The sequence below is a fragment of the Tessaracoccus sp. genome (genome assembly GCF_016714275.1).
In the GTDB taxonomy this organism is placed as follows: Bacteria; Actinomycetota; Actinomycetes; order Propionibacteriales; family Propionibacteriaceae; genus Arachnia.
On sequence record NZ_JADJNP010000003.1, the window covers coordinates 56,083 to 165,711 of the forward strand.

Annotated in this window: 114 protein-coding genes, 1 tRNA gene and 5 pseudogenes (2 of these 120 cut by a window edge); 43 read left to right on the forward strand and 77 right to left on the reverse strand. The window is 68.9% G+C overall.

Annotated elements, in window-relative coordinates; genetic code table 11:
- From IPJ61_RS13450 to IPJ61_RS13490, 9 genes are all read right to left on the reverse strand, one after another.
- Positions 1-510 carry the 5' portion of a response regulator transcription factor gene (locus tag IPJ61_RS13450; protein WP_297108376.1) on the reverse strand. Its footprint begins 168 nt before the window's first position, so 510 of the gene's 678 nt are visible here — the first part of the coding sequence; the start codon lies at positions 508-510; its stop codon lies beyond the left edge, outside the window.
- Entirely contained in the window at positions 507-1,979 is a 1,473-nt protein-coding gene (locus tag IPJ61_RS13455) for a sensor histidine kinase (protein WP_297108379.1), read from the reverse strand. Before IPJ61_RS13455 ends, IPJ61_RS13450 begins: the two co-directional genes overlap by 4 nt.
- 51 nt (positions 1,980-2,030) lie before the next feature.
- Entirely contained in the window at positions 2,031-3,074 is a 1,044-nt protein-coding gene (locus tag IPJ61_RS13460) for an FKBP-type peptidyl-prolyl cis-trans isomerase (RefSeq protein WP_297108382.1), read from the reverse strand.
- Positions 3,071-3,766: a TetR/AcrR family transcriptional regulator gene (locus IPJ61_RS13465; RefSeq protein WP_297108385.1), complete on the reverse strand. Its 696-nt coding sequence runs from the start codon at positions 3,764-3,766 to the stop codon at positions 3,071-3,073. Before IPJ61_RS13465 ends, IPJ61_RS13460 begins: the two co-directional genes overlap by 4 nt.
- The gene (locus tag IPJ61_RS13470; protein ID WP_297108388.1) at positions 3,763-5,112 is read right to left on the reverse strand and encodes an MATE family efflux transporter; all 1,350 of its coding nucleotides are present in this window, start codon (positions 5,110-5,112) and stop codon (positions 3,763-3,765) included. The genes IPJ61_RS13465 and IPJ61_RS13470 overlap by 4 nt, the downstream gene beginning before the upstream one ends.
- Before the next feature lie 7 nt (positions 5,113-5,119).
- Entirely contained in the window at positions 5,120-6,109 is a 990-nt protein-coding gene (locus IPJ61_RS13475; protein WP_297108390.1) for a phosphotransferase family protein, read from the reverse strand.
- A gap of 92 nt (positions 6,110-6,201) precedes the next feature.
- On the reverse strand, positions 6,202-6,645 hold the full coding sequence (locus tag IPJ61_RS13480; RefSeq protein ID WP_297108392.1) for a Clp protease N-terminal domain-containing protein: 444 nt from the start codon (positions 6,643-6,645) through the stop codon (positions 6,202-6,204).
- Positions 6,642-6,872 carry a hypothetical protein gene (locus IPJ61_RS13485; protein WP_297108395.1) on the reverse strand — a complete coding sequence of 77 codons (231 nt, stop codon included), beginning with the start codon at positions 6,870-6,872 and terminating at the stop codon, positions 6,642-6,644. Before IPJ61_RS13485 ends, IPJ61_RS13480 begins: the two co-directional genes overlap by 4 nt.
- A 142-nt stretch (positions 6,873-7,014) precedes the next feature.
- Positions 7,015-7,830, reverse strand: coding sequence for an alkaline phosphatase family protein (locus tag IPJ61_RS13490; protein ID WP_297108398.1), 816 nt, complete (start codon positions 7,828-7,830; stop codon positions 7,015-7,017).
- 524 nt (positions 7,831-8,354) lie between these two features.
- Between IPJ61_RS13490 and IPJ61_RS13495 the strand changes: the two genes are divergently transcribed.
- The gene (locus tag IPJ61_RS13495) at positions 8,355-8,627 is read left to right on the forward strand and encodes a hypothetical protein (RefSeq protein ID WP_297108401.1); all 273 of its coding nucleotides are present in this window, start codon (positions 8,355-8,357) and stop codon (positions 8,625-8,627) included.
- Positions 8,628-8,689: 62 nt separating this feature from the next.
- Here the strand turns inward: IPJ61_RS13495 and IPJ61_RS13500 are convergent, their stop codons facing one another.
- From IPJ61_RS13500 to IPJ61_RS13515, 4 genes are all read right to left on the reverse strand, one after another.
- Positions 8,690-9,352, reverse strand: a complete 663-nt coding sequence (locus tag IPJ61_RS13500) for a TetR/AcrR family transcriptional regulator (RefSeq protein WP_297108404.1) — start codon at positions 9,350-9,352, stop codon at positions 8,690-8,692.
- A 5-nt stretch (positions 9,353-9,357) separates the two neighbouring features.
- Positions 9,358-11,142: an ABC transporter ATP-binding protein gene (locus IPJ61_RS13505; protein WP_297108407.1), complete on the reverse strand. Its 1,785-nt coding sequence runs from the start codon at positions 11,140-11,142 to the stop codon at positions 9,358-9,360.
- A 35-nt stretch (positions 11,143-11,177) separates the two neighbouring features.
- Entirely contained in the window at positions 11,178-12,965 is a 1,788-nt protein-coding gene (locus IPJ61_RS13510; protein WP_297108410.1) for an ABC transporter ATP-binding protein, read from the reverse strand.
- Between the two features lie 104 nt (positions 12,966-13,069).
- Entirely contained in the window at positions 13,070-13,540 is a 471-nt protein-coding gene (locus IPJ61_RS13515; protein WP_297108412.1) for an anthrone oxygenase family protein, read from the reverse strand.
- Positions 13,541-13,677: 137 nt separating this feature from the next.
- Here IPJ61_RS13515 and IPJ61_RS13520 point away from each other — a divergent pair, with 137 nt between their 5' ends.
- The 5 genes from IPJ61_RS13520 (at position 13,678) to IPJ61_RS13540 (ending at position 16,474) form a co-directional block, all read left to right on the forward strand.
- Complete coding sequence (locus IPJ61_RS13520) at positions 13,678-14,616, forward strand: AraC family transcriptional regulator (protein ID WP_297108415.1); 939 nt, start codon at positions 13,678-13,680, stop codon at positions 14,614-14,616.
- A gap of 294 nt (positions 14,617-14,910) precedes the next feature.
- Positions 14,911-15,243: an ArsR/SmtB family transcription factor gene (locus IPJ61_RS13525; protein WP_297108418.1), complete on the forward strand. Its 333-nt coding sequence runs from the start codon at positions 14,911-14,913 to the stop codon at positions 15,241-15,243.
- Entirely contained in the window at positions 15,236-15,670 is a 435-nt protein-coding gene (locus IPJ61_RS13530) for an SRPBCC family protein (RefSeq protein WP_297108421.1), read from the forward strand. Before IPJ61_RS13525 ends, IPJ61_RS13530 begins: the two co-directional genes overlap by 8 nt.
- A gap of 103 nt (positions 15,671-15,773) precedes the next feature.
- Positions 15,774-16,076 (forward strand): nuclear transport factor 2 family protein, encoded by a 303-nt coding sequence (locus tag IPJ61_RS13535; protein ID WP_297108424.1) that lies wholly within the window; start codon positions 15,774-15,776, stop codon positions 16,074-16,076.
- A gap of 11 nt (positions 16,077-16,087) precedes the next feature.
- On the forward strand, positions 16,088-16,474 hold the full coding sequence (locus IPJ61_RS13540; protein ID WP_297108426.1) for a TfoX/Sxy family protein: 387 nt from the start codon (positions 16,088-16,090) through the stop codon (positions 16,472-16,474).
- A 60-nt stretch (positions 16,475-16,534) separates the two neighbouring features.
- On the opposite strand, the gene IPJ61_RS13545 is transcribed toward IPJ61_RS13540, so the two are convergent.
- Positions 16,535-17,236 carry an alpha/beta fold hydrolase gene (locus IPJ61_RS13545; RefSeq protein ID WP_297108429.1) on the reverse strand — a complete coding sequence of 234 codons (702 nt, stop codon included), beginning with the start codon at positions 17,234-17,236 and terminating at the stop codon, positions 16,535-16,537.
- Between the two features lie 455 nt (positions 17,237-17,691).
- Complete coding sequence (locus IPJ61_RS13550) at positions 17,692-18,744, reverse strand: NAD(P)-dependent alcohol dehydrogenase (protein WP_297108432.1); 1,053 nt, start codon at positions 18,742-18,744, stop codon at positions 17,692-17,694.
- A gap of 176 nt (positions 18,745-18,920) precedes the next feature.
- On the opposite strand from IPJ61_RS13550, the gene IPJ61_RS13555 reads away from it, so the two are divergent.
- Complete coding sequence (locus IPJ61_RS13555; RefSeq protein ID WP_297108436.1) at positions 18,921-19,535, forward strand: TetR/AcrR family transcriptional regulator; 615 nt, start codon at positions 18,921-18,923, stop codon at positions 19,533-19,535.
- A 9-nt stretch (positions 19,536-19,544) separates the two neighbouring features.
- Positions 19,545-21,104, forward strand: coding sequence for a molybdopterin-dependent oxidoreductase (locus tag IPJ61_RS13560; RefSeq protein ID WP_297108439.1), 1,560 nt, complete (start codon positions 19,545-19,547; stop codon positions 21,102-21,104).
- A gap of 4 nt (positions 21,105-21,108) precedes the next feature.
- Here IPJ61_RS13560 and IPJ61_RS13565 read toward each other — a convergent pair whose 3' ends face one another.
- Positions 21,109-21,828 (reverse strand): helix-turn-helix transcriptional regulator, encoded by a 720-nt coding sequence (locus IPJ61_RS13565; RefSeq protein ID WP_297108442.1) that lies wholly within the window; start codon positions 21,826-21,828, stop codon positions 21,109-21,111.
- A 71-nt stretch (positions 21,829-21,899) separates the two neighbouring features.
- Here IPJ61_RS13565 and IPJ61_RS13570 point away from each other — a divergent pair, with 71 nt between their 5' ends.
- From IPJ61_RS13570 to IPJ61_RS13580, 3 genes are all read left to right on the forward strand, one after another.
- Positions 21,900-22,439, forward strand: a complete 540-nt coding sequence (locus IPJ61_RS13570; protein WP_297108444.1) for a carboxymuconolactone decarboxylase family protein — start codon at positions 21,900-21,902, stop codon at positions 22,437-22,439.
- Positions 22,440-22,834: 395 nt separating this feature from the next.
- Positions 22,835-26,752, forward strand: coding sequence for a hypothetical protein (locus IPJ61_RS13575; protein ID WP_297108447.1), 3,918 nt, complete (start codon positions 22,835-22,837; stop codon positions 26,750-26,752).
- A 3-nt stretch (positions 26,753-26,755) separates the two neighbouring features.
- Positions 26,756-29,149 (forward strand): hypothetical protein, encoded by a 2,394-nt coding sequence (locus IPJ61_RS13580; protein WP_297108449.1) that lies wholly within the window; start codon positions 26,756-26,758, stop codon positions 29,147-29,149.
- Between the two features lie 474 nt (positions 29,150-29,623).
- Here IPJ61_RS13580 and IPJ61_RS13585 read toward each other — a convergent pair whose 3' ends face one another.
- From IPJ61_RS13585 to IPJ61_RS13595, 3 genes are read right to left on the reverse strand one after another with little or no spacing between them, the layout of a single operon-like run.
- A complete protein-coding gene (locus IPJ61_RS13585; protein ID WP_297108452.1) occupies positions 29,624-29,935 on the reverse strand; it encodes a DUF1048 domain-containing protein in 312 nt (103 codons plus the stop codon).
- Position 29,936: 1 nt separating this feature from the next.
- A complete protein-coding gene (locus IPJ61_RS13590; protein ID WP_297108455.1) occupies positions 29,937-30,293 on the reverse strand; it encodes a DUF1048 domain-containing protein in 357 nt (118 codons plus the stop codon).
- Positions 30,290-30,616 carry a PadR family transcriptional regulator gene (locus tag IPJ61_RS13595; RefSeq protein WP_297108789.1) on the reverse strand — a complete coding sequence of 109 codons (327 nt, stop codon included), beginning with the start codon at positions 30,614-30,616 and terminating at the stop codon, positions 30,290-30,292. The genes IPJ61_RS13590 and IPJ61_RS13595 overlap by 4 nt, the downstream gene beginning before the upstream one ends.
- Before the next feature lie 116 nt (positions 30,617-30,732).
- Here IPJ61_RS13595 and IPJ61_RS13600 point away from each other — a divergent pair, with 116 nt between their 5' ends.
- Together IPJ61_RS13600 and IPJ61_RS13605 are read left to right on the forward strand one after the other, a co-directional pair.
- The gene (locus IPJ61_RS13600; RefSeq protein ID WP_297108458.1) at positions 30,733-31,515 is read left to right on the forward strand and encodes an ABC transporter ATP-binding protein; all 783 of its coding nucleotides are present in this window, start codon (positions 30,733-30,735) and stop codon (positions 31,513-31,515) included.
- On the forward strand, positions 31,512-32,285 hold the full coding sequence (locus IPJ61_RS13605; RefSeq protein ID WP_297108461.1) for an ABC transporter permease: 774 nt from the start codon (positions 31,512-31,514) through the stop codon (positions 32,283-32,285). The genes IPJ61_RS13600 and IPJ61_RS13605 overlap by 4 nt, the downstream gene beginning before the upstream one ends.
- A gap of 30 nt (positions 32,286-32,315) precedes the next feature.
- Here the strand turns inward: IPJ61_RS13605 and IPJ61_RS13610 are convergent, their stop codons facing one another.
- Both IPJ61_RS13610 and IPJ61_RS13615 read right to left on the reverse strand, forming a co-directional pair.
- Entirely contained in the window at positions 32,316-33,200 is an 885-nt protein-coding gene (locus IPJ61_RS13610; RefSeq protein ID WP_297108464.1) for a hypothetical protein, read from the reverse strand.
- Complete coding sequence (locus IPJ61_RS13615; protein ID WP_297108466.1) at positions 33,083-33,811, reverse strand: site-specific integrase; 729 nt, start codon at positions 33,809-33,811, stop codon at positions 33,083-33,085. Before IPJ61_RS13615 ends, IPJ61_RS13610 begins: the two co-directional genes overlap by 118 nt.
- A 6-nt stretch (positions 33,812-33,817) precedes the next feature.
- Here IPJ61_RS13615 and IPJ61_RS13620 point away from each other — a divergent pair, with 6 nt between their 5' ends.
- Positions 33,818-33,979, forward strand: a complete 162-nt coding sequence (locus tag IPJ61_RS13620) for a hypothetical protein (RefSeq protein ID WP_297108469.1) — start codon at positions 33,818-33,820, stop codon at positions 33,977-33,979.
- Positions 33,980-34,081: 102 nt separating this feature from the next.
- Here IPJ61_RS13620 and IPJ61_RS13625 read toward each other — a convergent pair whose 3' ends face one another.
- Positions 34,082-34,408, reverse strand: coding sequence for a hypothetical protein (locus IPJ61_RS13625; protein ID WP_297108472.1), 327 nt, complete (start codon positions 34,406-34,408; stop codon positions 34,082-34,084).
- A 292-nt stretch (positions 34,409-34,700) separates the two neighbouring features.
- Between IPJ61_RS13625 and IPJ61_RS13630 the strand changes: the two genes are divergently transcribed.
- Positions 34,701-35,036, forward strand: a complete 336-nt coding sequence (locus tag IPJ61_RS13630; protein WP_297108475.1) for a helix-turn-helix domain-containing protein — start codon at positions 34,701-34,703, stop codon at positions 35,034-35,036.
- 25 nt (positions 35,037-35,061) lie between these two features.
- Here the strand turns inward: IPJ61_RS13630 and IPJ61_RS13635 are convergent, their stop codons facing one another.
- Complete coding sequence (locus tag IPJ61_RS13635) at positions 35,062-35,427, reverse strand: sulfate permease (RefSeq protein ID WP_297108478.1); 366 nt, start codon at positions 35,425-35,427, stop codon at positions 35,062-35,064.
- A 470-nt stretch (positions 35,428-35,897) separates the two neighbouring features.
- Here IPJ61_RS13635 and IPJ61_RS13640 point away from each other — a divergent pair.
- Positions 35,898-36,266: pseudogene (locus IPJ61_RS13640) on the forward strand (transposase); the annotation flags it as partial.
- Positions 36,267-36,339: 73 nt separating this feature from the next.
- On the opposite strand, the gene IPJ61_RS13645 reads toward IPJ61_RS13640, so the two are convergent.
- The 4 genes from IPJ61_RS13645 to IPJ61_RS13660 all read right to left on the reverse strand — a co-directional run bounded on the left by IPJ61_RS13645 (position 36,340) and on the right by IPJ61_RS13660 (position 40,215).
- A complete protein-coding gene (locus tag IPJ61_RS13645) occupies positions 36,340-36,576 on the reverse strand; it encodes a MerR family transcriptional regulator (RefSeq protein WP_366505659.1) in 237 nt (78 codons plus the stop codon).
- 162 nt (positions 36,577-36,738) lie between these two features.
- Positions 36,739-38,106 (reverse strand): cryptochrome/photolyase family protein, encoded by a 1,368-nt coding sequence (locus tag IPJ61_RS13650; RefSeq protein WP_297108481.1) that lies wholly within the window; start codon positions 38,104-38,106, stop codon positions 36,739-36,741.
- On the reverse strand, positions 38,103-39,494 hold the full coding sequence (locus tag IPJ61_RS13655; protein WP_297108484.1) for a tryptophan-rich sensory protein: 1,392 nt from the start codon (positions 39,492-39,494) through the stop codon (positions 38,103-38,105). Before IPJ61_RS13655 ends, IPJ61_RS13650 begins: the two co-directional genes overlap by 4 nt.
- 1 nt (position 39,495) lies before the next feature.
- Positions 39,496-40,215 (reverse strand): CPBP family intramembrane glutamic endopeptidase, encoded by a 720-nt coding sequence (locus tag IPJ61_RS13660; RefSeq protein ID WP_297108488.1) that lies wholly within the window; start codon positions 40,213-40,215, stop codon positions 39,496-39,498.
- A gap of 137 nt (positions 40,216-40,352) precedes the next feature.
- On the opposite strand from IPJ61_RS13660, the gene IPJ61_RS13665 reads away from it, so the two are divergent.
- The gene (locus IPJ61_RS13665; RefSeq protein WP_297108492.1) at positions 40,353-41,465 is read left to right on the forward strand and encodes a lycopene cyclase family protein; all 1,113 of its coding nucleotides are present in this window, start codon (positions 40,353-40,355) and stop codon (positions 41,463-41,465) included.
- Positions 41,466-41,502: 37 nt separating this feature from the next.
- On the opposite strand, the gene IPJ61_RS13670 is transcribed toward IPJ61_RS13665, so the two are convergent.
- Complete coding sequence (locus IPJ61_RS13670; RefSeq protein ID WP_297108495.1) at positions 41,503-42,699, reverse strand: cytochrome P450; 1,197 nt, start codon at positions 42,697-42,699, stop codon at positions 41,503-41,505.
- 199 nt (positions 42,700-42,898) lie between these two features.
- Between IPJ61_RS13670 and idi the strand changes: the two are divergent.
- The 6 genes and pseudogenes from idi to IPJ61_RS13695 all read left to right on the forward strand — a co-directional run.
- Positions 42,899-43,441 (forward strand): annotated as a pseudogene (gene idi, locus IPJ61_RS22255) (isopentenyl-diphosphate Delta-isomerase); the annotation flags it as partial.
- Between the two features lie 189 nt (positions 43,442-43,630).
- A pseudogene (locus tag IPJ61_RS22260) lies at positions 43,631-44,551 on the forward strand (polyprenyl synthetase family protein); the annotation flags it as partial.
- Positions 44,548-46,014 carry a phytoene desaturase family protein gene (gene crtI / locus IPJ61_RS13680; protein WP_297108503.1) on the forward strand — a complete coding sequence of 489 codons (1,467 nt, stop codon included), beginning with the start codon at positions 44,548-44,550 and terminating at the stop codon, positions 46,012-46,014. The pseudogene IPJ61_RS22260 and the gene crtI, both read left to right, overlap by 4 nt.
- The gene (locus IPJ61_RS13685) at positions 46,011-46,940 is read left to right on the forward strand and encodes a phytoene/squalene synthase family protein (RefSeq protein ID WP_297108506.1); all 930 of its coding nucleotides are present in this window, start codon (positions 46,011-46,013) and stop codon (positions 46,938-46,940) included. Before crtI ends, IPJ61_RS13685 begins: the two co-directional genes overlap by 4 nt.
- Positions 46,937-47,659: a class I SAM-dependent methyltransferase gene (locus IPJ61_RS13690; protein ID WP_297108510.1), complete on the forward strand. Its 723-nt coding sequence runs from the start codon at positions 46,937-46,939 to the stop codon at positions 47,657-47,659. Before IPJ61_RS13685 ends, IPJ61_RS13690 begins: the two co-directional genes overlap by 4 nt.
- Positions 47,656-49,161: an FAD-dependent oxidoreductase gene (locus tag IPJ61_RS13695; RefSeq protein WP_297108513.1), complete on the forward strand. Its 1,506-nt coding sequence runs from the start codon at positions 47,656-47,658 to the stop codon at positions 49,159-49,161. Before IPJ61_RS13690 ends, IPJ61_RS13695 begins: the two co-directional genes overlap by 4 nt.
- Before the next feature lie 58 nt (positions 49,162-49,219).
- On the opposite strand, the gene IPJ61_RS13700 is transcribed toward IPJ61_RS13695, so the two are convergent.
- The 4 genes from IPJ61_RS13700 to IPJ61_RS13715 all read right to left on the reverse strand — a co-directional run bounded on the left by IPJ61_RS13700 (position 49,220) and on the right by IPJ61_RS13715 (position 51,361).
- Positions 49,220-49,351 carry a hypothetical protein gene (locus IPJ61_RS13700; RefSeq protein ID WP_297108515.1) on the reverse strand — a complete coding sequence of 44 codons (132 nt, stop codon included), beginning with the start codon at positions 49,349-49,351 and terminating at the stop codon, positions 49,220-49,222.
- Positions 49,318-50,247, reverse strand: a complete 930-nt coding sequence (locus IPJ61_RS13705; protein WP_297108520.1) for an LLM class flavin-dependent oxidoreductase — start codon at positions 50,245-50,247, stop codon at positions 49,318-49,320. The genes IPJ61_RS13700 and IPJ61_RS13705 overlap by 34 nt, the downstream gene beginning before the upstream one ends.
- 141 nt (positions 50,248-50,388) lie before the next feature.
- On the reverse strand, positions 50,389-50,775 hold the full coding sequence (locus tag IPJ61_RS13710) for a thioredoxin family protein (RefSeq protein WP_297108795.1): 387 nt from the start codon (positions 50,773-50,775) through the stop codon (positions 50,389-50,391).
- Between the two features lie 415 nt (positions 50,776-51,190).
- Positions 51,191-51,361, reverse strand: a complete 171-nt coding sequence (locus IPJ61_RS13715; protein WP_366505689.1) for an ATP-binding protein — start codon at positions 51,359-51,361, stop codon at positions 51,191-51,193.
- Positions 51,362-51,407: 46 nt separating this feature from the next.
- Here IPJ61_RS13715 and IPJ61_RS13720 point away from each other — a divergent pair, with 46 nt between their 5' ends.
- Both IPJ61_RS13720 and IPJ61_RS13725 read left to right on the forward strand, forming a co-directional pair.
- Positions 51,408-51,725, forward strand: coding sequence for a helix-turn-helix domain-containing protein (locus IPJ61_RS13720; RefSeq protein WP_297108522.1), 318 nt, complete (start codon positions 51,408-51,410; stop codon positions 51,723-51,725).
- 35 nt (positions 51,726-51,760) lie between these two features.
- Entirely contained in the window at positions 51,761-52,660 is a 900-nt protein-coding gene (locus IPJ61_RS13725) for an integrase core domain-containing protein (protein ID WP_297108525.1), read from the forward strand.
- On the opposite strand, the gene IPJ61_RS22265 is transcribed toward IPJ61_RS13725, so the two are convergent.
- From IPJ61_RS22265 to IPJ61_RS13770, 10 genes are all read right to left on the reverse strand, one after another.
- Positions 52,558-53,022 carry a TadE/TadG family type IV pilus assembly protein gene (locus tag IPJ61_RS22265; protein WP_366505663.1) on the reverse strand — a complete coding sequence of 155 codons (465 nt, stop codon included), beginning with the start codon at positions 53,020-53,022 and terminating at the stop codon, positions 52,558-52,560. The genes IPJ61_RS13725 and IPJ61_RS22265 overlap by 103 nt on opposite strands.
- Entirely contained in the window at positions 52,997-53,170 is a 174-nt protein-coding gene (locus IPJ61_RS13730) for a hypothetical protein (RefSeq protein WP_297108807.1), read from the reverse strand. The genes IPJ61_RS22265 and IPJ61_RS13730 overlap by 26 nt, the downstream gene beginning before the upstream one ends.
- Positions 53,171-53,188: 18 nt before the next feature.
- Positions 53,189-54,079: a type II secretion system F family protein gene (locus tag IPJ61_RS13735; protein WP_297108528.1), complete on the reverse strand. Its 891-nt coding sequence runs from the start codon at positions 54,077-54,079 to the stop codon at positions 53,189-53,191.
- Positions 54,076-54,924, reverse strand: a complete 849-nt coding sequence (locus IPJ61_RS13740; RefSeq protein ID WP_297108531.1) for a type II secretion system F family protein — start codon at positions 54,922-54,924, stop codon at positions 54,076-54,078. The genes IPJ61_RS13735 and IPJ61_RS13740 overlap by 4 nt, the downstream gene beginning before the upstream one ends.
- The gene (locus tag IPJ61_RS13745; RefSeq protein WP_297108534.1) at positions 54,921-56,429 is read right to left on the reverse strand and encodes a CpaF family protein; all 1,509 of its coding nucleotides are present in this window, start codon (positions 56,427-56,429) and stop codon (positions 54,921-54,923) included. The genes IPJ61_RS13740 and IPJ61_RS13745 overlap by 4 nt, the downstream gene beginning before the upstream one ends.
- Positions 56,422-57,156, reverse strand: a complete 735-nt coding sequence (locus IPJ61_RS13750) for a P-loop NTPase family protein (protein ID WP_297108537.1) — start codon at positions 57,154-57,156, stop codon at positions 56,422-56,424. The genes IPJ61_RS13745 and IPJ61_RS13750 overlap by 8 nt, the downstream gene beginning before the upstream one ends.
- Before the next feature lie 2 nt (positions 57,157-57,158).
- Positions 57,159-57,854 carry an SAF domain-containing protein gene (locus tag IPJ61_RS13755; protein WP_297108541.1) on the reverse strand — a complete coding sequence of 232 codons (696 nt, stop codon included), beginning with the start codon at positions 57,852-57,854 and terminating at the stop codon, positions 57,159-57,161.
- A gap of 133 nt (positions 57,855-57,987) precedes the next feature.
- Positions 57,988-59,784, reverse strand: coding sequence for a sigma-70 family RNA polymerase sigma factor (locus tag IPJ61_RS13760; RefSeq protein ID WP_297108544.1), 1,797 nt, complete (start codon positions 59,782-59,784; stop codon positions 57,988-57,990).
- 1 nt (position 59,785) lies between these two features.
- Entirely contained in the window at positions 59,786-60,073 is a 288-nt protein-coding gene (locus IPJ61_RS13765) for a hypothetical protein (RefSeq protein WP_297108547.1), read from the reverse strand.
- 1,140 nt (positions 60,074-61,213) lie between these two features.
- Positions 61,214-61,444, reverse strand: a complete 231-nt coding sequence (locus IPJ61_RS13770; protein ID WP_297108551.1) for a MerR family transcriptional regulator — start codon at positions 61,442-61,444, stop codon at positions 61,214-61,216.
- A 508-nt stretch (positions 61,445-61,952) separates the two neighbouring features.
- Here IPJ61_RS13770 and IPJ61_RS13775 point away from each other — a divergent pair.
- Positions 61,953-62,810 (forward strand): hypothetical protein, encoded by an 858-nt coding sequence (locus IPJ61_RS13775; protein WP_297108554.1) that lies wholly within the window; start codon positions 61,953-61,955, stop codon positions 62,808-62,810.
- 99 nt (positions 62,811-62,909) lie between these two features.
- Here IPJ61_RS13775 and IPJ61_RS13780 read toward each other — a convergent pair whose 3' ends face one another.
- Positions 62,910-64,112, reverse strand: coding sequence for a tyrosine-type recombinase/integrase (locus IPJ61_RS13780; protein ID WP_297108556.1), 1,203 nt, complete (start codon positions 64,110-64,112; stop codon positions 62,910-62,912).
- Between the two features lie 147 nt (positions 64,113-64,259).
- Positions 64,260-64,332 (reverse strand) — tRNA-Ala (locus tag IPJ61_RS13785).
- A 213-nt stretch (positions 64,333-64,545) separates the two neighbouring features.
- Between IPJ61_RS13785 and IPJ61_RS13790 the strand changes: the two genes are divergently transcribed.
- The 3 genes from IPJ61_RS13790 to IPJ61_RS13800 all read left to right on the forward strand — a co-directional run bounded on the left by IPJ61_RS13790 (position 64,546) and on the right by IPJ61_RS13800 (position 66,405).
- Positions 64,546-64,857, forward strand: a complete 312-nt coding sequence (locus IPJ61_RS13790; protein WP_297108559.1) for a DUF2853 family protein — start codon at positions 64,546-64,548, stop codon at positions 64,855-64,857.
- 33 nt (positions 64,858-64,890) lie between these two features.
- Complete coding sequence (lgt, locus tag IPJ61_RS13795) at positions 64,891-65,886, forward strand: prolipoprotein diacylglyceryl transferase (RefSeq protein ID WP_297108562.1); 996 nt, start codon at positions 64,891-64,893, stop codon at positions 65,884-65,886.
- 87 nt (positions 65,887-65,973) lie between these two features.
- Positions 65,974-66,405 (forward strand): thiol-disulfide oxidoreductase DCC family protein, encoded by a 432-nt coding sequence (locus IPJ61_RS13800; protein WP_297108565.1) that lies wholly within the window; start codon positions 65,974-65,976, stop codon positions 66,403-66,405.
- 65 nt (positions 66,406-66,470) lie between these two features.
- On the opposite strand, the gene IPJ61_RS13805 is transcribed toward IPJ61_RS13800, so the two are convergent.
- Positions 66,471-66,812: an MGMT family protein gene (locus IPJ61_RS13805; RefSeq protein WP_297108568.1), complete on the reverse strand. Its 342-nt coding sequence runs from the start codon at positions 66,810-66,812 to the stop codon at positions 66,471-66,473.
- Positions 66,796-67,536 carry an SIR2 family NAD-dependent protein deacylase gene (locus IPJ61_RS13810; RefSeq protein ID WP_297108571.1) on the reverse strand — a complete coding sequence of 247 codons (741 nt, stop codon included), beginning with the start codon at positions 67,534-67,536 and terminating at the stop codon, positions 66,796-66,798. Before IPJ61_RS13810 ends, IPJ61_RS13805 begins: the two co-directional genes overlap by 17 nt.
- Before the next feature lie 60 nt (positions 67,537-67,596).
- Here IPJ61_RS13810 and IPJ61_RS13815 point away from each other — a divergent pair, with 60 nt between their 5' ends.
- Genes IPJ61_RS13815 through IPJ61_RS13825 form a run of 3 tightly spaced genes read left to right on the forward strand, consistent with a single transcriptional unit; the run spans position 67,597 to position 70,403 of the window.
- On the forward strand, positions 67,597-67,887 hold the full coding sequence (locus tag IPJ61_RS13815) for a FeoA family protein (protein WP_297108574.1): 291 nt from the start codon (positions 67,597-67,599) through the stop codon (positions 67,885-67,887).
- 30 nt (positions 67,888-67,917) lie between these two features.
- Positions 67,918-69,852: a ferrous iron transporter B gene (gene feoB / locus IPJ61_RS13820; RefSeq protein ID WP_297108577.1), complete on the forward strand. Its 1,935-nt coding sequence runs from the start codon at positions 67,918-67,920 to the stop codon at positions 69,850-69,852.
- A complete protein-coding gene (locus IPJ61_RS13825; protein ID WP_297108580.1) occupies positions 69,849-70,403 on the forward strand; it encodes a NifU family protein in 555 nt (184 codons plus the stop codon). Before feoB ends, IPJ61_RS13825 begins: the two co-directional genes overlap by 4 nt.
- 23 nt (positions 70,404-70,426) lie before the next feature.
- Here IPJ61_RS13825 and IPJ61_RS13830 read toward each other — a convergent pair whose 3' ends face one another.
- The 5 genes from IPJ61_RS13830 to IPJ61_RS13850 all read right to left on the reverse strand — a co-directional run bounded on the left by IPJ61_RS13830 (position 70,427) and on the right by IPJ61_RS13850 (position 74,033).
- The gene (locus tag IPJ61_RS13830; protein WP_297108582.1) at positions 70,427-71,326 is read right to left on the reverse strand and encodes a sensor histidine kinase; all 900 of its coding nucleotides are present in this window, start codon (positions 71,324-71,326) and stop codon (positions 70,427-70,429) included.
- The gene (locus IPJ61_RS13835) at positions 71,327-71,815 is read right to left on the reverse strand and encodes a hypothetical protein (RefSeq protein WP_297108585.1); all 489 of its coding nucleotides are present in this window, start codon (positions 71,813-71,815) and stop codon (positions 71,327-71,329) included.
- Entirely contained in the window at positions 71,782-72,126 is a 345-nt protein-coding gene (locus IPJ61_RS13840) for a hypothetical protein (RefSeq protein ID WP_297108588.1), read from the reverse strand. Before IPJ61_RS13840 ends, IPJ61_RS13835 begins: the two co-directional genes overlap by 34 nt.
- Positions 72,123-72,737 carry a LuxR C-terminal-related transcriptional regulator gene (locus IPJ61_RS13845; RefSeq protein WP_297108592.1) on the reverse strand — a complete coding sequence of 205 codons (615 nt, stop codon included), beginning with the start codon at positions 72,735-72,737 and terminating at the stop codon, positions 72,123-72,125. The genes IPJ61_RS13840 and IPJ61_RS13845 overlap by 4 nt, the downstream gene beginning before the upstream one ends.
- Positions 72,738-72,833: 96 nt before the next feature.
- Positions 72,834-74,033 (reverse strand): YibE/F family protein, encoded by a 1,200-nt coding sequence (locus IPJ61_RS13850; RefSeq protein ID WP_297108595.1) that lies wholly within the window; start codon positions 74,031-74,033, stop codon positions 72,834-72,836.
- Between the two features lie 100 nt (positions 74,034-74,133).
- Here IPJ61_RS13850 and IPJ61_RS13855 point away from each other — a divergent pair, with 100 nt between their 5' ends.
- Together IPJ61_RS13855 and IPJ61_RS13860 are read left to right on the forward strand one after the other, a co-directional pair.
- Positions 74,134-75,030: a rhomboid family intramembrane serine protease gene (locus IPJ61_RS13855; protein WP_297108598.1), complete on the forward strand. Its 897-nt coding sequence runs from the start codon at positions 74,134-74,136 to the stop codon at positions 75,028-75,030.
- A gap of 21 nt (positions 75,031-75,051) precedes the next feature.
- Entirely contained in the window at positions 75,052-76,068 is a 1,017-nt protein-coding gene (locus IPJ61_RS13860) for a lactonase family protein (RefSeq protein WP_297108601.1), read from the forward strand.
- Between the two features lie 259 nt (positions 76,069-76,327).
- Here the strand turns inward: IPJ61_RS13860 and IPJ61_RS13865 are convergent, their stop codons facing one another.
- From IPJ61_RS13865 to arsD, 3 genes are all read right to left on the reverse strand, one after another.
- Entirely contained in the window at positions 76,328-78,067 is a 1,740-nt protein-coding gene (locus IPJ61_RS13865) for a sigma-70 family RNA polymerase sigma factor (RefSeq protein WP_297108604.1), read from the reverse strand.
- Positions 78,068-78,631: 564 nt separating this feature from the next.
- Positions 78,632-80,374 carry an arsenical pump-driving ATPase gene (gene arsA / locus IPJ61_RS13870; protein ID WP_297108607.1) on the reverse strand — a complete coding sequence of 581 codons (1,743 nt, stop codon included), beginning with the start codon at positions 80,372-80,374 and terminating at the stop codon, positions 78,632-78,634.
- An 18-nt stretch (positions 80,375-80,392) separates the two neighbouring features.
- On the reverse strand, positions 80,393-81,319 hold the full coding sequence (gene arsD, locus IPJ61_RS13875) for an arsenite efflux transporter metallochaperone ArsD (RefSeq protein WP_297108610.1): 927 nt from the start codon (positions 81,317-81,319) through the stop codon (positions 80,393-80,395).
- Positions 81,320-81,325: 6 nt separating this feature from the next.
- Between arsD and IPJ61_RS13880 the strand changes: the two genes are divergently transcribed.
- From IPJ61_RS13880 to IPJ61_RS22270, 4 genes are all read left to right on the forward strand, one after another.
- The gene (locus IPJ61_RS13880; protein WP_297108613.1) at positions 81,326-81,697 is read left to right on the forward strand and encodes an ArsR/SmtB family transcription factor; all 372 of its coding nucleotides are present in this window, start codon (positions 81,326-81,328) and stop codon (positions 81,695-81,697) included.
- 62 nt (positions 81,698-81,759) lie between these two features.
- Positions 81,760-82,419 (forward strand): arsenate reductase/protein-tyrosine-phosphatase family protein, encoded by a 660-nt coding sequence (locus IPJ61_RS13885; RefSeq protein ID WP_297108615.1) that lies wholly within the window; start codon positions 81,760-81,762, stop codon positions 82,417-82,419.
- Complete coding sequence (locus IPJ61_RS13890; protein ID WP_297108618.1) at positions 82,416-83,063, forward strand: arsenate reductase ArsC; 648 nt, start codon at positions 82,416-82,418, stop codon at positions 83,061-83,063. The genes IPJ61_RS13885 and IPJ61_RS13890 overlap by 4 nt, the downstream gene beginning before the upstream one ends.
- A 184-nt stretch (positions 83,064-83,247) precedes the next feature.
- On the forward strand, positions 83,248-83,493 hold the full coding sequence (locus IPJ61_RS22270) for a recombinase family protein (RefSeq protein ID WP_366505691.1): 246 nt from the start codon (positions 83,248-83,250) through the stop codon (positions 83,491-83,493).
- A 63-nt stretch (positions 83,494-83,556) separates the two neighbouring features.
- Here the strand turns inward: IPJ61_RS22270 and IPJ61_RS13895 are convergent.
- From IPJ61_RS13895 to IPJ61_RS13905, 3 genes and pseudogenes are all read right to left on the reverse strand, one after another.
- Positions 83,557-84,158: pseudogene (locus tag IPJ61_RS13895) on the reverse strand (cadmium resistance transporter).
- Positions 84,155-84,514, reverse strand: a complete 360-nt coding sequence (gene cmtR, locus IPJ61_RS13900; RefSeq protein ID WP_006590980.1) for a Cd(II)/Pb(II)-sensing metalloregulatory transcriptional regulator CmtR — start codon at positions 84,512-84,514, stop codon at positions 84,155-84,157. The pseudogene IPJ61_RS13895 and the gene cmtR overlap by 4 nt, the downstream one beginning before the upstream one ends.
- Before the next feature lie 187 nt (positions 84,515-84,701).
- Positions 84,702-84,857 (reverse strand): hypothetical protein, encoded by a 156-nt coding sequence (locus IPJ61_RS13905; RefSeq protein ID WP_297108622.1) that lies wholly within the window; start codon positions 84,855-84,857, stop codon positions 84,702-84,704.
- 184 nt (positions 84,858-85,041) lie between these two features.
- Here IPJ61_RS13905 and IPJ61_RS13910 point away from each other — a divergent pair, with 184 nt between their 5' ends.
- A complete protein-coding gene (locus tag IPJ61_RS13910; protein ID WP_297108625.1) occupies positions 85,042-87,573 on the forward strand; it encodes a LuxR C-terminal-related transcriptional regulator in 2,532 nt (843 codons plus the stop codon).
- Here the strand turns inward: IPJ61_RS13910 and IPJ61_RS13915 are convergent.
- From IPJ61_RS13915 to IPJ61_RS13955, 9 genes are all read right to left on the reverse strand, one after another.
- Complete coding sequence (locus IPJ61_RS13915) at positions 87,498-89,363, reverse strand: LuxR C-terminal-related transcriptional regulator (protein WP_297108628.1); 1,866 nt, start codon at positions 89,361-89,363, stop codon at positions 87,498-87,500. The two genes, IPJ61_RS13910 and IPJ61_RS13915, sit on opposite strands and share 76 nt — an antisense overlap.
- On the reverse strand, positions 89,345-90,037 hold the full coding sequence (locus tag IPJ61_RS13920; RefSeq protein WP_297108631.1) for an ATP-binding protein: 693 nt from the start codon (positions 90,035-90,037) through the stop codon (positions 89,345-89,347). Before IPJ61_RS13920 ends, IPJ61_RS13915 begins: the two co-directional genes overlap by 19 nt.
- Positions 90,038-90,069: 32 nt before the next feature.
- Positions 90,070-90,840 carry a polyphosphate kinase 2 gene (gene ppk2, locus IPJ61_RS13925; RefSeq protein WP_297108634.1) on the reverse strand — a complete coding sequence of 257 codons (771 nt, stop codon included), beginning with the start codon at positions 90,838-90,840 and terminating at the stop codon, positions 90,070-90,072.
- Positions 90,837-91,310 carry a cation-translocating P-type ATPase C-terminal domain-containing protein gene (locus IPJ61_RS13930; protein ID WP_297108637.1) on the reverse strand — a complete coding sequence of 158 codons (474 nt, stop codon included), beginning with the start codon at positions 91,308-91,310 and terminating at the stop codon, positions 90,837-90,839. Before IPJ61_RS13930 ends, ppk2 begins: the two co-directional genes overlap by 4 nt.
- Positions 91,307-92,023, reverse strand: coding sequence for an HAD-IC family P-type ATPase (locus IPJ61_RS13935; protein WP_366505692.1), 717 nt, complete (start codon positions 92,021-92,023; stop codon positions 91,307-91,309). Before IPJ61_RS13935 ends, IPJ61_RS13930 begins: the two co-directional genes overlap by 4 nt.
- On the reverse strand, positions 91,914-93,581 hold the full coding sequence (locus tag IPJ61_RS13940) for a cation-translocating P-type ATPase (protein ID WP_297108640.1): 1,668 nt from the start codon (positions 93,579-93,581) through the stop codon (positions 91,914-91,916). Before IPJ61_RS13940 ends, IPJ61_RS13935 begins: the two co-directional genes overlap by 110 nt.
- A 175-nt stretch (positions 93,582-93,756) precedes the next feature.
- A complete protein-coding gene (locus IPJ61_RS13945) occupies positions 93,757-93,951 on the reverse strand; it encodes a hypothetical protein (RefSeq protein WP_297108643.1) in 195 nt (64 codons plus the stop codon).
- 87 nt (positions 93,952-94,038) lie between these two features.
- Positions 94,039-95,037: an MFS transporter gene (locus tag IPJ61_RS13950; protein WP_297108645.1), complete on the reverse strand. Its 999-nt coding sequence runs from the start codon at positions 95,035-95,037 to the stop codon at positions 94,039-94,041.
- A complete protein-coding gene (locus tag IPJ61_RS13955; protein WP_297108648.1) occupies positions 95,025-95,312 on the reverse strand; it encodes an MFS transporter in 288 nt (95 codons plus the stop codon). The genes IPJ61_RS13950 and IPJ61_RS13955 overlap by 13 nt, the downstream gene beginning before the upstream one ends.
- Before the next feature lie 111 nt (positions 95,313-95,423).
- Here IPJ61_RS13955 and IPJ61_RS13960 point away from each other — a divergent pair, with 111 nt between their 5' ends.
- Complete coding sequence (locus tag IPJ61_RS13960) at positions 95,424-96,263, forward strand: PhzF family phenazine biosynthesis protein (RefSeq protein WP_297108651.1); 840 nt, start codon at positions 95,424-95,426, stop codon at positions 96,261-96,263.
- Between the two features lie 179 nt (positions 96,264-96,442).
- On the opposite strand, the pseudogene IPJ61_RS13970 reads toward IPJ61_RS13960, so the two are convergent.
- Both IPJ61_RS13970 and IPJ61_RS13975 read right to left on the reverse strand, forming a co-directional pair.
- A pseudogene (locus IPJ61_RS13970) lies at positions 96,443-97,227 on the reverse strand (NAD(P)-dependent oxidoreductase); the annotation flags it as partial.
- A 57-nt stretch (positions 97,228-97,284) separates the two neighbouring features.
- A complete protein-coding gene (locus IPJ61_RS13975; protein WP_297108656.1) occupies positions 97,285-97,800 on the reverse strand; it encodes a DUF1697 domain-containing protein in 516 nt (171 codons plus the stop codon).
- Positions 97,801-97,863: 63 nt separating this feature from the next.
- Between IPJ61_RS13975 and IPJ61_RS13980 the strand changes: the two genes are divergently transcribed.
- Complete coding sequence (locus tag IPJ61_RS13980; RefSeq protein ID WP_297108659.1) at positions 97,864-99,090, forward strand: MFS transporter; 1,227 nt, start codon at positions 97,864-97,866, stop codon at positions 99,088-99,090.
- A 403-nt stretch (positions 99,091-99,493) separates the two neighbouring features.
- A complete protein-coding gene (locus IPJ61_RS13985; protein ID WP_297108662.1) occupies positions 99,494-100,063 on the forward strand; it encodes a CAP domain-containing protein in 570 nt (189 codons plus the stop codon).
- A 168-nt stretch (positions 100,064-100,231) separates the two neighbouring features.
- Here the strand turns inward: IPJ61_RS13985 and IPJ61_RS13990 are convergent, their stop codons facing one another.
- Positions 100,232-100,495: a hypothetical protein gene (locus tag IPJ61_RS13990; protein WP_297108665.1), complete on the reverse strand. Its 264-nt coding sequence runs from the start codon at positions 100,493-100,495 to the stop codon at positions 100,232-100,234.
- A gap of 132 nt (positions 100,496-100,627) precedes the next feature.
- Between IPJ61_RS13990 and IPJ61_RS13995 the strand changes: the two genes are divergently transcribed.
- Positions 100,628-101,521: an acyltransferase domain-containing protein gene (locus tag IPJ61_RS13995; RefSeq protein WP_297108668.1), complete on the forward strand. Its 894-nt coding sequence runs from the start codon at positions 100,628-100,630 to the stop codon at positions 101,519-101,521.
- Positions 101,522-101,544: 23 nt separating this feature from the next.
- On the opposite strand, the gene IPJ61_RS14000 is transcribed toward IPJ61_RS13995, so the two are convergent.
- The 8 genes from IPJ61_RS14000 to IPJ61_RS14035 all read right to left on the reverse strand — a co-directional run.
- A complete protein-coding gene (locus IPJ61_RS14000) occupies positions 101,545-102,228 on the reverse strand; it encodes an HAD family hydrolase (protein ID WP_297108670.1) in 684 nt (227 codons plus the stop codon).
- Positions 102,229-102,256: 28 nt separating this feature from the next.
- A complete protein-coding gene (locus IPJ61_RS14005; protein ID WP_297108673.1) occupies positions 102,257-105,037 on the reverse strand; it encodes a LysM peptidoglycan-binding domain-containing protein in 2,781 nt (926 codons plus the stop codon).
- Between the two features lie 31 nt (positions 105,038-105,068).
- On the reverse strand, positions 105,069-105,269 hold the full coding sequence (locus tag IPJ61_RS14010; RefSeq protein WP_297108675.1) for a hypothetical protein: 201 nt from the start codon (positions 105,267-105,269) through the stop codon (positions 105,069-105,071).
- Positions 105,270-105,338: 69 nt separating this feature from the next.
- Positions 105,339-106,208 carry a hypothetical protein gene (locus IPJ61_RS14015; RefSeq protein WP_297108679.1) on the reverse strand — a complete coding sequence of 290 codons (870 nt, stop codon included), beginning with the start codon at positions 106,206-106,208 and terminating at the stop codon, positions 105,339-105,341.
- On the reverse strand, positions 106,205-107,065 hold the full coding sequence (locus tag IPJ61_RS14020; RefSeq protein WP_297108682.1) for a type II secretion system F family protein: 861 nt from the start codon (positions 107,063-107,065) through the stop codon (positions 106,205-106,207). The genes IPJ61_RS14015 and IPJ61_RS14020 overlap by 4 nt, the downstream gene beginning before the upstream one ends.
- Positions 107,056-108,507, reverse strand: coding sequence for a CpaF family protein (locus tag IPJ61_RS14025; RefSeq protein WP_297108686.1), 1,452 nt, complete (start codon positions 108,505-108,507; stop codon positions 107,056-107,058). Before IPJ61_RS14025 ends, IPJ61_RS14020 begins: the two co-directional genes overlap by 10 nt.
- A complete protein-coding gene (locus tag IPJ61_RS14030; RefSeq protein ID WP_297108689.1) occupies positions 108,504-109,304 on the reverse strand; it encodes a hypothetical protein in 801 nt (266 codons plus the stop codon). The genes IPJ61_RS14025 and IPJ61_RS14030 overlap by 4 nt, the downstream gene beginning before the upstream one ends.
- Positions 109,304-109,629, reverse strand: partial view of an SAF domain-containing protein gene (locus tag IPJ61_RS14035; RefSeq protein WP_297108691.1) — the 3' portion only. Its footprint extends 319 nt past the window's final position; the window shows 326 of its 645 coding nt (coding positions 320-645); its start codon lies beyond the right edge, outside the window; its stop codon occupies positions 109,304-109,306. Before IPJ61_RS14035 ends, IPJ61_RS14030 begins: the two co-directional genes overlap by 1 nt.

Here is a 109,629-nt window from a genome sequence, read left to right on the forward strand (position 1 = left end):
CAGCACCTGGCCGGCGTGGTCGGCCAGCTCCAAGAGGAGCCGCAGTTCCGTCGGGGTGAGTGCCACCGGGACTCCGGCGCGGGTCACGGTCATGGCGGCCCGGTTGATGGCCAACGCGCCGAAGACCAGGGACGCCTCCGTGCCGCCCGGCGCGGCGCGGCGAAGCAGCGACTTGATCCGCGCGTCCAGCACGCGGGGCTCGACCGGCTTGGTGACGTAGTCGTCGGCTCCGCATTCCAACCCCGCGACGATGTCCATCGGGTCCGACCGCGCGGTCAGCATGATAATCGGCAGCAGCGATGCTGCCCGCATCCGGCGCGCGGTCTCGAAACCGTCGATGCCGGGCATCATCACGTCCAGCAGCATCACATCGAACGGATGCCGGGCCGCCGCGGCCAGCCCGGCCTCGCCGTCGGCCGCCCACTCGATCCTGTGTCCCAGCGAGGTCAGCGCGAGGCGCAGCGCCTCGGCCACCCCGCGGTCGTCCTCCACCAGCAGGATCGCGCTCATGTCGTCACCGCCCGGGAATCCTCGGCGGGCAGCGTCAGGCGGAAGGTCGCGCCGTCGTCCTCGAGCGTGAGGGCGCCGTCGAGCAGTCGCGCGTTCTCTACCGCGATCGCCAGACCGAGTCCCGACGACGATCCGTGCCGCGACGCGTCGCCGCGGACGAAGCGGTCGAAGATGTGTTCCCTGAGGTCGAGCGGGACGCCTGGCCCCGCGTCGTGAACATCGACGGCCATCCAGGAGTCACCGCGGGTGAGGCTCACGGTGACGGGCGGCGCGCCGTGCTGGACGGCGTTGGCCACGAGGTTGCCGACGACCACCCGCAGCCGCACCGGGTCGGTGCTGGTCCACAACTCGGCGGGGCCGTCGTAGGCGATCTCGGACTCCGCGCCCCCGATGGCCTCGGAGATCAGGTCAACGACGTCGATCCTGCTGGCGACGGTTTCGGCCCGCCCGGCGTCCATCCGGCTGATCTCGAGCAGGTCCGCTGTGAGTGCCGCCAGACGGCGGAGCTGTGGAGCGACCAGCGCGGCGGCTTCGTCGCGCGTGCCCGGATCCTGCAGGGCCTCGGCCGAGGCCAGCAGCGCGGCGGCGGGGGTGCGCAGCTCGTGGGCGACATCGGAGACGAAGCGCCGCTGCGCCTCGTTGGCGCGTTCGAGGTCGGCGATCTGGCCGGTGAGCCGGTCGGCCATGGTGTTGACCGCGCGAGACATCTGCGTCACGTCGTCATTGCCGCGCACCGGGATCCGCACGGAAAGGTTCCCGTCTGCGACCGCACCGGCCATGACGGCGGCCCTTCTCACCGGACGGACAACACTGGCGGCCAGTAGGAGGGCCAGCAGTATCGACACCGCGACGATTACCGCGGACCGCTGCAGGAGTGTTGTGCGCAGCGGCGGCACGGGGTCTTCCTGGTCAGGCAGATAGAGGATGCGCTTGACGAGCCAGGGCGTGCCTTGTTCGGGCTGGGCCATCGCGTAGGCGATGAGGAAGGGGCCGCACTCCTCGGCCCAGAACTGCGAGGAGCCACCTATCAGAGGTCCGGCCCGCCCCCGGGGGGCCAGGCACTCTGGGTGTGTCTCTTGCAGCGGCCGTTCCGTGTTGACGAGTAGCCACCAGAGTGCCTGTTCGGGCCGCGGCTCGTCACCCTGGCTCGCCAGGGGAATCAAGATCGCCTGGTTGCTGAACTCCTCTTTGCCTCGGTCAGCGCCCCAGCTGGTTGCTGCGAGTTCATCGAGTGTGCGGGCCGAGGAGTCCTCGGCGAGTCCCGCGAACAGCCAGCCCACGTCGTTCTCGACCAGGTTGAGGACCTGCCTTTCCATACGCTCGCGATGCGACGTCGTTGCCCACTGTGTCGTGGCTACGGTGAGCGCCGCGCAGGCGGCGGTCACCGCGACGACCATCGCGATGGCCGTGCGGGCCCGCAGGCCCGGGATCCATCCGATCCTCCGCGACCGGCCCCGCGTTGCGTCCATGCTCGGCACCTCCTCGCGCCCAGCCTGGCAGACGAAGGTCCCGGTTCTGTCTCAGGAGGCCGTCAGGATATCGACGACGAAGATCAGGGTGGAGTTCGCGGGGATGTTGTCGCGGTCGGTCTCGCCGTAGGCCAGATCGGCGGGGATCACCAGCAGCACCCGGCTGCCGACCTTCTGTCCGACGAGACCCTGGTCCCAGCCCTGGATGACGCCGCCGGCGCCGACCTGGAAGTTGAGCACATTCTGGGGAGCCTCACGGTCCCATGAGGAGTCGAACTGGGTGCCGTCGGTCAGCCATCCGGTGTACTTCACCATCAGCGTCTGGCCCGTCTCGACGACGGGACCCGTGCCCTCGATCAACGGCTGGACGACGAGCTCCTTCGGCTCTTCGAAGGACGACGGGATGGTCACCGTCGGCTTGCCGTCCGTGATCGCGATGGCGGGGAGCGACTTGTCGGTCGGCTTCACCTCGGTGCCTGAGGCGGCAGACGGGATGGTCTGGGTGCCCGTAACGGAGAGGACGAACAGGTAAGGGTTCGTGGCCTCGCCGGTGGGGCTCTGCTCGGCGCTGAGGCCGGGCTGGCCCCAGAGCAGCCGGGTGCCGACCTTCGCGTTCTGCAGGGAGGCGCTCACCGTCGGGCCGAACGTGGTGGCCGTCAGGACGAGGGTCTCCGGCTTCGCGTCGTCGGTGGTGGCACCCCAGGTGGAGTGCAGCTTCTCGCCCGTGGCGAAGTCGCAGACGAGGTAGTTGAAGGTCATGAGCTGACCCTCTGCAAGGGTATCTCCGCTTCCCTGATCGGTGATCCGGACGACCTCAGAGGTGATCGGCTGGGATGCGTCGAAGGAGACCGACGGCGCCGCTGCGGCGTCCCCGTCGATGGTCACCGCGTCGATCGCCTTCTGCGAGGCGGCCTCGTCGACGGCGGGCGCGGACGGTGCGGTGCCGGTGGCGGCGCAGGAGCCGCCCGTCGCCGCGCCGTCCTCGACGGAGCCGGACCCCTGGGCCGAAGGCGCCTTCTCGGGGGTCGAGCAGCCCGTCAGGATCAGGCCGGCGCTGAGGCCGAGGGAGAGGAGCAGGCGGGTGGGCGTTTTCATGGGGAAGGCGTCCTTGGGTTGTCGAGCTCAGGGCAATCGTCGAACCACGGTACCGGGTGTTCCTGTGAGGCCGGTGTCAGGAGCTCCCCGAGGCGACGACGGAGGCGGGCGGGGACGTCGACGCTCTGCGCGTCGATCAACCACTGGATCTGTAGGCCGTCGATGAGGGCGATGAGGTCCGCGTCGAGGCCGTCGGCACGGACGTCGGCCCGCAGGAGCCCCCGGTCGGCCAGGTCCGTCAGGGCGTCGGCGATGTCGGCGCGCAGCCAGCGGTAGCGGTTGGAGAAGTAGGCGTGGGCGGGGTGGTCGGGGTCGGTGGCCTCGGTGGAAAGCGTGGCAAAGAGGCTCACGATCTCGCGCTGGGCGGTGTTGTGCTCGACCACGCGGATGAGCCGGCGGAAGTAGTCGACCCCGGCCGTACGGGGCGCCATTCCTGCGAAGAACAGCTCGCCGTTGATCCGGTCGCGCTCCTCAAGGACCGCGGCCAGCAGCAGGTCCTTCGACGGGAAATGGTGGAGGAGACCCGCCCGTGACACGCCGCAGGCCTCGGCGATCTGGACCATGCTCGACCCGCGATACCCTCCGTTCGCGAAGGCCCCGAACGCCGCCCGAACGATCTCCGCGCGGCGCCGATCCCCCTTCGGATACCTCCGCGACGGACGCGTCGCATCCCAGCGCTCGTCGGCGTTCATTCCCGCCCCAAACCGGCGATGGAGGCGCCCCGACGCAGGATGACGAGCGCGGCGGCGGCCGCCAGCGCCTCGCCCACGGGCAGCGCGATCCAGATACCCGACGGACCGCGCGCGCCGAGCAGAAGAACGAGCGGCACCTTGATCAACAGCAGTGTTCCCGCCGAGATCAGGTACGACGGCGCCGGGCTCCCCAGCGCCTGGAAGTAGGCCGAGACCAGGGGCGGGATCCCGGAGAAGACGAAGCCGACGGCGATGATCCGCAGCGCACCGGCCGCAAACGTGACGGCGTCCGGGTCCGCGAGGAACGCGCTCGCGATCGGGCGGGCCGCCAGCGAGACCGTGCCAGCGGCCACCGCGCCATAGGCGATGGTGGCTCCCAACGCGAGCACCCGGGTGCGGCGGACGCGGCCGAACTGGCGCCTGCCCGCGTTGAAGCTGATGATCGGCTGGGCACCTTGGGTGATGCCGATCTGCGGCATGGAGACGAACGTCTGGACCCGGGCGCACACGGCGTAGGCCGCGATCACCGCCGCACCCGCCACGGCAAGGGTCGTGTTGACCAGCACGGCGAGCAGCGTCGCCCCGAACCCCGCGAGGAACGACGGTGCCCCGACGGCGACGACCTCCCGCGCCGTCGGTCCGTGGGGGAGGAGCTGTCGCGCCCGGATCCGGTAGGGGCGGCGGCGCTGGATGAAGAAGAACCAGACGGCCATCACGGCAGAGACGGCCTGGCCGCCCACCGTTCCGAGGCCAGCCCCGACGACGCCCATGTCGAGCCCGAAGATCAGCAGCGGATCGAGCGAGACCTGGACGATCACGGGCACGACCCACAGCATCGTCGAGAAGAGGAGCCTGCCCTCCGCGCGGACAAGGGAGGAGAAGCCGGTGGAGAAGATGGCCCCGGCGATGATCACCGTCGCGTACGGCCGCGCGTAGGGAAGGGTCTCGGCGGTGGCGCCGACCAGCCGCAACAGGGGGTCGAGGAACACCAGCCCGATGGTTGTCACCATGACCGCCGTGATCCAGAAGATGGCGAACGACGTGCCCGCGGCGCGCCCGGCAAGATCGGGCCGGCGGGCGCCGAGGCTCCGCGATACCAGCGAGGCGCCGCCCACGCCCACCGTGGTGGACACCGCGCCCAGGAGCAGGAGCAGGGGCGCGCCGAGGTTGACGGCGGCGAGGGCCGTCTCGCCGACGCCGCGTGCCACGAACCACGCGTTGGTGAGCGCGTAGATGCCGTAGACGCCGACCGACAGCGTCGTCTGGGAGCACGTCCACCACAGGAGCCGCCCGATCGGGCGCGAGGCGAGATCCTCGGCGCGGTCGTGCTGGACGCGAGTGCTCACCGTCGGGTCAGCGGTCGCGGCCGAAGGCGGCCATCAGTGCGTCGAGTTCCCGCCGGCCGAAGTCGTAGACCTCGGTGTCCGTGTGTCCGCGGTACCGGGTCTCGACGGTCATGATGACGGCCAGGTAGAGCGAGTACAGGCGCCGACGCGTGCGCTGAGCGGGCGTCAGGTCGGCGAGCCCGAACCCCGCCATGAAGTCGGTGGGGTCGCCGAACGCCGGCATGTCGAGGCCCGTCAGCCCGGCCTCCATCAGCGGATCGCCGTAGATGGCGCGCTCGTGGTCGAGGATCGCGACGATCCGCCCGTCGCGGATCATCGAGTTCTTCGTCCACAGGTCCACCTCCACCAGCTGGGGAACGGCGACCTCATCAAGCGTTTCTGCGTTGTCGGCGAGGACCGCGCGGATCTGGTCGGGTTCCCAGCCCAGGTCGACCTCGACGCGCTCGCCGTCGACGAGGGTGTCCTCGACCATCGCCGTGAACGCCTCGCGCCACGTCGGGAAACCCTCGCCGAGCAGGGCACCGAAGTGGGGTCCGACGACGGTGTTGATCTCGCGGTTGAGCGCACCCAGCTCGCGGTTGCCCGCCGAGACCACCTCCGGACTCAGCCGGCCGTCCGCCGCCGCGAACCCGAAGTTGTCGGCATCGATGTACTCCATGAAGAACAGGTCGGCGTCGACGATGTCGTGGGAGAGGTCGACGTGGTCGACCCGGGGCACAGGGACCGATGTCTGGGTCGACACCAGCCGCATCGCCTCGAGCTCGGCGCGCATCATCCCGACCTCCCGGGTGAGTACTGTGACGTCGGCCGGAGGGGCGATCTTGAGCACCACCTGCGTGCCGTCGCGTAGCACGATCCGGTAGGCGACGTTGAACCAGCCCTCGGTGATCTCGTGCGCGAAGTCATCCCCTTCGGGAACCTGCTGGGCGCCGTAGGCGCGCTCGATCAGTGTCCGGAGCACCGGGATGGGTTGGCGGTTCTTCGTGGTGCTCTCCATCGAGCTGCCTCCTTCGTGGGTCTGCGAGAACCGTACCAAAAACCGACACCTATGTCTGTTTCTAGGCGCGGCCTCGGATGGGAGAAGTGTCCCTACCGGAGGAACTCGCGATCGATGCCCAGGTGCTTCAGCACGCGGGCGACGGTACCGTGCTCGCGCTCGGCGGCGGCCCGGATGATGTGTGCTCCCTTCAGTCCGCCTCGGTCCTGCTTCGCAAGGACCTTCGCGCGCTGGAAGACCTCTTGCGCGGAGGCTTCGCTTCGATAGACGCCCGGTTTCGCCGGTGCGGGGGACAGGCCTTCCGCCGGTACCGAGATGCCGACCTTCTCGAGTGCCGCCGCGTGCGTTGCCACGAGTGCGTCTCGAAACCGCGTGTCGTTGATGCCCAGCAGGTCACGCGCCGAGCCCTCGTCGAGCATGAGGGCGGCGAGCACGAGATGCTCGGCCCCGGGAGCGCTGTCTCCCAAGGAGAGCGCCTGTCGTTCGGCCTCGGTGAGCAAGGCGTTGATGGTCCGGATGTCGTGGATGATGTTCATCGTTTCTCCTCGATGAGTGGTGAGCGTTTTGAGGGAGCGAGGCGCTTGTGTGCTGCCTGCGCGGTCAGGCCGATGGCCTGCCCGATCTGTACCCACGTCCAGCCCTGGCTGAGGGCGCTGTCGACGGCGGACCGCTCGAGCGAGGAGGCGAGCCTGCGCAGGGCCACGACGGCCGCGAACGCCTCCTCGGGCTTGTCGGCGGGTGGGATGGGGATGTCCTCGACCATGCCATCAACTTTAGTTGATGAGAAGAAGCTGTCAACTTTTGTTGATGAACCGCGTCGCATCCGATGGCTTCCGCGTCGCTCGGCGTGACCGGACCAGGAGCACACGACCATCCATGCGGCCGGGCTCCGAGTAGGGCTGCTGCTACCGGGAACTGGTTCGCAGACCGAGGAGCCAGGTGGCGAACTCGCGCGGCGCCAGCCGGACCGGCGCCGTCGGCAAGGTGCCGCCCCGTGCGGACACCAACAGGAACGTCTGCGTTTCCTCAGGCGAGTCGCCGCCATGGCCACCCGCGTCGACGTGACCGTGGTCCGTAGTCACGGCGACGATCCACGCCTCACCGCGCTCCACACGTGCGTCGACAGCCTCCAGCAGATAGCCGAGGTGGCGGTCGCTGTTGGTCACCGCCTCGTCGTACTCGGGGGTGAAGACGCCGAAGTCGTGCCCGGCGTCGTCGGTCTCGCAGAAGTAGACGAACGAGACATCGGGTCCGAAGTCCGCGAGCGTGGCCCGGGCGTGCGCGGCGATCTCAGGGTCGATCACGCGGTATCCGACGCCCTCGCCGTCGAGGCTGATCATCGAGTGCACGCCGTCGGCGATCTGCTCGGGGCGCTCACGAACGATCGGTCCGAGACCCTCCGGGCCTGTCAGGTTCGGCCAGCCCGCGGCGGCATAGGTGGTGGTCGTCGGATCCTGCTGCCAGGCGCGGGTCAGGAAGTCGGGATGGGCCGCCAGCCGATGCCCGTGCATGTCGTTGTCGTCGATGCCGTGCTCGGCATGGGTCGCGCCGGTCAGGATCGTCCCCCAGCTGGGACCCGAGACCGTCGGTCCTTCAACCTCTGAACGGATGAGATGGCCCGACGCCGCGAGCGCGTCGAGGTGCGGTGCGAGCCCGGTGCCGAACGCGCGATCGATCCGGAGGCCGTCGATCCCGACGAGAAGCAGCTTCGGAGCGGGCATGAGTCCTCTTTCCTCATCGATCGAGTGGTCCAGGAAACGTTACCGCTTCGGCGCTCACGTGATCGTCATGAAGGGCGGCGCCGTGGTCGAGGAGGGCACGCCCATCGGATGTCGGGTCGCTTCCCCTGTCCCAGCCCGACGGGTGAACCTAGTGGCCTGTCGCTCCTCAGTCCTGGGCTCGCGACGCCGTGCGGGCACCATGCTTCGTTGTCGTCGATCGACGATGGCACCGCATCGCCTCACTCCTCCGCCTCGTCTGGCACTCCGCACACCGCCGCTCCCTATCCCAGGCCTGAGGAGCGACAAACCTCTAGTGCCCTGCGTCGGAAGCTCGCTGCGATTTCCGGTGCTCCAGCGGCGCCTCGCTGCGTTCTCCTCGCTCGACGGACGACCAAGTGCTCCTTCGCTCGTCGGCCTTGCGGCCCATCCACTGGAACACCAGAACCCATCAACCTCCCTCCGACGCGCGACACTAGACTGGCAAGGGGAACGACCCCGAATCCAGCACGGAAGGCAGTGAGCCAATGTCCGGAGATAGCGCAAATGTCGAGCGCGGACGCTATGTGGAAGGTGACTATGGGAAAGCCGGAGAGGCTCCCGGGCGCCGCGTAGACGACGTCGAGGGACAGTTTGTTGAAGGGGATTACGGAAGCGCCGGGGATGAAGGCGGAAAGCCGGGCGGCGTCCGTGGGAGCTATGTAGAGGGCGACTACGGCAAGGCCGGTGAGGAACCCGGTCGCCTCCCCGAGGACCCCGAGGGTAACTACGTGGACAGCGACCAGCGCACGGAGGATTGACCGGACCGACGTCGCCCGAGGGCGACGTCGCCGCTCAGGCTGCTCGGGGCGTGCGCGCCGAATCAGAACTCGGGCCAGCTGTGGGACAGGCCGTCGAGGATGAACGCGATCTTCACGTCTAGTACCGTGCGGCCGGTCCACGACTCCTCCGGCTGGAGGAGCGCGTCTGCGCCGACGGCGTCGCGAACCGTGGCCAGGCCGGTCCTGCCGTCGTCGCGCACCGTTCGCATGGACTCGACGCCGAGATGCGACGCAAAGACGGTGTCGCCGATGAAGTCCAAGGCGAACATCGCCTGACGCGGGGTCTTTCCCTGTGCGCCGAGATGCGCAGTATAGGCGTGAAGGACCGGCTCGATGCGGGTAGGCGCAGCGGGATAGGAGTAGACGAGCCTGCTCAGACCCGGGTACTCCTCGCAGAGGCGCCAGCACTCGTCGGCCCAAAGAAGAAGGGCTTCGCGCCAGGACATCCCCGGCTGCGGGCGGGCGAGGGACGCGCCGGCCGTGTCCAGGCAGGCGACCACGAGGTCGTCGCGGGACGGGAAGACGCGGTAGATCGCGGGGGTGACGACCCCGAGCCGGGTGGCGACGGCGGCCAGCGTGAAGCGGTCGACTCCCTCCGCGATCGCCGCGGCCACGGCGTCGGCCGCCGTGAAGGCCGGCTTGCGCCCCACCTTCCTGCCGCGGGCGAGGATACGCCCCTGCGGCGCTACGGCCGATTCCTGCATGGTGCTCAATCTACGTGGTCCCCGCTCGTCCCGGCGGCCGTGAGCTTCCATCCCTGCGCCCGGTGCAGACGGTCCCAGAATCGGGCGTAGGTGCCGCCCGCGGCCAGCAGCTCCTCGTGGGTGCCCTGCGCCTCCACCCCGCCGTCGTCGTCGAGGGCGACGATCTGGTCCGCGGCGGCGATCGTGTCGAGGCGGTGCGCGATGATCAGGACCGTCGCCTGCGTGCGGAGCCGCTCGATGGCCGCGACGACGTTCGCCTCGTTCTCGACATCGAGGGCCGAGGTGGCCTCGTCGAGCAGCACGATCGGCGACCGCTTCAGCAGCGCGCGGGCGATGGCGACGCGCTGCCGCTCCCCGCCCGACAAGGCGTGGCCGCCTTCACCGACCTGCGTCTCCCAGCCGTCGGACAGCCGCTCGGCGATCTCGGTGACACCGGCCAGCTCGGCCGCCTCGCGGATCTCGTTGCGGCTCGCGCCCTCCCTGCCGACCGCCACGTTGGCCTCCAGCGTGTCGTCGAAGAGGTAGACGTCCTGGAACACCATCGACAGCTGTCCCATCAGTTGCTCAGTCGTCTGCTCGGTCACCGGCAGGCCGCCGACGCGAACGACCCCGGAGTCGGCGTCGTAGAAGCGGCTGACCAGGCGGGCGATCGTGGTCTTGCCGCTGCCCGACGGCCCGGCGAGCGCGACCATGGACCCGGCGGGCACGGTCAACGACACGTTGGTCAGGACCGGACCGGCGTCGGCCGCGTACGCGAAGGTGACGTCCTCGAACTCGACGGTGCCCGGCTCGGGGAGCGGCGCGGGCTCCGTCGGCTCCGGCAGCGGCTGGGCCGTGAGGACCTCGTCGATCGCGTCGAGCAGGGGGCGCCGCGACTCGAGGCTCATCGCGCTGTCCGTGATGGTCGACAGCGTGGAGGTGAACCGGAGCGCGAGGCCGATGAAGGCCAGCGCTGGGATCGGCTGCAGGGATCCTGTGACTGCCAACGTACCCGTGACGCTGATCAGGGCGACGATGACCCCCTGGGTCACGATGCCGCTGAGCAGCATCCCGACCGACTCGATCCACTGCGCCCGCGTCTTCGCCCGGAAGGTGCGTTCGAGGGCGTCGCTCAGCGGGGCGAAGTCGTCGCCGCGGCCGCATGATCGCAGGGCGCCCTGGCATTGCGCGAACTCGACGATGCGGTTGGCCAGGTTCACCTCCTCCGGCTCGTGGGCGGCGCGGCCGCGGCGCATGAACGCGGTGGAGATCAGCGTGATGACCGCGAACACAGGAGCCGAGACCGTCAGGATCAGCCCCAGCAGCGGGTTCCAGAACCAGGCTGCGACGACGACAACGACCGCGGCCGAGACACGGGAGACCATCGGGCCGAACATGTGGGCGTAGATCTCGCCGGCCTGCATCAGCTCGGTCGAGACCATGCGCGACAGGCGGCCGGCGAGGGGACGCCCGAACCAGCCCAGCGGCTGCCGGGAGACCTGGTCGCCGATCAGGTGGTGGATGCTGTTGAGGAAGTCGAGGGCGACGCCGTAGCTGCGCTGGTTCTGCCAGTAGTTGACGCCGAAGCTGACCGCCGCCAGCATCGCGAACACCACGAGCCAGCCGCCGATGCCAAGGCCCCAGACCGGCTCCCCGGTGGCGAGCGAGCTGATTGCCGGCAGCATCGCAGCCAGGGCGAGGCCCTCCACGAGGCCGCAGAGCGCGGCGATCATCATGACGGGCGGGATCGCCTCCGGCCGGGACACCATGCGCTGCATGCGCGGGACGATGTCGATCAGGGGAAGGGTCATCGCTGGTCTCCTGCGAGCGTTGCGGTAGTGGAATCTCAGAGGCGGGCGTAGCCAGGTTCGGCCAGTAGGTCGTCGTGGGTCCCGGCGGCGACGACGCGGCCCCGTTCGACGAGGACGATCTGATCGACGCCCGTGATCACCTCGGGGCGGTGGGCGATGAGGAGCACCGTCTTGTCCCTGGTCAGGTCCGAGAGTGCCTGCTGGATCTGGTGCTGGGACTCCGGGTCGGTGAGGGCGGTCGCCTCGTCGAGGATCAGCACCGGCGCGTCGACGAGGATCGCGCGGGCGATCGCGATGCGTTGCGCCTGGCCGCCGGAGAGGCCGCTGTCGGCGCCGTATACCGTGTCGAAGCCGCGGGGCAGGGCCTCGATCTCCTCGTGAATCCGTGCCGCGCGGGCCGCAGCCCGGATCTGCTCCTCCGTGGCGTCGGGGCGCCCGAGCGCGATGTTGTCCCGCAGGGAGATCGACGGCAGTTGCGGGTCCTGCAGCACGAACCCGACGTGCCGGTAGAGCTCGCCGACCTCCGCGATGCGCACGCCGCCCAGCCGGATCTCGCCCGAGAGCGGGTCGCGGAAGCGGGCGAGAAGAGTGGCGATGGTGGTCTTGCCGGAGCCGGACGGCCCGATCAGCGCCGTAATCGTGCCCTCGCGCAGGGTGAAGGAGACGTCGTCGACCGCGAGTCCGGCGTCTGGGCCTTCTTCGTAGGAGTAGCTGACGTGGTCGAAGACGACGTCGTGTCCGTGCGGCTGGGCGCGGATCCTGGCGTCGGCCAGCAGCGGGGTCTCGAGAAGGTCGGTCAGTCGGCTAGCAGCGGCTCCGGCCAGCTGCGACGACCACATCGAGTTCATCAGCACCTCCAGGCCGTAAGGGACGAGGAGGGCGATCAGCGACGTGGCGAGCACGTCGGCGGCCGTCACCTCGCCGAGTCGCACCAGCCAGGCGCCGCCGCCGATGTTGACGAGCAGGACCAGCGGCACCGCCAGCAGCGATGTCCCGAGTGAACTCACGCGGATGAGCGGACGAACCCAGTCGTAGTAGAACTCCTGGAACTCTTCGGCGGACTCCTGATAGGCGCGGTGCGCCCGGCCGACCCGCCCGAAGGCCTTGACCACCGTGATGCCGGTGACGAACTCGACCATGCGCGCTGAGACAACCCCCAGCTTCTGGTCCATCTGGACCGTCTTCTCGCCCATGCCGCGCATGCTCATGCTCATGGCCGCGGCGTACAGCGGGACCGTGGCTATCGTCAGCAGCCCGAGGCGCCAGTCGATGCTGAACGCGTAGGCCATCAGCGCGACGGGCATGACGACGGCCACCGTGCCGTCGACGGGCTGGTGCGCGATCAGGTGATGGATGGTGCCGATGTCGTCCTGCAGCGCCTTGCGGATGCGGCCGGAGTTGGTCGAGGTGAACCACCCGAGGGGCGTCCCGGCGAACCGCCGGACCATCCGCCGGCGAATGTGGTGGCCGAGCCGGATGTCCGCCAGGTGCGTGATGAGAAGCGCGACGAAGTAGACGACGAGCCGGAGCGTGAAGGCAATCAGGAGGAGGCGCAACCAGCGGCCGACCTGCTCCCCGTCGACGGCGGTCCCGCTGCGGGCGGCGTCGAGCAGGAGCGCGCCGATCCGTACCAGGGCGACGTACGGGACGACGGCGAGGATCCCGGACGTGACCGCGAGGATGCGCCCCAGCATCAGGCTTCCGGCCACCGGGCGCATCAGTTCCTGCAGCGCCCGCGCATCCGCCTTCTGCTGGGCTTTCGTGTCAGCGACGGCATCCCCGTCGGCAAGCGCTCCCGCGGTCGGGACATCGGTTGTGGTCATGACTCATCCAGGATTCGACAGTAACTTAGGTGAGGCTAACCATAGCAATAGATGAATGTTATTTAGTAATAGGGGTCACCCTCGTCCCGAGCATGCGTTGAGGCCTATCCATGGACACCGGCGAGCGTGAGAGTGGCGAGTGCGCTGACGCTGGTGATCGTGCGGACGTTGTTCCATCGGTTCCACGGTTTCTCGAAGTTGCCGCGCGCGATGGCTGGCGTGGCCGACGGAGCCCGGTCGAGGCGGGTGTTGAGAGGGACATTCCTCGCCGCGGTGACGAAGAACGTGAGCGTCGAGCAGGCCGCGCCCGTTGCTGCCAACGACGTGCCCGGCTGGGTCAGCCAGATGCGGAGGCCGGTGGATACGACAGCCGCGACTGGCGCCGCGAGGAAGACGGATAGGAACCAGCCGTTCAGGATCGCCCGATTGATCGCGCGAAACGCGGACACGTAGGTGGCGTCGTCGACGCGGCGGAAACCGGGCGCGACGGCACAGACGAAGACGAAGAACAGTCCGGCCAGCAGGCCGTTCGTGACGATCGCAACGGCCGCGACCGCTTCTGAGATGGCATTCATGACGCTCCCCTTCGATAGCAACGTGGTTCTGACGCTACGGAGTGAAGACCGGTGGCACCATGCCTAATCATCCGAGAGTCTTGCTCGTTCGTCCGTTTGCCCAGGAAGAGAGGTGGCGCTTGTGGGAACCTGATGGCATGAGTATGGGCGATACGGGCGATCGGCTTGCGCGCGTGCTGCACACGCTGCGGATGCGCCGCACTTTCTCGTGCCACGCGGAGCTCACCGAGCCGTGGGCGATCTCGATGCCCGCGATCCGCGACTCGATCAGCTTTCACGTCGTCACCGCGGGAACCTGCTGGCTGCGGCTGCCCGGTGCCTATCCGCTCGAGCTGCGCGGAGGTGACCTTGCGCTGGTGCCTCACGGACTCGGGCACGACCTCGCCAGCTCCGACGACGCCGCGCCAGGCCCGCGCGTCGACCTGTTGCCCCAGCGGTATCTCACCGAGCACTACTCGCTGCTCCGATACGGCGGAGAGGGGCGGTCTGCGCAACTGATCTGCGGAGTCGTCTCTTTCGACGATCCTGCCGCCCGCGAGCTCATGCGCGCGCTCCCGCCAGTGCTCTTCGTCAGCGGCGACACCTTCTCCGCGGCGTCGTCGATCCGCGACACGTTGCGCCTCATGGCGGGTGAGCTGTCGCACCCTCAGCTCGGTGGCGAGGCCATCGCCACGCGGCTCGCCGACATCCTCGTCGTCCAGGCGATCCGCGCCTGGCTCGCCACCGACCACCCCGCCGGCGCGGGATGGCTTCGCGGGCTCCAGGACGATCGGATCGGTCGCGTGCTCGAAGCGATCCACGCCGAGCCCGGTGCGGAGTGGACCCTCGAACGCCTCGCGCAGGTCGCGACGATGTCCAGGTCGTCGTTTAGCGCCCGCTTCGCCGAGCTCGTCGGCGAGGCGCCGATCACCTATCTGACCCGGTGGCGCATGAACATCGCCCACGCCCGGCTCCGGGACGAGACCGTCACCGCCGCCCGGCTCGCCGCCGAGCTCGGCTACCAGTCCGAGGCTGCCTTCAACCGTGCCTTTGTCCGTGTCGTCGGCCAGACCCCGGGGTCGGCTCGGCGGCGTTGATCCACCATCGGTCTTCTCGAAGTTGATACACCCGGGCGGTATCCAAATGATCGAATCGAGAAGCGCCCGGTTGCCGCGACACGGGAGCGGAGCGGTGGGCCGATGAACCCGGGGTGGGTGTCACGCGGATGTGCGGCCTGGAGTTTTGGCGCACAGGCTCGCCTCCTGTGCCCTATCGGGCAGGAGAAGGCCAGTTGTGCGCGAAAACTCCATGGCCGCAGGGTCGCCAAGTTTCACCCATAGACATGAGTACAAATGTATGTTTGTATTAGGTCGACAGGCAAGGAGTCGCGGATGAGTGCTGAGGCAGTGGCCGATCTCGATCTGGCGCTGCGCGCGCTGGCGGACGGGAACCGCCGGGCGATCCTGCGGGTGATCCGTTCGGCCCCGCAACCCGTGGGGGCGATCGCGGAGGAGCTCGGGCTGTCGCAGCAGACGACGTCGCACCATCTCGGCGTTCTTCGCAAGGCGGGGCTCGCCGTCGGCACCCGTGATGGCACCCGTCACCTGTTCGCGGTGGACACCGACGGGCTGGCGGCGGTGCGCTCCTACCTGGACGACTTCTGGCCGGGCAAGCTAGCCGACCTGAAGTCCGTCATCGAGGCGCGGGAGGCGGACCGTGGCTGAGTTCCGCGACTCGATCGACATCGCCGCGGCACCCGAGACCGTGTTCGACTACCTGACGACGAACGACGGCATGACCGCCTGGATGGGGCAGTACGCCGACCTCGACCCGAAGCCCGGCGGAAGGTTCGCCGTCGACATCGCGGGTCACCCGGTGCGGGGCCGATACCTACACGTCGAGCCCCCGAACCGCGTGGTGGTGTCCTGGGGTTTCGCGGGAAGCGACGACCTTCCGGCAGGAGCCAGCACCGTCGAGTTCCGGCTCACCCGGATCGGGGGCGGCACGCGAGTCGACCTGTGCCATTCCGATCTGCCTGAGCCTGCGGTGCGCGGCCACGCCTACGGCTGGGCGCACTTCCTGCCCCGTCTCGCCGTCGTCGGAGCCGGCCGCGACGCCGGCGAAGACAGTTGGCAACCGCTCCAAGATTGAAAGCACACCCCGTCGCATCCGCGACGCAACCGATAGGAGACCCCCGTGACTCAGGAAACCGCACTCAGCATCGTGAAGAAGTACCACCAGGCCTGGACGAGCGGTGACGTCGACATCGCGATGGGCTACGTCGCCGACGACATCACCTGCCGCGCGCCCGGCGTCGACCTCGAAGGGAAAGGATGCCTACCGCGCGTTCATCGGTGGCTTCGCCCCGATGCTCACCGGCATCGGCGACATCGCCGAGTTCACCGACGGCGATCGCGTGGCGCTGTTCTACTACCCACAGATCGCCGCGACCTCGACCGCTCCCGCGGCTGAGTTCTTCACCGTCGAGGACGGCAGGATCGCCACGAGTGTGCTGATCTTCGACCGGCTCTCCTACGGCCCGCCCGGGCAGGACTGAGCGGGGGCGGTATGACCCCGGAGCAGAGCGTGCTCGTCGAGCGCGTACGTGCGCTGATCCCCGACGAACTGCCGGTGCGTGAGGTGTCGATGTTCGGCGCCAGGTCCGTGATGGTCAACGAGAAGATGATCGTCAGCGCGCTGAAAGGCGGCGGGCTCCTCGTGCGGGTCGACGCCGAGCGGCACGACGAACTCCTCGCACGGCCGGGAGCGGAGCAGGCCGAGATGGGCCCGGGACGCGACATGGGTCCGGGGTGGATCGAGGTCGCCGCGGAGGCGATAGACGAGGACCAGCGGCTGGCCTTCTGGGTCGGGACCGCGATGGACTACAACCGCGAGGCCATCGCTCACCGACCCCGGGACGGCGTCACCAGCCGAAGTGGGCCAATGCGTCGCTGACGCCCGACTCGCGCGCCGCCAGCGCGGACAGCCGTCGGCGGGCGCCCGAGAGTGCGTCGGCTACGCGTCCGACGCGGCTCGGAGGATGACCTCGGCGAGGCGCTCCGGTTGGGTGAGCTGCGGCCAGTGCCCGCCGCCCAGGTCGACGTACTCGACTTGGGTCAGCGCCGCCAGCTCGGCGGGCCCGACGCCGGCGTCAAGCCATCCGCGCAGGTCGGCGACGGTGTACTCGGGGCAAACCATCGTGGCCGGGACGTCGCGGCGGCGCGGGTCGCTCAGCCGCACCGGGTCGGTGATCACCCGCTCGGGCACGGGGATCGCCTCGTCGTACAGGCGGCGCAGCTCGACGTCGTCGAAGTCGACGATGTTCGCGTCCTCCCCGATCTCGGCCCAGTCCGGCATCGGCACCTCGCCGTCGCGCGCCTCGAACCCGTCGAGGAGCGGCTCCCCATCGGCGGCAGGGAAGCCGCCGACATGGACGATCGCCGCCACCTTGGTGACCCGTGCGTCGAGCGCGGCATGGGCGATCCCGCAACCGGCGGAGTGACCGACCAGCAGGACGGGCCCTTCGACGTCGTCGATCGCCGTGACGACCGCGCCGACGTGGTCGACCAGCCCGATTCCGGTGCGGTCGGTGTCCTTGCTCGCCATCCCGGGCAGGGTCAGCGGCCATGTCCGGTGGCCGGCTTCCTCCAGGATCGGGACGACCGCGTCCCACGTCGATGCGTTGAGCCAAAGGCCCGGGATCAGAATGATGTCCATGCCTGACAGCCTAAGTCCGGGGGACCTCTACGCCGACCGATGGTCGTCCTTGACTGGATGGAGACTGTCCGCGAGGTCGGAGATCGCGTCGAGCAGATCGGTGATGCCTGGTCCTCGATGGGAAAGTGCCTGCATTCGCGGAGCAGGACGACGTTCGCGGGCGCGGTCGTGCGCTGCAGGAAACGCATGCTGAGTTCGACCGGCGTCCACTCGTCGCGGCTCGGGTGTAGGAGTGTGAGCGGCGTGGGCATGCGCTCCGGTGGGTATGCCGGTAGCGCAGGTAGCGAGCCGCCCCTCACGAGCAGCGACAGCGGCGCGCCTGGCAGGCCGAGCGGCCCCGCGCCACTGCCACCAGTTGACTCCGGCGCAACGGCCGCGGCCTCTCGTCGCGCTTCGGGAAGCAGTGCTGCGTACGTGCGGGATGTCGGCGCGGTGTCCGTGGGCCTGGGTCCAGGCTAGGTCCGGGTTGAGGCCGGGCAGACCGTGATCACGACCTTCCCTCGGGTGTGGCCCTCCCCGACGTGGCGGAGGGCGTCGGCTGCCTCGTCGAGGAGGTAGGTGCGGTCGATGGCCGGAGTCACCTGCCCGGTGGCGAGCAGGTCGGCCAGGGTGAGCAGGTCCTCACGCTTCTCGGTCGACAGGAAGGGCTTCAGCCGCTGGCGGGTGAAGCCAGACAGCACGCGCGCCGTGACGATCCGTCCGAGGGGGCCGATCCAGCGGCCCCCGCGCCCGCTGTTGGGGATGAGGGTGCCGGTGGGCGTCAGCGCTCGGCGAGCAGCCGCCAGGGGGTGGGCCTCCACGTTGTCGAGGATGACGTCGTAGCGCCTCTCGGCACGGGTGAAGTCGGCCGTCGTGTAGTCGACGACGTGGTCGGCACCGAGCGACCGGACGAAGTCGACGTTGCGGGTGCTGCACACGCCAGTGACCTCGGCGCCGAACGCCTTTGCGATCTGTACGGCGAAGGAACCGACGCCGCCTGATGCGCCCGTGACAAGCACCGTCTGGCTCGGTCGCACCTTCGCGACGTCGCGCAGTGCCTGCAACGCTGTCATGCCCGACGTGGGTACCGCCGCGGCCTCTTCCATCGAGAGGTTGGCGGGCGCGGGCACGAGGTTGCTAGCGGGGACGCAGGCGTACTCGGCGAGTGTTCCCATCGTGCTCCAGCCGAACACCTGATCGCCGGGGCGGAGGGCGGTGACATCCTTCCCGACCGCTGCCACCACGCCGGCGAGGTCCCTGCCGGGGATACCTTGGCGAGGACGGCGGAACCCAAACGCGAGGCGCACCATGTAGGGCTCACCGGTCAGGACGAAGTAGTCGCCAAGATGTACCGAGGCCGCGCCCACCCGGACGAGCACATCGCCTCGGTCAGGCGCCGGCAGCCGCACCTCGGTTGGTTCGAGCACGGAGGGCGGTCCGTAGCGGTGCTGAACGGCGGCCCGCATCGTCGCCGCCCCGGACCCGCTCGGCGCCGCCGCTGCGGCACCTGGTTGCCGTTTTGCTCCCACAGGAGCCTCCTTCCATCCGCGCCGCGATCCACGCGAGCTCGTACGCTGTACGTCGTACACCGTACTATGAACGTACGCTGTACGATTGTCAAGCCGTTCGATGAGGGAGGAGAGTTGTGTCTGCGAGGGAGCAACGCCAGGTCGCGTCAGAGGCAGGGCTGAGTAAGCAGCGAGTTGTGGCCGAGGCGATCCGGCTCGCCGACCGCGAGGGGGTTGACGGGTTGAGCATGCGCCGGCTGGCCGGCGCACTGGGCGCTGGCGCGATGTCGCTCTACCACTACGTGGCGAACAAGGACGAGCTGCTGGACGCGATGATCGACGTCGTATTCGGGGAGATCGAGCTCCCGCCCGAAGGCACCGACTGGCAGTCGTCGATGCGCCGACGGGCCCTTTCCGCCCGGGAGGTCCTCGCGCGTCACCCCTGGGCGATCGGCCTGATGGAATCGCGCACAACGCCAGGTCCCGCGAACCTCCGCCATCGCGAAGCGGTTACCGCCAGTCTGCGAGGGGCCGGCTTCTCGGTCGTGATGGCGACGCACGCCAACTGGGTGCTCGACAGCTATGTCTACGGTTTCGCCCTGCAAGAGGCCACCCTGCCGTTCGACACCCCCGATGAGCTCACGAACATGGCCGAGGACGTGTTCCTGCCCCGGCTTCCTCCCGACGAGTTCCCTTACCTCAACGAGTCCGCCGCTGCACTCATCGCCGCCGGCTACGACCCGGCGGAGGAGTTCATCTTCGGCCTCGACCTCGTCCTAACTGCCCTCGATCCACTGAGAGCCTCCGCGTAGCCTGGTGGCGTGAGCAGTAACACGGCCTCGATTGGGCGCGGGGGCGGCGCCGAGTCGCAACTCGCGATCATGGCCGGCATCGTGGCCGCGGTCACCGGGCTGGGCGTCGGCGAGTTGGTAGCCGGCCTCGTCGCCGGCGAGTCCTCGCCGCTGACCGTCGTGGGCGCAATGCTCATCGACGTGGCGCCCGCCTGGGCGAAAGACCTCATGATCTTCCTCTTCGGCACCGCCGACAAGGTGGCCCTGATCGTGCTGGTCGTCGTCTGCGTGATGGCACTTGCCGCGCTCGCCGGCTACTGGCAGCACCGTCGCGGCGTCGTCGGAGCCGTCGCCGCAGTGCTCCTCGGCGCGGCCGTCGCGGTTCTTGCTGTCACTCGCAAAGACGCCGGAACGTGGGCATGGGTGCCGTCGGCAACGGCGGGAGTCGTCGCCGGTGCGACGATGTCGACGCTGGTGCGTCGGATCCCGAGGCCGAACGCACGCCCGTCCGAGGCGCCCGAGGCTGCCCGCCGGAGGTTCTTGACCCTGGCCGGCGCAACCGCCGTCGCCGGGATCCTGGCTGCGGTCGGCGGCGCCGTCGCCCGCGGCGGGAAGCGGGCGGCATCCGTCGTCCGGGATGCCTTCCGTCTTCCGCCGGCCGCGGTGCCGGCCCCCCCGATCCCGGCCGACGCCGATCTGGGAATCGACGGGCTCAGCCCCCTCGTGACGCCGAACGATGACTTCTACCGCATCGATACGGCGCTGGTGGTGCCGTCCGTCGCTCCCGGGGACTGGGAGCTGCGTGTGCACGGGCTCGTCGAGCACGAGCTTCGGATCACCTGGGAGGAGCTGCTCGCGCTGCCGCTCACCGAGTCGGCGGTGACGCTGTCGTGCGTGTCGAACGAGGTCGGCGGAAACCTCGTCGGCAACGCTGTGTGGCTCGGATATCCGATCCGCGAGCTGTTGAAGCGTGCGAAGCCACTTCCCGAGGCGGACATGGTGCTCTCGCGCTCGGTGGACGGGTTCACGGCCGGCACACCCCTGAGCGCAGTGACCGACGGGCGGGACGCGCTCCTCGCCGTCGGGATGAACGGCGAGCCGCTGCCGCCGGAGCATGGGTCTCCCGTGCGGATGGTCGTGCCCGGGTTGTACGGGTACGTGTCGGCGACGAAGTGGGTGGTCGATCTGGAGGTCACGCGGTTCGACCGCGCCAGCGCCTACTGGACCGTCCGGGGCTGGTCCGAGCGAGGCCCGGTCAAGCTGCAGTCCCGCATCGACGTCCCTCGCGCCGGAACCTCCCTCGACGCGGGCGACGCGGTCATCGCGGGAGTGGCCTGGCATCCGCACACCGGGATCTCTGCGGTACAGGTGCAGATCGATGAGGGGCCCTGGGTGGATGCGGAACTGGGATGGGACATCTCGGCCGACACCTGGGTGCAGTGGCGCGTACCGTGGCAGGCGACCGCGGGGATGCACCGGATTCGCTGCCGGGCGGTGAGCCGGGACGGCAGCGTGCAAACCGACGAGAAGGTTCCCGTGGTTCCCGACGGTGCCACCGGCCGGCACACCATCGAGGTGCGCGTGGCGTGACTCGTCAGCGCCGCGGGCGCTGGGCCTCCAGCCAGGCGCGAGGCGGACGTCCCTCGCGTTGGGCGAAGACACGGGAGAACGAGCTGCTCGTGTATCCGAGTTCGGCGGCTACCCATCCGACCGGGCGCCCGTCGCGCAGGTACTGCTGTGCGAGCGTCATCCGCCACGCCGTGAGGTAGTCGTAGGGCGTGGTGCCGACGAGCTCGCGGAAGCGGGCGGCGAAGGCGCTGCGCGAAAGCGTGGCGACCGCGCCTAGGGCATCCAGCGTCCAGGGGTGGCCGGGATCGGCATGGATGGCGGTGAGCGCCCGGGCGATCGGCGGGTCGGACAGCCCGGTGAACAGCCCGGCGGGCAGGCCGGCGTCGCGCGGGTGGTCGAGGATCCAGCGCCACAGCTTGAGCAGCGTGATCTCGAAAAGTCGGTCGACGACGTGACGGTGTCCGCAGCGGAACTCGTCGATCTCGCCGAACAGCAACTTCAGCGAACCGTCGAGGCCCGGAACGTCGGCGATCGGCACCGTGAGCACGTCGGGCAGGGCCCGCACCAGTGGGTGGTCGGCGCCGCCGGCGAAGGGCCTCGAAGCGGCGCACCTCGCAGAGCGCGCCGACGTGGAACTGGTGTGCGCGCACCGAGAAGCGCTCAAGGACGGCGTCCAAGCGATCGAAGTGCTCCATTCCCGAACTCTAGACGATCTGGCAAAAAACACGGATGATAAGCCGCTCATCGACTCTGCTCGACGGCGATGCTGTGGGTAGCCGCATCCGCGGCCATCCGCAAAATCACGAAGGAGAGGCCATGTCCCGCGTTCACACCATCGATCCCGCGAACGCCGATGCGAAGGTCGCGCCGGTGCTCCGCAAGGTGGAGGGCGCGTTCGGCGCCGTCCCCAACATGTTCGCCGTCGTCGCCAACTCGCCGGCTGCGCTGCAGTCGATGTGGGGGAGCTTCGCGGCCTTCTCCACCGGCTCGCTCGGAGCCGCGCTCGGCGAGCAGATTGCCGTCGCCGTCGCCGACCGCAATCGCTGCCGGTACTGCCTGGCCGCCCACACCGTCCTCGGCGGCGGCGCAGGTGTGTCGGGTGACGACATGGCCGCCGCCCAGCAGGCCCGGTCGTCCGACCCCGCGACGCAGGCGCTGCTCGAGTTCGCCATCGAGATCGTCGAGAACCGCGGCCAGGTGCGCGAGGGGAGCGTCCAGAGGCTGCGGGACCACGGCTGGACCGACGAGCAGATCGTCGAGACGGTCGCACAGGTCGCCCTGAACCTCTTCACGAACTATGTGAACATCGCCCTGGATGTTGACGTCGACTTCCCCGAGGTCGCCTTCAAGTCCTGAGTGCCGCTGTACATCCGCCAGCACAAACGGTGCTGACCAGGGGGTTTGTGAAAACAGGAACTCGATCCCGTTTCGAAACGCCTGTGGCGAGGAGTCTGGCCACCTTCGCGTCGCTGCGTGTTGCGAAGGTGCGCCGGCACGGGTCTGGGTAAGCCGCCGCGAACAACGAAAGTGAGTGGGTCCAACTGACAAAGGTTGACGATCGGACCGGGCTTCCGACCGCTCGTCCATTCTTCCCCACAGTCTTTGTTAGCTTCGGGACGTGAGGGCGAGGATGTGGGACCGGGGATCCTCACAGGCGCATCATTCGAATGCATGACCCCGGGCCGCGAAGACACGGGCTCCCAGGGCCTGATGCCCCAATCCCCAGCGACCCATCAAACAGAGGCGACCTCATGTCAGCGACGATGCATGCTATCCGTGTCCGCAATGCCCAACTCAAGAAAGCCGAGCTTCGAGCCCGACGCGACGCGCAGGCGGCGTCGATCTACCCGCACGCCAGGACATTCGTCCTGACGGAGGCATCCCCGCTCGGCGATGAGGCCGGTGGCCTCGCCACCCTCGACGGCCTCCCAACGACCCTCACGTTGGTCACGCCGGACCACATGGACCATTCACAGGACCAGCTGTTCGTCGGCCCGCATCCGGTGGCAGAGAACGCCGCCAGTTTCGACACGGACTTCGAGGAGCTCACATTCACCGGCCACGACGGAACCTGCGCCATGCGGGGACAGCTTCGGCTCACGCGTTCCCGGACGAGGGCCTTCGGCGTGATCGAGATCGCGGGCCAGACGTACTCCGTCCAGTACGAGGTCAAGCCGCAACGCTACGTCATGCGCATCGGTAAAGGCGCCGCCTACCTCGCAGGCACCTCGCAGATGCCGTTGCTGAAGTGGGACACCGAATCCGACCGGTGGAAGAACGCCACCTGGTCCGAGACCGACGAGGTCTCGTTCACCTATGGCGTCGACGGTCAAGAGGTACTGGACGGGGAGAAGATGCTCACGTTCGTCGCCTCCTTCGAGGATCTGGCCACGGCGAAGAGCTGGAAGCCCGTCGACGGCTTCTACTCCGGTCTGATCAACTCCCGGCAGGTGCTGCAGTTCGGGGTCATGTCCGGGGTGACCCCTCCGCCGTCGGGCCGCGATGGCGGCACCCTGTTCCCGTTCCAGCTGCGGGTGGCGCTCTCCGAGTTCGCCGACCGGTTCGAGGGCGCGATGCTCACCGACCGGCCCGACCTGCAGGGCACCGTCTACGGAGTGCAAGGCAGATGGGTCGGTGGCGGGGTCGCCGGCCTGTATCACCTCGCGGTCGAGGACGGAAACGGCGGCTCGCTGGTGTCCGTGCATGACGGCAGGCTCTTCATCGGCGCAGACGCCGTCGACTCGACGATTGTGGGGGACACGCTGCACTACACCGGGCTGACCGACGAGGCCGCCGCCGCCACCGGGCTGCCCACCGACGGCCACATCACGTTCTCACCCGACGGCGCGAGCGTGCTTGAGACCTCCGGCGGACACGGCGGCGGGCGGGTCACCCCGACCCAGGCCGCGGCCCTCGCCGCGAAGGCCTCGACCGAGGCACACGGCCTCGCACTGCCAGGCGACGACGCCGTCGCTGCGGCCGCGGACGGGACTCATGGGCTGGCGGAGTTGCTGACGATGTCGCAGTACGTGAAGTCGGACGACGGCAACTTCTACGACCTGTTCCAGCAGCAGTCGATGGAGGACTTCTACGCGATCCTCCAGGAATACATGGACCCAGACATCCGCAAGCAGTTCTTCAACCCGAACCCACCGCCGCTGGACCCGGGGCTCAGGTCCATCGCGGACACCCCTGGCAAGGACGGCGAGGACCCGAAGGCCTGGTACCGGCAGCTTTCGACCGCGTATGCCGTCGGGAGCCTGTCGAAGTGGAGCACCGACCCGGGCGCGCCGCTGCTCAACGGCAAACGGGCAGACTCCTGGCTGTCCAACCAGACGGGCATCAGCCCGGTCATGCTGAGGCAGGGCCCGCTGATGTATGCCAGGCGCTACCAGGCCAAACACACCGTCCTCGACTGGTACCTGCAAGACCAGCAAGCCAATGCGGCCACCTACGAGCCCGTGATCCGTTCGAAGGCTGACGCCTGGCTGAAGGAGATGGAGGCCAACGCCACCGGAACCCCTGAGGAGTTGGCCAAGCTCCGCAAGCAGATCACCGACCTGCGGGACGCGGCCATCGTCAACAAGCAGTACTGGGCGTTCGCCGTCTACACCTACGCGACGACGCCGGCATACCTGAACATGCTCCAGACCATCCTCGCGAGCGGCGACGAGATCGACGGCTCGGAGTTCACGCAACGGGTACAACGCACGAGTGCCCTGCTAAACGTCCTGGATGTTTCCAGTTTCTTCACCAGCCAGTACGCCTATGTGTTGCAGCTGTTCCAGGTGGCCTCCGTGCTGCCGCAGTTGATCGACTACACCGGCGACATCACGAAGTTCAGCTTCGTGGTCCGACAGATCGTCGACAAGTTCATCGCGCAGTACATCAACAGCGAAGACCCCAAGATGCGGGAAGCTGCCGAGGCGCTGAAGAAGCATTCGACCGAGACGCTCGTGGAGCAGATCCTCCAAGTGATGCGCCAGTCGAACGCCGCATTGTCCGGGCTGTTCAGCTGGACGACGCTGGCTGCCACGTTCGAGAGCACCATCGCGAAGGTATTCGGCGCCCTGCCGAAGGTGGTCGCCACGACCATCTTCCTCGGCGCCGCGTCACTGCTCATCACGTTCTTCGTGACCGGCAAGGTGGACTGGAACGACATCCCGCCGCTGGACCAGGCGGTCATCATCGGCAACGCGGCCGGCATCGTCGCGCTGCTCGTGAAGGAGATCGTCGTCCGTGGCGTCGCCCTCAGCGAGGTCTGGGCCTCCAGTAACGGGCTGTGGAAGAACCTGGGCATGTTCTTCTCGCCAAGCCTGATGACCAAGGCGGAGCAGTCGATGGCCGCCGGCTTCAAGGGCTGGCTGATCCAGAGCGTCTCGGGTATCGAGGAGACCATGGACGCGATGGCCATGCGGATGTTCTTCGCCGAGGCGGCCGAGGCCGCCGCGTTGGAGGCGGAACTCGCGCGCATGACCACGATCCACAAGATCTTTGGCCGCAACCTGAGCGAGTTCCTCGCCACGAGGCTGGGCGCCGCGCTTGCCGCCGTCGGCATCATCATGTCGGCGTTCCTACTCGCCAACAGCCATGAGCCGCTCGACATCGCCGCGAACTCGCTGTTCCTGTTTGCCTCCGTGATGGAGTTCATCGCGACGGCGGGGGTGTGGGCCTGCCAGGCCTTCGGCTTGGCCGCGATCGGCGGGGTCGCCGTCGGCACCATCTTCGCCGTCGTCAGCGTGATCGGGGTCATAGCACTGGTGGCGGGCGCCATCCTCTTGGCCGTGCTCATGTTCCGGCCGCAGGAGAGCCCGCTGGAGAAGTGGGCGAGGGAGAAGGCCGGCACCTACTACATGAAGTACAAGACGGACATCGACTACTTCCAGCAGTACCAGCCGCTGGGCCAGAAGCAACGCTGCGGCGTCAGCCTCGCGCCCGGCGGCAAGACGTCGAACTGCCTTTTCGTCGCCGACGACGGCAGCCTGTCCCAGCGGCCGTTCGACGGCACCGGACACACCGCGTTGTACCTGCGCACCGACGAACAGGGCCGGGCCCAGCTCGGCGCCCCCGTCCAGGACAAGGACGGCAACCGCACCTTCCTGGTCCTGGGGCTTGACCAGGAGGGGAAGCTCGTCGCGGCCAAGCCGACCGGCGACGCCACCGCGGACGCCGCTGCGCTATGGCGTGCGGAGATCCAGAGCGAGGGGACCAAGGAGAAGGACAAGGAGGGCAACTCCTTCCTGCAGTCGGCGCCCTTCCTGTTCTACAACGATGCCTGGTTCACCAAGACCGGGAAGAAGCGCTACATCGTCGCCGACGGCGCGACCGGCTGGAAGGCCGACGACGGCGCCAGCACGTCGATCACCGTCGCGATGGTCAGCACCAAGCCGGGCATGTTGACGATGGCCGACGTCGCCTGGATGACCTATGAGCACGACAAGTCAGCGTCCCCGGTATTGGGCATCCCCGGCAGCGCGCCGCGCAAGTGGGCACTCTCTCCTGCCCTGCCGAAAGGCCTGCTGTTCCTGAACGACACCGGTGCGGTCGTGATGGAGCTCGGCGTCGACGTGCCGCCCGCACCGGAAGCGACCTACACACTGAGCGTAGACAACGAGGTCGGCAGGCTGGACACGTCGTTCAAGCTGAAGATCAGCCCTGCGGGGGCCTGAGCCGTGGCAAACGCGTTCGCCCCGACCCAGGTGGAGATCCTCGCCGCAGCGCTGCCCCCGGATGGTGCCAACCCGATCGGGGTGGCGGCGCGGGGCATCCTCGTCACCCACGCCAAGGGTGCCACCCCGGGCCACTGGTCCCAGCTGTTCGGGACCGGCCCGGCGTTCAAGGACGTGTTCTTTCCCGGCCTCGTGCCGGACCCCCGGGAGGGAGAGATCCAGCGCCTGACCGGACTGGACGGCGAGTTCTTCAAGAACCTCGCCGTGGCGGCGTTGTGCCAGCAGATGGGACTGGTCACCAGCAGCATCCGCCCGCAGATCCAGCTGGGGTTGATCGGGCAAGACCTGGCGGGGTTCAACGGGCGGCTGCGACCGTCGGTGTGGGCCTGGTACGCGTACTGCCTGGGATCCGTCGATGGCGACACCCGAACCGCGTTGGCGGCGTTCCCCGACGAAGCCAGCCGGGCGCAGGCCAGAGGCCAGTACCTGCAGGGTCTGACCGGCGACGCCTGGATCAACGACAAGCTGGTTCAGCTGGCGTCGGGTTCCTGGAGCAATCCCGCCTGGGAGCTGTTCCACCATTGGTGCAAGCTGGTGGCGCTCGGCACGCCGGTCGCGGAGATCGACTCCGCGATCGCCACCATCAAGGCCAAGGGGCTTCCGATCCCGGACCCGGTGGGTCCGACGTCGTGGCGGGCATGGACCGGGTGGCTGGGGGGCGACATCGGCGGGGGTGACCTGCCCGACGCGGTGGCAGCCATCCTCAAGACCAAGTGCCAGGTCTATCCGGGGGCCAGGTGGCCGTCCTGCCTGGAGGAGGCGGCCAGCTACGAGTTCACGGCCAATTCGCAGCCCGGAACCAAGTACCGGAGGGTGCCCTCGGGTAGCTGCCTGACGGCCGGCACCCAGGTGGTGCTGGGCGACGGCGCCCTGCGTCCCATCGAGCAGGTGGCGGTCGGCGACATGGTGGCGACCCCCGCCGGCCCGCGATCCGTCGTACTGGTGGCCACGCCGTCGCGCGACGGCCGGGCCGTGTTCGGCTTCGATGGTCACGGCTTCGGGTTCCTGGCGACGCATCCGTTCGTGGTGCATGACCCCGACCCGGCCTCGCCGGGAGGTTACGCCGCCGTCGACCCGGCCGTGCTGGCGCGGGCGGTGCCGACGCTGACCCAATTCGGAGTGCAGGCGCTCCGGGCGGGCTCGCCGTCGCTGGTGGCGTGGCGGACGTCGGGGGCGGTCCCGTTCGAGCCGCCCGCGGTCGTGGGCCGCGACCCCGGCCCCGACGCGCTCGTCTATGACCTCATCGTGGAGCCGACCGCCGACGGCCGATCCGAGTACTTCGCGGGCGACGATACGGTGCAGGTGCTTGTCAGCTCGGAGATCCCGCGCTACCTGGCGGCCCCGCAGACGGCTGCCGTCGTCGTGGCGGTGCTGGAGGCGTGTGCCGGTCCGATCCTGCAGGAGCTGGTGTCGGTGCCAGATGCAGGGTTCGCTGACCTGCTCTCGATCGGGCTGGATGCGGCGGCCCGGACGATCCTGCCCCGGGTGGGTCCGAAGCTGGCACCCTCGGCGTCCTTGCTGGCGGAGGCGGCGCCGCTGGCGTCTGAGGCTCCCGAGATCCTGGAGGGCGTCGGGGCCCTTACGGGGGCGCTCGGCTCCGGAGACGGCTACGACAGGAGGGCCGGAACGCTGATCGAACAGTTCCTACCCCGGTTCGTTCCTCAGCTTCAGGCCGCGATCGCGCTGGGGTGGCGCAGCTTCACCCTGGCGTCCTCCGGGGGAGCGACGGTGTTGGCCGTCAGCCTCTACTCGTTCGACCTGTTCGATCCGGCGTCGCGGCTGGAAAGCGCCGACGCTGAGATCGACCTGACCTTGGCCACCGGCGCCGCCGAGTGGTGCAGGACGCTGCCGGTGCGCCCGGCCGCGGGCACCGACCACTGGTACTTCGCGAGCGACGACGTGGGCTACTTCGACCAGTGGCGACCGGCGCTGGCGGGTGAGACGCCGGCGGACGGAGGTGAATGGTGGCTTCGGGTGCGGCTGCGGCGTCGCTCCACTGGGGAGTTCGTCCCTGGGACGGCGTCGCTGCTGGTGCCGGCCTTCGTCGGCCACGGGTTCCAGGCGTACGCGCTGCCGGTGGTCGACGACGACGGCGCCGTCGTCGGGCAGGTGGCCATCGACGTCAGGACGCTCGGCCCGGACGGCTTGCGCGAGGACATCGAAGGCAGGGCGGCCTGGACCCAGGCGGATGAGGGCGCTGTCGCCAGCCGGCTGGCCGCTGCGGTGATCGAGGCCCTGCCCGACGCCGTCGCCTCCGGCATGTTGGTGTTCCGGTCGGCCGCCGCCACCCCGGAAGGGCAACAGGCCGCCGACCTGCTGGCTTCCGCTGGGACCTGAGGCCCGGGACGCGTTCGCCGGACTCCATCAGCGTCCCGTCGAGGTGACTTGGACAAGGCATGCAGCGAGGGCGCAATCTCGTAGGGCCTGTCGGGTCCCTTCGCAACCATGACAGACCCCCTAGTCAATGGCGTTTGACTAGGGGGTTCGGGTGTGGATGCAATGGAGCGCTGCGAGAACAGACGACCACGGGTCGAGAGGCTGGTTTCCGCGTGGAATCAAGGCATACGCGAAGATGCCGAGTCCGAGGACGGGGCCGATGACCCGTTGATCGGCGCGTCGGCGGAACCAAAGAAACGACCTCGAACACGCCTGACGGACAGCGAAGTGAACGCTATGCGAACAGCCCGCGCGCAGGGCGTGAGCGTGAACGCGTTGGCGCGCCGTTTCGGGGTTCACCGGGGCACGGTGTGGGCGATGACCCACCCAGCGCGATCGGCTGCGCCGTTGGTGCCGGTCGTGCGGGTTTCGTCGTCAGGGCTTCTTGCGGATCGACTCCTGAAGCTGGTCGGCGAACGTCGGGGCGTCGCCGATGAGGTCGTCGCAGAACGCGGCGACGTCGGGGCCGATCAGCTCCATGGCGGTCTTGCCCGAGGCGACGCCGGTCTCGAAGAAGTCGACGATCTCGGACAGCAGATCGCCGTCGGTCAGTGAGATGGGTCCGATCTTGAACAGGTACTTCTGCACCTCCTCGTAGACGATCCGGTAGTCCGGTGGCAGCGCCTTGACTCTGGCCATGTGCGCCCGCCACTGCCGCTTGCCCTCGATCAGGTCTCTGATGCTCATGTCAATCTCCCAGCCTGCTCAGTCTGCGTGCGACGGTCCTGTTCAGTTGCTCGCGCCACTTGTCGCGGTAGTCTTTCGCGCCGTCTTCTCCGGCCACCGCCGCGCAGAAGCCTGGGATGTCGTCTCCCAGCGCCTTCACGACGCTCTGCCCGTCCGCCGCCGTCGTCTTGAGCAGTCCGAGGACGCCGTCGACGATCGGGGTGAGATTGCGGCCGGTGAAGTTACTGTGCTCCCACAACTGGTCTTCGATCTGTCCCCACGCCTGGCGGTAGTCCTCGGGCAGCGCCGCGACACGGGCCTCGAACGCCTGCCAGTCCCGGGTCAGGTCGCTGCCGGTGATCCTCTCCCAGAAGTTCATGCTCCGTCCTCCTTCAGTTTGTCGATCCTCGATGACAGGTAGTCCCATCTGGCCCAGAACCTCGCTAGCTCCCCACGTCCGGTGTCGTTGAGCGTGTAGAACTTGCGCGGCGGGCCCAGCTCCGACGGGCGCTTCGCGACATCGACCAGTCCGCGCTTCTCCAGCCGCAGCAGGATCGTGTAGACCGTTCCCTCGGTGACATCGGCGAAGCCGAGCTCGGTCAGCCGACGGGTGATCGCATATCCGTAGGTCTCCTCGGCGTCGATGATCCGCAGCACGCAGCCCTCCAGCGTGCCCTTCAACATCTCGGTCAATCCGTCGATGATCCATCCCCTCCGTCCTCACCGGGTTGCGCTACCTCGTCACACATGGTACCACTAGATCGTAACACAGAGTAGCGGGCGGATTCCTCCCGCGCCCGAACAGAAAGGACACGCTCATGACGCCTCCACCGGCGGCCACCGCCGTGATCAGCATGCGCGCCGTGCAGAAGTCGTACGGCAAGCTGGAGGTGCTCCGCGGCGTGGACCTCGACGTCCAGCGCGGCAGCATCTTCGCCCTGCTCGGCTCCAATGGAGCCGGCAAGACCACGGTCGTGAAGATCCTGGCCACCCTGCTGGCGGCCGACGCGGGCACCGCGACGGTGAACGGCTTCGACGTTGCGACCCAGGCTTCACAGGTCCGGGAATCGATCAGCCTGACCGGGCAGTTCGCCGCCGTCGACGAGATCCTCACCGGGCGGGAGAACCTGATCCTCATCGCCAAGCTCAGGCATGTGAACGACCCGGATGCGATCGCCGACGACCTGCTCGCGCGATTCTCCCTGACCGACGCCGCCAGCCGGAAGGTCGCCACCTACTCCGGCGGCATGCGCCGTCGCCTCGACATCGCGATGAGCCTCATCGGCAAGCCGCCCGTGGTGTTCCTCGACGAGCCGACCACCGGCTTGGACCCCGAGGCACGCATCGAGGTCTGGCAGACCGTCAAGCAACTCGCCCAGGACGGCACCACCGTGCTGCTGACCACCCAGTACCTCGACGAGGCCGAGCAACTCGCCGACCGCATCGCCATCCTGCACCAGGGCACGATCATCGCAGGCGGCACCCTCGCCGAGCTCAAGCAGCTCCTCCCGCCCGCGACCGTCGAGTACGTCAAGAAGCAGCCGACGCTGGAAGAGGTCTTCCTCTCCATCGTCAGCGACACCGGAAGGAACGAATCATGACCGCACACTTCCTCGGCGACACCGCCGTTCTCACCGGGCGATCCCTGCGCCACATCGTGCGCAGCCCGGACACCATCATCACGACCGCGCTCATGCCGATCGCCATGATGCTGCTTTTCGTCTACGTCTTCGGCGGCGCGATCGACACCGGGCAGGGCGCAGGCACCGGTGACTACGTGAACTACCTGCTGCCGGGCATCCTGCTCATCACGATCGCCTCCGGCATCTCCTACACCGCGTTCCGGCTGTTCGGGGACCTGCAAGGCGGCATCTTCGAACGCTTCCAGTCCATGCCCATCGCCCGATCCTCGGTGCTGTGGGCGCACGTGCTCACCTCGCTCGTCGCCAACGTCGTCGCGCTCGTGGTGGTCGTCGGCGTCGCACTGCTGATGGGCTTCCGCACCGGGGCCAACCTGTCCGAGTGGCTCGCCGTCACCGGAATCCTGCTCCTGTTCACCCTGGCGCTGACCTGGATCGCCGTGATCCCCGGCCTGACAGCGAAGACCGTGGACGGCGCCAGCGCGTTCTCCTACCCGCTGATCTTCCTGCCCTTCCTCAGCTCCGCATTCGTTCCCACCGAGTCCATGCCGGGACCGGTGCGCTGGTTCGCCGAGAACCAGCCGGTCACCTCGATCGTGAACACGATCCGCGACCTGCTCGCCGGCCAACCTGCGAGCGCGAACATCTGGATCGCCCTCGCCTGGTGCCTCGGCATCCTCGTTGTCGCGTACATCTTCGCGATGATCGCCTATCGCCGCAGGATCAGCTAGTCGCCGCGGAGCTTGGGTCTGGTGATGCGGTCACCAGCTCAGGGACCGCCCGCCGTGGTGGGGGCCGCTGTCGCGCGAGTGCGAGCGGAGTTGGCGGCTGCGTTCTTCGAGGGCACGTCCAGCGGCCTCGTGCGCCGCTTGTTCCGCGGCATGGGTCTGCTCGATCCGGCTCACGGCCTCAACGGGCGTGAGTGCGCGTAGCGTCTCGATTTCGGCGCGAGCCTGTTTCGCAGCGTGGGCCTGGTTCTCGGCGTCGATCCGGGGTCGGATAACTCGCTCGACCCATGATGCGCTGTCCTCGTTCCACCGGGGCAGCTCGCCCCATGCTCTCGTCAGCCGCTGCTCCGCGTCTTGGAGAAGGGCGCGAGCGGTGTTGTGCTCGGTGGTGGCGCGGCGCTTCCCGAACCTGCCTAGCGTTCGCAGACGGTCACGGGCTGCCCTGTGCGCGGCATCGGCATCCTGCCAGTCGGTCAGCGCGTCGGCGGCCCGCCGCCACAGCGCCGCCTGCTGCTCGGCGCGCTCGGTCTGCTTCATCAACGCTTCTGTCTCCGCGTTGACGAGCTTCACGGGGCCGTCGTTGACGAGGCCGCGCACGGCCTCTGCCGCGCGCTCTGTGGCGTCGGCGAGTCCTCGGTCTGCCCGGTCGCGTTCCAACGCCTCGATGAACTGCTGCCGGGCACCAGCCATATCGTCAGCGACGACATGCAGGGTGTTCGTCTCTCGGCCTCGGGTCATACCGACATAGACGGCCGCGCCTCCCAAGCTGTCGGTGAGGATCGTGTGCGAGGCGGGCGCGGTCACGCCCTGTACGCCGTAAGCGGTCGCGGCATAGGAGAGGTGGACGTGCTCGCGCACATACTCGCCGGGCAGATGGATCGTGTGCTCGCGCTTGCGGTCGCTGTGCGCGTCGCGCACCCGGAGCGAACCGTCTGCTCGACGTGTTGCACGATCCACTGTTGCCGGTTCGCCACGCCCAGGTCGGTGCGGTTCTTGCGGGTCTGGATCAGGTCACCGCGCCCGATGCTCAGGCCGTCGCTCCCGGTCGCCGTGGTGGTGTCGTCAACGACGCCTGCGTGGATGCGTTCGTCTCGGATGCGGTCATTCAGCCGTGCAGCTTCGTCGTTGGATGCGACGGTGACGGCTTCGCCGTCGCGTCTGCTCGTGGCGAGTTCCGCCTCTGGGGTTCGCAGGCCGATGTTCGCCAGCGCGCAGTTGTGGCGGCGGTCCGCCTCTGCCGGGCCCATCGGCCGGTCGCCACGAACCGTGAAGACCAGCTCCTCGGGGGCCTTTGGGTGCAACTTCAGGTAGTCCCGCAAGATCCCGACGAGCGTCGTGGACATCGGGAGAGAGCGGACGCCGGCGGATGTCTTTGGCGACTTGATGCCCACGCGATAGGACTCGCCGTCCTTTCCGTACTCGACTGCCTGTCGCACGAGGATGCGTGCCCGGTCGAGGTCTAGGTCCATCGCGCGTAGCCCGCGGACCTCTCCCGACCGCAACCCGCCGAGCGCGACGGTGGCCAGCATCGCCACATGCTGCGGTTCGGCGGCCTGGAGGTACTTGCGTACGTCGTTGAGGTCGAAGACGTGCCGCTCCGCTGTTGCTTTGGCGTGTTTGGGGACGCTGACGCCGTGGGCGGGGTTCTTGTCCAGCCATCCCCAGTTGGTGGCGCTGGCGAGGAGATCACGGAATAGGGACAGGCTGGACCGATCACGGCGGCGCTCCCCGCCAAGTGGGCCTTGGCTCCACTGCCATACGTCATCGTGGGTGATGGTCTTGATGTCGCGGTCGGATTCTCAGTGGGGGAGGATCCTCAGCCTCCAGTCCTGCTCGTAGCCCGTGATCGTGGACAACGCCAGTGGCTGTGGGCGCTGTGTGAGGAAGCGGTCGTACACCTCCTGGAGGGTGTGCACTTTGGGCCGTCGAGCTTCCTCCTCCTCGGGCGATACCCGGACACCCATCGCGATGGCGCGCTCCTGCATGCCGAGCCAGGTCTCGGCGTCGCTTCGGTGAGTGAACGTCGATGGCGCATTTACCCGTGCTTCGGATCTCGCGGGATGCGGGAAGGACGCCTGGTACTTCCTGCTTGGTAGCCGGCGGATCCAGCCAAACGAGCGCTTCATACCCACAGAACCCGACCGGATCGTGCCGCGCGCGTGCTGTGAGCGTGCTGTTTGGATGTCCTGATGTGTCCCTTCGAGCCCACTCAAGCCCAACGCAACCATGACAAACCCCCTAGTCAACGGCGTTTGACTAGGGGGTTTGGCTGTGGACCTCCGTAGAGAGTTTGAGAACCCCTGCCCACACCTGAAGACCCTGTCTTTGCGCAGGTCACGCGGGTTCTACAAGCAAGACCGACGACCGTCTCACCCCTCCGTGGTGGACGGCAGGGGTCCGATGGTGCGCTCACTTGGGATGGCTCAAACCCTTCTTCGGGCTGAGCAGGTCGACGAGTTGGTGGCGAGGTACCTCGACGGCGCGACGCTCGTTCAGTTGGCCTCACGCTTCGGCATCCACCGACGGACCGTGGCCGAGCACTTGGCGCGATGGGAGGTTCCCATCCGTCGCACGGGAATCGACTCCTCCCGCTTTCACGAAGTGGCCGACCTCTACGACAGCGGGTTGACGCTGGTAGAGGTCGGCTTGAAGGTCGGCACGGGTCCGGATGCGGTCCGTCGCGCTCTGGTCGAGCATGGGGTCCCGATTCGCGAGGGCGGTGGGCGACGCAGCCGGATGGCCACTGCCTCCTGACCCGCGTCGTTGCCTGGGCGGGGGCTTACGCGAGCACGAGCGGTTCGCGCTCTTCGGCACGCGCTTCGCGCCGATGGTCGCAACGGATCATCGCCTCGCGGATGCGCACACGGACGAGCAGTGCGACGCTGATTGGCCCCATGAGGATGGACTTCAAGGCGTTCCAGCACCCCCACAGCACGACCAGGTGAAGCCAACCGGGGCCGCCGTCGGCGACGAGAGTGGAGCAGATGGTTGCGACCAGAATGTAGGGGGCGGCGACGAGCATCGCGGGGACCCCCCACTTGAGACCGCGGCGCGTGCGGATGGCAGCGAGCAGCCGGTTGCTCGGCATGTAGCGGTGGAGGAAGTCGCGGGTATGGACGCTGAGCGTCCAGATGAAGCGGAACATGGCGGGCCTCTCAACACACGTGTTTCTCCGTCGAGGAGGCAGAACGTGTATGAGTGCCCGAGGGCCGTCCCGAAGGACCCGCAATATGAGGAGAACCTGCCTCGTCTTCCAATCTACGCCGGGCTCGGCGCGCACGGAAGACCTCGGACCTGGCTGGTCTCTGCGCATCTCTCAGGCAGGAGCCCGAGAGGAACACGACCATGCCGAGCTTGAGTGGGATTGCACGAGATGAGCGCACCGCGCGGATGGTGCTGTCGATGCTCGTTGAACCGGAAGACGCGGTGACGGGTCGCCTGCTCGCTGCGGTCGGCGGCGTCGAGACTCTGCGGCTGGCTGTGTCCGAGGGCCCTGTACCTGGCGTCGGCGACATTGACGCCCAAGTCTGGCGCAGCCACTTCGCCACTTCAGGCATCGACTCACTCGACGGGCGCCTCCTCCAGGCACGACGATCCGGGTTCGGCGTCTTGATCGCCGGCGATGACCACGTCGAGGTCGAGACCACCTGGGGCATCTACCAGCAGATGATCGCCGCCTACCGAGAACCCGACAAGGCCAAGGGCAAGACCCTCATGCAAGCCGTCATCGACGCGATCGGCAGTGGGGTCCCCGGCGCTCTGACCGAGATCATCACCCTCGGCCGCACCCTGAGGAAGCGGGCCGCCGACATCCTCGCCTACTTCGACCGACCCGGCACGTCGAACGGGCCCACCGAAGCCCTGAAGGGCCGACTCAAACACCTCCGGGGCAGCGCCCTCGGCTTCCGGAACCTCACCCACCACATCGCGCGCAGCCTCCTCGAGACCGGCGGCTTCAGACCCCGACTACACCGTGGATTGTGAAGAGCCGAATATCCGCTCTGGCTAGAGGGTTCACCCGGATTCGGCCAGCACCGACCGGGCCAAAACGCGGGGGTCACGTCGACGAGGGGGGCTTTCGACGGAGATGCTCGATCTCGCGGCGTAGTTCGAGGTTCTCGGCACGCAGCAACAGCACTTGCGCGACGCCTGCGAGGTTGAGCCCAGCAGCGAGCAGGCTCGCGATTTCGCCAATCCGCTCCAGTTCCCGAGTGCTGTAACGACGAGTTCCACCCTCGGTGCAAGTGACGGCGCACCGCTCCAAGGCGCCCATCCGCGGCCACATCACCGCCATCCTCCACTGCGAACGTCACCCGGAGTTCTGGGAGGCGCTCTCCTTGGCCAGTCTCAACCCGGGGGACCGCCGCGAGCTCGCCCCCGGGACGCTCTCTGAGGGATGGGCCATCATGCCACTCACCCCGGAAGCCTCCGGACAAGAGGCGCCACCCCAACCCCCTCAGCCCTGAACTCGGCTGGCGGCCAGCCGGCCCAACGCCTCGGCGCGCTCGACGCGCAGGTCGACCAGCGGGTCGGGGTAGTCGCCGCGCGCCTGGGCGGGGAGCTTCCACGGCTGGTGGACGGCCGCCCCCGGGATGCCGCGCAGTTCGGGGACCCAGCGGCGCACGTAGTCACCCTCGGGATCGAAGCGCTCGCCCTGCAGCGTGGGGTTGAACACCCGGAAGTAGGGGGCCGCGTCGGTGCCGGTGCCGGCGACCCATTGCCAGCCGTGCTGGTTGGAGGCCAGGTCGGCGTCCGCGAGATGCTTCAGGAAGTGCGCGGCCCCCACCTGCCAGCGTGTGTGCAGGTGTTTGACCAGGAAGCTGGCCGTCACCATCCGCACGCGGTTGTGCACCCACCCCTCGCCCAACAGTTGGCGCATGCCCGCGTCCACGATGGGGTACCCGGTGCGTCCCTGCTTCCAGGCCGCGACGCGGTCGGGAACTTCGTCGTAGGCAAGGTCGGCGAGGGAGTGGTTGAGGTCGTCCGTCGCCAAAGCCGGGTGGTGGTGCAGCACGTCGGCATAGAACTCGCGCCACGCCAACTCGGTCCGGAAACGATCCGCCCCCCGGCCGCCGTGCGCCTCGAGGTCGGCGAGCAACGTGCGGGGGTGGATCGCCCCGACCGACAGGTGGGGCGACAGGCGGGAGGTGCCGTCGAGGTCGGGTCGGTTGCGGTCGGCGTCGTAGGTGCCCAGCGGTCCAGCGAGGAACCGGTGCCACGCGTCGAGGGCAACCTCCTCCCCGGCGTCGGGGAGCGCCACGTCCCGTACCGCCGCGGCGCGCTCGACCTCGGCCCAGGCGTCCGGGTCGCTGCGGTCGGGAGCCAGCCGCAGTCCGGCCGGCTCCTGGGCCGGTGGACGCCAGCCGTGCTCGAACCACGCCGCGCTGAACGGGGTGAAGACCCGGTAGGGCGAGCCATCCTTGCGGCGCACCCGTCCGGGGGTGACTGCATACGGGCTGCCGGTGCGGACCAGCGACACCCCCGACGCCGCGAGCGCGGCCTCCACCCTCGCGTCGCGGGCCGCTCCGTCCGGTTCGGTCTCCGCCGACACATGGACACTGGGGGCGGCGAACTCGCGGGCCAGGGCGGGTATCACCGTCACGGGCTCACCCCACCTCAGGGTGAGCCGGCCCTCATAGGCCGCTCGGGTCGCCAGCAGGGTGCGCGCCGTGAACGTGCGCTTGGGTGCCCCGAGGGCAGCCCAACCATCAGGGTCCAGGACGAACACGATGGCCACCTCGCCCCCCAAGGCGGTCGCGGCCCCCAGCGTGGGCAGGTCACTGCGCCGCAGGTCGCGGCGGAGCCAGACGATCTCATCGGTCACCGGTTCAGGCGGGCTAGTTCAGCCGACAGCGCCGTCGCGAACCCGCACCAGGCGGCGTAGAGCCCCAGCCCCACCGCCTTGCCGGCCCCTGTCATGGCGGCACGGCGGGCAAGATCGGCGGACGAGGCGGCCAGCGCTGCGGCACCCAGGGTCGCGGCGGGCAGGTTGCGCGATCGGAAGAAGATTCCGCTCCAGGCAGCATTGAGCGGCAGGTTCACCGCCAACGACCGGCGGAGGCCCGCGGCCTTTTCGAGGTCGCCGGCCTCCTCGGCTTCGGTGATCGCGGCGGTGGTCGCCACCGCGATGATCGCGTAGAGACCGGTCCACACGATCGGGAACGCGCTGGCCGGGGGCTGCCACGACGGCTTGCGCAGCGACCGGTACCAAGCGCTGCCGGGGTCGGTGAGCAGGGAACCGGCCACAGCGGTCGCCGCGACCGCTGCTGACACGGTTGCCAGCGTCCTGCCCCAGCGGTGGGGGTCGATGTCCCGGGTTGCCAGGGCGATGGCGTCCTCGAACCCCTTCAGGCCCCCTTCGGGGTCACCGAGGAGGGTGGCGGCGTCGTCCTCGGACTTGACCGCATCGTTGATGAGACTGCCCACCAACGGCCGGGCGATACCGGCCGGGACCGGGGTGACGAGTCCGACCCACAGCGATGCCAGGCGGGGCGTCAACAACGGCACCGTCCCCACCAGGCGGGGTCCCAGGCCCGTCGCAGCGGCGTAGCGTTGCATCATCTCGAGATAGGTCAACTGCTCGGGCATGCCGACGTCGATCGTCCGGTTCACGCCCGGATCCAGGTCGGCCGCGCGCACGAGGTAGTGGACGACGTCGCTCACCGCGATGGGCTGGATGCGGTTGCGCAGCCACTTGGGTCCGAACGAGACGGGAAGACGCTCGGTGAGGTGGCGCAGCATGTCGAAGGACGCCGACCCCTCACCCAGCACCACCCCCGCCTGCAGAACAGCCGTCGGGACACCGGATTCCAAAAGGATCTCCCCCACCTCGACGCGGGAGGCGAGGTGGTCGGACAGCCTGCCCTGGGGGTGTAGTCCCGACAGGTAGACGATGCGGCCCACCTCGGCGGCGCGGGCGCTGTCGGCGAACCGGCGGGCCAGCCGGCGGTCCCGGTCACGATAGTCACCCTTGCCGTCCATCGAGTGCAGCAGGTAGTACGCCACCCGGCAACCCGCCAGTGCCTCAGCCAGCGCGTCGGGATCGGTCGCGTCGCCCGGCACGACGTCCACTCGGTCGCGCCACGCCTGCGCGAGTCCTCCGGGGTTGCGCGCCAGGACCCGGACGGTCCATCCCTGTTCCAGGAGGGCGGGCACGAGTTGGGATCCGACGTAGCCGGATGCCCCCGTGACGAGGGCGGTGCGATCAGACATATCAGCCTCCTAGGGCGAAGACGGGTGGAAGTAGGAAGAGCATCCCCATCGACCAGGTCAGGTGCGAGGCGATGGGGCCCAGCACGCCACCGGTCACGCGCCGCTGCGCTGCGGTCAGCAACCCGAGGCAGATGGCGGCGAAGGTGAGCAGCAGCACCCCCGAGAACAAGGTGGACGCCGCGTAGAGGGCGGTGCTGCCCAAGGCGTTGATGCGCGGGGGCAACGCGGCGTAGACGGCACCGCGGAAGAACAGTTCCTCGGCGATCCCGTTGACCGCCGTGACCAGGGCCACGACCCACAGTGCGCCGTAGCGGGCGTGGTCCAGCAACCCCTCGACGGGTCCCCGCAGGATCGGCACCTGCGCGACGACCAGGGCCCCGACCAGGAAGACGGCCAGCAGTAGGAGCCCCAGCAGGAACCCTTGCAGCACACCGAGGCTTGTGTCCCCGCTGCGGGTCCGCGCCGCGCCGAGATGGAGGGGACCGGACACGATCGCACCGGCGATCCACAACAGGGCGACGCCGAGCGAGGCCAGGTAGAACAGCGGGTCGCCGGGCCGGACGGCCAGGGCCAGCCCGAGACCGACTGCGCCCACGACGACGGTGACGCCCACCACGACCCGACGGCGGCGCCGAGCTGACACGCTCTCGGTGCGGGTGCGCTCGACCGGGGTGACCAACGACGCCGCCAGGAAGGCGCGGAACTCCGCGATCGCCGCCATCTCAGCAGCCCTGCCGGGGTGTCTGGGTGCGGGGCGCCACGGTCATGTCCCCACACTAGGCGTGATCGGCATCGCGACCCAACCACCTTGGACATGAAACGGGCACCTTGGACATGACGCGGGGCTAGGGTGGCCGGGTGTTCGATGTCGCGATCGTGGGCCTGGGCCCGGCGGGCAGGGCCCTCGCGTCGGCCTGCGCCAGCGCGGGCCTGCGGGTGCTCGCGGTGGATCCCCACCCCGATGCCGTGTGGGCTCCCACGTTCGGAATGTGGGCGGACGAGTTGGGCGACCTCCCCACGACCGTGGTGAGAGCGCGCGTGGATCACCCCGAGATCCGGGGGCGAGCGGCACACGACCTGTCGCGCACGTACGTGATCCTGGACAACCCAGCCCTCCAGGCGGCCCTGCCCCTCACCGGCGTCGAGATCGAGCGATCGAGGCTGGACGACGACGATGTGAAGGCCCTGTCGGGGCGCGCACGCGTCGTCGTTGACGCGCGGGGCGCCCGGCCGGACGGCAGGGTTCGGGACGACCTCACCCCCCACCAGACGGCGTACGGCATCGTCCTCCCGAGCGCTCTGGCCGCCCCCGCCCTGGGCCACGCCGAGGGGTTCCTGATGGACTTCACCCCGGACTGGGCGGCAGACCCCGACCGCCCCGAGGATCCTGCGTCGTTCCTGTACGCGCTGCCGTTGGGCGACGGTCAGGTGCTGCTGGAGGAGACCTGTCTCGCCGCTGCCCCGGGCGTCCCGATCGACACGCTGAAGATTCGCCTGGGGCGACGGCTCGAGCGTCGCGGCGTCGACCCCGCAGCGATCGCCACCCCGTCGGGCCGCGAGGTCGTGCGCATCCCCATGCTCGGCCGCGGCGCCCCTCCCCCGCCGGGGGTGGTCGCGATCGGCACGGCGGGGCGCGGAGGCCATCCGGTCAGCGGGTACTCGGTCGCGCACGCGCTGGCCAGCGCCCCACGCCTGGCCTCCGCCATCGCTGCCGGTCGCACTCCTGTTCCGGATCCCACGCGCGCCGGCGACCACGTGCGGTCCCTCGCGTTGCGGGCGCTGCTCCGTCTGGATTCCGACACCACCATCGAGCTCTTCGACGCCTTCGGACGGCTACGTCCCGGCCAGCAACGTGCGTTCCTGTCCCGCCAGAGCAGCGCACTCAGCGTCCTGGGGGCCATGTGGGGCATCTTCCGGCGCATGCCCGGGAAGGCCCAACGTCGGTTGGTGGCGGCGACGTTCGGGCGGTGAATCGTCGCGCTCCACCCGCTCGCACCCGTGCTGGGCTTCACCGCACCTGGAGTTCGAAGTCGCGCAGTGTGTACCCCTCGATCAGGTCATCCCAATCGATCGAAGGTTCCCGCACGATCCGGACCTCGCGCGCCAAGAGGCGCACGAGCAGGGCATCGGCCTCCAGCAACGCGAGCGGTTGGCCAGGACACTTGTGGGCCCCGTCACCGAACGTCATCCCGGCCGGGTCGACGCCGCGGGCCCTCAGTCGATCCGGACGCACGTTCAACGGCTGGTCGCCGACCGCATCGAGGTCGGTGTTGGTGCTGCGGACGTGGACGTCGACGAGGTCCCCGGGCTCCAGCGCCACCTGGGTGTCCCGGTCGCGGATGGTGAAACCCTCGTGGACACGGCGGTACAGGTGGCCGACGACGGGCTCCAGCCGGATGACCTCGTTCAGGATCGCAAGCCTTTCCTCCTGCTCGCCCTCGAGGAACCGGCCCCGAAGGGAGTCATTGGTCAGGAGGTGCCAAGCCGCCATGCAGATGAACTCGCGCGTGGTGACCATGCCTGCGGTCCCGTAGGTCACGGACTCGACAAGGATGTCGGTGTCGGTGTAACCCTCCGCGATGAGGTGGCTGATGACGTCGTTGGCGGGCTCCCGACGGCGAGCCCGGACGGCGGGCCGGACGTCGGCGACGTAGAAGCGGACCAGCGGCACGAGACCGTTGACCGCCGCCTGCATCCACTGCCGGCGGGTGCGCCCCAGGCCCGGTTGGTCGAGGTCAAAGGGTGGCTGGTTGAAGAACGTCACCAGGCGACGCGCCATCGAGCGAACGTCGGAGCCGGTCAGCCCGACGACCTGGGCGGTGACCTCCACGGAGTAGAACAAGGCGAGGTCGTCGAGTCGGCACCGAGGTGCGGACACGGCCTCTGCGACGATCCGCTCGGCGCACGACTCCATCAGGTCGGTGTACCGCTCGCGCACCGCGGAGGGGGCGAAGAAGCGGGCCACCTTCCTGCGCTGCTGGTCGTGGAGCGGACCGTCCGACATCAGGATGGGATGGTGCTTCAGGACGCCCTGCGGGATGGACTCGGCGGTGAACCCAGCTTGGGTCGTGCGCTGACGCGCCCGCAGCACCTGTCTGGCGGCCTCGAGCGATCGGACGCGAACGGTACGGCCCCGGCGCTCGATCCGGGGCCCGGCGCCCTCTCCGGGGCGGTGCGCCTTGCGGTGGCCAGGGTCCGGCTCCATCACACTCCTCCGTGGGTGTCCCCGCCACTTTAGGTGATCTGACCCAGTCCGTCGGGCCATCCTTCTTTGGAGGGGTTATTTCCTTGATTGTAAGAACTAGAGTGGCGACGAGCGGGGAGTAGACAGGATACTTTCTGCAACGATTTGGTGTTCCCCCGGACAGTGACCGCGCACGATTGGACGAACCTTGGAACTTCGAATGCCCGTCCGCCAAGACTCTGCGCCGCTCGAACCCGACGTCGCCGTTGCCGACGAAGTCGTGCTTCTCAACGAGCAGGGCCAGCCCGTCGGCGCCGCCGACCGGCGCAGTGTCCACACTCGCCAGACCCCGCTCCACCTCGCCTTCTCCACGTACCTGTTCGATCCCGAGGGCCGGGTGCTGATCACGCGGCGTGCCCTCCACAAGGCCACCTGGCCGGGCGTGTGGACCAACAGCTGCTGCGGGCACCCGCTTCCGGGCGAGGACATCGAGACGGCGGCCCGGCGGCGCGTCAGCGAGGAACTGGGCCTGGAGGTCACCGAGCTGCTCCCGGCGGTGCCCGACTTCCGCTATCGGGCAGTGGACGCCAGCGGAATCGTGGAGAACGAGTTCTGCCCCGTCTTCATCGGCCACGTCTCCTCCTCCCGCGTCACCCCCGACCCGGACGAGGTCGCTGAGCACGCTTGGGTGAGGTGGGAGGACCTGGTGGCCGCGATCACCGCCACCCCCGCTGTGTACAGCCCGTGGAGCGTTCTCCAGGTGCCCCGCGTCGCGCTCGCGCTCGAGGGCGCCTCGTGCGCCCCGGCCCCCTCGGCCACGGATTTCGTCGACCGCGTGGACGGGCTGCTGACCACCACCTTGCGCGACCTGGCCGGCACCTGGGAGCGGACCAACCGTGCCGAGGGCGTCGAGGTGCTCCCTGACGACCTGCCGGCCTGGCTCGAACGCCTGCTCGTGGGGCGCGGCAAGCGCCTGCGCGCCACCATGCTCCACTGGGCCTTCGTGGCGGCCGGCGGTGACATCGCCGGCCCCGACTATCCGGGGCTGATCCGGATCGCCGCGGCCCTGGAGACCCTGCACCTGTTCGCCATGGTGCACGACGACATCATGGATGACTCGGGGTCACGTCGCGGGATGCCAGCCGCACACGTCGAGGCCGCCGAATGGCACCGGCAGGCGGGCGCCGCCGGTGAGCCCAACGCCTTCGGTGTCAACCTCGCCATGCTCTTGGGCGACTTGGCGCACACGCTGGCCGACAGCCTCGTCCAGCCGCTCCCCCTCCGCCTGCGCCGCCTGTGGTTCGAGCTCTGCGTCGAGCTGATGGTCGGGCAACGCGCCGATCTCACCGGCGCCGCGGCAGGTCGACGTGACCTTGCCCACGCCGAGCACATCGCCCGGCTCAAGTCAGGCATGTACACCATCGAGCGCCCCCTGCAGCTGGGCGCGCTCGCTGCGGACGCCGAGGAGGGCACGTGCGCCGCACTGCAGCAATGGGGAGAGCACATCGGCCGCGCCTTCGCCCTGCGTGACGACCAGCTGGGGATCTGGGGCGACCCGGCGCTCACCGGGAAGCCGGCTGGCGACGATCTGGCCGAGGGCAAGGCCACGGTGATCCTCGCTTTGGCCTCCGAGCGCCTGGAGGGTCCCGCCCGCGAGGCACTCACCCGCCTCGGGACCGTGGATCTTCGCCCGGGCGACGTCACCGTGGTGAGTGATGCCCTGGTATCCACCGGCGTCCGCGACGACATCGAAACCATGATTGAGGACGCCGTGGCACGCGCCGACGCCTGCCTCGCCCACGGCCAGCTCACCGAAGCCGGCATCGAGGGGCTGCGATCCGCGGCCCGCGCCATCGCCTGGAGGGACGCATGAACGTAATCGTCATCGGAGCCGGCCTGTCCGGCCTGTCCGCTGCGCTGCACCTGCGGGGGCAGGGTCACCACGTCACGGTGCTCGAGCGTGCTGCTGTGCCCGGGGGGCGGAGCGGCCGCATCGAGCGCGACGGGTTCACCTTCGACTCCGGCCCGACCGTGTTCACCATGGTGGACCTGCTCGACCAGGCTTTCCGGGCGGTGGGTCGCCGCGCGGACGACTACCTGACGATGCAGCTGCTCGACCCGGCCTACCGTGCGTGCTTCGACGACGGCTCCACCCTGCACGTGCGCCACGGAGTGGAGGCGATGCGCACCGAGATCGCCCGCGAGTGCGGGTCGGTCGACGCCGCCGCCTACGAGGAGTTCGTCGTCTGGCTGCGCAAGCTGTACCTGGCTGAACTGCCCCACTTCATCGACGTGAACTTCGACCGCCCGACCGACCTGTTGCGCAACCCGGTCGCGGCCGCCCGCCTGGTCGCGCTGGGCGGCTTCGAACGCCTCGGTCCCGCCATCGAACGCCGCTTCTCCGACCCGCGCCTCCACCGCATCTTCAGCTTCCAGGCGATGTACGCCGGCCTCGCGCCCGCCCAGGCGCTGGCGCTGTACGCCGTCATCACCTACATGGACTCGGTCGAGGGCGTCTGGTTCCCCGAAGGAGGCATGCGCGCGGTCCCCGATGCGATGGCGCAGGCCGCCATGGACGCCGGGGTCGAGTTCCACTACGGGGCCACCGTGGACCGCATCACCTGCGCGCAGGGGCGAGCCACCGGCGTGCGGCTGGCCGGTGGAGAACGCCTGGACGCGGATGCCGTGGTCTGCACGCTGGACCTCCCGGTCGCCTACGAAGAGCTCCTCCCCGAGGTTCCCACACCCCGCGTCGCCGCGCGGGGGCGCTACTCTCCCTCGTGCGTGGTGTGGCACCTGGGCGTCAAGGGCGCCCCACCGCCGGAGGCCGCCCACCACAACATCCACTTCGGGCAGCAGTGGCACGACGCCTTCGACGACCTGCTCCGGCGAGGACGTCCCATGGCCGACCCCTCCCGCTTCGTGGCCGTCCCGTCCCTGCACGACCGCGACGCGGCACCCGAGGGCTGCACCAGCCTCTACGTCCTGGAACCCACCCCCAACCTGGAGGTGGGCCGGCTCGACTGGCCCAGCGAAGGCCCCCGCCTGCGCGAACGCATGCTTACTGACCTGCAGCGCTGGGGCTACCCCACCGACATCGTGACCGAGGAGTTGGTCACCCCCCAGGACTGGCTGGCCCAGGGCATGGCAGCGGGAACCCCGTTCGCGCTCGCCCACACGTTCCGCCAGACCGGCCCCTTCCGGGCCAAGAACGTCGACAAGCGCGTGAAGGGCCTGGTCTTCGCCGGGTCGAGCACCACTCCCGGTGTGGGTATCCCCATGGTGCTCATCTCCGGGAAGCTCGCCGCCCGACGCGTTGCGGAGATGACCAGGTGAGCACCCTGCTGGAGGAGGGGTACCGCACCGCCGCACGCCTCACCCGTGAGCACGGCACCACGTACTACTGGGGCGCCCTGCTCCTGCCCCCACCCCAGCGCCGGGACGTGTACGCGGTCTACGCGCTGTGCCGGCTGGCCGACGACATCGTCGACGAGCCGGACAAGACCCCCCACCCATCGGTGCCGGCCCACGGCACCCCGACGGAGCGTCTCGACGCGTTCCGCGCCTGGTTCTTCGCGGCATTGGCCCGCGGCACCTCAGACGAACCGGTGATGGCCTCGGTGATCGACAGCTTGCGGCGACGCGGCACCGACCCCGAGTGCTTCGAGCGGTTCTTCAACGCCATGGCGCTCGACCTGACCCACTCCACCTGGCCCACGTGGCCCGCGCTCCGCGACGGCTACATGGAGGGCTCGGCGGCCGTCATCGGAGAGATGATGCTGCCCGTCCTGGAACCCACCAGCGACGCTGCCCGCGACCACGCACGCTCTCTGGGATTGGCCTTTCAACTCACCAATTTCCTGCGTGACGTCGACGAGGACCTCAGCCGTGGCCGCGTCTACCTGCCCCAGGACGAGCTCGCCAGGCACGGCGCCGACCCCCACCTGCGCCAGGTGACGCCGCAGTGGCGCACGTTCATGGCCGAGCAGGTGGCCCGCAATCGCACGCTGTACGCCCACGCAGCCGATGGCCTGCCCTATCTGCCCGAAGCCTCGCGCCGATGCGTTGGCACCGCCCTGACCCTGTACCAACGGATCCTCGACCGGATCGAAGCAGCCGACTACGACGTTTTCAACGGACGCATCCGGGTACCCGCCCACGAGAAGCTGGCCCTGTTCGGTCGCCAAGCCGCAGTCGGCGCGCTACGCCCCTCGCGTTGGGTCGGCGTCCGAGGCCGCGTGGACCGCCACCAGCAACCATGAGCACCCGAGCAGCGTTCGACCGCGGGGCGCGGCACTACGACCTCATGGTCGCCCTCAATCCCGGCTACCACGCCCATCTGCGCAGGGCAGCCGCATCACTGGTGGACACGCTGCGCGGCCAGCCCGGACCATGGCGCCTCCTCGACCTCGCCTGCGGTTCGGGAGCATCCACCCGAGCGCTGGTGGACGCAGCCCCACCCGGCACCCACATCCAAGGGTTGGACGCCTCCCCCGGCATGCTCAGCCGCGCCCGCGCCAAACACTGGCCTGCGTCGGTCACCTTCGCCGAGGCCACCGCCGGCTCGCTGGACACCCAAGCGTGGCAGCCCGGAACCCACCACGGCATCCTGACGGCCTATCTCTTCCGCAACCTCACACCCGCTCAACGCCGAGACGCACTGGCGGAGATCCAGGCGCTACTCACACCCGGCGGCACCCTGACCGTCGTCGAGTACTCCGTGCGCGACCGATTCCGCGCGCAACTGGTGTGGAGCATCGTGAGCTGGCTGGTCATCATCCCGCTCGGAGCCCTGCTCGACCGCAACCCCTCGCTGTACACCTACCTCTGGCGCAGCGTGATGGAGTTCGACACACCGACGGACTTCATGGAGCAGCTCCACACCGCCGGCTTCGTGGACATCGCCACCCGGAGTGTGCCCGGCTGGCAACACGACATCCTCCACCTCTACATGGCCCGCAAGCCCCAGGAGACCGCATGAAGCATCCCGCACGCGCCGGCCGCGATCGGCGCGCCGTCCACCACCCCGGTCCCTCCGGTGCCGAGCGCTTGATGGGCGAAGCGAAGGTCGTCGTCGTCGGAGGTGGCATCGCCGGCCTGTCGGCCGCCACGATCCTGGCCGAACGCGGAGTCCGAGTGACGCTGGTGGAAGCATCACCCCGTCTCGGCGGACGCGTCGCCGCGTGGCCGCTCGAGGACGGACGCACCATGAGCCGCGGCTTCCACGCCTTCTTCCGCCAGTACTACAACCTACGAGCGGTGCTGCGCCGACCCGACCCCGACCTGGCACGGTTGATCCCGATACGCGACTACCCACTGCAGCGTCCCGACGGAATGCGGGACTCCTTCAACAACATCCCCAGGACGCCACCGTTCAGCGTCATGGGGTTTGTCGCCCGGAGCCCCTCATTCACACTCGCGTCCCTGGCGAAGGTCGACGTACCCGCCGCCCTGGAGCTGTTGCGCGTCCGCTTCCCCGACACCTACAGCCATTACGACGGCGAATCGGCCGCCGCGTTCCTGGACCGACTGCGCTTCCCCGCCGACGCACGTGACCTCGCCCTCGAGGTTTTCGCACGCTCCTTCTTCGCCGATCCGAACGACTTCGCCGCCGGCGAACTGGTCGCCATGTTCCACACCTACTTCATGGGCTCGGCCGAAGGACTGCTGTTCGACGTCCCGGACGACGACTACGACACCGCCCTGTGGCAACCCCTCGGCCACTACCTGGCCCGGCTCGGCGTGGAGGTACGCACCGGCGTCCGCGTGAGCACCATCGGCCCGACCGGAGCCCGGACCGACCACGGCGAGCTCATCGAGGCGGACGCCGTCGTCCTGGCCACCGACCCCCGCACTGCCCGCTCCCTGGTGGCCGGCATCGGCGACCCCTCTGGGCCGATGGACGCGTTCACGCGTCGGGTCGCCGAGACGGTCAACGCACCCCCGTTCGCCGTGGTGCGGCTGTGGCTCGATGCGCTGGTCGCGCCCCAGCGCCCCGCCTTCCTGGGCACCAGCGGCTACGGCGCGCTCGACAACGTTTCGGTGCTGGAACGCTTCGAGGCAGGAGCCGCCGCCTGGAGCCGGGCACACGGAGGATCCGTGGTGGAACTGCACGCCTACGCGTGCGACCCGGACGTTCTCGGGAACGAGGGCTCTACCGACCGCCTGGTCCAGCACCTCATAAGCGAGCTGCACCGGGTCTTCCCTGAAACGGCGCACATGGGGACGGTGCACCGCGAGGTGCTGGTTCGGGACGACTGCACTCTCATCACCCCTTCCCCGTGGAACGACCGTCCGGGGGTGGAGACACCTGCCTCCTGGCTCGTCCTGGCCGGGGACTGGGTACGCAGCGATTATCCCGTCGCGCTGATGGAGCGCGCCGCAACGACCGGGATCCTCGCAGCGAACGCGTTGCTCCAGCGATGGGGAGTCCAGGGCGAGGGCCTGTGGACCGTCCCGACCCGCGGACTCCTGGCCCGCTGAGGTCTCGACCCCCGGACGGTTCCGTTGCCACCGTGCACGGTGGGCTCGTCGCCGAGCGTCAGGCCAGCATCTCCCGCACCAGCGGGACGACGCGCGTGGCGTACAGCTCGATGGACTTCATCAGCTGGCTGTGCGGCATGGGCCCGTTGGCGTACTTCAGGTCGAACTGGTCGACCTTGAGTTCGCGCACGGTCGCGGCGATCTTGGCCGCCACCGTCTCCGGCGACACGACGTACAGCGCGCCGTGCTCGATCTCGTTGGTGAACTCGTCGGACCCCATGGCCCCCAGCCCCGCTCTCGACCGATGCGGTCACGCTGGGCTTTGAAGTGCGGAAACAACTGCTCGGCCGCCAGCTCGTCCGTCTCGGCGACGTGGCCGGGGCTGTGTACGGCGACGGGCATCTCGGTCGTCACGCCGAACTCGTCCACCGCGCGGCGGTACAGGTCGGCGAACGGCTTGAAGCGCTGGGCGGGGCCGCCGATGATCGCGAGCTGCAGCCCGAACCCGCGGCGGGCGGCGCGGACGACCGACTGCGGCGATCCGCCGACCGCGACCCAGGAGCGCATGCGCCCGCCCTCGGTCTTGGGGAACACATCGACGTCGGCAAGGGGCGTCCGGTAGGTGCCCGACCAGGTGACCGGGCCCTCCTCGCGCAGCAGCGAGAAGACCTCGAGCTTCTCCTCGAAGAGCTTCTCGTAGTCGGCCAGGTCGAAGCCGTACAACCCGAAGGACTCGATGAAGGACCCGCGGCCCAGCACGGGCTCGGCGCGTCCGCCGCTGAGCGCGTCGATGGTGGCGAAGCGCTCGTACACGCGGACCGGGTCGTCCGACGACAGCACCACGACAGCCGATCCGAGGCGGATCCTCCCGGTCGCGGTGGCGAGGCCAGCCAGCACCGTGTCGGGCGCGCTGACGGCGAAGTCGGGGCGGTGGTGCTCCCCGATGGCGAAGTAGTCGACGCCGAGGGAGTCGGCCAGGACGCCCTGGGCCACGACGTCGCGGATCACCTGGGCCTGCGTGACCGGCTTGCCCGCGACGTCGACGGTGACGTCACCGAAGGTGTCGAGCCCGAACTGGAGATCCATGACGCGCCTCTCGAAGTAGTTGATTGTTCAACTCACTGGGCGGCCGGTTCATTCCCGCCCGCCCGGTTGCCTGAAACGCCGGACGCCCCCACCCCGCCACCCGAGGGAGCGGGTGGGGGCTAGGGGCGTCGGACCGGTGACTCAGTGCTGATGGTCGCCGTGGTCGTGGTCGGCGTGGCCGCCGGCCTCGTGGGCGGCCTGCGCGGCAGCGGCCTGCTGGCGGACCTCCTCGACGTCGAGGGCCTTGACGGCCTCGACGAGCTGGTCGAAGCCCGCGGCGTTCATGGCGCCGGCCTCGCGGTAGACGAGGACGCCGCCGCGGAAGGCCATGAGGATCGGGATCCACTGGATCTCGAGCGCGGCCGCGATCTCCTGCTGGGCCTCGGTGTCGAGCTTGGCGAAGGTCGCGTCGGCGTGCTTCTCCGCGGCGCCCTCGAAGACGGGGGCGAACATGCGGCACGGGCCACACCAAGCGGCCCAGAAGTCGATGAACAGGGTGTCGGAGTTCTCGATCCTGTAGAGGCAGATTCACCAACTACTTCGCGGCATGCTGCCCAAGGTCCGCAGGTTCCACCCATCGGGTACACCTTTGGGCCAGGGGCGAGCGCTCACCGGCCGAGCTCGCACGCAAACCCCCACCTCCGCAGAACCCTTGGTGTTGATCGTGATCTCCGCCACACTGCCGCCTGCATGTGGTTAGCACGGGGCAATGAAGACACGAACGACGGACACCCAATCGTGAGTGTCCGTCCTTGTGGGTGTGTCAGCCAATGCGCTGACAAGGGCAGACGCCAGCCCTCCGGCGAGGGGACGTACGCGGTAGGTCTCGAAAACCGTACAGGCTCTTCTAAAGCGTGATACGGGCGGCGTCCGGCACCTTGTCGACGACGGCTGAAAGTGAGGCCGTTGTGACGGCCGAAAATGAGGCCGTTATTTGTTGTGGTTAGTCTGCCGGATCTTGGGTTTTGATGCTGGGGAGGCTGTCGATTCCTCGTCCGCGGAGGCGGTAGCTGGCGCCTTTGAGGCTGAGGACTTCGGCGTGGTGGACGATGCGGTCGATCATCGCGGCGGCGACGGCTTGGTCGCCGTTGTCGCGCGTCAGACTATGTGGCAGGGGTAGTTAGTTGCTGAGGCAACGCCCCTATCGAAAGGTCTGAGTCATGAGTCGTCCCCCGACGATCCCGGTGGAGAAGAAGCTCCGCATTGTATTGTCCGTGCTGCAGGGTGAGATCTCGATCGCTGAGGCGGCCCGTCGTGAGAAGGTGTCCGAGCAGGCGATCGGGAACTGGAAGCGTCAGTTCCTCGAGGGCGGGAGGGCCGGCATCGAGGCGGGCAAGTCCAAGCCCTCGTCGCGGGAGCAGCAGCTTCAGGACGAGGTCGCCGAGCTGACCCAGGCCCTCGGCGAGGCGGCGGTCGAGATCCGTGTGTGGAAGAAGAGTGCCGAGGGCCGTCTGGGCCCTTCGAGGACCTCGAAGTGATCCGCGTTGAGGCGGGCATGTCGACCGCGAGGTTCGTGAAGCTGATCGACATGCCTGAACGCACGTGGCGCCGGTGGCAGGCCAAGGCCCGTCAGGATCGCGGTCCGAAGGGGCCGTGGCCGCAGCCGGCTCGTAGGGCTGCGAGGGATCTGGTGGTGGGGCATGCGCTGGCCAAACCGGCGTGGGGGCATCGCAAGATCTGGGCGCTGACCCGCCATGACGGGCACAAGGTGTCCCAGGCGACCGTGCTGCGGCTGCTGCGTGACGAGGGGCTGCTGCTGGCCTGTCAGTACCAGAAACAGCGCCGTGAGCTCGCCGCCGACCGTAGAGCCGCCTTCGCGAAGACCCCGGATGGTCCGAACCAGGTGTGGCAACTGGACTTCTCCGAGTTCGAGACCACCACGGGCGGGACGTGGCGGATCGCGGGGTGCCGGGACTGGTACTCGAAGTATGAACATCCGTGGCATGTCTCACCAACCGGCAACAAGCACGATGCGATCGCCGCGGTCGAGCTCGCTCTGGCTGACTACCAGGCCCTGTTCGGTCATCGGTTGGCTGATGCCTGTCCGATCGAACCGGTCACTGGTGAGGTGCTGCCCGTGGTCACGATCGTGACCGACAACGGTGGCCCGTTGGGCTCGATCGACTTCGAGTTGTTCATCACCTCGCACCCCGAGCTGCACCATGTCCGGACTCGGGTCAAGAGCCCTGGGCAGAACGGCTCACGCGAACGCGGGTTCGGCACGCTGAAGTACGAACGCTTGTTCCCCGACGCGTTGACCCTGGTCGAACGAGCTGAGGACTACCGCGTCGAATACAACACGCAGCGCCCTCACGAAGCTATCGCCTGGAACCGGCCCCTCGACGTCCACCTCGGCCGCGCCAGCGCGGCCATCCCCACCTTTGAACAAGAAGAAATCCTGCCAACTACTTGACGCGGGACAGTGACGTTGATCGTGACTGGGAAGCCGGGGATCACGCGGTGGGCCGTGCCGGTGACGGTGACGGTAGTGGTGATCGTGCCGCGTTGCGCGGAGATGGTGTAGCTGTCCAGCGCTCCGTTGTCGGCGGCGCTGGATGCGGCGGTGTGTCCGTGGTTGGTGGTGGAGTCGAGTGCTGCTGCGGCGCGTGCTCCGTCTTGGGCGGCTGCTTGGGCGGTGGCGTGTGCCCAGGTGAGCATTGCCCATTGCATGGCCAGCCACAGGATGGAGATGACCAGTGGGAACAGGATGGACGCCAGAACGCTGGAGCTGAGTCCGCGTTCGTTGCGTCTAGTCGGGGAGGTTGGCCTGCACATAGCTGGTGATGACGGTGATGATGATGACGGCCACGGCGACGGCGCCGGCGAGGAGGATCGCGTTCTCGGTGGACTGGGAGAGTCCTCGTTCGTCGCGTTTGGCGGGTGTGGTCAGCAGGGTGATGAGCTGGGTGTAGAGGTGGAGCATGATGCTGGTCCTTTCGGGTTAGAGCATTCGCAGGAGGGCTGGGGTGATCAGGGTCAGGGCGAGGACGAACACCAGGAGGGCGACGGGGACGGCGATGCGTTCGGAGGCTTGGTTGGCTCGGCTGATCTGGTTGTTGAGGGTGACGTTGCGCATGGTGGCGGCGCGGGCGCGGAGGGAGTCGTAGACGCGGGTGCCGTCGGATCCGCCGAGGCGCATGATGTCGGCCAGGTCGACGAGGTCGGGCAGGTCGAGGGCGGTGCCCATGTCGGCCAGCGCATCCCAGGGGGATTGGCCGGTGTATTGGGTGCGGCGCAGGACGGCGGCGATGCGGTCGAAGACCCAGGAGTCGCCGGTGTCGGCTGCGTGGAGGAGGGCTTGGGGGACGGTGGCGCCGGAGAGTCGCTCGAGGGCGACCATTTCGACGAAGGCGCCCAGGGCGTAGCTGAACTCTTCGCGGGCTTTGCGGGCCTTGTCGCGCAGTTCGTTGGAGGGCAGGAACCACATCACTGCGGCGAGGGCGACCGATCCGATGGCGGGGATCCCCAGCGGCACGGACCATCCGAGGAGGGTGAGGATGAGGCTGGTGATGGGGATGATGGTCAGGCCGATGGCGGCGCTGATGATCTTGGAGCCGTACAGGGAGGCGGTGGTGCGGCCCAGCAGCGCGAGGTCCTTGTCGGGGCTGGTTCCCCACAGTGCTGCGGGGAGGTGCCGCTGGGCCCAGGCACCGATGGTGGTCTCGGTGTCGCGACGCCCGCCGGCGGCCGGTGGGGCGATGGTGGGTAGGGGTTGGAGCCGGCCGATGGCGTCTTTGAGGTGGACGTTGGCGGGGATGGCCCAGCCGATCAGGCCGGCGACTCCGGCGAGGAGGAGTGCCCCGGACAGCATGGCGAGCTGGAGACCGGTCATCGGGTCACCGCCTTGCTCGCCACGTTGTGGCCCATGAACCGTGGCAGGGGTTGGGGTCGGGCGATGCGGCCCATCCATGCCAGGGCGAGCAGGAACAGGGCCATGAACCCGGTGAGGAGGAGCTGCCCGAGGGGGGTGCGGTAGGGGTCGACGTAGCTGCCGGCGGTGAACAGTGCGATCAGGAGCACCACGGAGATGATGGTGATGATGCGGGCGGCGGTCTTGGCTTTCTGTTGTTCGGTTTCGACTTGGCGGCGGGCGCGCACGTCGGCGTCGATTGATTCGGCCAGGGCCTGCATCGCGGAGGCGACACCGGGGCCGCGTCGCTGGGCTGCGAGGATCAGGGTGGCGACGAACAGGTCCCCGGTGGCGTCATCGAGTTCGTCGGCGAACCGTCGCAGTGCTTTGCCGGTGGGCCAGTTCGCCCGGACCCGGGCAGCGAGACGGCCGATCTCGGGCGCCAAGGCGGTCGGGGCGGAGCGGGCGGCGTGCACGATGGCCTGTTCCAGCCCGCGGCCGGCGGTCAGGACGCCTGCCAATCCTCGGGAGAAGTCCGACAGGGCGCTGAGGCGCTGGACGCGGTTGTGTCGGCGACCCGACCAGGCGCGGTACCCCATCACGGTGATCGCTGGCACGAGGATGATCGCGACCAGCCACCCGGTCAGCAGCGCGAGCAGCCCACCGACGGCGACACCGGCTAGCGCGAGGGTCTTGTCGGTCGAGCGCAGGGTGGGGCGCTTGGTCTTGGGGCGGGGCGGCGCGACGGGTTGTGGGATGAGGGCGTAGATCAGGGCGAGGATTCCTGCGACGAGGAGGGCGCCGGCCAGGGAGGCGATGAGCGTCATGGCCTCAACCCCGATTGGGCGTGGAAGGCGGCGACGTCGAAGCCGTAGCGCTCGAGGTCACGGAACCGGTCGGGCAGCAGCACCGGCATGGCCTGATGGGTGCCGGGTGGGGCGGCGAAGATGGTGGTGGTGGCGTAGCCCTTGGCGTCTTCGCCGGGTTCCACGGCGATGATCTCGCTGACCCAGCGTCGTTTCTGCCACCCGCCGTCGGCGGTGGGGACGGATTCGACTTGGAGTTGGACGATCAGGTCGATGTCTTCGGCGATGACGTTGAGGGCGTAGTCTCGGGTGATGTTGGCGCCCTCTTGGGTGGCGCAGGTGACCAGTTTGCGGATCGCGCCTTCGGCGGAGCGGGCGTGGGTGGTCGACATGGATCCTGAGCCCGATTGCATGCACTTGAACATGGTCACGATCTCGGATCCGCGGACCTCACCGACGATGGTGTAGGACAGGTTCGCGCGCAGCGAGTCCTCCAAGGCTTCCCGCACCGTGTACTCCCCGGCGCGCCGGCCGTTGAGCCCGATCTCGCCGGAGCCGGGGTTGGCCTGCCACTCGTGCACGACCTGATGGTTGCCGGTGTCCTTGAGGTACAGCTCGTACTCGGTTTCGATGGTTCCGATCTGCACATGGGGTGGCAGTTCGTGCGCCAACGCGCGCAGCATCGTGGTCTTCCCGGTGCCCTGATCCCCTGACACGACCAGCGACAGGCGTGCCTGCACAGCCGCCGAGAGGAACTGTGCCGCCAGCGGGGTCAGCGAGCCGAGGCGAACCAGCTCGGGCAGGCCGGCGTCGACGAGGCGGTTGCGGCGGATGATGACGGTGGGTCGAGAGGTCACCCAGGCGGAGGCGAAGAGGCGGGCCCGGTTCGGCAGCGAGAGGTGGAGTTTGGTGGCGGCTTCGCTGAACTCACGCGGTTTGGGTTGGTGGGCGGCCATGAACGTGAGGTACTCGATGAGTTGCTCGTCGCTGGAGGCCACGGCCGGTGCCTGGACCAGTTCTCCGTTGCTGTTCTCGATCACCACGTTGTCGTGGCCGGAGATGATCACGTTCTCGATGGTGTCGTCGTCGAGGTAGGGCTGGAGCCGACCCAGCCTGAACACCGCGTCGAACAGGGCTTGGGCCAGTTCGTCTTGATGGGTCAGGGTCCAAGTGGCGTCGCCGCGGACGGTGGCGGCACGAGATTCGTCCTGCAACACCTGCCAGATGATCTCTCGGCCCACCTCCTCACGCACCGCAGCGTCCGGGTCACGCTCCGACAGTTCACCGGAGACACGCTCACGCAGAACCGCCACGAGATCCCAGTCCACCTCGCCCTGGGCCACGCGTCGCACCCGTGCCACGGGTCTCGGCGGGAGGGCGTCGCGCGGTGGGGTGGGTTGGTGCTGCGGGCCAGGGGTGCCGTTGAGGCGGAAGCTGCCACGGGTCCGGCCCGGCGGAGGCGCGGGCTGGGTGAACAGGGCCAGCGTGGCGGGTGCCACGGTCGCGGCCGGGGTCGGGTCAGTCATCGCTGGCCTCCTCCCGTCGATCGGCCCGCCACCGCAGGCTCTCGCCGGCTTGACGAAGCGCACGCCGCAGCCCGGTGGTCTTCTTCGAGTCCTTGGTGCCGTGGCTGAACACCGTCGCAGCCTCCGGCGCCCACGGCAGGGACACGGTCACGTCCTTCTTGATGACCGAGGAGACCTCGCGGGCGGTGTAGGGACGCTTCTCCCCCACCAGCGCCACATGGACCGGTGCATCGGTGGGGATCTCGCACGCCGCTGCGGCGGCGACCGCGACCAGGTCGCTGCGCATCACCAGCAGCACTTCGTCCGCGGCCCGCGCCAGCGGGGTCGGGAAGTGTTGATGGCCCAGGCGCCCGAGATCGATCAGGACATCCACGTCCATCGCGGAGAGGGTCCGGAGTCTGGGTGCCAGGGCCTGCCACAGCTCGGACAGGCTGCCGGCCTGTGCCGCGCCGGCGGGGCCGGGGATGAAGGAGGCGTGGTCGGCGATCCGCAGCGGCATCTCCCGCAGCGCGTCGTCGAGTCGGCCCTGACGGTGCGCTGCCCACATTTCCACCAAGGTTCCGGGGTGCTGCACCGTGCCGCCGTAGAAACCGGCAAGGATCGGGGATCCGCCCACGGGGTCGGCATCGACCAGCAGGACCTCGCCCGGCCATTCCAGCGCCAGCCCCAAGGCCGTCGTGGTCACACCCGGTGACCCGGCAGCTGAGGTGAATGCGAACACGGCCATGGCTAGTTGTCCCGACTGTCCAGCACCAGCGCGACCCGCCCCAACGCGGCGCCGGCCGCAGCGGTCGCGGCATCGTCCTGGGCGACCTCGACCGAGACGCCCACCTGTCCGGAGGCCTCGTCACGGGCAGTGGCCACCACGACACCGGGGATCACCAAATCGACCGAGCACAGCGACGACGAGTCATCGCCCTCGGGGGTGGTGGCGGTGCCGGCTGCGCAGGCGTAGGCGGGTTCGGTGAGGATCACCCGGACGCGGTCACCGACCTGCAAGGGGATGGCCGGCTCAGCGCCAGGTGGCAGTGACAACCCGACCACGGTGCGGCCGTCACCGGGCACCATCACCGCTGTCGCAGCATCCGGGCCGACCAGGGCACCGGCTGCCACGTCATGGGCGGCGCGCTGCCCCACCAACGAGGGAAGCTCGGCGGCGGGAAGGTAGGAGAGTTGGTCGTTGGGGGGCATGTGCACGGTGGTGAGCTGGGTGGCGTCAATCACCTCGCCGCGGGCGATCGCGACGCGAGCAACGACGACTTCCACGTTGTCGCGGCCGGTCAGGTACACCCAAGCACCGCCAGCTGCGCCGAGCAGGATCAGCAGCACCGCACCCACCGCCAGCGCGGGGCGGCGGCGGGTCCGCACGCCAGAAACAGACTCGGCCCGCTGCTGGGTCGGGCCGTCCCCGGAAACCGTATGCATCGTCACACACCCTTCAACCCCGACTCCAGACACCTACAGCGACAACCAATTTCCAAAGGATCCGACCCGGCCCGTGAAACCGGCGTCTGCACCCCGTGGTCCACAAGGCACGGCGTCCAAGAGTTGGCAGGAGTCAAACACACGAGGGGGTCACCGCCGCGACCCCTGTCGGAGGTGTCCGCCGCTCGGGACCGGGCGTCCTCGGCGCGGCGGGTGAATCGCACCGCAACGCGATCGCCAACTGACGAAGCCCAGCAGTGCCGGCGCCGTTCTCGTCTTGCGCGAGGCGCTGCAACCGCTCCACAGCCTTCCCGACCCGTCTCCATGCAGTGCTCCTATGGACGCCCAGCTGCTCGGCCACAGCATCCAACGACTGCTCATCCCGGCCACGTTCCCCCAGTCGGGCGGCCACCGCCTCACGCAGCGTGGGCTCGACCAACCCCAAGAGACGCTGGGCCCGGTCCCGCTCCGTGGCGGCCACCGCCGCCTCCTCCGGTGACGTGGCCACGGAACCAAACACACGCTCCGGCAAGTGCTCCGGCACGCTGTGCTCCCCCACTGTGTCGGTGGCGTCCTCACGTCTCTTGGCCCAGAGCCTGATCTCATCGACGTACTGGAACCGCGCCATGGCATAGGCGTAGGTTCCCCACGCGGACTTCTGAGGATCCCACTTGGCTGCAGCCTCCAGGACCCGCACCATGGCGTTCTGGCGGAAGTCATCACGGTAGACGGAGTGCACCTTCCCGGCCCAGAACGCGACGGTCGGCATCGCTGCCTCCGCCAATGCGGTCTTGGCGGCCGTCCCGACCTCCACCAAACGGATCAGCTCCTCGTCCGAGGCGTCGCCGGTCGCGCGACGGGCTTCCGGAACCCCAGCCTGGGCAGCAGCGGCCACCACTCCAGCGTCCCGCAGGCGGGCCAGCTCCTCCAAGGCCTCATGGTCCTTCGGGCCAGCCACATCAACCCCCAGCACCACACTCGACCTCGACTCAGGTGACACCCGAGGAACCGACGGCGGGGACAACGGCTCCGACACCACCACCGAATCGGATCGATCCGTCACCTCGATGCCGTTGGCCGGCGGTGTGGGTGCGGTTGCTTGGAAGGTGGTGGCGACGTCGGTCTTCGGCTCGAGATCCAGAGCTGTTCGGACCAGGTCAGAGGCTCCATGGAACTCGTGCGGGGTCACCGCCAAAGCTCCGACGAGGTTCGCGCCGAACCCCGTGCGCATCAAGCCGTCCAAGATGTCGTGATCGGGGGCGTCTCTGAAGACCAGCTGCAGCGCGACCGTTGCGCGGCCTAGGTCGTCCAGCGCTGTGGCGCGCTTGGGGACCATCGTCCGCCAGGTCGTGTAGGCCTCGTCCCACGCAGCACTACTGGCAGCAACCGACGCCACGAGCCGTTCCTGCCCGACCCCATCCACCAGCTCATGGCCGCGCAACAAGGCGGCACCGCGGCGCAACAAGGCCTGCTGCGTCCGGGCCACCGTCAACGCCGACTCCGGCGACATGGACGCCGCCTCCCGGCTCACCGCCAGACCCCACCCCCGCAGCGCAGACTCCACAGGTCCACGCTGGGTCGCCGGCTCCAGCAACTCGCGCTCCACACCGGCAAGCAGGAGCCGCTCCGGCTGGGTAGCTGATCGCGTCGCGGCCCGCGTGGCCTGCAACGTCGCCAGCCGCGCCAAACGATGATCGCCCGCACTCACGCGCTCAGCTCCACCCGTGGGCGGGGTGACGTTGAACGGTGGCTGCCAGTCCTCGTTGGTGAAGCTGAGCAGCGGCGCGAGGCTGGCTGCGCGCCGAACCACCGCGTCCCGGCCAGCCAGGGCCCGGTCGAACTGCGCCATCAGCTCAGCCCAAGCGCCAGTCGAGATGCCCTCGTGGACCAGCCCGGCCGCGCGGACCGCCGCTTCATGGAGCCCGACCATGTCACACGCCCAAGTCGTGGACGAGATCGGAAACCAGCATCACCAGTAGGTGGCCGGTCGTCGACAGCTCCGCAGGATCCCACCCCTTGGTGCGCTCAGCGGCCTGCGCGACACACTCCCGCACAGTCGCCGGCACCACGATCGACGACTCAGGTTCCCCGGCGGCACCATCAGCCGCCAGCAGCATCCCGGCCGTCAGGTCCAGCAGCAGCCCCTCAAGCGACTCATCATGCGCCGCGAGATCAGCTGCCTGATCCAGTAGTACGTACACCTCATGGGCATCAGGCATAGACATGTGTCCTCGTTTCATCGCAGGGCCTGTTGAGACAGGTATCGGCGCGAATCGACGAGATATCTCGCTATCCACAGGAGGAATGCCCTGCCTCTGGCCTAAGAACCCGGACGGAATCGACCCGCAGCGAAGCAAGCTCCGTCCGCCCAAATCTGGGGAGGCAGTGCCTAGCAGGGCACGCTGGAACCAGCCGTGATGCTGAGCTACTGAGGCGCGGGCGGATCCAGCGGGTGCGGGGCACCCTGATGAGTAACGGGCCTACCGGCGGGGGAACCGCTCAGACATGTCACTTGGGCTCATGCCGATGACTCGTGCGATGGCGTTCGAGGGCACCCGGTCGCCCTGGAGTCTCCGCACGAGTTCTGGGAGATCGTCTGGGTCGCAGGTACTGAGCAGCCCCGCTTCTTCAGCGGTCAGGGGTCGACGTTTGGGGACTGGTGGTTGCTTCGTGGCGTCACGAGCCTCAGCGCAGGGGATGCACCAGCGCCTGTTGCGCTCCACCGGGGTCCCACAGCCGCGGCAGGGGCGCCTTCTATGCCGACGCTCGACTCCATCTGGCGGCAGTGCGAGCGAGACACGCTCCAGACCATGCTTGGCGCGGTACTCGGCGATGGACATCCCATGGGCTTTCTTCACGTGCGCTGGCACGGAAATGAGGCGTTCCCCGCACTCATGGCATGCGACGCCATATGTGTCGATGTCGGCAAGACCGTAGCGACCATGGCCACTGGGATCGCCAGTCACCATGTCACTGACCAGGGGTAGCCCGCCACCGGATTCGAATCGCTTCTGATGACGCCAGCAGAGCCGCTCACCCGGCAGCGCGTCATCAGGGCAACGCGCGCCGATGCAGGTGGTCATAGGGGCAATCTACCCAGTTGGCCCGTCCACTAAGGGGTTCGCTGATCGAGGAAGCGGCCGTTCTGCATGTTGCGTAAATACGCGCTCCACAGCCGCAGAAGGGGTGATTCGTGTGGCCACCGGCCGCAGAATTTGTCACCAATTTGTCACCGTTTGGGAGGGAAAAAAGTAAAACCCCTAGTCAACTAGGGGTTTTGTTGGTGGGCCTAGCTGGACTTGAACCAACCGGGGCCCGACTCCCACACCTGCTTGTGGGGACCATCCGCAATGGCAGCCTCAGCTGGCAAGCGACTTGAGCCCGCCGGCGCTTGCGAGGACGAGCTCATCCAGCTCATCGAGGTCCACCATCACCCGGCGACCCATCCGATACCGGATCAGAGATCCATCGCTGAAGCGACGGGTCAGAGTCTTCGGATGAACGCTGATGTACTCCGCCGCCTCTTTCAGAGACGCCCATCGCCGAGCACTGGCGAGACGTGTGGGGGCCGACCTGGCGTTGCTGCTCATTGGTCTTCCTTTCGATCGGTTCTCTCTCTAGTTCCTGTGGACTGGGGTGTACGACATCGCCGGTTCTTCAGGGGAAGCCTCCCCTCCCCAACGCACAACACAAGTGGGACAGCGCACCAATGGGCGGTCCTGGGCGAGGACGGCTAGTCGTCTCTCGAGCGACAGCCTCCCATCGGGACCCGCTGCGAGTTCGAGATCCTGCCGGTACAGGACGAGGCTGTGTGCGCCACCGCAAAGAGGGCACTCCACACGGAGCCACTGAAGCAGATCCCCGGCCGCGCGAGTGAGACTCGCTTCAAGAGGGCCGCTATCCCTATGTGCGTGGCTGACCTCAGGTCGGCGCGCTGTGTAGGAGTTCCGCATGTCTATAGAACCCCCACTTGGCCAGCTAACGCGACAACAAGAATTCCGAGTGACGTACGACCAGGCGCCCTAATGTAGTGAGACGACCAGGTCTCAGCCGGACCGGCAGGGCAAGGCCGGACCGCACAGAAAGGGAGTACGCACCATGCGAACCACATTCAGACTGACCGCGGCCACCGCCGCGCTCGCCCTCGCCTTCACGCTCTCCGCATGCTCGGAGAAGGAGGTGGACGCGGGCTACCCGACCACGCCTGCAACGCCCACGGCAACGTCCGCGGAGCCGACCGGCGTGATCAACCAGCCGACCGGGACGGGAACGAACACCGCCGAGCCGTCCGAGACGGCCCCGTCGGCGACGACCACCGCCCCGGAAACCTTCCCCATCCTTGACGGCAAGAACGTCAACGTGGACGAGAAGGCAGCCGACGAGTTCTCCGCCGCGGAGATCACCGAGGGCACCCTGTGGACGGTCGAAACCGTCAAGAAGCTCCTGGTGGACGAGTCGCGCTCTCACGAGGCGAACTCGCGCACGAAGGAGTACACGGTCGACGACTTCCGCTACGTCACCCAGTACTCGCACGCCGACGTGGCGAACAAGATCGGGAACTGGGCCCTGCCGCAGTGGAGGGCCGACAACCCCGACGGCCTCATGTACCTGTACCAGATCACGCTCACCGCGCCGCGTGACAACCTCACCCCGCGTGAGCCGCTGTTCGTGCCGGTCAAGCTGATCGAGGACGTGGAAGTGTCCGCTGGCCCGCAGACCAGCGACGGTCTGCAGACCCTCGCGGTCACGCTCGTCACGCAGACCCGTTCCCGGTTCACCGACTCCAACCAGGACGGTGCCCCGGTCACCGGGCCGCTGAAGCGCGACGTGACCTACCACGTCGTCCGCAACCCCGACCGTGAGTCCGAGCACCCGTGGCTGCTCGCGGACTGGGACGGCACGTTCGAGTTCGGGAACATCGGCATCGACCCGAACCCGGACAAGACCGACGAGTAACACCCGCACCGCGTCTCCCTACAGCCCCACGCAAGTTTCCGACCGGGACCGTCAAGGGGGGTGTGGCAGCGCAGCAATAGTCCAGGGGGTCTCGCCACGTCATGCGATGTTTACCTGGAGGCCCTTGAGAGCCTCGTCCTGCTTGGGACCCACGCTCTCGACACGCCGGGGGAAGACTCGGCTGTAAACCTCGAGCGCCATGCGGGAGTCGCTCCAGCCCAGGAGGAGCATGACTTCGGCAATCGAGTACCCCTCGCCAAACAACCAGGCTGCATACGACGCCCTAAGGTCATGCAAGGTGATGTGGTCCTCCTTCGGAACTGGGAGGCCCTTTCGCCACAGACGCCGCCGTACAGCCTCCGGTGTCCGAAGCCCCATGTTGGCCAAGGCTCGATTGTGTCGGCGGTCTGCTTCGGCTGGCCCCATCGGCTTGCCATTCGCCACGGTGAAGACCAGCTCATGAGGGTCCCGTGGATGCACCCGAAGGTGCTCTTGAAGAATGCCTTCGAGAGTTGAGGACATAGGCAGTGATCGGATCCCTGCCGAGGTCTTTGGAACCTTCAGTCCCACACGGTAGGAGTCGCCCTCCCGTCCGTACTCGACAGCTTGCCGGACCAGAATCCTCCGCTTCTCGAAATCGAGATCCATCCGTCGCAAGCCCCTCACCTCGCCCGATCTGAGCCCGCCTAACGCCACGGTGGCCAGCATGGCGACATGGTGTGGCTCGGCGGCCTCCAGATAGCGGCGTACGTCACCTAGGTCGAAGACGTGACGCTGCTCCATTGGCTTGGTCTTGCGCGGGATGCTCACGCCAGTGGCGGGGTTCTTCTCGATCCATCCCCAGTGACTAGCCTTGGTCAGCAGTTCGTTGAACAGTGCCAACGTCGATCGGTCACGCCGCCGCTCGGCGCCAAGCGGACCCTTGCGCCACTGCCAGACCTCATCGTGAGTGATGGTCTTGATATTGCGCTCAGCCCCCCAGTGGGGGACGATCCGGAGACGCCAATCCTGCTCGTAAGCCGTCTTCGTTGAGAGAGCCAGAGGGCGGGGGCGCTGCGTCAGGAATCGTTCGTAGACTTCCTGAAGGGTGAGGAGTTGGGGTCGTCTTGCTTCTACTTCCTCAGGCGAGAGCCACTCCCCACGCTCGATAGCGATCTGCTGGAGTCGCAACCAGTGTTCGGCGTCGCCCTTGTGGGTGAAGGTGATGGGTGCTGCAACTCTCCGAGCCGAGTCGTGGGGGTGTACGAACGAGGCACGATAGCGCTGGCTGGGCAATCGCTTGACTGATCCGAATCGTCTCATGACGTGAGTAACCCGGGCAGAATCCGGCTACGGCGTTCCACGAACGTTCCATGAAACGGTCCTTTGGTGTCCCTTTGAGGGCACTCAAGTCCAATGTGAAACAAGCAAACTCCCTAGTCAAAGGCGTTTGACTAGGGACTTCTGCTGTGGAGCATAGGGGACTCGAACCCCTAACTTCCACCTTGCAAAGGTGGCACTCTACCAATTGAGTTAATGCCCCGAGACGTCGGGAAGTATACGGCAGTCGGCGCGCTGCGCCACTTCGCGGCGGGCGATGTCGTGCGCTTCTGGGCGGTTCGGGCGGGTGATCGTCGCAGCATCTTGCCCTTGGGGTCTCCCCAAGGGATGGTTCCTTGCTCAATAATGGGGACGTTCGGGGAACGACCGCGCGGCGACGGTGTCGCAGGCGTCCCGCGAGAGAACAGGAGCCCCGATGGACTACGTGGCAGATATCAAGAAGTACACCGACTCGGTCGACGAGGACGTCGTCGCCGCGATGGAGAAGACCTACCGACTGGTGCTGAGCAAGGCCGACTCCGCGGTCGTCGCCTACGGCGATCCGGCCGAGCTCGAGACGCTCAAGAAGAACTTCCTGATCAAGAAGCTCGGCCTGTCCGACGCCGACGGCCTCGACGACGCCATCGCCGCCGTGGGCGAGAAGATGAAGGGCGTCAGCCGCAAGAACCGCCTGACGGTGTACTACCTGCTCGCCCAGCAGTTGGGGAAGCTCGACGCGCTGAGATAGGTCCGCATTGGTCGGGCGTGACAAGCTTGGGGCGTGACGACCCTGGTGCTGACCTTTCCGGACTTCGATCCGGTCGCCATCAACCTGTTCGGGTTGAAGATCCACTGGTACGCCATCATGTACCTGATCGCGTTCGCGCTCGCGTACGTGTTGATGCGCCGTCGGCTGCGCCACGAGCCCTACCGCTCGATCACCACGCCCGAGCCGTGGACTGCGGTCGACGTCGAGGACATCCTGTTGTCGGCCATCGTCGGCGTGCTGGTGGGCGGCCGCCTCGGCTACTGCCTCTTCTACAACCCGGCGCACTACTTCGCGAACCCGCTCGACATCATCAGGATCTGGGATGGCGGCATGAGCTTCCACGGCGGGGCGATCGGCGTCACGCTGGGCCTCGCCTGGGTGGCGTGGAAGAAGAAGCGCCCGTTCCTGCAGGTCTCCGACTTCCTCGTGCCCGCCGCGCCCATCGGGCTCGCCGCGGGCCGTTTCGGCAACTTCATCAACGGCGAACTGTGGGGTCGAGAGGCGCCGGCCGACCTGCCCTGGGCCATGATCTTCCCCACAGGCGGCGACGTCCCGCGCCACCCCTCGCAGCTGTACCAGATGCTGCTGGAGGGCGTCCTACTCTTTGTTCTGCTGTGGCTGTACGCCCGCAAGCCACGGTTCCGCGGCCAGGCCACGGGATTCTTCCTCGCCGGCTACGGCACCTTCCGGTTCGCCGCGGAGTTCTGGCGCGAGCCCGACGCCAACCTCGGCCTCCTCGGCATGGGGCTGAGCATGGGCCAGTGGCTGTCGGTACCGATGGTCCTCGCGGGCCTCACGATCTGGATCATCGCCCGAGCGCGCGCTGTGAGCGACGTGGAAGACGCTGTGGATAACGTCGGGGATAACGACGGCTTGTCGTTGCAGGGCGAAGGGTCGACGACGGAGGCTCAAGTCGGCGCTGACAAGGACCCGGGCCTGACCGACGGCGGTTCTGGCGTGGGCAGCGAACCCGATTCCGAGACCGACTCACCCGCTGCGGAAAAGTGATCCCCAAGATGTCCACAAGGCTGTGAGTAACCTCTTGCCGGAGGATCTAGTTCGTATGCGTAGTAGCGATTGACTAGGGAATATGCGATGAGTAGTCGGTGGAGCAAGCGTGTGGATAACTCGGTGGATGCTGTGCGGCACCCACCCCTGCTCGTCCTCTACGACGCCGACTGTGGGTTCTGTACCACATCGTCGCGAGCCATGACTACCCGGTGGTTCCGCGCCGACGCGGACCCGCGATCATTTCAGTCGGTGGATCTCGATGCGCTGGGCCTGTCTGTGGATAAGTGTGCGGATAAGCTGCATGTTCTCGACGGCACAAGGGTGTTTGCCGGAGCGGCCGCCCTCGCGGCGGTCCTTCGTCGCTCCCGCATCCCCTGGCCGGCGGTCGGTTGGCTCATGACACTGCCCGGTGTCCGGGCTCTCGCGGAGTGGATCTACGGGCTCGTCGCCCGGAACCGGCATCGGCTCCCGGGCGGCACAGCCGCCTGCGAGATGCCTCCGCGCGACGGTTCCTGAGCTGGTTCCGAGCAGAAACCTGCGGGGGTTGCGTCAGCGGTGCCATACGTACAGCCCACGCAGATTTATGTAGGGGCCGAGGCTGCGAGGGAGATGAGGTCCGCGCGGGCGGCGGACATCCGGCAGCTGTCGCCGTCGGGTCGCAACGGGGTCAACTCCTCAACCCAATGGCGCTGGGCCTCCGCGACGAGGTGCGACGGCATGCGCCCGGCCGCGTTGGTGACGCGCCACCAGGGCACGGCCGATCCGCGCGCGGCCATGATCGCGCCGACCCGGCGCGGCGACGAGCCGACCAGCTCGGCGATGTCGCCGTAGCTCACCACCCGCCCGGGCGGGACCGACTCGACGACCCGCAGCACCCGCTCGACCGTGTCCTCGACGATCCCGCCGCTACTCAACCTCGACACCGAGCACTCCCGGGAGCACGTCATCGAGCTGGCCGCGCACGACGTCATCGGCCACGCGGTCGAAGGCCGTCTCGGAGGCGTTGACGATCACGCCCCGCGCCCCGTGCTCCAAGGCCAGCGGGAAGAGGCCCGCGACGGGGTAGACACCGAGCGTGGTGCCGACGGCGACGATCGCGTCACAGTCCTCGACCGCCGTCACCGCGGCCTCAAGGACGTCGACGTCGAGGACCTCCTCGAACAGGATCACGGTGGCCCGGGTGATGCCGCCGCAGTGCGGGCAGCGCGGGTCCTCCTCGCCGGCGCGCACCCGCGCGACCATCTCCTCCATCGGCCCCGTACGCCCGCACCGCTCGCACCGCCACGTGCGCATGGAGCCGTGGACCTCGCGCACCAGATCAGGGCTCGACCCCGCCAACTGGTGCAGGCCGTCCGTGTTTTGGGTCACCACCGCCCGCAGCCGACCCTGCTGCTCCAGCTCTGCGATCGCCCGGTGCGCCCGCGTGGGCCGGGCCGCCCACGCGGCGGGATCGGCCCGACGGCGCCAGGCGGCCTTACGTACATCCTCGTCGCGGAGGTACCAGGACAGCGTCGAGACGAGCTCCGCGTACGGGTCGCGGGTCCATAGGCCTTCGGGTCCGCGGAAGTCGGGGATGCCCGCCGCCGTCGACAGCCCGGCGCCGCTGAGGACGACGATCCGCTCGGCGTCGTGGAGTGAGGTTGCCATGTCTTTACGTTAGGAGACCCCCGCGAAAATGCCGAGTTAGGTGAGTGTTACCTTGGCGCCATGATGCTCCATGAACGTTTTTCCTCGCGGAGGTGCCCGACGGCGCAGGCGTTGGAGGCGCGCGGGAACCGGACGCTGGACACGCTGCCGAAGGGGGAGTCGTCGACCATCATCGGGTTCGACGGCGACGACGTCGTCTCCCGCCGACTGTGCGACCTCGGGTTCGCGCCGGGGGAGTCCATCGTGCGGCTGCGCCGGGCGCCGTTGGGCGGGCCGGTGATGTTCCGCGTCGGTGGGGTTGAGATCGTGCTGCGCTCCGCCGAGGCACGTCGCGTCGTCGTCGCAGCCTGACAAGCGCGGAAACACCGGAGAGGCAGACAGATGAGCCACCATCACCACCACGGCGGGGGCGCCGCGGTCGTCGACGCGGGAGCAGCCCGCATCGCGCTGGTCGGCAGCCCGAACGCGGGCAAGACCACCTTGTTCAACGGCTTGACGGGACTGCGCGCCAAGACCGGCAACTACCCCGGCGTCACGGTGGCCCGCTACGAGGGCACCGCGCATACGCCGACGGGGACCATCGTCGTCGAGGACCTCCCCGGAACCTACTCCCTCGACCCGATCAGCCCCGACGAGGAGATCGTCGCGCAGGTCCTCGACCAGGCGGACGAACTGGCCGGCGTCCTGGTCGTCGTCGACGCCACGCACCTCAAGCGGGGGCTCGGGCTCGTCGCGCAGGTTCAGCAGGCCGGCCTGCCGATGGCGGTCGTGCTGACGTTCGTCGACGAACTCCTGCGGCGCGGCGGTCGCGTCGATCCCGAGGCCCTCGGCCGTTCCCTGGGCCTCAAGGTCCTGCCGGTCGTCGCGGGCGAGCGCCGCGGTGTCGAAGCTCTGCAGGCGCTCATGGCCGACCCCGCCTCATGGCCGTCCCCGCCAGTCGCCCCGCCGACGGAGATCGAGGACGTCGCCGCATGGTCGGGATCGATCCTGGCGTCGGCGCGGTACAAGGCCCCGAGCCCGGACTCGAAGACGGGAAAGCTCGACGGCATCCTGCTCCACCCGGTCTGGGGCACGCTCGTCTTCTTCGCGACCATGTTCGCGTTCTTCCAGGTCATCTTCGTCGTCGCCGCGCCTGCGCAGGAGTGGGTCGAGGGCGTCTTCGCGTGGCTGGGTGAGATCGCCCGCGCCAGCATCCCCGTCGGCTGGTTGGCGAGCTTCGTGGCCGACGCCCTGCTCGGCGGCGTCGGCGGCGTGCTGGTCTTCCTGCCGCAGATCGGCCTGCTTTTCGTGCTGATCTCGCTGCTCGAAGGCAGCGGTTACCTGTCACGCGCCGCGTACCTGATGGACCGGGTCATGTCGACGGCGGGCCTCGAGGGTCGCGCGTTCGTCGCGCTGCTGAGCTCCGTCGCTTGCGCCATCCCCGGCATCATGGCCACCCGCACGCTGCCGTCGGCGCGCGACCGGCTCGCCACCATGATGGCAGCGCCGCTCATGACGTGCTCCGCGCGGCTGCCCGTGTACGTGTTGCTGATCGGAATGCTCATCCCGAGCGACCTCCGCTGGGGCATCATCAGCGCGCAGGGCCTTGTCATGTTCGGGTTGTACCTGCTGGGTGCCGCGTCCGCGATGGCGTCGGCGTGGTTCTTCTCGCGCGTGCTCGGCCGTTCCCGGACCCAGCTGCCGTTCTACATGGAGATGCCCAGCTACCGGCTGCCTCGCGTCAAGGGCGTGCTGATCTCCGTCTGGGACGCCTGCCTCGCGTTCCTCAAGAAGGTCACCTCGATCATCCTGTTGACGACGGTGGTGCTCTGGACGCTGCTGAACCTGCCGCTGCGCGGCGACGCCGAATTGGCCGCGGCGGGCATCGACCCCACCGACGACGTGGCCGTCACCGCCTTCGTGCTCGACAACTCCGCCGCGGCAGCCGTCGGCCGCACCGTCGCCCCCGTTTTCGACCCTCTGGGCTTCGACTGGCGGGTGAACGTCGGCGTGATCTCCTCGCTCGCCGCGCGTGAGGTGTTCGTGTCGACCCTCGGTCAGATGGCGGCCGCCGCCGACCCGGAGGATCCCGCCGAGGCGCTCGCCGCCATGACGCATGGCCCCGGTCCCCACGAGGGCCAGCCCGTGTTCACCCCGCCGACGATCGCGGCCTTGATGGTCTTCTTCGTCTATGCGCTGCAGTGCATGTCGACGCTGGGTGTGATGCGCCGCGAGACCGGAACCTGGAAGTGGCCGCTGATCGCGTTCGGGTACATGAGCGTCGTCGCCTGGGTGGCGGCGTTCCTCGCCCACACGGTTGTGTCGGCGCTGTTGTGAGGCGCTCGATCCACCCGCAGGCCGGGCCCGACGAAGCGGTCCGCTGGGTGACCGATGTCGCACTGCCCGTCGGCCGAGTGGTTGCCGCGCCGGGGACACTGGGTCCGCTCCTGGACTATGACGTGCTGACAAGGGTTTTCGTCGAACCGGGCGGTGTGTGGACCTGGCTCGCGCCCGGCCTCTCCTGGACGGACCACGGTCCTCGCATTCGCGACGCCGTGTCGGCCGCCGTCGATCTCGATGGGTGGCGGATCGATGAGGACGACGACCTGCTTGCGCTGATCGCCCGAGACGTCGTCGACGGCGAGCTCGCGGGATACATTTCCTCACACGGGGGCGTCATCACCGTTGAGTCGGCGGCCGACGGCGTGCTCACCCTCGACTTCGGCGGCGCGTGCACGGACTGCCCCGCCGCGGGCTCGACGCTGCACGACCGGATCGAGTCCGCGGTGCGCGAGCGTTACCCCGCGCTGGTCGCCGTGCAGCAGAGGCCGAGGCAGGCGTCGCGCCCGCACGGCTGGATCGGTGTCCTCCAGCGCCACGTTCCCTAGGCTGGACGAACCCACGAAATGCCCTAGGACGCCACCAACTGTTCGCTCAGCGGCAGCCGGGCCTGCAGCTGCGTGCCGTCGGCCGTGGGCAGCCGGAGCCACGAGAGGGTGAGTTCGTCGAACAGGCGGGTGCCGAACCCGGGGGCCGTGTCGGCTCCGATGGGCGCACCGACGTTGTGCACGGTCAGGAGCACCTCGCGGCCGCGGAGGGCGGCATGCACGCGGACGAGGGTGGCATCGCCGTGCTTGACCGCGTTCGAGCAGGCCTCGCGCACCAGCTCGTTGAAGCTCGAGCGGGTGGCAGGGTGTCGCGCGAGGCTCTCGCGGACGCCGTCGTCGAAGCTCCACTCCACCTCGGCGATGCCCTGCCACAGGCAGGCGATCTGGGTCAGCACGTCGTCGGTGTCCGCGACGGTGAGGTCGTCGTCGGGGAGCTGCTCCAGCGAGGCGCGGATCGATGCGCGCAGCTCGGCCATCAGCTCGGCCGAGCGTTCGTCGGAGTCGAGTGCGCCGCGGATCCGGAACGCCGCGGCGCTGAGCGCGTCCTGCACCGGGCCGTGCAGGAACCGGGCCAGCGCGCGCATCTCCGCCCGGAGCCGCACGTTCACCCGCACGCGTTCCTCGTGCAGGGCCTCCTCGGCGTCGTGCAGCCGATCATCCAGCACCCGCAGGCTCGTGAGCAGCGAGATGAACGCCGAGTAGACCGTGGCGCCGATGACGCCCATCGCGCCCATCAGGACGGCCCGCTGACCGAGGTGTTCGGCGAAGAGCGGCGAGAGCGGCGCGCTCAGCAGAGCGACGCCCGCGCCGGCGGCGAACGAGACGATGGTGAAGATGGGTGCCCTCGTGCCCCAGGGGCAGCGGGGGATGGGTAGGTCGGCCAGGGCCCGGGCCGCCCGCGCGACGATGTAGGTGATGACCAACTACAGCACCAGGAACCGCAGCCCGAGGTCCGGCCCCCAGAGGATCGGGGCGTGGACGAGCGTGGGGAAGCCGAACAGCAGCGTGTAGCCCAGCGGGCGGATCGAGCTGCGGGTGAAGAGGCCGTCCACCACGGAGCGCCAACCCACGGGCACGGCGACGGCCCGGGGGAGGGCGATGGCGCGGCTGCCCGGTTCTACGAGCCCTCGACTGAAGGGCCGCACGACGTCCTCGATCAAGACCCGCACACGCTGCAGCGCGTCCGGCCCGGCCTCGCCGTCCAGCTCGCGCAGCCGGACGACGATCGTGGCTCTGGCCTGGTCGACCACGCGCTGCCGCTCGTCCGCGATCAGCCCGGCCTGCGCGTCGCGCAGCTCCCGGAAGGAACGCTGCACCAGGTCGAGCTGCTCGAGCCCGCGCGCGTAGTCCCGCGCCGTCGATACGGCCAAGGCCACGATCAGCCCGACGCCGGTGGTGGGGATGGACGACACGAGCCGGTACCGCCCGCGCGGATCACCAGCGAGACGGCGAAGGCGGACAGCACCAGCCAGGGCCGGTACGCCGCGGGGATTCGGCTCGCGAGAGTCGAGTCGAAGATCACCCATCGCACACCCACCAGGAACGCCATCATCACGGTGCATGCGGCGAGGACGGCAAGGGTCAGCGGGAGGAACGTCTGCCCGCTGAGGAAGACTCCGGAGCTGTAGATGCCGAACAGGAACGAGCTGCAGTAGACCAGGGCGACCGTGAACCAGGAGATGGCGTCGCGGCTGCCGACCCGGCGCAGCAGCTCGGCCGTCACAGGATCTCCTCGCCGGAGCGCCGCGGCAGGCCGCCAGCCTCCATGTACAGTCGTGCGGCTTCGACGCGCGGCACCAGGCCGTCGCTCTGCACCAGCCCGAGTTTGCGGAAGACGGCACTGACGGCCTGCTCGGCCCCCGACATCGTCACTCTGCGGCGCTTGGCGATCTCCGCGTTCGACAGCCCGAGCGCGATCAACCGCAGCACCTCGCGCTGGGACGCCGACAGCTCGGCCACCGGGTGATCGGAATCGAGGTCGAGCCGGACGCCGTCGCCGCCCCGCCGAAGGGCCTCGTCGATGGCGTCCAGCAGGGCCTGGGGCTCGCTGATCAGGCTCTTCCTGATGAAGCCGACGCCGGGTGGCAGCCGCTCCTTCGCCAGGGCCGACGACTGCGCGGTCAGCATCACGCACACCAACTCCGAGCGGGTGCGGCCGAACGCATGGATGAGGTCGACGCCGCTCGGGCCATCGCCGAGATCCATGTCGATGAGCGCGGCGTCGGGGTCGAACTCGTCGGCGAGCTGCCGTGCTGCGGCGGCGCTCCCCTGCGTGAGCCGTCGCGAAACCCTCCGCCGCGAGCGTGTGGCAGAGCAGGCCCGCGACGAAGACATCGTCTTCCACGACCAGCACGCGACGCTCCATCATCGCCGCCCATTCTCTCAGAGGAGCGGCGCGATCCCATAGCCCGGCCGTGGCGCGCCCTGCGGCTATGCGGCCGCCCCTTCCTGCTCGCGGTGGGGCCTCGGCGGGCCGACGGTGAGGGCCGCGATCCCCGTCGTGATCGGAACCGCGAGGATCAGGCCGATCGCGGAGGCTAGCGTCCGCACAGCCTCGCCGCCGAACAGCTCGTTGCCCAGCAGAGCGAGGGGCTGCCGCGTCGTGAAGTGCAGCAACAGCAATACGGTGAGCGCCGCGCCGGCGTAGGCGAAGACGATGGTGTAGATCGTCGACGCGATGTGGTCGCGGCCGATCCGCATCCCCGCCGCGAACACCTTTGCCCGGGACCAGTCCGGCGCGGCGGCCCGCAGCTCCCACACCGCCGACGCCTGCGTGATCGTCACGTCGTTCAGCACGCCCAAGCCGCCGACGATGATGCCCACCATCAGCAGGTCCTGGAAGTTGACGGCCGGGGCGAGTTGGGCGAGGTCGTACTCGTTCTCGTCCGCGAACCCCGAAAGGCGAGCGGCCCCGACGGCGAGCGCGCCGAGGCCTGTCGTCACCGCCAGCCCGAGGAGCGTTCCCGCGAGCGCGGCCGACGTGCGCAGCGATATCCCATGCGCCACGTAGAGAACGATGAACATGATCACCGTCGACCCCGCGAGCGCCACCGGCATTCCCGGCTTCCCGACGATGATCGCCGGCAACATGAAGCTCATCAGCACCCAGGCCGCGATGCCCAAGCCGACGAGCGCGAACAGGCCCTTCCAGCGCGCGACGGCGATCACGGCGACGACGAAGAATCCCACGAGCACGCCGATCACCGGCAGCCGGTTCACGCCGCTGAACGAGTAGTAGAGGACACCGTCCGCGCTGAGCCGCATCACCTCGATGGAGTCGCCCGCGCGCAGCCCGCTGTACACCGTGCCGCCGGTGAGCGCCACGTCCTGCGGCTGCCCCGCCTCCGGTCCGCTGTCCGGGACGGCCACCGCCGTCAGGCACGCCGCGCCCGCATACTCCTCGCAACCGTCGCGCACCGACTCGATGGTCGCGCTGACGTAGGTGACGCCGTCGGGATCCTGGATCTTGTGGATCGCCCCCTCGACCTCGGCCCCCGTCGGCCACAGCCAGATCAGACCCGCGACGGCGAGAACGCCGACGACCGCGAGGAAGCCGATGAGGAGGGTGCGGGCGCGCTGACCCACCTCCACGACGGCATGATCGCCCGTGTGCGAGTGTCCGTGACCCATAGGGCCAACCTACCGGGGCGGGGCTTATTGGTTTCGATACGATCCCGGCGCTTCGCGCGGGGGACCGGCTCAACCAGCGGAAGGGGATATCCTCGCGGGCATGGACGACGCCGCGCCCGCCTGTTACCGCCACCCCGACCGTGCAACGCGGATCTTCTGCCAGCGGTGTGATCGGCCCATCTGCCCGGAGTGCATGGTGCCCGGCTCCGTCGGGTTCCAGTGCCCGGCGTGCGTCACGCAGGGGTTCAGGGAGACGCGGCAGTTCGACCTCCCGTACGGCGGGAAGCGCTCGGCGGATCCGCGGATCACGTCGTTCGTGCTGATCGGCCTCAACGCGGCGGTCTGGGTGATGCTGCAGATCGCGGGGATGAGCGACCGGCTCATCGACACGCTCGCGCTGTCGCCGGCGAATCGCTGCGAGACATTGCCCAACGGGGGCTTCTGGCCGGACAAGGGCGTCTGTCTTGAGAAGGGGCTTGATTGGGGGTTCGGCCTTGCCAGCGAGCCGTGGCAGATCATCACCAACGGCTTCACGCACCTCTCCCCGATGCATCTCGGCTTCAACATGCTCGTGCTATACATGCTCGGGCCGAGCCTCGAGTCCATCTTCGGCCGGGCGCGATTCCTGGCGGTGTACCTCGTCGCGCTCCTCGGCGCGTCCGCCGCCGTCGTGCTGTTCAGCGAGCCGTTCACCCAGACGCTCGGCGCCTCGGGCGCGATCTACGGCATGATCGGCGCGGTCCTCCTCGTCGCGCTGAAGCACAGGGGCAACGTGCGCAGCATCCTGATCTGGCTGGGCCTGAACATCGCGCTCACGTTCTTCTGGCCGAACGTGAGCTGGCAGGGGCACCTGGGTGGATTTGTCGGCGGGCTCGCCGTCGCCGCCGTCCTGATGTACGCGCCGAAGGGCAACCGGGCGGTGCAGTGGGGCCTGGTCACCGCGCTGGCGGTGGCCTTCGTCGCCGTCTCCTTCGCGCGGGCACTCCAGCTGACCTGATCGCCTGCCTACGATGGCAGCATGACAACTGAGAACCTGGTCCTGGTAGCCAACGACAAGGGCGGAACCATCTCCACCCTCCGCGTGGAGGAGGATCGGCTCGTGCCGGTGACGGTGTCCGAGGTGGGCGCGGGCTGCAGCACGTTCGCCGTCGACGCCGCGAACGACCTCGTCTACGCCGCCACCCGCCAGCCCGGGCCCGCCATCGTCACGCTCCGGCTCGACCGCCGCACCGGCGAGCTGACGGAGGTCGCGCGGCGGGAGATCCCCAACCCCGTCGCCTACCTGACGCTGACCCATGCGACGCTGCTCGCGGCGTCGTACCACGGCGACTGGGGCGCGTCGTACCCGGTGGCCGACGGCGTCGTCGGCGATCCGGCGACCACCGTGCGCGCGCACCGCATGCACGCCGCCGTCGCCGACCCGCGCGGCGAGAACGCCTACTTCGTGTCGCTGGGCGACGACCTCATCGTGCAGCGCGCGATCGCCGTCGACTCCGAGGTCGTCGAGCTGTCCGAGCCGACGGTGAACTGCATGCCCGCGTCCGGCCCCCGGCACCTGGTGATCTCGGCAGACGGCCGCAACGCCTACCTCCTCACCGAGTTCACCGCCGAGGCGACGCGGTTCGAGCGCCTCGAGGGCGGCCGGCTGGAGCGCCGCGAGACCGCCTGGGCCTTCGACCGTGACAGCGGCCTGCATCAGAGCGCCTACGGTGCCGACCCCCTCGCCGGTCACCTGATCTGGGGCGCCGACCTTGCCTTGGCCGACGGCCAACGCTGGCTGCTGTGCACGGAACGAACGGAGTCGACGGTGGTTGCCGTCGAGCTCGACGATCGCGGTCACTTCACCGGACGGACCGTGCTGTCGCGCACGGAGCAGCAGCCCCGCGGGATGACGGTCTCGCCCGACGGCAGCCTCGTCGTCGTGGTGGGGGAGCGGTCGGACCATGCGTCGCTGTATCGGATCGACGACGGTGCCCTCGTGCGGCTCGACCGGACCGAGGTCGGCCGGGGACCCAACTGGGTGCGATTTGTCTAGCCCAAACAACGGCTAAGGCCCGGGACCACCAATAGATCCCGGGCCTGCGGAGCCACTCCCCCCACGAAGTGAGCCGCCGAGCGTCGCCCCCAGCCACGCTCTGTGGGATAACCGAAGCCATCCCGATGTAGGTCGCACTCCCCCCGAAGTGCTTCCCAGGCCCGCGCCCCGCGATGCGGTCCTATTAAGAGAGACACTGGTCCGCGCGGAATGTGACGCGATCGATGGAAGGTTTTTTGCTTTTTTCCGGGCGGTCGCGTCACCTGGTGGCGGTCGGTTCCGTGGGCTCGACGGACGCCGTCGGCGCCGGGGTCGGGTGGGTCCAGGTTGGAGTCGGCCACGGGTGCGGGGTCCACGTCCAGGTGGGTGTCGGCCACGGGCTCCACGTCCAGGTGGGCGTCGGGCGGGGTGTCGTGCTGGTGCTCGTCGGCTCCGGCGAGGGTGCCGTGGTGGTCGGAGTGGGCTTCGGCGTGGGTGTGGTGGTCGGCGTCGGAGTGGGCTCCGGTGTAGGAGTCGTGCTGGTCGGCGTCGGCTCTGGCGTGGGAGTGGTGTTCGTCGGTGCCGGCGTGGTCGGCTCGGTCGACGGGGTGCCGGTCGGCTCCAGCGTGGTCTGGGTCGGCGACGGGTCCGTGGTGGGACTGGTCAGCGGCGGATGCGTGGGTGAGGTCGACGTCGATGTCGGAGCCGGTGTCGGCGTCGGGCGCGTGGGTGAGGTCGTCGATGGACGTGTCGGCTTGGCCGTCGTCTGGGTCGGCCTCGGCGTCGTGGTGCGTGACGCCGTCGTCGTGGGCGCCGAGGTGTGCCTCGTCGGCAGCGTCGCGGGCTCTTCGGGTGGCTCCGGCTCCTCGGACCTCTCTGGGGGCTCGGGTGTAGACGACGGGGTGGGCGGCTTGGGGGAAGAGGTGATGGCGAGCGTCGGCCCCGACTGCGTCGTTTTTGCCGAGGCCCCGGCCCTGGGCTGCTCGGCTCGGACGTTGGGGGAGTTGAGCGTGTTGGCGATGACGACCGTGACGGCGACCACCGCGACGGCGGCCACTGCGGCGACGATGCCCGCCTGGCTGCCCGAACTCGCCGCCTTCCCCGCCGACTTCCCGGCAGCGCCGCCCGCGGAGATGTCCACGGGCACGGCTCCCGCGGCGGTGCCGCCGGCGGTCAGAGTCTCGGCCCCGTGGGGAGCGACGTGACCCTCGATGCCGTGAGGTCCCGCGGCCTGGGCGGGTTCGGTGGCGTAGAAGGTGGCCAACCCGGCGATCGAGCCGCCGGCGATGAGGGCCACGATGCGCAGCGACGTCGCGAGATGGGCGACACGGTGGGCTGCGCGGTCGCAGTCGTCGCACTCGTCGAGGTGGCGGCGTACGCGCTCCCGCTGCGCCGTGGTGAGGGTGCCTCGGGCAAAGCCGCTGAGGTGGTCGTGGACCCATGCGCACTCGGGGTCGGTGCCGCGGGCTTCGAGCTGCGTGGTGAGCCAGGCCTGACTGAGCGCGGCGCGGGCACGTTTGGTCAGCGCGGCGGCGCTGTTGGCGGTGAGGCCGAGGCGGACGGCGACATCGGCCGTGCGGCGGCCCTCGACGTCGATCATCCACAGCACGGAGCGCCAGCGCTGGGGCAGGGTCTCGAAGGCCTCGGCGACGGCCTCGTGCTCGGCGAGCATCGCGCTGAAGCCGTCGTCGGCGACCTGGGCGTCGCGGCGCAGCCAGTAGTCGAGCCGGTCGTCCTCCGCGGGTTCCTCGCTGCTTCGCGTGGCGGTGTTGACGGCGAGGTTCTTGATCGTGGTGCGCAGGTACTTCCCGAAGGCGTAGTCGGGGCCGCCGCCACCGCTGATCGTCGCCCAGATCCGGGCGAAGGCCTCGGCCGTCAGATCTTCCGGGTCGAGCGAGGAGGTAATCCGGGCCGCGTAGCGCACGGCGGAGGGGTAGTGGTGCCGGAACAGCTCATCGAACGCGTCCTTGTCCCCCTCGCGGCTGCGCCGCAGAAGGTCCGGTTCGTCCACCTTGTCCATTTCCGTCCCTCGATCGCGTGCTTCTGACTGGCTTTCGCCGCCCCAACCGGAGGGGGGGCATCGAACTCGTGGACGGGCGGTTCGTGGCGGCCAGTTGGGTGCGCCCTGTGAGTCATCGTACGTCGTGGGCAGAGGAGAGGCGAGTCGGCCCTCTTCGTGTCACTCACAGGGGTGACAACACGAGGACCCGCCACCCGGAGTTATCCACAGGTCTATCCACATTGGGGATAATCACACCCGTGTCATTTGCCTGAAAGCAAGAACCCACCGGGACGACTGTCGAGCCGCAACCTACTTTGTACAAACGGGCCTCTATACAATATGGGTGTCCAAAGTGCGTTGCTCCGCGGCCGTGTCCGGGTGCGGTTGGGGCTGGTGGCATGTCACGACGCACCCCTCCTGAGGTGACCCGAGCATGGGAACTCTGCACACGACAAGCAGGCGAGGCTCTGAACAAAGGCGCGGACGCTTTTCTTTCCTGCTGGCTGGTGAGGGAGCGTGTCACGCTTCTGCGGCTGAGTGGGCCGAGGCCAAGCGGCCAGCGCGATTCGGCAGGCCAGGGTGCTAATGGGTGGCGAGTCGGTGCAGCAAGGCAGGCTCCGTGGGTTCTTCGAGGAGGAGGGGGATGGTTGCGACTCGTGTGGCAAGCGTGTTGACGGTGGCGATGTGGGGCGCCTCTGCTTCGGCGCGTGCGGCGAGGAGCGGGTGTTGGGTGCCGGTCTGACTGATGGCCTGGTTGACGACCCATCCCCACGGAACAATGCCGGCTCGACGGAGGTCCGCGTCGAGGTCGGCTGCCTCCTGGACTGGGGTGGCGTCGGGTAGCGTGACGATGACGATCCGGGTCAGGTCGGGGTCTTGGAGCCGCATGAGCGGAGTCACGATCCTGGCATCGGGGCCCATGCCGCGGACGATCTCGCGGTGGTACGAGCCGGTGGCGTCCATGAGAAGGAGAGTGTGGCCGGTCGGTGCGGTGTCGATGACCACGAACTCTTCCTTTGCCCGAGAGACGAGGTGCGAGAACTCGCCGAACACGGCGACCTCTTCGGTGCAGGGTGAGCGAAGGTCCTCAAGGAGCTGTGCCTTGCCTGCCTCATCGAGGCGCGACCCCTTTGTTGCCAGTACCCGGTCGCGGTAGGCCCGGGTTGCCTCTTCGGGGTCGATGCGTGACGTGGTTAGGTTCTCGACGGCCTCCCCCAGGGACTGGTCGAGGCGGCCGGCTGGATCCGTGGTGGAGAGATGGACCCGCTTGCCCTTGTGTGCCAGAGCGAGGGCGATCGCGGCTGCAGCGGTAGTCTTGCCCACGCCCCCCTTGCCCATGCACATGACCAGGCCGTGATCGTCTTGGGCGAGCTCGTCGACCATGTCGGCAATCGACGACGTGGTCGAGCTCGGTGCCGATGGGGCCGCGAGGGGGTTGGGCGGGGCTGAGTTGGTGACGGCCAGGAGGGCGCGCACGTTGTCGAGCCCGACGATGCCGCTTGCCCGGAGCGGGATCTGGGACGTCCCCAGTGCCCTCAGAGCGAGGGGCATGTTGCCGATGGCCTGCTGCTCTCGTGCGACGACTGCCCGCGCAAGGGCGTCGTTCCCAGCCGCCTCGTCAAGCACGGCGTTGATCACCAGCCGCTGCTCGGTGATGCCGAGGGCAGCCAGTTCCTCTGCGGTTCGGGCAGCCTCGTCCAGCGACGCCTTCTGAGCTCGCGCCACCAGAACCAGCGCAGTGGCGGCGGGGTCGCTGAGCTTGGCCAGCGCCTGCGCGTACTGGGTTCTGGTCTTGTCCAGTCCGGACATCGGCCCGAGGCATGAGGCGTCTCCCTTGCCTTCGTCGAGGAAGGCGGTCCACTCCCCGGGGAGTTGGAGCAACCGGATCGTGTGGCCGGTGGGGGCGGTGTCAAAGACGACGTGGTCGTGTTCAGCGGTTCCTTGCACGTTAGTCAGCAGGTCGGTGAACTCGTTGAACGAGGCGATCTCGGTGGTGCAGGACCCCGAGAGTTGTTCGGTGATGCTGGCGAGTTCGGCCTCGGGAAGAAGCCCGCGGACCGGGCCGATGATCTTTTCGCGGTAGGCCTCGGCCGCCGCCTCCGGATCGATCTCGATTGCCGAGAGGCGATCCACCGCGGCGATCCTGGTGATCTGGTTGCCGATGGTCTGGTCCAGAACCTGGGCGACGTTGGACGCCGGATCGGTCGAGACAAGCAGCACCCTACGGCCGGAGTCGGCGAGGTTGACTGCAGTCGCGCAGGCGATCGAGGTCTTCCCGACCCCGCCCTTGCCGGTGAAGAACACGTACCGCGGAAGATCGCTCATGAAGGAGTAGCTCATTGCTCAGCAGCACCCCGTCGCGGCCGAGGTGGGCGTGCAGCATGCGGTCTGCTGTGGAGCTACTGGCTCCGGACAGCACCCTGCTGCCTCGGTTCCTTCGCAACAAGGGTTGTCAGCCGCGAGGCCGAGGTCGTCAGCAAGACCCGCGAGCCTGCGAAGCTCGTCTCGATCGGGGTAGCGACCTGTTGCGACGGTCACCTGATCGACTAGGACCAACGGCAGACCCGCTGAGCCGGCAACGCGGAGGAAGTCGGAGGCGACTGGGTTCTCCGCAAAGGCCGTCGGGTCGTTGGCCAAGTTATGGCGGGCGATGTCGACGCCTTGTGCCTTGAGGTAGTCAAGGTCGGCTGTGAACGTCACCAGAGCCTCGTCCACGTCTGTGCCACACACCCCGGTGTTGCAGCACAGCGCTGGCTCGAACACTCGGATCTGAGGAGTTGCCGGGCCGAGGAGTTCGTCATGCAACGTCTCCACCCTGGCCGCGATGTCCGCTACGACCAGCCGCATCCGCTCCATCCCTTCGATGCCACGCTGCGACGGCTCGTCGGTGATCCATGTCTCGATCCGGCCACGCATACCCGCCACCGGCTCCACCACTGCCTCCGCGCCGAGCACCACGACCCGATCCACGCCCGCGACCTCCTCGGCGTTGATCAGGCGGGGCATCTCGCCTGCCATCGAGGCACCCCGTTCCGCCACCGCCATGGCAGCCTCCTCGTTAAGCGCCGAACCAGGCTTGGTGCCTGCCGAAGACACGCTCACGCCCCCCAGTTTCCGCATCAACGCTGCCGCGATCTGGGATTTTCCACCGTTCTTCACGCAGACGAACAGCACCGACGGCTGACCACTCATCACAACCTCCATGTATTGAAGCTCATCAATACGAGAAGCAAACCGGATATATCGAAAGATGTCAATATGGCATACCATGGGGGCATGGTGACCACCGAGCAACTTCGCGAAGAGCCCGCACGCTGCTGTCCGGATAACGGTGAGACGCTCCTTGACGGCGATAATGCGGCTGTGCTTGCGGACGTCTTCAAGGCGCTCGCCGACCCTACGCGGGTGCGCCTGCTGCGCTACCTGGCCGACTCGGCGAATGGGACCGTCTGCGCCTGCCACCTGCCGGACGCCCTGGGGATCACCCAGCCCACGCTCTCCTTCCATATGCGCAAACTCCATGACGCCGGCCTGGTTGAGCGCGAGCAGCGCGGACGCTGGGCCCACTGGTCGGTCAATGCGGCCGCGCTGGATCCGATCCGCTCTTTCTTGCGACTGGAGACTCCTACTGGATCTACATGCTGTTGACCCTTTCGGTACGCAGGTAGTTCAGTTAAGATTGCATCAAATCTGGCTGAAGGGAGATTGCGATGGAGCTGGAACAGCGTGCGGAGTTCTATGCGGCCCTCGGGGATGTCACCCGACTGAGACTGCTCGACGCCTTGGCGTGCGGCGACCTCACCCCGCGGGCCCTGGGGGAGGAACTGTCCCTGCCAGGCAATCTGCTCACCCACCACTTGGGCGTCCTCGAGGCCGCAGGGCTGATCCACCGTCGACGCTCAGATGCGGATCGCAGAAGCAGCTACATCCAGTTGGCCGACCGTGCCCGCCCGATGCTGTCGCCTCGCCTCCCAAGCCAACCTCCGCCGCGTGTGGCCTTCATCTGCACCCACAACTCGGCCAGATCGCAACTGGCCGCGGCCTTGTGGCGGCGGGCCAGCAACATCCCGTCCGTCTCCGCAGGAACCGAGCCGGCGACACGCGTGCATCCGGGAGCCATCCTGGCGGGGCGACGCGCAGGGGTGGATATCAGCGCTGCCACTCCCCAGTTGCTCGACGGCGTGCTGAGTAAGGAAGACCTGGTCGTGAGCGTCTGCGACAACGCGGGCCGGCAGCTCCCGGTTGACCACGTGCACTGGTCGCTACCAGACCCGGTGGCGGTCAACACCCGTGCAGCATTCGACGAGACTTGCGCCGAGCTCAACCAGCGAGTTCACGCCCTCGCCGACATCATCCAAGGAGAACCATGACCACCACCGAAGAACGCACCTGGGAGTCCCTCCGGCTCGACGAACGCCGCGCCCTCACCAACGCGGCCGAGCGCCTCGCGGCAGAGTTCGAACCCACGTTCGGCCGCGAAACCATCGAACGCTTCCTCGCAAGCTCCTACGATCAACTCGCAGCAACGGCAAAGGTCGTGCACTTCCTCCCCCTGCTCGCCGAGCGCTTCGCGCGGCAGCGACTCCAAGCGGTCGCCCGGCTCGACGATCACCACAACGACGGCAAAGCCGTCGTGCTGTTCCTCTGCACCCACAATGCCGGCCGTTCCCAGATGGCGCTCGGGTTCTTCGAAGCACTTGCAGGCGACACCGCCATCGCCTGGTCTGGGGGCTCCACACCGGCAGACAGCATCAACCCGATCGCCATCGAGGCAATGCAGGAGCGGGGGGTCGACATTTCGCGGGAGTTCCCCAAGCCCTGGACTGACGAGACGGTCAGGGCCGCTGACGTCGTCATCACCATGGGGTGTGGCGACGCCTGCCCAGTCTTCCCCGGAAAGCGCTACGAGAACTGGAACGTCGATGATCCCCATGCGATGAGCATCGACACCGTTCGACGCATCCGCGACGACATCGAACGCAGAGTCCGCACTCTCATTGCCGAGTTGGACTGATCGCAGCCACCGGGCCGCTCGGCAGGGCGGCTACTTTGTACGCCGCCGGCAACGGGGCGGATCTGTACAAAGTGCTGAGCGTGAGGCTGCACAAACTAGGTCGCGACTCGACAACTCCTGTCGAGCCGCAGCCTAGATTAGATAAATGGGCTTCTATCTAAGATAGGTTCAAAGTAGGAGTGTCATTCACGTCCTCGCGTTCCCGGAGATCGACACCACGGGGCCGTTCGGCACCGCGCTGCTGACGATCCTCGGGGCACTGGCTCAGATGGAACGCGACGTTCTTGCCGAGCGCGTGCAGGACGGACTTGCGGCAGCCAGGGCACGCGGTCGCACCGGCGGCTGTGGCTTCGTTCGCTTGGTGGCGGGGTTTTTGCAGCGCTCCGTGGCGGTCTTGTTGCCGCGATCACGCAGGACTGGCTGCAGGTAGGTGCCGCGGTCTGAACCGAGAGGGGTGCGCCCGGTCGGGGCCGTTTGGATCGCTGCCGCTACGTCAGAGTCCGAAGGCTCCGCCGCTGACGAGGATCACGATGCCGAGGCCGATGAGAACGATGGGGAAGAGGATGTGCTCCCAGCGTTCGAGCACTTCGGCGATCGGGGGCGGGTGGCGACGAACTTTGCCAGGGCCACCAGGACCGCGACGAGCGCGAGGAAGACGATGCAGTAGGCGACTACTGCGAGAGGTTCCACGCTGAGGAAGACAGGGGTGTAGACGCCGATGTTGTCGCCGCCGTTGGCAAGGGTGACGCCTGCGACTGTCCACACGCCGACCTTCTTGCCGGCAACCTTGGCCTCGTCGTCATCGTCGTCATCGTCTCCGCGCCAGGCCTGCCATGCGGCCCAGAGGCCGAGGCCCAGAGGGATGAGACCGAAGTACGGGATGGCTGCCGAGGGCAGGAATGCTCCGGCACCGATGGTCACCAGGACCGCGGCACCGAGGATGCCGGCGAATCCGAGGTACTGGCCGGCCAGAATGCGGGCGGTAGTGCCGCGCTGGCCTGCCCCTCGCGCGAAGAAGAGGGAGAGCACGATGATGTCGTCGATGTTGGTCGCTGCGAACAGGCCCATCGCCTGCAAGACCGAGGTGAGGATCATGCGCCCTCCCCAGCTGCGTCGCATCCGGGAAGCGAGCAGGCGGGATCGATGCACGGGGCGTCTTCGTCCACTGCCAGGGTGGCATCGACCAGTGCCGTCAGCGCCTGCGCCAGGTGCGAATCGGCGATCTCATATCGTGTCCGACGACCCTCGGGCTCGGAGACGACGATCCCGCAATCGCGCAGGCATGCCAGGTGGTTGGACACGTTCGGGCGTGTCAGGTCCAGATCTCGGGCCAGTTCCGCCGGGTAAGCGGGATGGTCGAGCAGGGTCAAGATGATCCGGGATCGAGTGGGGTCGGCCAGTGCACGACCCAGGCGGTTCATCACGTCGAGACGCGAAGCAATAGTCAGCATGGACTGAACTATACAGCGCGTACTGAACACTCGGTCACGGGCGTCAGCCGCTGAGGGCGGCCGCCCTACTTTGTACGAATCGCGGGCCAGCACCCCGATTCACAAACTGGTACGCGGGAAGTCGTACAAACTGCAGTGCATCTCGACAACGACCGTCCCGGTGGGTTCGAGGTGTGACCTGGAGGCCCTACTTCTTCTTGGACTTCTTGGTCTTCTTGTCCTTCTTCTTGCTCTTCTTCTTCGCCATCTCCGTGACCTTTCTTCGATCGGCGGAGGCTGTCCCCGCCGGATGTGATTGCCACGACCGCACTGTTGCGGCGCGTGGCGTGGATCCACTGCTCACGGTAAGGAGGCTGCTCCGGGGTGTCCGGCTGCCTGCGCGAAGTCCACCCGCGCACCCCATCACGACATCATTCATCCCCCTTTCTAGGGGGAGCATGGGAGTTTGCGGGTGGGAGGTGGCGGGCCTGTTGATACTGAGCCGCATGAGATCCCTGTCGACCCGTCACGCTCCAGAGAAAGCGGGGGTGGCGTTCGAAGCCGCGCCGCTCACGGTGATCGCGGCGCCCGCCGGCTTCGGGAAGAGCACCTTGATCCGCATGTGGCGCTCCGAGAAGGAGGCCGACGGCGTCGTCATCGCGGTCGGCTCCTTCGACACCTACTCGCGCGTCAACGCGTTGGACGCGGGCCTCGTGCTGCTAGACGTCGCGCGCGGGCTCGGTGTCGCCGAACCGGCGCTGAGGGCCGCCCGCACGCAGATCCGGCCGGATGGGGCGGCGCTCGGCGCGGCCTTCATCGGCGCGCTCAGTGCCGAGTTCGTCGGGCTGCCCCACGAGTTCGTCTGCTTTCTGGACGACCTCCACACCCTCCCCGCTGAGGTGGCCGACGACATCGGTCAGCTCATCGCGGCGACGGCCGACGATGCCCATCGCTTCGTCGTGGCATCCCGCACCGAGCCGCCGTGGTCGCTCAAGGAGCGGGACGCTGACCTCGTCACTGCGGACGACCTCCGCCTGACCTCGGACAGCATCGCCAACCTTCTGGGAGCCGGTTTCGCGCACGTGGTGCCGCGTGCGCTGGAGATCACGGGCGGGTGGGCGGCGGCGGTCGAGGCTGTCCGGTGGCGGCTCCAGGCGACGCCGACGCTCGACCTTGACGGCGTGGTCCTCGACCTGGTCGACTACGTCGCGGCCGAGGTGCTGCCGGTCCTGGACCTGGAGACGATGCGGGTGCTGAGCAGGACGTCGATCCTGGAAGCGTTCCCGGTGTCGGTCGCGGTAGCGGTGTCCGGCGACCCCGAGGCGCCGCGCCGTCTCGACGACTTCCGTCGCCGCACGTCGCTCATCACCCGCGCCGACGATGGAACACATCGCTACCACTCGATCCTCCGGGAGGCGCTCCGCCAGCACCTCACCCGCTCCGAGCCGGAGGCCATCCAGAAGTTGCACAGGCGGGCCTCCGACGCCTGGCTCGCCGAGCCCTACTCGTTCGACGCCCTCAACCACGCGATCGGCCACCTCGTCGAGGCGCGATCGTGGGACCGAGTGCTGCCGTTGCTGCGCGAGCGAGCGAGCGAGTTCGACGCACAGATGCGCCTCGAACTGTTCGCGCACTGGCTCGACCTCATCCCCGGGACCCGCTGGCGCGGGGATAGGGCGCTGCTCCTGCACTACGCCTCGGCCAACCTCCGGATCGGCAGGACGGCGACCGGTGTGGAAGCGGCACAGAGCCTTGAGCAGGACGCCGACCCCGTCGTGGCGGCGGTGGCGTCGCTGCTGTATGTGTCGGCGATCGCGTTCACCACCGATCATCACGACGCGCTGCGGGTGATCGAGGAGATCCTCCCGTGGCTGAGGGAGCTCGACGCCCATCCGCGTCCCGACGTGCCCGCGTTTCCCGGCGCGCGCAGCTATGAGGTCATGGCGCTCGCCTTCTCCGGCGCGGCGCTGGTCACCATCGGCCGGTTCGACGACGCCCTCGCGGTGAACGAGCGCATCTTGCCGCGCCGCGACGCGATCGCGCCATTGACGGTGTGCGCAGTCCTCAGCGTGAGCGCGTTCGCGTTGGCCATGCGGGGAGACGTCACGGCCGCGAGGGCCCGCGCGCAGGAGGCGATGCAGCTCGTCGCGGAAGCAGCCACGCCCCAGCATGTGCGCAATGTCATGCCGCTCCTGGCGCTGGCCATCTGCGCCGCGTTGACGGGCGATCGCGCCGAGGCCTCGGGGACGCTGGCGTGGGCGGTTGAGCTCTGCCCATCGCGGATGACGAACATGCTGAGGCTGTGCGACATGGTCGGCGCGCTGTGCGGGGTGTCCGGCTCGTTCCTGTCCGACGACGATCGTGCGATGGTGACGGCGTCCATGCACCTGGTCGATGATGTCGCGGGTGCGGCGGAGGCCCGGCGCCGTGCTCGGCTGGGCGACACCATCGGTGCTGAGCGGCAGCTAGGCACGATCGAGCCGCATGACGTCATGCTTTCGGCCTGGGCGGAGGTGCTGCTGCGCTGCCACGAGCGTCGCTGGGTCCGCCGTTGGCTGTCGAGGCGCGCGGCACCGACCAACCCCCTCGGCCGCGTCGTGGGGCTGCTGGCGGAGGCGGCCACCGCCGAGGAGGACGCTGAGGCGTCGCGGCTCGTCGAGGAGGCCGCCGAGGTCGCCGCGGACCAGCACCTCGTCGGCCTCCTCCTCGACGCTCCTGCGCAGCTGTGGACGCGGCTGGATCTGAGCCGCGCCTCGCACCCTCTCCTGGCTGAAGTGGCGGCGAGGCGGGAACGGCCTGGTGACGGCGCCCCGCTCTCGGCGTTGACGACGAGGGAGCTCGAGGTGCTGCGGCTTCTTCCCTATGTGGGGACGGCCAGCGGCCTGGCCGAGAGGCTGTACCTTTCCGCCAACACGGCGAAGTGGCACCTGGCCAACATCTACCGAAAGCTGGGGAGTTGGCCGGCAGCAGGAGGCCGTCGCGCGCGCGACGGAGCTGGGACTGATCACGGCTCGATGAGTCTGAACTCGACGGCGCGTTCGACGGCGGCGGCGCGGCCGCGAACGCCCAGCTTGCGATAGACGTTGGCCAGGTGCCACTTCGCCGTGTTGACGGAGACCAGGAGCCGATCGGCGAGGTCACGCGCGGTGTCCGTATAGGGAAGGACGCGCAGCACCTCGAGCTCGCGGGCCGTGAGGACGGGTGCGGCGCCATCTGCGGGCTCGGTCCTGCGCCGCTCGGCTGCCTCGATGAGGAGTGGATGGGAGGAGTGGTCGATGTCGAGCCTGGTCCAGAGCTGCGCCGGGGCGTCCAGAAGAAGCCCGACCAGCCTCTGCGGCGCCGCGAGGTCCGCTGCCTCCACCGCAAGACGGGCGACCTCCGTGGCAGACTCAGTCGCGACGGCCTCGGCGAGCAGCCGACCGATCCTGCCGCGCAGGCAGGTCGGCGACGACCGCAGCCCGAGCCATCGGGTGACCCGGCGACGCTCAACCCGCCCCAACAAGACCTCCGTCCACGCGGTGAGGGTGAGCTCGTGCGGCTCGGTCCTCCCCAGGTGCCGCTCGGCCCCCGCGATGTCGCCGAGCCAGGCACGACGTCGCGCCTCGGCTGCGACGGTGACCTGCGTGACGAGCGAGAGTGGCGTGGCAGGCGGGGCCGGGTCGAGCAGCTCCAGGAGGGAATCGCGAAGGCCGCACATCACCCCCACGAGATCGCACATCTGAGTGAGGTGCACCGTCCGGGCGGGTCGGCATGCGGCGGCCGCCTCGCTGGTCAGACGCCGCGCCTCTTCGAGGTCGCCGTCGCCCGACAGGTGGGCGAGCGCAAGGGCCAGCAGCGCGAACGTCTTCGGCACGCTCTGATCGGCCAGCCCGGCGTCGGCCGCGATCTGCAGCGACTCCCGTGCGCGGGCAGTCCCCGCCGCAACGTCACCTCTCATCGCCAGAGCGAAGCCGAGTGTGCCCGTGATGCCGATCTGGGCAACGGGCGCGAGCTCGGCCCGGTGGTGCAGGAGCCGAGTGAGTGTCGTGACGGCATCGTCGAATCGCCCGAGATAGGTCTGCGCCTGACCGATCATCCAGAGCGCAGCGAGTTCGTGCCGCCGCATGCCGGGAATCCAGGGTCCCTCGGTCGGCTGCGCATGGTCGAGCGCCACCATGACCGGGAGCGCCGACTCACACGCCTCCAGCGCGTCGAGCGGATCGACGGTCCAGCTCACCGCCGCCCCGCGGAGGAGAGTTGCGGCCGCCGCCGCGACGGGATCGTTGGTGACCGCCGGGCTCTGCAACTCGCTCAGAGCGGTGGTCACGTTCCCGATCCGGAGGCTGGCCCAGCAGTACAGCACGAGGAGCCTGCCGTCGCTGCGCCAGTACCTGCCGGGGACCGCGTCGAACCAGCGTACGAGCAGGTCGACCCGGGCGTGCCGGTCGAGTTCGTCCGCTCCGTCGCTTGTCAGCTCGACCACCCGGCGCCAGGACCGCGCGCCGATGAGGTGGTCGACGGCGTGCGTGAAGGCGGCGAACGAGTCCGGCTCCTCCAGCCATGCATCAGCCGCGCGGAGATGCAGCTCCTGGATGCGCTCAGGTTCATGCTGGGTCGAGTGTCGACGGAGCGCTTCGCGAAAGATGGGGTGGTACCGGTAGGTCCCGTCGGCCCGCCGTGTGAGGAACGACGTGCGTAGCCGGACGTCCTCGAGGACGCGGAGCGCGGCGGGGTTACCCGAGACGGCGACGGCGACCGACTCCGGGAACGCGTCGAGGATGGATGTCCTGCTCAGCATCTGCATGTCCCGCGGTTCGAGAACGGACAGCACCTCGGCGATGACGTAGTCGGCGAGGTCGACGACCGCATCGTTCAGGTCGAGCGTCGGCACCGCGTGCAGGCGCCAGCGGGCGTCGCGACTGCGGCGGCCCAGCCGCCGGTCACCTCCCACGCGCGAGGGGCGAGGTGAGCGAACTCGGGAGCGAGCAGCGCCGCGATGTCATCTGATGTCAGGAGTAGCTCGTCGGCGCTGACGACATCGGCCAAGCCCGACACCCGCCACCGTTGCACGGGCCACGCGGGCCTTGTCCGAGAGGCCACCACGAAGCGGTGACGGCTGTCCGCCGTGGACGAGAGGAGACGCCCGACGTCGCTCACCACGTCCGCGCGGAGCGCCTGGAGATCGTCGAGGAAGCAGACGAACGGGTGCGGGAGTGCGGCCAAGGCCGCGCCGAGAGCCCGGATGAACTCGCGCCCGAGTTCCGTCCCGTCGCCATGGATCAGGGCGAGTGTCTCCTTCAGCCTCGCCTCCTCGACTCCGAGCATGCGCGAGAGGTCGGTGAGGACGAGGCCCGCATCCAGCGCATTGGTCTGGTGGAAGGCGTCGAACGTTCCCGCAGCGGTGACCGTGCTCGGACCCAGCGTCGAACCCCAAGCCCGCATCAGCGCGCTCTTCCCGAACCCTGCCGGCGCCACGATGACGGTCAGCGGCGCGGCGCCGAGCACGACCGGAATGCGCTCGGCGATCCCGCCGTCCGAGACGAACCTGGGCGTCTTCCCTGGCATGCGATGCGTGGGTCCCGTCCGTGGGCTTCTCGTCAGGCGTGGAAGCGCGTCTCGATCAACCGGTCCTCGACGATCGAGGGATCCCGGTCCGGGGTGACGGTGCGTTCGGGCAGCTCGACATCGCTGGCGGCCAATGGAAGGTAGGGCACGTGGGCGAGGATGTGCGAGATCACGTTGAGCCGCGCCGACTTCTTGTCGTCGCTCACCACCGTGTGCCACGGAGCCCAGTCGGTGTGGGTGAGGGTCAGCATGTCGTCGCGCGCCAACGTGTAGTCATCCCACTTCTCGTACGAGGCGACGTCCATGCCGGACAGCTTCCAGACCTTCCGCGGATCATCGATCCGGCCGTTCAGGCGCAGCGTCTGCTGCTCCGGCGAGACCTCGAGCCAGTACTTGAGCAGGATGACGCCGGAGTCGACGATCGCCTTCTCCACGGAGGGCACGATGCGGAAGAAGTCCTGGACCTGCTGCTCGGTGCAGAACCCGAAGACCCGCTCGACGCCCGCCCGGTTGTACCAGGAGCGGTCGAAGATCACGATCTCCCCGCCCGCGGGCAGGTGGGGGATGTAGCGCTGGATGTACATCTGGGACTTCTCGCGCTCGGAAGGCGCGGGCAACGCCACGACCTTGACCACGCGGGGACTCACCCGCTCGGTGAGCGCCTTGATCACGCCGCCCTTGCCCGCGGTGTCGCGCCCCTCGAAGACGATGCACCTTCGCGCCCGTCTCTTGACCCACTCCTGCATCGCCACGACGTCGGCGTGCAGCTCCTTCAGGTGCTTCAGGTACCGCTTCTTCTTCATCTCGACCTTCTTTCGTTGTGCGCGGTCAGGCCGCGCGGACGCGTTCTGGAACGACGGCCTCGAGGCCGCGGGCGGGCGGGCTCCTTGCCGAGCCGGGCCCGGCGGAACACCTTGTGGACCTCGACGACGAGCGCGACGATCAGCGCATAGCCGACGACGGACATCCACTGGCCGCTCGTGAGGTCGACGGTGCCGAGGAGGCCCCGCAGCCATCCCCACTCGACGCCGAGCACCGTCATGGCGGTCGGGATGAGGAGGATCTTGAGGGCGCCGAGGATGGGCGCGTTCAGCCCGGAGTCGGGGTCGCGGCGCATCACGAGGGCGCTGAAGACGGTGCCGAGGCCCATCACGGCGAACGACATCGTCATCGGGACGTTGGGCTCGGTGGGGCTCAGCTCGCCCGGGGTGAACAGCAGCGCGGCGAGCGTGACGGCGAAGAGGGTGAACCCGAACACGACCCACTGGGTCACCGCGCGGCCATTGGCGATGCCCTGTGAGGTGTCCCGCGGGGACGCGACATCAGGTCCTCGGGCGTCGGGTCGAGCATGATCATGACGACCGGCGCGGCGCAGATGAAGAAGTTCAGGTAGAGCACCATCATCGGGGTCATCGGCATGCCCTGGTTGATGTTGAAGAGACTCGCGCTGAGGAACAGGAACACCAGTGAGAGCAGCTGGGTCATCTGGAAGCGCACATAGGACGTGATCTTGTCGTAGATGCCGCGGCCCAGATGGATGGCCTTGACCAGTGTGCCGAAGTTGTCGTCGGTGAGGATCATGTTCGCGGCCTGCTTCGTGACCTCGCTGCCCGAACCCATCGCGACGCCGACGTCTGCCTGCTTGAGCGCGGCGGCATCGTTGACGGCGTCGCCGGTCATCGCGACGACCTCGCCGCTCTCCTGCATGATCCGCGCGAGTCGGAGCTTGTCCTGCGGGGTCACCCGGCCGAAGACGTCCAGGCGGGGAAGCGCCTCGCGGACCTGCTCGTCGGTCATCTCCTGGATCTCCGCGCCGCTGATCGCGCCCGCGCCGAGCCCGAGCTCCGCGCCGATGGCGCCCGCGGTGATGGCGTGGTCACCGGTGATCATGCGGACCTCGATGCCCGCAGCGTGCGCGATCCGCACCGCCTCGAGCGACGAGGGGCGCAGCGGGTCGATGATGCCGGCCATGCCGACGAAGATCAGGTCCTCGACGTAGGCCATCGGGTCGGCCGTTACGGCGTCCTCCTGGCCGTCGAGCGGGCGCATGGCGAACGCGAGGACACGCAGGCCCTGCTCGCTCATCTCGCGGTTGGCCGCAAGGAGCTGGGCCTGAACCCCGTCGTCGATCGGGACGGCGCCGTCCACGCCCAGCGCGTAGCCGCAGCGGTTGAGGACGACGTCCGCCCTTGACGAGGCCGACGAACCGGTCGACGCCGTCCACCGGCAGGTGGTGATAGGTGGCCATGAACTTGTAGTCGGAGTCGAAGGGGACCTCCGCGAAGCGCGGGTAGGCACGACGGGTCTCCTCGGCGTCGACGCCGAGCTTCGCCGCGAGCACGACCAAGGCGGCCTCGGTGGGGTCGCCGACGACGGCGCCCGCGTCGGAGACCGTCGCGTCGGAGTCGAGGCAGAGCCCGTAGGCCAGGCGGGTGAAGTCGGGGGCCTTCGCGCCCGCCGCGCAGGTGATCTGGCCGGACTTCTCGTAGCCGTCGCCGGAGACCTTGTACCAGTCGCCGCGGTAGTAGAGCCTGCGCACCATCATCTCGTTGAGCGTGAGCGTGCCGGTCTTGTCCGAGTTGATCGCGCTGGTGGCGCCCAGGGTCTCGACATCGCCGAGGTTCTTGACGACGGCCTTGGCCTCGGCCAGCCGCTTCGCGCCGAAGGCGAGCATCGCCTGGACGAAGGTGGGAAGGCCGGTCGGGATGGCCGAGACGGCCATGGAGATGCCGAGCAGCAGCACGGCGGCCAGCGGCTGCTGCCGAACGATGCCGAGGATCACGACGACCGCGACCGCGGCCCAGGTGATGATGCCCAGCACCTTTGTCAGCTTCGCCAGCTCGGTCTGCAGCGGCGACTTGCTGACCTCGATCTCCGACAGCATCGTCGCGATCCGGCCCATCTCGGTGTCCATGCCCGTGCCGGTGACGACCATGGTGGCCGTGCCGCGGGTCAGCGAGGTGTTCTGGAAAAGCATGGGGGTGCGGTCGCCGAGCGCGACGTCGGCGGAGTCGAGCTCGGCGGCGCCCTTGGCGATCGGGGCGCTCTCGCCGGTGAGGGCCGCCTCTTGGGTCTCGCAGCTGGCCGAACGCAGGATGCGTCCGTCCGCCGGGATCAGGTCGCCGGCCTCCAGCTGGACGACGTCGCCGGGCACGACCTCGGGCGCGGGGATCTGCTGCACCGAACCGTCACGCACCACCCGCACCATCGGCGTCTGCATCTTCGCCAAGGCGTCGACGGCGCTGCGCGCCTTCAGCTCCTGCTGTGTGGCGATCACGACGTTGATGATGACGAGGACCGAGACCATGATCGCGACCGGGGTCTCGCCGATGATGAAGCTGGCGATGGAGACCGCGATGAGCATCAGGTTCATCGGGTCCTTGACCTCGCCGAGCGCGATGGTCCACCGTGTGGGCGGTGGCTCGGAGTCGATCTTGTTCTCCCCGTACTTTGCGCGCCGGCGCTCCACCTCAGCCCCGCTGAGGCCCGCGTCGGGATCGACCTCCCACGTCGCCGCCGCGTCGGCGGGGTCATCGCGTACCACGCGGGTGTGGGATCCGTCGTGGCCTCGGCGTTATCAGTCATCTTCGTACTCCTCAAGATGCGGTCGGCCTGCGCTGGCCTCCGAACAAGAAAACTCTATGGCTGGCGTCAGCGCCGCCGTGCGCAACGCATCCCATACCGTCGCCCCATCCCCCGGTTTTCGGGGCAGTACAGGCTCAGATCAGGATCACGACGAGGCCGAGGACGACGGCGGCCGCACACAAGGTGAAGCACACGGAGGCGAGCGTCAGCGCGAGCCAGCCGCCGCGGACCACCATCCTCGTGCCGAGCGCGTAGAAGGCGACGATCGAGACCGCCCCGATGCACGCGGCGGCGAACACCTTCGCGAAGGCCATCCAGTCGACGCCCATCAGACGTACTCCTTCTGCTTGGGCGCCTCGGCCCCATCGGTTTCGTCCTCCGCAGGCTCGTGCATGGCGTTTCCGGCGTGCACTGCGTCACGCCGCGAGTACCGGTAGAGGCCGAGGACGATGGCGACGCCCGCCGCCGCGTCGAGGCAAGTCTCCCTCAGCGGTTCCGTCGGTGGAGTCGCCGACGATGTACTCCTTCAGTCCTGGCGCGAGGATGGCATACGCGGCGACCAGCACCCAGCCCGCTGCCAGCACCCACGCGCCGACGCCGAGGTCGGCCCCGGCGAGTACGGCCGCGAGGAGCCCGAGCCCCAGCGGGGCGACCACCATTGTCAGCCCGGTGTAGGCGCCGAACACGCGGCCGCGGAGGTCGTCGGGGACCTGAGCCGTCAGCACCACCATCGTGATGGGTTGGAGCAGCCCGGTCGCGATGCCCGCGGCCGCCATCCCGGCGGCGACGAGCCAGAACCCCGTGAGGGTGGCGATGAGCACGCCGGAGACGATGTAGAGCAGGTGCGCGACCACCCAGGCCAGCCATCGTCGCCCGGAGAAGCCCCACCCATAGACAACCGAACCGAGGATGGTTCCGACGGCGTACGCCGACAGCGAGATACCGAGCAGGCCGGGCGCTGCGAGGTTCGTGAAGTGGGCGGGCAGCACGATGCTGAGCAGCGGACCCACGAGCACCACGGAGCCGAGGCTGATCACGAGCAACGCGAGGAGCGGCGGGCTGCGGCGGATCACGGTGAGGCCGGCGAACGGCGAGGAGTCGCCGCCGGGCGTGGGTTTCTCGGCGGGCACCGGCATGACGGCGATGGCGAGCGCGGCCACGGCGTTGCATGCGGCGGTGATCCAGATGACGCTGACCGTCGGCATCACGGAGAGGAGCCAGCCGGCGACGGCAGGCCCCGCGAGGAAGGAGAGGCCGAAGATGGTGCCGCGGAGGGCGCTCACGCGATCGAGGGTGACGCCGGAGGCCTCGGCGACGTTGGCCATCAACGTCTCCCGCGCCGTCATTCCCGGCACGTCGAAGAGGGCGCCCAGGACGCCGAGCGCGATGAACCACCCGACGTTCAGCCCGAACACGCCGTCGACGACCGCGAGCGCAGCGACGGCCTGGCCGACCCGATGTCCGAGAAGACGGACATCCGGCGTCGGCCGACCTTGTCGATGAGGTGCCCGCCGACGAACGCCGCGGTCGCGGCAGGCGCCGCGCTGACGGCCGCGACGAGTCCGGCCATGGCCGGGTCGCCGGTGCGCTCCAGCACGAGCCACGGCAGCACGATCGCGATGGCGGAGTTGCCGAACAGCGAGGTCCCGGTGGCGGTGAGGTACAGCGGAAGCGTGGATTTCGTCGTCACAACCCCAGTCTGGAAACGCTGACCTTGGGTCAAGGTCAACTCCGCGGCACGCACCTCCTCAAGCTGCCGAGAGGATTCCCGCTACTGCACCCGTTTGGGAGAATCCATTGCATGACAAGCCCCCGACGCTATGCCCAGATCGATGTCTTCTCCGCGGTGCCCTACCGAGGCAACCCCGTCGCCGTCCTCCTCGACGCCGACGACGTGGACACTGAGGCGATGCAGCGGGTCGCTCGCTGGACGAACCTCTCCGAGACCACATTCATCCTGCCGCCGGCTTCGCCAGAGGCCGACTACCGGTTACGGATCTTCACCCCGAACAGGGAGCTGCCGTTCGCCGGCCATCCCACGCTCGGGTCGGCCCGCGCCTGGCTCCACCACGGTGGCATGCCCCGCGTGCCGGGCCGGATCGTGCAGGAATGCGGGGCCGGGCTCGTCGAGCTGCGTCACGAGGGCGACCTGGTGTCGTTCGCCGCCCCGCCGCTCCTGCGCACGGGGCCCCTCGACGACGCCGATCTCGCCCGTTTCGTGGAGGCATTCGGCATCGCACCCGAGCAGGTCGTCGGGCACCAATGGGTGGACAACGGCCCGGGCTGGGCGGTGCTCCAACTCGCCAGCGCCGAGGAGGTGCTGGCGCTCACCCCCGACTTCTCGCGGGTCCCCGACGCCATGGTCGGCGCCGTCGGTGCGTATCCCGAGGGGGCGCCCCACGCGTTTGAGCTGCGCTCCTTCGCTCCCGGCGTCGACGTCCCCGAAGACCCGGTGTGCGGGAGCATGAATGCCTCGGTCGCCCAGTGGCTGACGGGAACCGGCCAGGCGCCCGACCGCTACCTGGTCTCCCAAGGGGCACGGCTCGGCCGCGCCGGCGAGATCGCCATCGCGGTAGAGGGCGACACCGTCTGGGTCGGCGGCGCGACCGCCGTGTGCTTCACCGGAACAGCCAACCTCTGACCGGGGCCTGCGTCATGCGTCCACGCGGTTGATCGGGTGGCCCGAAGCGAACGCGCGGATGTTGTCGCCGACCATCGACACCAGCCGACGGCGCGTCTCCAGCCCGCGCCAGCCCAGCGGGGCGTGATGATGACGTTGTCCATCGTGTACAGCGGGCTCGCGTCGTCGAGCGGCTCCACCTCCTGGACGTCCAGCCCGGCGCCGGCGATCACGCCGTCCTGCAGCGCCTCGATCAGCGCCGCCTCGTCGATCAGCGCGCCGCGCGCGGTGTTGATCACAGAGGCGGTCGGCTTCATCGTCGCCAACGTCTGCGCGTTGACCATGTGACGCGTCGACGCGTTCAGCGGGCAGTTGAGGGAGAGGAAGTCGCTGTTGGCGAAGACCTCCTCTTTCGTCGTGAAGTGGATGCCGTCGACATCCGCCCGGGGGTCCTCGTCGCGACCAGGACGTTCATTCCCAGCACTTGCGCGACCTTTATGGTCTCCTGCGCGATGTTTCCGTAGCCGATGACACCCAGCGTCTTCCCGTTCACCTCGACATGGTCGACCATCAGGTGCGTGTGGAAGTTGTCGTGGTTCCCCGCGGCGAGCATGCGGATCTGCTTCTGCAGCGAGCTCGCGAGGCTCAGGATCAGCAGGATCGCGGTGTGCGCGACCCGTTCGCTGCTGTAGGCGGGGATGTTGCAGACCGCGATCCCCTTCTCGCGCGCCGCCTCCAGGTCGATGTTGTTGTAGCCGGTCCCGGCCTCACAGATCATTTTCACGCTGTCGGGGAACCGCCGGATGGTGTCGCCGTCGACCCTCATCTCCTTCGTGACGACGACGGTGAACCCTTCGACCCGCTGCAGGATCTCGTCCTCGGGCGTCTCGTCGTGGATCACCACCTCGGACGCGATCTGGCTGTAGTCGACCTTTCCGTCGTAGTTCACCAGATTGGCGTTCAGCACGACGGTCCTGTCATCCATGATCTGCTCCTCCGAAGTCCGTTTCCCCTGGACTCTATCGGCCGTCCCTGCGAGGAATCAGGCGAGGGCCCTCGCCAACTCGGCGAGCTTCGCGACCGTGTTCATGTTGCGTGCGGTCCCGCCCGCTCCGGCGGGAACCGCGAGCTTGGAGGTGCCCATCCCGGAGCCGTAGGCGATGTAGATCTCGCGCTTCCCGAGGCCCAGCTTCTCGTCCAGCTTGTTCTTCACGGCGTCGAGTGCGTCCGTCGCTGGCGGGGCGTCGAGGAAGAGCGCGATGGTCCGGTTTCCGGGCTCGTCCGGGAACGGGTTGGCCGTGAGCACGTCCGCCATCTCCCGCGCCGTTCTGACCATCACCCCGACGGGCTTTCCGGCGTAGGCGCGCAGGCGTTCCTCCAAGGCGGCCTTGACCTCGGCCTCGGTCAGGTCGGCAGTGAAGACGACGTTACCGCTCGCGATGTATGTCCGGACTCCTTCGAAGCCCAGCGCGACGCACATCTCCTTCAGGTCGGCCATCGGCAGCTTGCCCGTGCCGCCGACGTTTACCGCGCGCAGCAGCGCCACATAGCTGGTCATGGCGCAACGTTACGTCACGGCGGATCCGAGCTTCCGCCTGCCGCGGAATGTAGGGTCGGGGCGATGACGAGCATGGGCGGGTTGCTGAGGCAGTACGGGCCGATGGTCTACCTGCCGTCGCTGGTGTTCTCGGTCGGCGAGGGCGCCGTGATCCCGCTGATCCCCGTGATCGCGACGCAGCGCGGGGCCGACATCCCGACGGCGGCGCTCGTGGCGTCGGCGGTCGTCGTCGGCACCCTCTTCGGCAACGTGCCGGCCGGATGGCTGGTCGGCAGGATCGGCGAGCGGCTCACCATGGCGATCGCCGGCGCTGTCGCCCTCCTGGGCGCCGTGGCGGCCGTTCTTCTTCCCGGGCTCGCCTGGTTCACCGTGGCCGTGTTTGTGACCGGAATGGCCGCCGCAGCGTTCGCCCTTGCCAGGCACGCATTCATGGCGACGCGGGTCCCGCTCGCGTTTCGCGCCCGGGCGCTCTCGCTCCTCGGCGGCTCGACCCGGTTCGGGCTGTTCATCGGCCCCTTCGTCGCCGCCGGACTCCTCGCTTTGTTCGGCGCCGCGGGCTCGGCGCTGTGGTTCTTCGCGGTGCTGATGGTGGCGCTGATCGTGCTCGTCCTCCTCGGTCCCGACCCGGAGGAGCAGTTCCGGACCGAACCGGCCGGGCAGGTCGGCCGCGGCGCTTCACGGGGCGACGGCGTGCTGGCCGCCCTGTGGCGGGAGCGGTCGGTGCTGGCCCGTGTGGGCGTCGCGGGCATGCTGCTCGCCGCGGTGCGCGCGGCCCGGCAGGTCGTCCTTCCGCTGTGGGGCGTCTCGATCGGCATGGACGCCTCGGCGATCGCTCTCGTCGTCGGCGTCTCGGGTGCGCTCGACTTCGCCCTGTTCTACGCCAGCGGCCAGGTGATGGACCGCTACGGGCGGTTGTGGGCGGCGCTGCCGTCGATGCTCCTGCTGAGTGCCGGCTTCCTCGCGCTCTCCCTCACGCACGACGGTGCCCACGCGACGACGTGGTTCGCGGCCCTTGCTGGGCTCCTGGGGCTCGCGAACGGGCTGTCGAGCGGCATCCTCATGACCATGGGCGCCGACCTCGCCCCCGCGGGAGCACCTGCCGCGTTCCTCGGCGCGTGGCGGCTCCTCACCGACACTGGCGGCGCGCTCGCCCCGGTCATGGTCGCCGTCGTCGCGGCGGCCGCCTCGCTATCGCTGGCGTCCGCGCTGGTCGGCGTCCTCGGCCTCATCGGCGCGGCGGGACTCCTTCGTTGGGGTCCGCGCTACCTTCCGCATGGTCGGCAGCGCTGACAAGCGGCCTCCAGATACGGTGAACCGGAGTCGGGAAGGTATGTTCGGGGTGAGCTTGACGGTGGCGTTCATTCGGGGGCCGCACCATGAGCTCGACCCCCGACACCACGAAGTGGAGTAGCAGAATGCAGCATTCCCACCGACTCATCGTCGCCCTCGTCACCGCCCTGGGCCTGATCCTCACTTCGGTCCCAGGACTGGCGCACGCCGCCGACTGGACCGACGCGAACACCAAATCGGTCAACTACCGGCAGAAGCAGGACAAGGTCCGCAAGGAGATCCTCAGCGAGCTCAACCGGATGCGCAGCTCGTCGCGGAAGTGCGGCGACGAGAAGTTCCCCGCCGTTCCGAAGCTCGCGCTGAACACCGCGCTGAGCAACGCCGCGTACCGGCACTCAAGGACATGGCCGCCCGCGACTACTTCAGCCACACCTCGCAGGACGGCACCACGTTCGACGAGCGCGTCACCGCCGCCGGGTACACCTGGACGGCAGTCGGTGAGAACATCGCCGCAGGCCAGCGCAACGCAGGCAGCGTCGTCGCCGACTGGATGTCCAGCCCCGGTCACTGCCGCAACATCATGAGCAAGAGCTTCACCCACCTGGGCGTCGGCGTCTACTACGACGCGAACTCCTCGTACGGGATCTACTGGACCAACGACTTCGGCAAGGGGAAGTCGAAGGCCGTCTCCGACGTCGTGCCGCGCGCGCTGACCGTCGCGGTCCCGAAGATCAGCGGCACCGCGAAGGTGGGCAAGAAGCTCACCGCGAAGGCGGGAGCGTGGGGACCCAAGCCGGTGACGCTGACCTACCAGTGGTACCGCAACGGCAAGAAGATCGCGAAGGCCACCACGTCGACCTACACGCTGAAGGCGGCTGACAAGGGCAAGAAGATCACCGTTAAGGTCACGGGCAAGAAGAAGGGCTACGCAACGGCGTCGAAGACCTCGAAGCCGACGTCGAAGGTCGCGTAAGCGCACATCGTCGAGCCGACCGGGGCGCGGGAACGCTGGACGAGGAACTCACCGTCGCGGGCCAGGTCCTCATCCCGTTCCTCGCCGTGTACGCGTCCGCAGGTCTGTTGAAGCAGGACGTGACCGTGTTCCTGGTCGACACGACCGTCGACGAGTCGATGAACACCGTCATCCAGGACATCGACTGGGGAAGGGGCCGACTACGCGCCCGGGCTCACGATCGAGGGGTTCGGGGGCGAGGGTGACCACGGCGACCGGCTCCGCGTCGCGCCACCCGAGCGAGCCGTCCATGGAGGAGGCGCGGAGGGTGTGCGCGGCGATCGTCACCGTGAGCTCTCCAGGGACAGGAGTCCCCGCTTCCTGCTGCCAGGCCAGGGCGACGGTGGTCGTCAGGCCTGGTTGGAACGTGTAGTGCGTGAGGCCGTCGGCCATGCGCACGACCCGGGGCTCCCCGCTGTGACTCCCTCCTCCGCCTTGTCACTCATCCCGCCTGACCCCGCGTCTGATCGGCACCTTTAGGTGCGATAGACCACTAGGCTGAGGGCGACGACAAGGGGGACCGCGATGGGTAAGGCTGCGGCAGAGCTGCGTGAGGTGCTGCGCGACGTCGATCTTGACCGGCTGGGCTTCCGGCCCGACGACGCCGTGGCGTTCCGGCAACTCGTGGCGTCGTTGCCCGAGCGGCCGGATCTGGCGGTGCGCGCCGCGGCCGTGCGGGCAGCGGTTCGCGCCCGGATCGGGGACTTCGACGCCGGGGCCGCGGCCGTCGAGGATGCGAACGACTCGACCTCGGCTGAGGATGGTCTCGTGTCGCTGCTGGCGCTGGTGTCGGCGGCGTCGGAGGTCCATGCGGAGCTGACCCGCCGCGGCGTCCCCGACGAGACGGCGTGGGTCTCGCTCTCGGATCTCGGCCAGCAGGTCCACATCCACAGGATCGTCCACGGCGAGTTCGGGCTCAGCTCGCAGACCTGGTGCGCGGCCAACTACACGGGCCGGCTGCTGTGGCTCGGCCGCCTGCAGTACACCTTGGAACGCGACTGGCTAGGGGCGACCCCGGAGGGTGGGTACGTCCTGAGCGTCCACATCCCCGAGGCGGGGCCGCTGAAGCCGGAGTCGATCGATGAGTCGCTCCGCCTCGCCCGCGAGATCGCCTTTCCCGCTTTCGCCGACCACGCGCCGCGCACCGCCGTCCTCCATTCCTGGCTCCTGGACGCAGGCGTCCTCGCCGAGCTCTCACCTGAGTCGAACATGGCCCGCTTCGCCCGCCGCTTCGTGCCGATCGGCGAACCGTCGCCCGGCTACCGCGACGCGCTGTTTTTCGGCTTCCACATCGAGCCCGACGGCGACGTCGACCTGGACGCCCTCCCGCAGGATACGTCCCTGCAGCGCGCGATCGTGCGGCGCCTGAAGGCCGGCGGCGTGACCGTGAGCTCCGGCGTGCTGCGCAACTGGCCCTGACTAGGCCAGCGGCTCTCCCCGTGCTACGCCTGGCTGCCCAGCACCAGCCCGGGGAGCTCGGTCATGGAACGGAAGACGTGGGCGGCGCCGAGCTCCTCGAGTTGCTCAGCCGTGTGATAGGTGGGGCCGTCGGCAGCGAAGCCGAACACCGTCGCGCCCGCGGCGATGCCGGCCCGGACGCCCGCGGATGAGTCTTCGATGACCGCGGCCTCGGCGGGATCGATGCCCAGCGCCGCGGCCGCGGCGAGGTAGACGTCGGGAGCGGGCTTGCTCCGTGGGACCTCCATGCCGCTGAAGACCCTGTCGCCGAACACATCGTCGATGCCGGTCATGGCGAGCTGCAGCACGATCTTGCGGCGGTCCGCGCCGGAGACGCAGGCGACGGGTACGTCGACGGCGGCGGCGATCCGACGGACGGCCTCGGCCGCCCCCGGGACGGGCTGGAGCCGCGCGCGCAGGGCGTCGTCGCGACGATCGCGGAACTCCGCGATCCACGCGTCGCCGACCATGTGGCCGGTGTGCCGGTAGATCACGTGCGCCTCGTCCTTGAATGCCTTACCGACGAACCGCCGGATGCACTCGTCGAGTGGGAGATCCCATCCCAGCTCGCCCAGCATGGTGTGCAGCACGCCGCAGGTGATGGGCTCGGAGTCGACGAGCACGCCGTCGCAGTCGAACAGGATGGCGGAGAAGCGGCGAGCGGTCACGGTCAGTCAGCCTATCCGTCCTGCGACGTCACCCCAGGTTCTGGGTGGGCTCGGCGAGCCCCCCGCCGGCGTTCATCGCGCCCAAGGCGAGGTGCAGGCGCCGGGCGAGTTCCGGCGCGAGGTCTCGTCCCGCGTCCCGGAGGCCACGGTTAAGGGAGACGACGAGCTGATGCGCCTCGTCCTTCCGCCCGGCGACCATGAGCGCGTCGATCCTCCGTACGAGCAGCTGATCGTCGCCGGGAGCAGCGACCAGACCCCGGCCTACGGACCACAGCGCGACGACGTGATCACTGCGGGCGATGGCGCGGTCCGCGAGGACGCAGACCGCGTCGACGATGGTGCTGACCATGTCGGCGCGGAGCTGCTCTGCCCAGTGCCACTGGAACGCCACGTCGCCCAAGGGCTCGCCGCGCACAAGGGCGAGAGCCCGGCGCAGCGAGGCGTCGGGGGCGAGGTTGACCCCGCCACTCAGGAGGAGCTGCAGCTGCTCCCAGTCCGACGTGACGCGGGAGTCGAGCGTGATGCGCCCGGTATACGCGTCGGGCAGGTAGGGCTGGCCCGCCTCGTCCGACCCGAGCCACCCGCGGAGTCTGCTCATGTTGGAGCGGCGCGTGCCCTCGGCGACGATGAGGTCTCGGAGCATCGTCGTCGACGTCGCGCCCGGGTTCGCGAGCAGCCAGGCGCAGTACTCCACGCATTGGCCGACGGCGCGGCTGGGAGGCCGGCCGGACGTGCCGGAGAGTCCGACGGGGCCGAGGAGCAGGAGGGTGGGATGCTCCGGCGTGCTCAGCCGCGCGGCGGCCGTGGCGGGTTCCTCGCCGTGCCGGGCGTCGGCGGGAGGCAGGTGGTGGATGTTGGGTGGGAGGTTCTCGTCGTGCCGCCACCACGGCGCGCGCTCGGTTTCGGTCCGCCCGGTGGTAGCGAAGAGGGCGAGGAGGGCGTGCTTCGCCGGCGAACTCAGCAGCTGCGGCGCGAACTGGGTGTCGTCCAGGTAGGCGGTCTCGTCCTCGATCCGTGCCCGCCGCGCGTCGATGTGCGCTTCTGCTCCCGCGAGGGTGAGGACGCTCACGCCGGTCTCGCCCATGGCGAGGGCGTCGGCGAGCGCGTCGAGTTGTGAGGGGCTCAATGTCTGGGCGAAAACGAAGACGGTGGGCCGCCAAGCCTCCGCGGTCTCGACGTCCGCGCGGGCGGAGACGAGGTCGCGGTCGCGCAGCGCGAGCCGCCGTTCCGCGGCGAAGCGGGAGAGGCGGACCAGCCCCGACGCCACGTCCGGCTCGCTGTCGAACCGGGGATCGTCGAGGGCGTCGACCCACTCCGGCGCGCCCACGACGATGACACCCACGTCGGCGGACCACGGCGCGCACGCCAGGCTCGTGAGGGCCGCGGCGACTGCTTCCTCCGCCCGCGACCCGGATAGCAGCGTGGCCCGCGCCGCCTCCAGGTCGACGGTGACGGGCTCGTCGCCCCGCCAACCGAGGACGAGGGCCGTGGGGCCGACATCGTCTCGACCGTTCGCGTGCTCCGGCTCCTCCGCGTACCGTGCCAAGGCGGTCCAGAAGCGCGTCACCTGCGGGGAGGCGGGGATCAGCCGCCGCCCGATCGCCCTGCCCAGCAGTTGGGCGCGCCGTCGGGTGGAGACGCTCAGCAGGATCGCCCCCGCCAGTGCGGCCCCCAGTGGTGCGGCCAACACCATGGGGTCTGCCTCGGCGCCGACCGAGGCGACAGGAAGGGCTGTGGCCTCGGTCGCGGGGGATGCGGGCGACCGGGTCGGCTGCTCCGGAACGGCAATCGGCACCATCGCGGACGGCGCGGGTTCAGGAGAGGTAGATGCTGGAGGCATATCGGCCTCGTGCGCGGCCGGGGGAGCTTCGTCGGTCTCGGCGGGGGCGCGCTCCGCGGGGCGGTCCACGGCACGCTCCGCGGGAGGCTTCTCCCGGGTGTCGACGGCCTGCGGGCCGGGAAGGCGGAGCACCCAGCCGATGTCGATCTGGTCTGGGTCCGCGATCTGGTCGCGGTTGAGGGCGAAGATCTCCGGCCACCGTTCGGCGTCGCCCAACTCTCGCTCGGCGATCAGCCACAGCGACTCACCGTCCCCGACGATCACCCTCACCTCTGCCTCCCCGGAGGGGGAGGGCGCGGCGGGGGCGCCCTTGGTGGCGGGGAGCTGGACGACGGCGCCGGGCGTGAGTTTCCCGGAGTCGCCCAGTTCCGGGTTCAGGGCGACGATGCGCCGCCACCGGTCGCCCGACCCGAGCTCACGCTCGGCGAGCGCCCAGAGTTCATCCCCGGCCTGCACGACGTAAGCCCGCGTCGCGGTGCCCGGCGCGGACCGGGTCATTGCGGCGACCGGAGCGTCCGCTACCTCCATCGCCGGGGTGGCCGGCGTCGCCGTCGCAGGGGCGACCGCTGCCACGCCGACCGGCCCTTGAGGCGCGGGTACAGCGCCCGCGTCCGCGAGCTGCGCCGCGTGGGCGAGCACCGCTCCCGGCGCGCCGACGGCGGCCAGCAGCAGCGTCGAAACGACCGGGCGCAGCCAGCCGGTTCCCGGCAGGGTCACGGAGACCCGGTACCGCGACGCGACCGCGACCGCCTCGAGCACGGTTGTCGCCGCGAGCACGAGCCAGGCGACCCATCCCGCGGCGCTGAGCAGCCCGAGCATGAGACGCCCGCCCTGCACGCCGCCGAGGGCCGACGCCCAGTCGAGGGTGAGCAGCTCCGGGACGTTGCCGAAGCGGGCGAGAGCCCAGGGCACGCCGACGAGGAGCACGGCCAAGGCGCCGAGCGCGCCGATGGCGCGCACCACCCTCATGCCCGTGCCCCGACGTCGGCGATGTGGGGAATCACGGCCTCTTGACTCCGCCGAGGTCTGCCAGTCCGCCGTTCACATAGGTGGTGACGGCGAAGATGATGGCGACGGCGACCACGGCCGCACCGGCCAGCAGGATCGCGTTCTCCGTGCTCTGGCTGAGCCCGCGCTCGTCGCGCGGGGCCGGGGACAGCAGCTGCACGAGCAGCCCGACGGTGTGGTGGATGTTCTTCATGGTTTCTTCTCCTCGTTGTGTGTAGTAGGAAATCAGTGGGGCGTTTCACCGCTTGTCCACAGGTCTTTTTCAGGTCAGCAGCCCCAGGAGGGCCGGAACCAGGAGCGCCACGCCCAGCAGGAGCGCAGGGATGGTCATCCACAGCGTCATCGCCTCGCTGGCCTCCTGCGCCGCGGAGCGCTGAGCGCTGAGATGCGCGTCGCGCAGCTCGCGCACGCGGGCCTGCAGCACCTCGGCGAGGCCGGCGCCCTGCTCCTCCAGCTGCATGACGTCGGCGAAGTCGGTCAGTTCGGGAACGTTCCACTCGTCCGCGACGCGGCGCAGCTCGTCCCAGGGCGGCGCCTGCTCCATCCGAGCCCGCTCAAGCCCGGCGGAGATGCGACGGAAGAGCGGGGAGCTGGACACGGCTGCCGCGTTCGCCGCTGCCTGCGCCGCCGAGGCGTTGGCCAGGCGCTCGAGCACCACGAGGTCGAAGAAGGTGTGGATGCCGTCGGTCGCCGCGCGTCGCTGCTGCTCCGCACCACCGCGCAGCCGGAGATCGGCGACGAAGAACCCCGCGACCGCACCGACGAGACTGAGTCCCACCGGAGTCAGCCCTGGGGAGCGCCCGACGGCGAGCTGTAGCCCGCCCCACAACGCGGGAAGCAGGAACCCCATCGCCGTCCAGACCAGCTTCTCGGCGAAGAAGTCGCCGACCGAGCGTCCCTGGAGGCTCAGCATCCGCTGCTGGTTGGTGGTCAGCGGCAGCCGCAGCTTCCGGCGGAGCCGCTCGCTCAGCCCCTCAAGGCCGCCGGCGAGAGGCTCCTCGGCGACGGGGAGCCGCGTCTCCAGCGCGGCGAGAGCGTCCCCCAGCCGCACGGGCTGGGCGAGCGCGCCCCGCACCACGAGGAAGATGCCCAGCCCGACCACCATCCCGGCCGCGGTCATCAGCCCGATCATGACCTGCTCCCCAGGAACCGCGGCGCGGGGACCGGGACCGTCTTGCGCCGCAGGATCGCAAGGCAGCCGAGGTAGGCGGCGACGAGGACGACCGCCGCGAGGCTCCCGAGGGATGATGCGTACGGGGCGAAGAATCCGGGGTTCATGATCAGCATGAGCGCCAGCACGGTGATGGTGATGCCGGTCACTTGGCGGACAACGGCCCTTGGCTTTGCGCGTTCCGCCGCGATCTCGCGGAGCGCCCGGAGCCGGGCCTGGATGTTATCGGTGAGCGCGGCGAGGGTTGTCCGCGTGCCGGCGCCGCCATGGGTGGCGGCGATGGAAAGGGCAGCCAGCACCGCGTCGGCGTCGGCTGCGTCCAGTTCGTCGGCCATCGCGAACAGCGCGTCTCGGGTCGTCCACCGCTGGTCGAGCCGCGCGCACAGCCGGTTCACTGGGTCGCGCAGGACCGGGGGCGCCTGTGCCCTCGTCGCGAAGATCGCGTCTCGGATCGATTTGCCCGAGGTCAGCGATGTCGACACCAGCCGAACCCATCGGTCGAGACCCGCGAGGATCTCGATCTCCGGCTGCGGAGGCGCCGTCAGCAGCGCAGGGATGGCGATGAGGACGAGCGGAAAAAGACCGAGCAGGAGCGGCCATCCCGTGACGACGGCTGCGAGGAGGCCGGCCCCGAAGGACCCGATCACCCAGGTTCGCTGGCGGAGGGTGAGGGCCGTCCACCGTCGGACCGTCCTTGTCCACAGGGGTGTGGACGATCCTGTGGACGACGGCGGTTCTGTCTTGACGAGCCCGGCCAGGATGAGGGCGAGGCCCAGCCCCATGAGCGCGCCGGCGGTGATCGCCCCTGTCAGGCCCACGGCTCCATCCCCTTCTCGAAGGGGGCGAGTTCGGCGGCCATCGCGGCGTCTGGCTGGAACAGCTCACGCTGGCTGTCCGACGCCGCGCGGTACACCAGATGCGTGGACGGATGGCCCGCCTCGATCGACCCGGTCAGCTGGCGGACCTCCGACACGAACCGACGCCGAACGCCGCCGCGCCAGGCGTCGTCTTGGAGCGCCACGTGCACGACGAAGTCGATGTGGTGCGCGATCTGGCGCATGGCGTCGTCGATGCTCAGCACCCCACCGCGCGCGACACGCGCCGCGAGCCGGTCGATGGTCGACGAGGCGGAGTGCGAGTGCGTCGTCGACAACGTGCCGGCTCCGGCCTGCATCGCCTCGAACATCGCCCCGGCCTCCTCGCCACGCACTTCGCCGACCACCAGTCGGGTCAAGTTCTGCCGCAGCGCCTCCGGGATGAGGTCGGCGACCGTGTACGAGCCGACGGGGGCCCCGCCCGCCGTCTCGCCCATCCCGACGCGGGCCTGCAGCGCGAGCACGTTGCGCCGGTGGGCCAGGAGGTGGGTCAGCAGCTCGTAGTCGGTCTCCAGCGTGCCGAACCGTTCGCTGGGATGGATGGCGGCAATGAGGGCGCGCAGGAGGGTGGTCTTGCCGGCGCCCTGATCGCCGGAGATCACGATCGACTTGCGCGCCAGCACCGCCGACTGCAGCAGCCGCGCCACGTGCGCGGGCAGCATTCCGCCGGCGGCGAGGTCGGCGAGGGTCACGTCGGTGAGGAGGTGCTGTCGAATGACGATGCTGGGCCGGAACGACAACCCGAAGCCGATGGCGTGGAGTCGGAAGCGATCGCCCAGCGCGAGCGTCATCGTCGGGTGGAGGTCGTCGAAGGGCCGCGGCGGCGTGGCCGTCTCGCCGAGGAAGCGGATGGCGTCCACCAGCTCCTCATCGCTGTCGGCGACTGGCGGGTGAGCAGTTCGGCGACCGTCGCCGTGCTGCACCCAGACGTTGTCGTGGCCGTGGATCTCGATGTTCTCCGCCGTCGGCAACTCGAAGAGAGGCTGCAGGCGGCCGTAGCCGAAGATGGCGTTCTCGACGGCGTCCGCATACCGGTTCTCCAGCTGTAGCGGCCACAGGGCCTCGCCGTTCTCGCTGAGGGCACGGGCCCGCGCATGCACCACCGATCGCACGACCGAGCGGCCCAGGACCCGCCTGTCGGGACCGGTCAGCGGACGCCCGTGGTCGGCGAGCCAGTCCTCCGCGGCCCGGGCGATCTGCTCGGCCGCCTCGCGACGCAGCGTCACGACGAGGTGCCAGTCGATGTCCTCGCTCACCGGCTCGATCACGGCCGGTCGACGGGCTGGTTCGCCGATGATGGGCGTCGTCGTCGGCGCCTCGGGCGGGTCGCCCAGCGCGAGCCGGCCGAGGGCCCCGGACAGCGGCGGCAGGTCGTGCAGCGTCATGCGGGCACCGCCCCGAGGTCGGAGATGGCCCGACGGGACCGCGCGACGCGGTCGGACAGGGATTTCGCCTCCGAACGGAACCTGCCAAGGAACGGCGACTCCCGGAACCGCCGCGGCTCGGGCTCGCCGTCGCTCAGCACCGCAGCCAGCCGCGGCTCCCAGCCGATCTCGGCCCAACACGGCACCCCGAACTGCGCCGCGATCTCTCCCGACCCGTACGGCCTGCCCGGGCCGACGACGATCAACCCCGCCTCGCGCGGCGAGGGGAGGGAGCGCACCTGATCGATGACCGTCGCCAGGTGGATGCGGACCCCCGCGAGCGCCCGCAGCGAGGTGCGCGTGGTAACCAGGACGGCGTCTGCCGTTGTCAGCAGTCCGAGTGGAAGGCCGTGCGTCGAGATCCGCCCACCATCGATCAGGACGTCGGTCCCGTTTGCGTCCAACGCCTCGAAGGCCTCGCCGAGCGCGCCCCAGACGTGTTCGAACAGCCGCGAGGCCCCGGACGACGTGAACCCGGGCAGGAACCGGCGCAGGGTGTCCTCGCCCGTCGTGAGCGGAAGCGCCTGCCGCCACACCTCGGGGGTCAGCGCCGCGCCCTCGCGGTGGAACTGGGCCAGCGCCATCAGCCCGCGCCCGCCGTGATCCATGCCGCGGAGGTAGCCCGCCTGGACGGCCTGCGAGGGCTCGCGGTCGCCGTCGACCAGGAGGACGTCACGCGGCCACCCGAGAGCGAGTCCCAACGCCGTGGTCGTCACGCCGGGGGAGCCGGTGGCGCTGCAGAGGAGGAAGACCGCCATCACTGATCCCCGATCACGACGAGCGCCGCCGAGTCCGTAGCCGCCAACCGCGCGAGCGTCGCCGCCTCGGCGGCGGCCACACGCAGGTCGACGGCGTACGTCGCCCCGTCTTGGAGCGCGATGGGCGCGGCGGCGACCACGCCTTCCACGGTCTGGTCCTGGCCCTCGGCGACGCCGACGACGGCGACCCGCGTGCCCGGCGGCAGCGGAGACGAAGGGATGCGGCCCAGAGGCAGCTTGAGCCCGACGAGACTCTGGCCCGCGGGAAGCGGATCCTCGCCGATGTGGTGAGAGAGCGGGAACGACCCCTTCGGCAGGTCCATGA

Excerpts from the sequence above, each read along its gene's own strand:
- IPJ61_RS13720 (WP_297108522.1), top strand. The coding sequence starts at position 51,408 with ATGAGTCGTCCCCCGACGATCCCGGTGGAGAAGAAGCTCCGCATTGTA.
- IPJ61_RS13460 (WP_297108382.1), bottom strand. The coding sequence starts at position 3,074 with ATGAAAACGCCCACCCGCCTGCTCCTCTCCCTCGGCCTCAGCGCCGGC.
- IPJ61_RS13585 (WP_297108452.1), bottom strand. The coding sequence starts at position 29,935 with ATGAGCATCAGAGACCTGATCGAGGGCAAGCGGCAGTGGCGGGCGCAC.
- IPJ61_RS13855 (WP_297108598.1), top strand. The coding sequence starts at position 74,134 with ATGGACGACGCCGCGCCCGCCTGTTACCGCCACCCCGACCGTGCAACG.
- IPJ61_RS13695 (WP_297108513.1), top strand. The coding sequence starts at position 47,656 with ATGAAGCATCCCGCACGCGCCGGCCGCGATCGGCGCGCCGTCCACCAC.
- IPJ61_RS13475 (WP_297108390.1), bottom strand. The coding sequence starts at position 6,109 with ATGGAGAGCACCACGAAGAACCGCCAACCCATCCCGGTGCTCCGGACA.
- IPJ61_RS13775 (WP_297108554.1), top strand. The coding sequence starts at position 61,953 with ATGCGAACCACATTCAGACTGACCGCGGCCACCGCCGCGCTCGCCCTC.
- IPJ61_RS13500 (WP_297108404.1), bottom strand. The coding sequence starts at position 9,352 with ATGCAGGAATCGGCCGTAGCGCCGCAGGGGCGTATCCTCGCCCGCGGC.
- IPJ61_RS13790 (WP_297108559.1), top strand. The coding sequence starts at position 64,546 with ATGGACTACGTGGCAGATATCAAGAAGTACACCGACTCGGTCGACGAG.
- IPJ61_RS13625 (WP_297108472.1), bottom strand. The coding sequence starts at position 34,408 with ATGAAGCGCTCGTTTGGCTGGATCCGCCGGCTACCAAGCAGGAAGTAC.
- IPJ61_RS13890 (WP_297108618.1), top strand. The coding sequence starts at position 82,416 with ATGACCACCACCGAAGAACGCACCTGGGAGTCCCTCCGGCTCGACGAA.
- arsD (WP_297108610.1), bottom strand. The coding sequence starts at position 81,319 with ATGGTATGCCATATTGACATCTTTCGATATATCCGGTTTGCTTCTCGT.
- IPJ61_RS13630 (WP_297108475.1), top strand. The coding sequence starts at position 34,701 with ATGGCTCAAACCCTTCTTCGGGCTGAGCAGGTCGACGAGTTGGTGGCG.
- ppk2 (WP_297108634.1), bottom strand. The coding sequence starts at position 90,840 with ATGAAGAAGAAGCGGTACCTGAAGCACCTGAAGGAGCTGCACGCCGAC.
- IPJ61_RS13990 (WP_297108665.1), bottom strand. The coding sequence starts at position 100,495 with ATGGCCGACGGCCTCACGCACTACACGTTCCAACCAGGCCTGACGACC.
- IPJ61_RS13495 (WP_297108401.1), top strand. The coding sequence starts at position 8,355 with ATGTCCGGAGATAGCGCAAATGTCGAGCGCGGACGCTATGTGGAAGGT.
- IPJ61_RS13770 (WP_297108551.1), bottom strand. The coding sequence starts at position 61,444 with ATGAGCAGCAACGCCAGGTCGGCCCCCACACGTCTCGCCAGTGCTCGG.
- IPJ61_RS13505 (WP_297108407.1), bottom strand. The coding sequence starts at position 11,142 with ATGACCCTTCCCCTGATCGACATCGTCCCGCGCATGCAGCGCATGGTG.
- IPJ61_RS14015 (WP_297108679.1), bottom strand. The coding sequence starts at position 106,208 with ATGATCGGGCTGATGACCGCGGCCGGGATGGTGGTCGGGCTGGGCATC.
- IPJ61_RS13455 (WP_297108379.1), bottom strand. The coding sequence starts at position 1,979 with ATGGACGCAACGCGGGGCCGGTCGCGGAGGATCGGATGGATCCCGGGC.
- IPJ61_RS13850 (WP_297108595.1), bottom strand. The coding sequence starts at position 74,033 with ATGGGTCACGGACACTCGCACACGGGCGATCATGCCGTCGTGGAGGTG.
- arsA (WP_297108607.1), bottom strand. The coding sequence starts at position 80,374 with ATGAGCGATCTTCCGCGGTACGTGTTCTTCACCGGCAAGGGCGGGGTC.
- IPJ61_RS13730 (WP_297108807.1), bottom strand. The coding sequence starts at position 53,170 with ATGCTCCACCTCTACACCCAGCTCATCACCCTGCTGACCACACCCGCC.
- IPJ61_RS13540 (WP_297108426.1), top strand. The coding sequence starts at position 16,088 with ATGACCCCGGAGCAGAGCGTGCTCGTCGAGCGCGTACGTGCGCTGATC.
- IPJ61_RS13845 (WP_297108592.1), bottom strand. The coding sequence starts at position 72,737 with ATGTCTTCGTCGCGGGCCTGCTCTGCCACACGCTCGCGGCGGAGGGTT.
- IPJ61_RS13690 (WP_297108510.1), top strand. The coding sequence starts at position 46,937 with ATGAGCACCCGAGCAGCGTTCGACCGCGGGGCGCGGCACTACGACCTC.
- IPJ61_RS13515 (WP_297108412.1), bottom strand. The coding sequence starts at position 13,540 with ATGAATGCCATCTCAGAAGCGGTCGCGGCCGTTGCGATCGTCACGAAC.
- IPJ61_RS13615 (WP_297108466.1), bottom strand. The coding sequence starts at position 33,811 with ATGCTGGCCACCGTCGCGCTCGGCGGGTTGCGGTCGGGAGAGGTCCGC.
- IPJ61_RS13975 (WP_297108656.1), bottom strand. The coding sequence starts at position 97,800 with ATGACCAGCTATGTGGCGCTGCTGCGCGCGGTAAACGTCGGCGGCACG.
- IPJ61_RS13860 (WP_297108601.1), top strand. The coding sequence starts at position 75,052 with ATGACAACTGAGAACCTGGTCCTGGTAGCCAACGACAAGGGCGGAACC.
- IPJ61_RS13490 (WP_297108398.1), bottom strand. The coding sequence starts at position 7,830 with ATGCCCGCTCCGAAGCTGCTTCTCGTCGGGATCGACGGCCTCCGGATC.
- IPJ61_RS13485 (WP_297108395.1), bottom strand. The coding sequence starts at position 6,872 with ATGGTCGAGGACATCCCCATCCCACCCGCCGACAAGCCCGAGGAGGCG.
- IPJ61_RS13570 (WP_297108444.1), top strand. The coding sequence starts at position 21,900 with ATGTCCCGCGTTCACACCATCGATCCCGCGAACGCCGATGCGAAGGTC.
- IPJ61_RS13670 (WP_297108495.1), bottom strand. The coding sequence starts at position 42,699 with ATGGAGCCGGACCCTGGCCACCGCAAGGCGCACCGCCCCGGAGAGGGC.
- IPJ61_RS14025 (WP_297108686.1), bottom strand. The coding sequence starts at position 108,507 with ATGACGCTGCACGACCTGCCGCCGCTGTCCGGGGCCCTCGGCCGGCTC.
- IPJ61_RS13655 (WP_297108484.1), bottom strand. The coding sequence starts at position 39,494 with ATGTCTGATCGCACCGCCCTCGTCACGGGGGCATCCGGCTACGTCGGA.
- IPJ61_RS14030 (WP_297108689.1), bottom strand. The coding sequence starts at position 109,304 with ATGGCGGTCTTCCTCCTCTGCAGCGCCACCGGCTCCCCCGGCGTGACG.
- IPJ61_RS13465 (WP_297108385.1), bottom strand. The coding sequence starts at position 3,766 with ATGAACGCCGACGAGCGCTGGGATGCGACGCGTCCGTCGCGGAGGTAT.
- IPJ61_RS14010 (WP_297108675.1), bottom strand. The coding sequence starts at position 105,269 with ATGAAGAACATCCACCACACCGTCGGGCTGCTCGTGCAGCTGCTGTCC.
- IPJ61_RS13995 (WP_297108668.1), top strand. The coding sequence starts at position 100,628 with ATGGGTAAGGCTGCGGCAGAGCTGCGTGAGGTGCTGCGCGACGTCGAT.
- IPJ61_RS13660 (WP_297108488.1), bottom strand. The coding sequence starts at position 40,215 with ATGGCGGCGATCGCGGAGTTCCGCGCCTTCCTGGCGGCGTCGTTGGTC.
- IPJ61_RS13885 (WP_297108615.1), top strand. The coding sequence starts at position 81,760 with ATGGAGCTGGAACAGCGTGCGGAGTTCTATGCGGCCCTCGGGGATGTC.
- IPJ61_RS13815 (WP_297108574.1), top strand. The coding sequence starts at position 67,597 with ATGATGCTCCATGAACGTTTTTCCTCGCGGAGGTGCCCGACGGCGCAG.
- IPJ61_RS13960 (WP_297108651.1), top strand. The coding sequence starts at position 95,424 with ATGACAAGCCCCCGACGCTATGCCCAGATCGATGTCTTCTCCGCGGTG.
- IPJ61_RS13520 (WP_297108415.1), top strand. The coding sequence starts at position 13,678 with ATGAGTATGGGCGATACGGGCGATCGGCTTGCGCGCGTGCTGCACACG.
- crtI (WP_297108503.1), top strand. The coding sequence starts at position 44,548 with ATGAACGTAATCGTCATCGGAGCCGGCCTGTCCGGCCTGTCCGCTGCG.
- IPJ61_RS13510 (WP_297108410.1), bottom strand. The coding sequence starts at position 12,965 with ATGACCACAACCGATGTCCCGACCGCGGGAGCGCTTGCCGACGGGGAT.
- IPJ61_RS13765 (WP_297108547.1), bottom strand. The coding sequence starts at position 60,073 with ATGCCTGATGCCCATGAGGTGTACGTACTACTGGATCAGGCAGCTGAT.
- IPJ61_RS13635 (WP_297108478.1), bottom strand. The coding sequence starts at position 35,427 with ATGTTCCGCTTCATCTGGACGCTCAGCGTCCATACCCGCGACTTCCTC.
- IPJ61_RS13620 (WP_297108469.1), top strand. The coding sequence starts at position 33,818 with ATGCTGCGGTTCGGCGGCCTGGAGGTACTTGCGTACGTCGTTGAGGTC.
- IPJ61_RS13760 (WP_297108544.1), bottom strand. The coding sequence starts at position 59,784 with ATGGTCGGGCTCCATGAAGCGGCGGTCCGCGCGGCCGGGCTGGTCCAC.
- IPJ61_RS13945 (WP_297108643.1), bottom strand. The coding sequence starts at position 93,951 with ATGGGCGTCGACTGGATGGCCTTCGCGAAGGTGTTCGCCGCCGCGTGC.
- IPJ61_RS13605 (WP_297108461.1), top strand. The coding sequence starts at position 31,512 with ATGACCGCACACTTCCTCGGCGACACCGCCGTTCTCACCGGGCGATCC.
- IPJ61_RS22265 (WP_366505663.1), bottom strand. The coding sequence starts at position 53,022 with ATGTGCAGGCCAACCTCCCCGACTAGACGCAACGAACGCGGACTCAGC.
- IPJ61_RS13740 (WP_297108531.1), bottom strand. The coding sequence starts at position 54,924 with ATGACGCTCATCGCCTCCCTGGCCGGCGCCCTCCTCGTCGCAGGAATC.
- IPJ61_RS13480 (WP_297108392.1), bottom strand. The coding sequence starts at position 6,645 with ATGAACATCATCCACGACATCCGGACCATCAACGCCTTGCTCACCGAG.
- cmtR (WP_006590980.1), bottom strand. The coding sequence starts at position 84,514 with ATGCTGACTATTGCTTCGCGTCTCGACGTGATGAACCGCCTGGGTCGT.
- IPJ61_RS13755 (WP_297108541.1), bottom strand. The coding sequence starts at position 57,854 with ATGCATACGGTTTCCGGGGACGGCCCGACCCAGCAGCGGGCCGAGTCT.
- IPJ61_RS13750 (WP_297108537.1), bottom strand. The coding sequence starts at position 57,156 with ATGGCCGTGTTCGCATTCACCTCAGCTGCCGGGTCACCGGGTGTGACC.
- IPJ61_RS13565 (WP_297108442.1), bottom strand. The coding sequence starts at position 21,828 with ATGAGCGGCTTATCATCCGTGTTTTTTGCCAGATCGTCTAGAGTTCGG.
- IPJ61_RS13800 (WP_297108565.1), top strand. The coding sequence starts at position 65,974 with ATGAGTAGTCGGTGGAGCAAGCGTGTGGATAACTCGGTGGATGCTGTG.
- IPJ61_RS13985 (WP_297108662.1), top strand. The coding sequence starts at position 99,494 with ATGGCCGCCCGCGACTACTTCAGCCACACCTCGCAGGACGGCACCACG.
- IPJ61_RS13590 (WP_297108455.1), bottom strand. The coding sequence starts at position 30,293 with ATGAACTTCTGGGAGAGGATCACCGGCAGCGACCTGACCCGGGACTGG.
- IPJ61_RS13705 (WP_297108520.1), bottom strand. The coding sequence starts at position 50,247 with ATGGATCTCCAGTTCGGGCTCGACACCTTCGGTGACGTCACCGTCGAC.
- IPJ61_RS13780 (WP_297108556.1), bottom strand. The coding sequence starts at position 64,112 with ATGAGACGATTCGGATCAGTCAAGCGATTGCCCAGCCAGCGCTATCGT.
- IPJ61_RS13735 (WP_297108528.1), bottom strand. The coding sequence starts at position 54,079 with ATGACCGGTCTCCAGCTCGCCATGCTGTCCGGGGCACTCCTCCTCGCC.
- IPJ61_RS13880 (WP_297108613.1), top strand. The coding sequence starts at position 81,326 with ATGGTGACCACCGAGCAACTTCGCGAAGAGCCCGCACGCTGCTGTCCG.
- IPJ61_RS13600 (WP_297108458.1), top strand. The coding sequence starts at position 30,733 with ATGACGCCTCCACCGGCGGCCACCGCCGTGATCAGCATGCGCGCCGTG.
- IPJ61_RS13865 (WP_297108604.1), bottom strand. The coding sequence starts at position 78,067 with ATGGACAAGGTGGACGAACCGGACCTTCTGCGGCGCAGCCGCGAGGGG.
- IPJ61_RS13920 (WP_297108631.1), bottom strand. The coding sequence starts at position 90,037 with ATGCCAGGGAAGACGCCCAGGTTCGTCTCGGACGGCGGGATCGCCGAG.
- feoB (WP_297108577.1), top strand. The coding sequence starts at position 67,918 with ATGAGCCACCATCACCACCACGGCGGGGGCGCCGCGGTCGTCGACGCG.
- IPJ61_RS13810 (WP_297108571.1), bottom strand. The coding sequence starts at position 67,536 with ATGGCAACCTCACTCCACGACGCCGAGCGGATCGTCGTCCTCAGCGGC.
- IPJ61_RS13545 (WP_297108429.1), bottom strand. The coding sequence starts at position 17,236 with ATGGACATCATTCTGATCCCGGGCCTTTGGCTCAACGCATCGACGTGG.
- IPJ61_RS13980 (WP_297108659.1), top strand. The coding sequence starts at position 97,864 with ATGACGAGCATGGGCGGGTTGCTGAGGCAGTACGGGCCGATGGTCTAC.
- IPJ61_RS13745 (WP_297108534.1), bottom strand. The coding sequence starts at position 56,429 with ATGACTGACCCGACCCCGGCCGCGACCGTGGCACCCGCCACGCTGGCC.
- IPJ61_RS14005 (WP_297108673.1), bottom strand. The coding sequence starts at position 105,037 with ATGAGGGTGGTGCGCGCCATCGGCGCGCTCGGCGCCTTGGCCGTGCTC.
- IPJ61_RS13645 (WP_366505659.1), bottom strand. The coding sequence starts at position 36,576 with ATGGCGGTGATGTGGCCGCGGATGGGCGCCTTGGAGCGGTGCGCCGTC.
- IPJ61_RS13575 (WP_297108447.1), top strand. The coding sequence starts at position 22,835 with ATGTCAGCGACGATGCATGCTATCCGTGTCCGCAATGCCCAACTCAAG.
- IPJ61_RS13525 (WP_297108418.1), top strand. The coding sequence starts at position 14,911 with ATGAGTGCTGAGGCAGTGGCCGATCTCGATCTGGCGCTGCGCGCGCTG.